Here is a 115343-nt window from a genome sequence, read left to right on the forward strand (position 1 = left end):
ATTAAATCATCCGCTTCAAATCCTTCCTTTTCGATACAAGGTAAATTAAAGGCTTTCGTTGCTTGGCGTATTAAAGAAAATTGAGGAATAAGATCTTCTGGAGGTGTCTCACGATTCGCTTTATATTGTGGATAAATTTGTTTACGAAATGTATCGGATGAATAGTCGAAAATAACAGCAAAATGTGTTGGAACAACACCGGTAGCTGTATTTCGCGCATCACAGAGCAATTTCCACAGCATATTACAAAAACCAGCTACAGCTCCTACAGGAAGTCCATCCTTTTTGCGCTTTAAAGGCGGCAAAGCATAATAAGCACGAAAAATATAGCCCGATCCATCAACCAAAAAAAGATGATCTGTTTCTTTCATGACAGGTTCATTCTCTCCATTTCAATCAAAAAATAATTCATTTTCATATATTTTTTTACTTTAAATTTTAAAATTTATCGAATTGCCTCTAAAAAGCCATTTTTTGTTTTCATAAAGCGTGAAGTCGTTGCACTGTAGTACCTAGAGCTTTTCTTTGCTGTTACAGGATATAATAGCTTTCATTTTGCTCCTCCTATGATAGCTGAGGTACGATGTAATGACAGGGTCGTTGTGGTGTTCCCCTCCCCACAACGACCATATTTTTTTGAACTATTTTTTAGAGATTTTTTTCTTTCTAACTTTTTAAATAATCTTCTTAAGAAAAAGAGGGAAAAATTATTCAGGAATTTTGAAGTCATTCCACAAAGCCTTTTCACCCATTTTACTAATAAAATCAGCATGCATATTTTTTTCTTGCGCACTTAATCTTGAAGGTAAAGTTTGTGGACGAAATTTAACTGTGTTGAGAGCATCTTTGTCATTTTGGGTATTTTCATAAACATCCTCTCTGTTATCAAAACTCAAGACGCCCTGTTTTCCACCAATGAGTTCAATATAAACATCAGCGAGAATCTCTGCATCAAGCAAAGCACCATGAAGAATACGATGGCTATTATCAATTCCAAAACGTTTGCACAAAACATCAAGAGAGTTAGGACCCATAGGAAATTTACGCCGTGCCATAGCCAATGTATCAAGAATATTATCAACACTGATAAGCGGTTTATTTGCTCGTCCTAGCTCTGCATTAAGAAAACCAATATCAAAACTAGCATTATGCGCAATCATCATTGCACCATTGATAAATTCTAAAAATTCATCAGCAATATCACTAAAGCTTTTCTCATTTTTCAAGCGCTCATTGGTTAATCCATGAATTGCTACAACTTCATCAGGAATAATAACGCCTTGTGGGTTCAAATAAACGTGGAATCGGCGTCCTGTGAGATAACGATTAACCATCTCTACACAACCGATTTCAATTATGCGATCTTTCTCTTTATCTAAACCCGTTGTTTCTGTATCAAAAATAATTTCACGCATGATTTCAATTCTTTAGTAAACTCTTTATTACATAAAAAACTTGTTGCCGTGTATTCTCTAAATCTTTTCCTGTATCAATAACAAAATCAGCACGTTCTCGTTTTTTTTCATCAGACATTTGCCTAGCATTTATAAAGGCAAATTTTCTTTCATTCATATTTGAGCGAATCAGAGCACGCTCCTTCTGTATTGATAGTGGTGCAGAAACAACAATCACACTGTCTACACGCTTTTCACTCTTTGTTTCAAAAAGAAGAGGAATATCGAGAACAACTAATTTTTCTCCTTGTTGGCGTGCTGTATCAATAAACTCTTTTTCTTTCCTTTGTACCAAAGGATGAATTATTTTTTCTAATGTTTGTAATTTTTTATTATCGTTGATCACAATCTCCGAAAGCTTGAGGCAATCAATTTTGCCATTTTCAACAACACTAGGAAATATACGTGCTATGAGTGATAAGATTGGCTCACTTTTATAAAGTTGGTGCACTGCATTGTCAGCACTAAAAACAGAAATACCAGCTTGTTTAAAAAAATCAGCAACTGTTGATTTTCCCATAGCGATTGATCCGGTCAACCCTATAATTTTCATCCTATCTCTTCACCCATATCCTTTAAAATTGCTGTTCGTAGTGTCTTTGTTACCTGTGGTCTTATGCCAAACCATCGTTCAAAACCAGGAACAGCTTGATGTAAAAGCATACCAAGTCCATCTACTATCCTTAAACCATGCGCTTTTGCTTGTTGTAAAAAAGGCGTTATCAATGGCGTGTAAACTATATCTGTTACTAACGCTGTTGTTTTTGTTTTCTGAAAATCACAAAAAAAAGAATCACTTTTTTTTTCGTGTGAGTTTGTCATACCCACCGAAGTTGTATTAATAATTAAATCAGCTTTGTGAAGTACTTCATCAACACGATACCAATCATGGACCTCAACAGGTTTTCCAAAATACTCTGCTAAATCATCGGCACGTTGTTTTGTACGATTAAGTAACAAAATACGTTCAAATCCACGTTTTTTTAAAGCATATAGGACAGCTCGAGCAGCACCACCCGCACCAAAAACAAGTGCTGTTTCACCACCCCACTCAGGAACAAAATCATCAAGATTGGCACTAAAGCCATAGGCATCGCTATTTGTTGCACAAAGTTTATCCCCTTCATACCACAGTGTATTAACAGCACCAATTATTGTTGCTACATTATCTTTATAATTTGCTAAGTGAAAAGCTTCTTGTTTATAGGGAAGAGTGACATTTCCCCCGCAAAAACCCCTTCTTTGTATAGATGTGAAAAAATCTTTAAATTTTTCAGGAGCTACTTCCTGTGCTAAATATTCACCTTGCAAATTATATTGTTTAAGCCAAAAATTGTGAATTTTTGGTGATTTTGAATGGTGAATAGGTGTGCCAATAACAAAAGCACGTGGAAAAACTGTTTTTTTATACCCTGTTGTTAACTCAACCATCTATAGCCCCTAAATACCGCAATTTTATTAATAAAGGCAATAAAGGTAAACCAATAATGGTAAAAAAATCTCCATCAATCTTTTCAAAAAGTTGGATTCCTTCCCCTTCAATTTGATATACTCCCACACTGTTAAAAACATCTATTCCTACACGTGCTAAATAACTTTCAATAAACTCTGATGAAAGAAAACGGACTGTCATCTGTGCACTAAAAGCTTCATTCCAAATTTCTTGACCATTTTTAAATAAAGCCACTGCACTATGAAGGAAATGTGTCTTTCCTGATAAATCACATAAACGTTGATGTGCTTCCTTTTTACTTGTAACTTTATGAATAACTTGTCCCTCTAAATCAAGAACTTGATCACAACCAATGACTACAGAATCAGGAAAGCGATCAGAAACATTTTTTGCCTTTGCACTTGCAAGAGAACAACTCAGTTTTTTAGGATCTTGTGTTTCCACTGTTTTTTCTATTTCTCTTTCATTAAAAGAAGCTCCTTCAACGAAAAAGTTTAAACCTGCTTTTTTCAATAATTGTGCACGATAAGAACTAAGAGATGCTAATATTAATCTATCTGCTACCATATTTTTTCATTTTCCTTCACGGAATCGCGACAAAAGCTCAAAGATAGCAGCAGCGGTTTCTTCAATAGAGCGTCTTGTTACATCAAGAATAGGCCAACCGAAGCGTTCGCAAATACGTTTTGCATAGGTTAACTCTTCAGCTATACTGATTTTATTCGTATAGCTTTCAATAGCAGGAGACTCTCCTAAATCTCGATTTTGACGAACATGTGAGATTCTTTCAGCTGAAGCGATTAAACCAATAATCAAAGCATTTTTTGCTTCTAAAATAGCTTCTGGTAAATCAATACCCGGAATAAGAGGAATATTAGCTGTTTTGATTCCACGATTTGCTAAATAGATACTGGTAGGTGTTTTAGAGGTTCTTGAAATCCCTACAAGGATTACATCTGCCCCTGTTAAATCATTGGAAGACTGTCCATCATCATGCTCTATTGTAAAATCTAATGCATCAATACGACGAAAGTAATCTGCATTGAGATCATGCTGTGCACTCACACGTAAATTTGTTGGTATTCCAAGGTAAGACTGAAAAGCATCCAAAACAGGATGTAGTATATCAATACAAGGAACTTCTATTTTTTCACATCTTCTCCTAAGAAGTAGCTTAATTTTTTTATCAATAATTGTATAAAGAACAATACCTGGTTCTTGCTGTATCTCATCAAGAGCTCTCTGCAACTGTGTTTCGTTACGAATCATAGGATAGATGTGCTCTATTGCGTGACTCATCGTGTATTGCGATGCAACCGCTCTTCCAACAGAAATTAATGTTTCCCCCGTTGCATCAGAAAGCATGTGTAAATGAAAGGATTTTTTCTCTCTTGTCACAAAAATTTTAACTCCTTGTTAACAAATGTGTATATATGATCAGCCTCTTTTATAAAACTAAAATTTAGCAAAAAAATTCCATTTTTATGCACAAATTGAACAGCTGTGATAATTGAATTTCCTCTTATGATGAAACAATGGGGATAATGCTTTTAAGATCATGTTATAACTGTTCTTTTTTCTTTTATTTTTGGGGATAAAATTGAGGACAGAGAAAGTATAATTAATAATTCACATTATACACAGACATAAATAATAAGAATCTCCTTTTAGAATCTATATTAATACAAAAAATATAGGAAAAATAAAAAAATAATATGAATTCATCGATAGATATTATATTATCTCTTATAAAAATGTTTTTTATTTAATTATTACTTAAAATTATATAATCAATTTTTTTATAAAATTATTTAATATCATATGATAATAATTCATGTAAATGATGCTTGCAGATTTTAAAAATTGAGTGTAGAATTCTTTTTTCTTATAAGAATATTTCATTCTTTTTATTCTAAGGATAATTCCCCCATCACTTAAAGAGCGTATTTCATGCAAGAAATGAAACTACAAGAACTTAAAAGTAAAAATCCCGTTGAACTTGTTTCTTTTGCTGAAGCATTGGAAGTTGAAAATGCTTCCCTAATGCGAAAACAAGAGTTAATGTTCGCCATTTTAAAAAAACTTGCTTCACAAGACGTAGAAATTATTGGAGAGGGAGTCGTTGAAGTCTTACAAGATGGATTTGGATTTTTGCGATCTGCTGATGCCAATTATCTTCCAGGACCTGATGATATTTACCTTTCTCCTGCACAAATTCAATCTTTTTCTTTAAAAACAGGTGATACAGTTGAAGGTCCTATACGGAGTCCAAAAGAAGGAGAACGCTATTTTGCTCTTCTTAAAATTAATACGATCAATTTTGAAGATCCTGAAAAAATTCGTTATAAAATTCATTTTGATAATCTCACTCCTCTTTATTCAAATGAACGCTTTCAGATGGAAATACAAAATCCTACAGAAAAGGATATGTCATCACGGGTAATTGACTTAATATCTCCATTAGGAAAGGGACAGAGAGGACTCATTGTAGCACCTCCTCGGACAGGAAAAACAGTTTTACTTCAAAATATTGCCCATTCTATCACGACTAATCATCCTGAATGTTATCTTATTGTTCTTTTGATTGATGAACGACCAGAAGAAGTTACTGATATGCAGCGTTCTGTAAAAGGAGAAGTTGTTTCTTCTACTTTCGATGAACCAGCAATACGTCATGTTCAAGTCGCTGAGATGGTCATTGAAAAAGCAAAACGACTTGTTGAATATGGGCGTGATGTTGTTATCCTTCTTGATTCTATTACACGCCTTGGGCGTGCTTATAATACGGTTGTTCCTTCATCAGGGAAAGTTTTGACAGGTGGTGTGGATGCAAATGCTCTACAGCGTCCTAAACGTTTTTTTGGTGCTGCACGTAATATTGAGGAAGGTGGATCTTTAACTATTATTGCAACGGCTTTGATTGATACTGGTAGTCGTATGGATGAGGTTATTTTTGAGGAATTCAAAGGAACAGGTAATTCAGAAATTGTTCTTGATCGTAAAGTTGCTGATAAGCGTATTTTTCCCGCTATGGATATTTTGAAATCTGGAACACGTAAGGAAGAGCTTTTAGTAGCACGGCAAGATTTGCATAAGATTTTTGTACTTCGTCGTATTTTGACACCTATGAATGTCACTGATGCAATTGAATTTCTCATTGATAAATTAAAACAAACGAAAAATAATAGTGAGTTTTTTGATTCAATGAATACATAAAAACATTAAGTTTTTCGCTTAGGATATATCCTGTGGATACAATCTTTGCTGTTTCGAGTGGGTTGTTGCCTTCAGGGGTTGCAGTCATTCGACTTTCTGGTCCTCATGTTGTGAATATTGTTAAGACGCTTTGTGGTTGTCTACCTAAAGCGCGGTTTATGCATTATGGAAATCTTACTGCTTGTGATGGTAGTTTTTTAGATTCTGCTTTGACTGTTTTTTTTCCTGCTCCTCATAGTTTTACAGGAGAAGATTGTGCAGAGTTTCATTTGCATGGAGGAAAAGCAGTTGTTAATCGTTTTCTCGATGAATTATCTACATTTTCTGGATGTCGTCTTGCAGAAGCGGGTGAGTTTTCACGTCGTGCATTTATGGAGGGAAAATTAGATCTTGTTCAAGCAGAAGGTCTTGCTGATTTAATAGAAGCAGAAACGGAAAGTCAGCGACGTTTAGCTGTTATGGGGACAAGTGGGCATTTAACAACGCTTTATCGTGATTGGCGTCATAAAATTATGAAAGCACGTGCTTTTATTGAAGCAGAACTTGATTTTGTTGATGAAGCTGATATCCCAAACGCAATATCTGATAAAGTTTGGAAAAATATGGAAGATCTTTGCGCTTCTCTTCGAGAGCATATTGATGAAGGGGAACGTGCGAGTATTTTACGTGATGGGTTAAAAATTGTTATTGCCGGTTCACCAAATTCTGGAAAATCAAGTATTATGAATCGTTTGGCTGGAAGACCTGTTTCTATTGTGACAGAGGAAGCGGGTACAACCCGCGATGCTTTAGAAATGAGGTTGATTCTTGGTGGTTTACCTATTTTTTTAACGGATACTGCTGGTTTTAGAGAAACAGAAAATAAGATAGAACTGTTGGGAATAGAAGTAGCTAAGCAGCATGTTAGGGATGCTGATTTGGTTGTTTTAGTTTATGATATGGGAAATCCTAAAGAGATTGATTTACCAGAAACATCAGCTGAAATATGGCATGTTGGGAATAAACTTGATCTTTATGAAGAAAATAAAAAACATTATTTTATACAATTTTCTGCTTTAACTGGTTTAAATTTTGATTGTTTTATTAAGGAACTTGAATCCTTTTGTTTACGTCGTGTTTCTGAAATTGGGAATCTTGTTCCAGCACGTAAAAGACAACTTCAGTTATTAAAAGAGGCTGTTAAAGAAATTGAGACTTCTGTGAATTATACTTCTCTTGATTTAAGTTTACGGGCAGAACATCTTCGTCGTGCGAGTGATTTTCTTGGAAAAATTACTGGAGATATAGATGTTGAAGATTTGCTTGATATTATTTTTTCAGAATTTTGTGTTGGTAAATAATGATTCACGTGAAACATTGATTATTTCAATAGACACATTTAAAAGATGATGTATTTTATATCTTGTTTCACGTGAAACTTGAAAAGTGTTATTTATGGAATGAATTCTGATGCAATTCTATGATGTTATTGTTGTTGGAGGTGGTCATGCTGGTTGTGAAGCTGCTTCAGCTTCAGCTCGTGCAGGTGCGCGGACAGCTCTTGTTACACAGAAAATATCGGCATTAGGGACAATGTCGTGTAATCCCGCTATTGGTGGACTTGGAAAAGGGCATCTGGTTCGTGAAATTGATGCTTTGGATGGTCTTATGGGAAAAGCAGCAGATGCTGCTGGAATTCAATTTAGACTTCTTAATCGACGAAAAGGACCAGCAGTAAGAGGACCTCGTACACAAGCTGATAGACAACTCTATAAAAAAGCAATTCAAAATTTTTTACAAGAACAAGATAATCTCATTCTCATTGAAGATGAAGTTGTTGATTTGATTATTAAAGATGGTTGTGCTTCAGGTGTTGTTTTAAAAAATAAAGGAACAATTTTTTCTGGTGCTGTTGTTTTAACAACAGGGACGTTTTTAAATGGTTTTATTCATATTGGTGGTAAAACGTGGACTGCTGGACGGATGGGAGATGAATCGAGTATACATCTCGCTGAACGTTTAAAAAGTTATAAGATAAATCTTGGAAGATTAAAAACAGGAACTCCTGCACGCCTTAGCAAAAAAACAATAGATTGGGATTCTCTTCAAAAACAGCAAGCTGATGAAGATCCCGTTCCCTTTTCTCTTTTAACAGAAAAAATTGAACAACCACAAATTGAATGTGCAATAACACGTACAAACGCCAAAACACATAAAATTATTAGTGAAAATATTCATCGATCTGCTTTATATTCTGGAAATATTGAAGGGTTAGGACCACGTTATTGTCCTTCTGTTGAAGATAAAATTGTTAAATTTGGAGAACGTGATGGACATCAAATTTTTTTAGAACCTGAAGGGTTAGATGATGATACTGTTTATCCAAATGGTCTTTCTACTTCTCTTCCTGAAGATGTACAAATTTCTTTTTTGAAAACTATTGAAGGTTTGCAAAATGTTAAGATCCTTCAACTTGGTTATGCTATTGAATATGATTTTGTTAATCCACAACAATTAACAAAAACATTGGAATTACGCTCCTTACCAGGTTTGTTTTTAGCAGGTCAAATTAATGGTACAACGGGATATGAAGAGGCTGCAGCACAAGGTCTTTTAGCTGGATTGAATGCCGCACGTAAGGTCGGTAAATTAGAGGAAATACTTATAAGCCGGTCTACAGCTTATATTGGTGTTATGATCGATGATTTAGTCTCACGTGGAGTTTGTGAACCCTATCGAATGTTTACATCACGTGCTGAATTTCGTTTGTCTTTACGGTCTGATAATGCTGATGTTCGATTAACACCTTTAGCACAGCAATGGGGTATTGTAAGTAAAGCCCGTTGGGAGTGTTATAAACAAAAACAACAACGTCTTGATCAAGCACGATCAATATGTCAGGAGCTTTTTCTAACCCCCAATCAAGCTTCTGCATATGGGTTGAAAGTCAATCACGATGGCGTTCGACGTTCAGCTTATGATTTTCTTGCTTATCCTAGCATAACTATAGAGCGCCTTTCACAATTTTGGCCGCAACTACAATCACTCGACTCTAAAACTGTTGAATCCTTAGAAATTGAGGCACAATATGCAGTTTATTTAGAAAAACAAGCACAGGATATAGCTTCTCTTCAGCGTGATGAACGTTTAGAAATCCCTTCTTCTCTTGATGTTCAATCAATTTCAGGTCTTTCAAATGAATTGAAGACAAAGATTCAACAAATATCACCACGTTCAATCGCTGATGCTCAAAAAATTGATGGAATGACGCCAGCAGCATTATCCCTTATTATTACATCTATTCAACGTCAACGACGCGAAAAGGCTAAATCAGCTTAATGGATATTTCTATACAGAAAAAATATCAAGAACTCTTAAATATTGTTCCTTCTGTTTCACGTGAAACGATGGAAAATTTAATACAGTTTGAAAATTTAATAACACAATGGAATACACATATTAATTTAGTCTCTCATGCGACAGTACCAGTTTTATGGACACGCCATATCTTGGATTGTGCACAAATTTATCCCTTGCACAGTGATTTATTAAATTGGTGTGATCTTGGATCAGGTGGTGGATTTCCTGCAATCGTTATTGCCATTTTTCTGAAAGAAAAAAAAGAAGGGCATATTGATCTCGTTGAGAGTAATGGGAAAAAAGTAGCTTTTTTGCGAACAGTTATTGCTCAGCTTAATCTTCCAGCAAAAGTTTATCATTGTAGAATTGAAGATGTATACAAAAAAATAGATGCACCAGAGATTATAACAGCACGGGGATTAGCTTCTCTCGATACGCTCCTACAACTTATTTTTCCTCTCTTAACAAAAAAAACAATAGCTCTTTTGCAAAAAGGTCGGGATTACTCTACAGAAATAAAAAATGCCTCTGCCAATTGGCAGTTTGATCTGCTAGAACATAAAAGTAAAATTGATGAAAATTCTGTTATTTTAGAAATTTCTCATGTTCGATCATATAGAGGGTAAAGCAAAATGAGCGAAACACGGATTATCGCTATTGCAAACCAAAAGGGTGGAGTCGGAAAAACAACCACTGCAATTAATCTTGCTACAGCTTTGGCAGCTATTGGTGAAAATGTTCTCATTATGGATATTGATCCACAAGGGAATGCAAGTACAGGATTGGGAATTGATCGTAATAGCCGTCCTTTATCTTCTTATGATGTGTTTATTTCAGGAATTTCAGTCACACAAGCAGCTTTGAAAACAGCCGTCCCAAATCTCCATATTGTACCCTCTACACTTGATCTTTTAGGTGTAGAAATGGAAATTGCTTCCTCTCAAGATCGTATACAACGATTACGTAAAGCTCTTTGTGATGATCCAAAGATGGAAAAAAAATACAGTTATATTTTAATTGATTGTCCGCCGTCTCTTAATCTTCTCACACTTAATGCTATGGGGGCTGCAGATTCGGTTTTAGTCCCTATGCAGTGTGAATTTTTAGCACTTGAAGGATTAAGTCAATTGCTTGAAACAGTAAAACAAGTGCGATCTGTTCTTAATCCTTCTTTAGAAATTCAAGGTATTGTTCTAACAATGTATGATGGACGTAATAATCTTTCTAATCAAGTTGTCGAAGATGTCCGCTCTTTTATGGGAGATAAAGTTTATCGCACTGTCATTCCGCGAAATGTGCGGGTATCAGAAGCACCTTCTTTTGGTAAACCAGTATTGCTTTATGATTTAACATGCGCCGGTAGTCAGGCTTACTTGCGTCTAGCTTCGGAAGTCATTCAACGCGAAAAACAAGCACATGCTGCTGCTTAAAAATATAAAAGATAATTTTTATAAAAAACTCAAAGAGAAAAACTATGAATGATGATCAATCAAAAAAAAGACTGGGTCGTGGATTAGCGGCATTAATTGGGGATATCGGTTTAAACAATGATTTTACACGTTCATCAAATACTGACAAATTTACAGAGTCCTCTACAATATCCCCTGTTTCTGAAAAATTTGTTTCTCTTGAATCCATTTCGTGCAATCCACATAATCCACGACGTCATTTTACCGATTCAGAACTTGATAATTTAGCGCAATCAATTCGCCAGCATGGTGTCGTTCAGCCTGTTATTGTGAGACCTTCCCGTGATAATCCTCACCGATTTGAGTTGATTGCTGGTGAAAGACGGTGGCGTGCTGCACAGCGAGCCAATTTAAGTAAATTACCAGTTATTGTTCGCGATGTAGATGATAAAACGGCTTTAGAATTGGCAATTATTGAAAATGTTCAACGTGCCGACCTTAATCCTATCGAAGAGGCAATGGGGTATGAAATTTTGCTCAATGAGCATGGATATACGCAAGCAGATTTGGCACAAGTTATTGGGAAAAGCCGGAGTCATGTTGCTAATACGCTTCGTTTATTAAAACTTCCACAAAAAGTGCAGCAATTTTTAACGGATGGACAACTTTCAGCTGGTCATGCACGCTGTCTTATTACTGTCGATAATCCACAAGATTTAGCTGAAAAAATTATTCGCGAAGGACTTTCTGTTCGTCAAACGGAAATACTTGCATATGAACAAGCAAATCCTAAAGTCAAAAAAAGAACCGCCGTGGAGAAAGATACAGAAACAAAATCTTTAGAAAAATTACTTGCAGATGTTATTGGAATGAAAGTTATCATTAGGCATGGCAAAAAAGGCGGTGATCTAAAAATACATTATTCTTCATTAGAGCAATTGGATGATATTTGCCGACGTTTACAAGGTTAAATTCATTGTCTAAAAAGAGATAAGCTATTTACAACTTCCTTTTAAAATAACAAGCAATCGATATAAATGTTTTTTACCAAATTCCAAATTGCTTAAAAATATAGGAGTTTTTTCAGGAGAAGAAAAACCTTCTCTTTTAAGCTTTTCAGGGGAAGATTCAAAAGATTCATTTAAAAGTTCTGTTACTATTTCTTGAATTGCCAAATTACCAAGAGCAAAATCTCTTGCTGTGATCTTATTTTTTCTTAAAAGAGCCATTAATTTTGGTTGAGCAGAAATAAGAGCGATAAATCCTTCAAGGCTAGTATTATAGTTCTTATGAGATGTTTTTAGCTCTGGTGGTAAGTTTTTACAATCCTTTTCAATTTGTTCCACTTTTAAAAGGAAATCTTCTGTTAAGGTATAGTTTTCTATAACACGTGGAAAATTAAACGAATTGTTTTTTTCCTTTGCTGTTGTCATTTGAGTGTATAGCACAAAAAGAAAAAGGAAAAACAAAAGGTATATAAACCTAAACATGGCTAGAAATTATCCTTTCTTCTTCGGATTTCAGCAAAGACCTCTTCATCTGTTTGATTTTCCATAGAAAGTTCTTTTCGTAAAGGACTACTATCCCAGCGAAGAAAAGGGTTGGTAGCTTTTTCTTGCCCTAAGGTTACTGGTAAAGTCATAGCGTTTTTTGCGCGTAGTAAGAACACTTCTTCTGTTCTTTGATGAAGTTTTTGATTGTGTGGGTCAATTGTTAATGCAAAAAGAGCATTGGTTTTTGTATATTCATGACCACAATAAAGAAGTGTTTCATCGGGAAGATGACGAAGCTTTTTTAAAGAGTGTAGCATTTGTGAAGGCGTCCCTTCAAAAAGACGTCCACAACCGAGAGAAAAAAGTGTGTCTCCAGCAAAAAGGATTCCCTCTTCAGGGAAATAATAAGATAATGCACCTAAAGTATGACCAGGTGTTGAAAGAGCTAAAAATGGGCGCGTGCCAAAGAAAGAACTTTCGTCCGGTTGAAGTGTTTGGTCAAGATGATTAATCTTTTCTTTTTCTGTTTCTGGTCCAATCACTACAGCTTTATAAATTTGTTTTAATTCTTCCAGTGCTTCTACATGGTCATAATGATGATGCGTTACAAAAATAGTTTGAAGAGTCCAGTTGCGGCGTTTTAGAGCTTTTTGAATCGCATTGCTTTCCGGTGCATCAATTGCTGCTGTGTAGCCACTTCTTTCATCATGAATGAGTACACCAAAATTATCTTCTCGACACATGAACTGTTCAACTAACACGTATTCTCTCCATGAATAGTCTATGGCGATGAAGCTACAAAACAATTTATAGTAATAAAGGTGTTGTTTTCAAGAATTAGATTTGTCCTCTTCTGTAAAAAGACCTGTTGAATGTTTGATTATAAGAGGCATTTGAATGAGCATAAAAAGAACTGTTATAGGCATAACACCAAATACTTTAAAACTGGTCCAAAAGTTATCGCTAAAATTACGCCAAACAATTTCATTGAGAAGAGCAAGAAAAATGAAAAAAAATGCCCAACGATATGTGAGTTTTTTCCACCCTAAATCATCAATTTTTAAAGTAGAATCAAGAGCATAACGCAAAAGTGGTTTTTTAAAAAGCATGCCACCAAAAAGAATAAGAGCAAATAAAATATTAATGATTGTTGGTTTCATTTTGATAAAAGTGTCATTATGAAGCCAAAGCGTTAAAAATCCAAAGACTAGAACAAAGATTCCTGAGATAAGAGGCATTATAGGAATTTTTCGTGTAAGAACCCATGATAGGCTTAGGGCAACTATGATCGCTACCATGAAAATGGCTGTTGCAGGAAAAATAGGTTTACTAAAATTTTTAAAAATTCCAATGTTGTTTATCAACCACTCACCCTTATAATTAGCAAGAAAAAAGGCAACCAATGGTCCCATCTCTAAGAAAAATTTAAGTGTGGGTGAAAGGAGATCTTGTTGATTATTCTTGATATGGTTAGAATCGGGATTATTATGCGAATGTGGCTTAAATGAAGTTTTTTTCATGCGTGTCTTCCTGCAATAGTTTCGGCGAAGTCAGAAGCAGAAAAAGGTTGAAAATCCTCTATATTCTCTCCTATACCGATAAAATAAACGGGTAATTTATATTTTGCTGCAATGGCAACAAGAATTCCTCCTCGTGCAGTGCCATCGAGCTTTGTCATGATGAGACCATTAACGCCAGCAATTTCACGGAAAATATCCACTTGGTTTAGTGCATTTTGCCCAGTGGTTGCATCAAGCGTCTGAAGGATTGTATGGGGTGCTTGGGGAGAATGTTTACCTAGAACACGAATAATTTTTGCCAATTCATCCATCAGTTCAGTTTTATTTTGCAAGCGTCCAGCTGTATCAATAATCAAAACATCACTGTTTGCTTCTTTTGCTTTTTCATAAGCATCATATGCTAGACTAGCAGCATCTGCTCCTAGTTTAGTTGAAATAACAGGAGATCTGGTGCGTTCACCCCAAATGTGTAATTGTTCAATAGCGGCAGCACGGAATGTATCACCAGCAGCCAACATAACTTTTAACCCTCCTGCGGTGAGTTTTGCTGCAAGTTTTCCAATAGTTGTCGTTTTTCCAGTACCATTTACACCAACCAATAAAATAACATGAGGCTTATGATTAAGGTCAAGTTCTAGCGGAACTGCAACAGGTTCCAACACTTTTTTTATTTCGTCAACGACAATAGTATGAATGTCATCTGGAGTTAAATTTTTTCCATAACGATTAGAAGCCAAAATATCAGTGATCCGTGTAGCCGTTTCTATACCAAGATCAGCTTGAATAAGAATATCTTCTAATTCTTGTAATGTATCTTCATCAAGTTTTCCCTTAACAAAAAGGTCACCAATCGATCCACTTAAGCGTTGTGAAGAAAGGGCTAATCCTTTTTTTAGACGCCCAAACCACGCTGTTTTTTTCTCTTCAACAGAAGAAATCGATGAAAACTCGTCAATTTTTTTTTCACTAATTGTATCTGTGACGATTATTTTTCCAGAATATGGCGCAAAAGATGGAGCTTTTTCATCACACTTTTCAGATGTTGTCTTTTGATTTACTCCTTGTACCTCTTCTTTTTCTTTATCGATAGAAGATTGATTGTTATTTATGCTTTTATTTTTGTCGTCACTTTCTTTCGTCGTACCTGCTTCATAAGGGATACGCACTTGTTCATTTTCTTGTTCTTTAGATTTTTTAAAAGAAAATATTTTTTTTATAAAAGATTTTGTCATAAGGGCTTTCCTGCTCAAGCGGCATTCAATTTTGGAAGAACAGCAATCAATTTATCACCATCATGGTCAATGATAAGGGCCTGAACAATTGTTCCAGCTTTTGCACCTTTTATTTGTACAAGGGTATAATCTTCTGTTCGTCCAATTTCATCTTTTTCAACGAGGATTGTTTGTTGACTATTTTGTAAGTGAGAAAGATGTTTTTGATATGCTTCATCACCAGCTTTGCGTAGTCTTTCTGCACGCATTTTTACTATTTTACGGTTAATTTGCGGCATGCGCGCAGCAGGTGTTCCTTCTCTTGGAGAGAAAGGAAAAACATGAAGATGTGTTAAATTACAATCGTTAATCAAAGAGAGACTCTTTTCGAACATCTCTTCTGTTTCAGTTGGAAAACCAGCAATTAAATCAGCACCATAAACCATTGTAGGACGTTTGGCACGCAAATCTTGGCAAAATTGAATTGCATGTTCACGCAAATGCCGCCGTTTCATCCTTTTTAGTATCATATTATCGCCTGCTTGCAAAGATAAATGCAAATGTGGCATTATTCTCTTTTCATAGGCTAAAAGATTGATAAGTTCTTCATCTGCTTCAATAGAATCTATTGATGAAAGGCGTAGTCGAGGCAAGTCAGGAACATGATGCAAAATGGTTGAAGTTAATTTTCCTAGAGTAGCTTTTCCTGGAAGATCATGACCGTAGCTTGTAAGATCTACACCTGTCAGAACAACTTCTTGAATACCATTGTCTGTCAGTTTTTTTATTTGTTCAATAACAGCCCCCATGGGAACTGAACGTGATGGACCGCGTCCATAAGGAATAATGCAAAATGTACAGCGATGATCACATCCATTTTGCACCTGTACAAAAGCACGGGTGCGTTCTTCCATTGCACTTACCATATGGGGGGCAATTTTTTGTACCTCCATGATGTCATTGATACGCAACTTTTCGGAATGGTTGATACCGAAATCAGGAAGTTGACGATAAGAATGAGCATGGAGCTTGTCTTCATTCCCTAAAACAAGATCAACTTCTGTCATTGAGGCAAAATTTTGCCCTTCTGTTTGTGCGGCACATCCTGTCACAATAATGCGGGCATGAGGATTTTCACGTCTTGCTTTACGGATAGCTTGTTTTGCTTGTCGCACGGCTTCGGCAGTGACAGCACAGGTATTAAAGATTATAGCACCGTCTTTGAGTTGACCTAGTCCTGAAGAAGTACTTTCTTTGCGTATGATTTCCGATTCGTAGCTGTTTAGTCGACAACCAAAAGTTACAATTTCTACTGTCATCAAAAGTGATCCTTTTTGTAACTCCCTGTTAAAGGGTTAAAAAAACCACTAAACTCATATTTTACTGGACCGGTCATAATAACGTGATCATCTTCTCGATAAAAAATATTAAGCGTTCCCCCTGGGACATTCACATCGATCTGGCGTTTTGTCAGTCCACGTCGATAAGCCGCTACCGCACCTGCACAAGCTGCACTTCCACATGCTTGCGTTAATCCTGCTCCACGCTCCCATGTGCGTAAATTTAGGCTTTTTTTTGACGAGACAGAAGCAATGGAAATATTGCACCGTTCTGGAAAAAGAGGATCATGCTCAAGTTTTGGTCCATAGATTTCTAATGGAATATTTTGAATATTATTCTCAATAAAAAAAATAGCATGGAGATTACCCATAGATATAAGGCAAGCATCTTTTAAAGGACCAGCAGCAATCTCTACGTGATTGGTATCAAGTATTTCACGTGAAACAGGCATCTCTTTTGCATTGAAAAGAGGCTTTCCCATATCAACAGAAATGAGTTCGTCAGCGTGGCGTTTACCTTCAATCATTCCAGCAGGCGTTTCCAAATGAAAAATTTCACCAAGATTGTTGTCTGTGAGCCATGCAATTACGCAACGAGTACCGTTCCCACAAGCTTTAGCCATTGAACCATCAGCATTCCATATTTCAATACGAAAGTTGGCTTCTTTTTTAGTTGATGAGTGGATCGCCATAATTTGATCAAAACGAGTTTGAGGATTTTCCGATAAAGCAAGGATTGCTTGCTGTGTAAGCGAATGTTCACTTTCACGCATATCAGCAACAATGATTTGATTACCAAGACCGTTCATTTTGCTGAAAGGCGTTTTCATGAAATTTCTCTATTTTTAGTGATGGCCATCATAGATGTATGACTGAAAATCTTATAAATTTCTAGTACTTAATCATGAAACTGGTGGTAAAAAATTATTTATTCTTTAAAATAATCGATTTTCGGCCTATTTTTCTTAATTTGTTAATTTATCTTTGTAAAATGCCCTATAATGATGTTTACCTATTCCTTTGAGTGAACTTATTTAGTTGTGGGAAAGAGTATGGATATGCCATTTTCAAAAATTTCGTTTTTCATTGCAATCTCAATGGTAATGTTCTTAGCGGGATGTTCTACATCGCGATTTGACAGGAATGTTCGTGACAACACAGCAGAAATTTTTTATCCACTTCAAGAAATGCCAACAGAAGTAATGTCTGATCCTGCCTCTTCTTATTCGTTAGAGTCTGAAGCATCAGATGTTTCAATGTATGAAAAAGGCGATTCTCAGAGTGATGGAAGAATGGCTAGTCTTGAGTTGCCAAGTAATGCTGTTGATTTGTTTCCTGCAAGTATTGCTGGAGTGTGGAATCTTTCTGTGGGGGGTAAAGTTTGCCGAATTGCAACGCCACAAACGAAATTTGGCCAAGGGTATCGGGCTGGTCCTTTACACTGTCCAGGAATCATTTCTCAAATAAACTCATGGGCTGTTAAAGGGAAAAGATTATATTTCTATAATAATTCGGGACGCGTTATTGTTTCCCTTTATTCTTCCAATGTTGATCGTTTTGAGGGGTATACACTTGATGATCGTCCAGTTGTTTTAAGCCGTTAGAGTGTTTTTGACCGGTTATGAAAAAGTAAGAAATATGGACACTGGTTTGTGACGAGAACTTGTATTTTTCATTGAAAACAGGTTGAAAAGGTTGTTTGGATGGTTTTAGTGTCAACGCGCTATAAGGAGCTGGTATACAAAGGAGACATCTATTTTGATCCTGCTCAATTGGCTTTAACAGAACATTTTGATCATTTGTTACAAGATGTTATGGATCAAAATGTTTCCCGCCCTTGGCAGTTCTGGAACTTTTTCAAGAGGATTTTTTTTCCCCGTCTTTCAAGGCAAAAAGAGGGTTCCTTTCGAGGGTTATATCTTTATGGCGAAGTAGGACGAGGCAAAACCATGCTTATGGATTTGTTTTTTTCTTGTTTACCGCAAGGGTATAAAAAGCGTGCACATTTTAATGATTTCATGGCTGATGTGCATGAACGCATTAATTTTTACCGTCAAACATCAACGAATGTAAAAACTGGAAAAGATAGTCCTATTTTAGCTGTTGCTGAAGATCTTGCACAAGAAGCGCGCGTGCTTTGTTTTGATGAATTTAGTGTCACAGATATTGCTGATGCTATGGTGCTGGGGCGTCTTGTTTCTGCTTTGTTTGATAAAGGCGTTTTCTTCATTGCGACTTCAAATGTTGCACCCGATAATCTTTATTATAATGGTCTAAACCGAGAGCTTTTTTTACCTTTCATTCAAGTTTTGAAAGCGCATGTTCGCATTGTCAATCTTGATACAAAAACAGATTATCGCCTTGAAAAGTCAAATCTACAGCATGTGTATATAACGCCGTTAGGGGGGGAAGCAAATGAGTGTATGGATCAAGCTTGGGCACTGGTGCTAAAAGGACACAAGGAAATCTCTGATGAACTTGCGATAAAGGGGCGTTTGATTCATATTCCACGCTCTGGCGGGGGATGTGCACGCTTTGATTATCAAGATTTATGTGCAAAACCTTTGGCAGCAGCTGAGTATTTAGCATTGGTTGAGCGTTATCACACGATTTTTGTCGATAATGTGCCTGTAATGGATGATACATGTCGCAATGAAACGAAACGTTTCATTCTACTCATCGATATTCTTTATGAGCGCCACATAAGATTATTTATATCAGCGGCGGATATCCTTGAAAATTTATATAAAGGGCGTGCTCAGACGACGGAAACATTTGAGTTTAAAAGAACACAATCACGTCTTTTTGAAATGCAAAGCCAAGATTATTTGAAACTTTGGGCAGAACGTTTTCTTTGAAGGGGAAAAGCTGAATAGAACTTTACCTTTACGTAAACTGTAAGAATAATAATTCCTTGCACTTAAAAGAACATTGATAATTCTGTTGTATTTTTTTTAAATACACTTTATCGATACTTCATGGTAATTTTCTAATGATTATTTCTATGGAGAATTGTTACTTTTGTAAAAAGAGAAATTTGGTAGGTTTTATATTTTTCTCTTTTTGTTGATATTGTTAAAATATAACTAAGGTCAAAGAAATATTCAGTGTACTGATGCTGATAAACGTGTGCTGAGTTTTTAATGTTAGGAAGAAATAAAATGACCCGAAAAAAAATAGCTCTCATTGGTTCAGGTATGATCGGGGGTACTTTAGCGCATATTATTGGATTTAAAGAGCTTGCCGACGTTGTCCTCTTTGATATTGCGGAGGGTGTTCCACAGGGTAAGGCTCTTGATATTGCTGAATCTTCACCCGTTGATGGTTTTGATATCAGTTTAAAAGGTGCAAATGCTTATGAAGCCATTGAAGGTTCTGACGTTGTTATTGTAACAGCAGGCGTTGCACGAAAACCTGGTATGAGTCGTGATGATCTTTTGGGTATTAATCTAAAAGTGATGGAACAAGTTGGTGAGGGAATTAGAAAATACGCGCCTTCAGCGTTTGTTATTTGTATTACAAACCCCCTTGATGCAATGGTATGGGCGTTGCAGAAATTTTCAGGTCTTCCTACCCATAAAGTGGTTGGTATGGCTGGTGTTCTTGATTCGGCGCGTTTTCGTCATTTCTTGTCTGAAGAATTTAAGGTCTCTGTTAAAGATGTGACTGCATTTGTTTTAGGAGGGCATGGTGATTCGATGGTGCCTCTCGTGCGTTATTCAACAGTTGGTGGTATTTCTTTGCCGGATCTTGTGAAGATGGGGTGGACAACACAGGAAAGAATTGATCAAATTATCCAGCGTACCCGTGATGGTGGTGCAGAAATCGTTAGTTTGCTAAAAACAGGTTCTGCTTTTTACGCACCAGCAGCTTCTGCTGTTTCTATGGCTGAAGCCTATTTAAAGGACACTAAACGTGTTGTTCCTGTTGCAGCCTATCTTTCAGGGGAATATGGGGTTAATGACACCTATGTTGGTGTTCCTGTTGTCCTTGGTGCAGGGGGTGTTGAACGGGTCATCGAGATTGATCTTGATAAAGACGAAAGAGATGCTTTTGAGTATTCAGTAAATGCGGTGCAAAAGCTTTGTGAGGCTTGTATCGCTCTTATGCCTCGTCTCAAATGAATTGAGCAAGGTTTTGTTGGTTAAAACAGAGTATTTTAAATATTAAGGTTTAAGGGTTAGTGAAATAATCCGTAAAAGAAAAGGACAAATGCATGAATATCCATGAATATCAGGCTAAACGTCTGCTTCATGAATATGGAGCACCAATTGCAAATGGTGTTGCTGTTTATTCTGTAGAGCAAGCTGAAAAGTGGGCAAAAAAATTACCAGGGCCACTCTATGTGGTTAAAAGCCAGATACACGCCGGTGGTCGTGGTAAAGGTAAGTTTAAAGAACTCAGTCCTGATGCAAAGGGTGGTGTTCGGCTCGCAAAGTCCGTTGAAGAAGTTGTTGCAAATGTCCAAGAAATGCTTGGTAAAACTTTGGTAACAAAACAAACTGGTCCAGAGGGTAAACAGGTTAATCGCCTTTATATCGAAGATGGCGCCGATATCGAACAGGAGCTTTATCTTTCACTTTTGGTTGATCGTACAGTTGGTCGCGTTTCTTTCGTTGTTTCAACGGAAGGTGGAATGGATATCGAAACAGTTGCTGAAGAAACACCAGAAAAAATATTAACTCTCCCCATTGATGCTATACAGGGTGTTACTTCTGATGATTGTACAAGGCTTTGTGATGCACTGAATTTGCGTGATAGTGCAAGAGAAGATGGGGAAAAGCTTTTTCCAATTCTCTATAAGGTCTTTTGTGAAAAAGATATGAGCCTTCTTGAAATCAATCCGCTTATTGTGATGAAAGATGGTCGTTTGCGCGTTCTTGATGCAAAAGTTTCTTTTGACAATAACTCTTTGTTCCGTCATCCAGACATTTTGGAATTGCGCGATATCTCAGAAGAAGATCCAAAAGAAATTGAAGCCTCAAAGCATGATCTTGCTTATGTTGCTCTTGAGGGCACAATTGGTTGCATGGTCAATGGAGCGGGTCTTGCTATGGCGACAATGGATATCATTAAACTTTATGGAGCTGAACCAGCGAATTTCCTTGATGTTGGTGGTGGGGCTTCAAAAGAAAAGGTAACCGCTGCTTTTAAAATTATCACTGCTGATCCAAATGTTAAGGGCATTTTGGTCAATATTTTTGGTGGTATTATGCGTTGCGATGTTATTGCTGAAGGTGTGGTTGCTGCTGTGAGAGAAGTTGGTTTAAAGGTTCCTTTGGTTGTCCGTCTTGAAGGCACGAATGTTGAGCAGGGTAAGGCGATTATCAGTGACAGTGGTTTGAATGTTATTCCCGCTGATGATTTAGATGATGCTGCTCAAAAAATCGTTGCAGCCGTGAAGGGAGCTTAAACTATGTCAATTCTTGTGAATAAAGATACAAAAGTTCTCGTTCAAGGGCTTACAGGAAAAACAGGAACATTTCATACAGAACAAGCGCTTGCTTATCATGGCACGCAAATGGTTGGTGGTGTTAATCCTAAAAAGGGCGGAGAAACATGGGAAGGTGCAAAAGGTGAGACACTTCCTATTTTTTCCAGTGTTGCTGAAGGAAAAGAGAAAACCGGTGCAGATGCTTCGGTTATTTATGTTCCACCAGCAGGAGCTGCGGCAGCTATTATAGAAGCGATCGATGCTGAGATTCGCTTGATTATCTGTATTACGGAAGGTATTCCTGTTATGGATATGGTTAAAGTCAAAGCTCAATTGGAGAAATCAAAATCACGTCTTATTGGTCCCAATTGTCCTGGTATTCTCACTCCCAATGAATGTAAAATTGGTATTATGCCTGGGTCTATTTTTAGAAAGGGCTCTGTTGGGGTTGTTTCGCGGTCAGGGACTTTGACTTATGAAGCTGTTTTTCAAACGAGTCATGAGGGGCTTGGTCAGACAACAGCTATTGGGATTGGTGGTGATCCTGTTAAGGGCACCGAGTTTATTGATGTCTTGGAAATGTTTTTAGCTGATGAGGAAACTCAGTCTATTGTTATGATTGGTGAAATTGGTGGTTCTGCTGAAGAAGAGGCGGCACAGTTTCTTCAAGATGAAGCGAGAAAAGGTCGTAAAAAACCAGTCGTTGGTTTTATTGCTGGTCGTACAGCCCCTCCAGGACGTACAATGGGGCATGCTGGTGCTGTTATCTCTGGTGGTAAAGGAGGAGCAGAAGATAAAATTGCTGCAATGGAATCCGCTGGGATTCGGGTTTCTCCTTCACCGTCACAGATAGGAAAAACCTTGATGTCGGTTTTAAAGAGATAAAAAACTTCATCTGAATAAAGATAAATTTTATTCAGATGAAATATTGAGTATAAAAAGGCAAAATTTTTTCGAACTTTTTGACCCTCATTTGCTTTATAAGCATTAAAGGTTGAAAGAAACTATAAGGAGACGGAATCGATGTTCCGGAGAGAGATATGGCAAGGCAGGACGAGATAAATAGTCTTTTTGCACAAACGTCATTTCTGTATGGTGGAAATGCGGATTATATAGATCAGCTTTATGCCGAATATGAAAAAGATCCCACCAGTGTAGATTCACAGTGGCGTACTTTTTTTGAAAACCTTCATGATAAAAAAGAAGATGTTCTAAGAAATGCTGAAGGTGCAACATGGCAACGGGATCATTGGCCGTTAAGGGCAAATGGTGAGTTGGTTTCTGCTCTCGATGGAGATTGGTCTGTTCTTGAAAAACATGTTGGTGATAAATTAAAAGAAAAAGCAGCAACAAGTGCTGCGCAAAAAGGAAAAGCCACTAGCGAACAAGATATTATTCGAGCAACGCGTGATTCTGTCCATGCACTTATGATGATTCGTGCTTTTCGTGCCCGTGGGCATCTTCGTGCACAGCTTGATCCCCTTCAATTGGCAGAAAAAATTGAAGACTACAAGGAGCTTTCTCCAGAAGCTTACGGTTTTACTCCTGCTGATTATGAGCGACCCATTTTTATTGATAATGTGTTAGGATTAGAATACGCAACTATTCCGCAAATGCTTGAAATCCTCAATCGTACCTATTGTTCAACGATTGGGGTGGAATATATGCATATTTCTGATCCTGCTCAAAAAGCATGGCTTCAAGAGCGTATTGAAGGACCGGATAAGCGGATTGCTTTCACACAGAAAGGCAAAAAAGCTATTCTTAATAAGCTTATTGAGGCAGAAGGGTTCGAACAGTTTTTAGATACGAAATATAAAGGAACAAAGCGTTTTGGACTTGATGGTGGTGAAGCCTTGATACCTGCTCTTGAGCAGATTATTAAATGCGGGAGCGCTTTAGGTGTGCAGGAAATTATTTTAGGAATGGCACATCGTGGTCGTTTAAATGTTCTTTCACAAGTTCTTGCAAAACCACATCGGGCTATTTTTCATGAATTCAAAGGGGGGTCTTATAAGCCTGATGATGTGGAAGGATCGGGTGATGTCAAATATCACTTAGGGACTTCTGCTGATCTTGAGTTTGATGGTAAGAATGTTCATTTATCGCTTTTGGCTAATCCGTCTCACCTTGAGATCGTTGATCCAGTCGTTATTGGCAAGGCGCGTGCTAAACAAGACCAACTCGTGGGTTCTAAGCATACTGACACACTTCCGTTGAATGAACGGGCAAAAGTCTTGCCGTTGCTTATTCATGGTGATGCTGCTTTTGCAGGGCAAGGCGTTATTCAGGAAACTTTTGGTCTTTCAGGTCTTAAAGGTTACAATGTTGCTGGATCTGTTCATGTCATTATCAATAATCAGATTGGTTTTACAACGGATCCGCGCTTTTCGCGTTCTTCACCTTATCCATCAGATGTGGCGAAAATGATCGATGCGCCAATTTTTCATGTGAATGGTGATGATCCTGAAGCGGTCGTCTTTGTTGCAAAAGTAGCGACAGAGTTTCGTCAAATTTTCCATAAGCCGGTTGTAATTGATCTGTTCTGTTATCGTCGTTATGGGCACAATGAAGGTGATGAACCTTCCTTTACACAGCCGCTCATGTATAAAGCAATTCGTAATCATAAAACAACACTTCAGCTTTATGGTAACCAGTTGGTAACAGAAGGCGTGATTACTGCAGAAGATATTGAGCAGCAAAAGAAGCAATGGCGTGATAAGCTGGAGAATGAATTTGAAGCGAGTGCTTCTTATAAACCTAATAAAGCGGATTGGCTTGATGGAAGCTGGACAGGACTCAAGGCTTCCAATAGTGCTGAGGAGCAGAGTTGTGGAAAAACAGGCGTTGAGATAGAAATTTTAAAGGAAATTGGTCAGAAACTTGTAGAGATTCCAGCAGATTTTCATGTGCATAAAACGATACAGCGTTTTTTAAGTAACCGCGCTAAGATTTTCGAAACTGGTGAAGGTGTTGATTGGGCAACAGCTGAAGCTTTAGCTTTTGGTTCACTTTGCTTAGAAGGAGCGCCGGTGCGTCTTTCCGGTGAAGATGTTGAGCGTGGAACTTTTTCACAACGCCATTCAGTTCTTTATGATCAAGAAAATGAGGCACGTTATATTCCTTTGAATCATTTGAGAAAGGATCAAGCTCTTTATGAAGTTGTCAATTCTATGCTCTCTGAAGAAGCTGTTCTTGGTTTCGAATATGGATATTCTCTTGCTAGACCACGGGGATTGACGCTTTGGGAAGCACAATTTGGTGACTTTTCTAATGGAGCACAAGTCATTTTTGATCAATTCATTTCCTCTGCTGAACGTAAATGGCTTCGTATGTCTGGTCTTGTCTGTTTGTTGCCTCATGGTTTTGAGGGACAAGGACCGGAGCATTCCTCGGCGCGTTTGGAACGTTTTCTTCAGCTTTGTGCTGAAGATAATATGCAAGTTGCTAATTGTACGACCCCTGCGAATTATTTTCATATTTTGCGTCGGCAGATTAAACGCGATTTCCGTAAACCTTTAATTTTAATGACACCAAAATCACTTTTGCGTCATAAGCGAGCTGTTTCTTTTCTCAATGAAATGGGACCAGAAATGGGTTTTCAGCGTTTGTTACTTGATGATGCAGAATGTCTCAAAAATTCTGTTATTAAATTGCAGAAAGATAATAAAATTCGCCGTATTGTTCTTTGTACGGGTAAAGTTTATTACGATCTTTATGAAGAACGTGAAAAAAGAGGCGTTGATGATGTTTATTTGCTCCGCGTTGAACAACTTTATCCTTTTCCTGCAAAGGCTTTGGTCGATGTGTTGTCGCGTTTTTTACAGGCAGAAGTTGTTTGGTGCCAAGAAGAACCAAAGAATATGGGGGCTTGGTCATTTATTGAGCCTTATTTAGAATGGGTTTTGACGCATATTAATGCGCAATATTCACGTGCGCGTTATGCGGGGCGTCCTGCAAGCGCATCACCAGCCTCTGGGTTAATGGTGAAACATCTTGAACAACTGGCTGCGTTTCTTCAAGACGCGTTAGGTTCTTAATTTATGACTACTCTGATGTATGGAAGAATATTATGACTACTGAAATCCGTGTTCCTACTTTAGGCGAATCAGTTACCGAAGCGACAGTTGGCAAATGGTTTAAAAAGCTTGGTGATGCTGTCGCTATGGATGAGCCCTTGGTTGAATTAGAAACCGATAAAGTAACAGTTGAGGTTCCTTCACCTGTTGCAGGAAAATTATCTGAGATCATAGCAAAGGAAGGCGATACGGTTGAAGTGAAAGCGCTTTTGGGAACAGTTGAAGCTGGAGCAGCTGGTGTTTCTAAGGCACAAGCTTCTTCTGAGACATCCGTGTCTACAGCTCCATCTGAATTGAAGCAGCCTTCTTCGAGCGATACAATGCCTCCTGCTCCTTCAGCAGCAAAATTAATGGCTGAAAATAATATTGCAAAAAGTGATGTTTCAGGTTCTGGAAAACGCGGGCAGATTCTTAAAGAAGATGTTCTTAATGTGTTGGTGCAAGGAATAAAGACACCACCACCTGCTGTTCCAGCACCCAGCTCTACTCCTGCCTCTGTATCTAGCTCTTCAGCGGTGCCTGTTCAAGAAATACGTGAAGAACGGGTTCGTATGACGAAATTGCGCCAAACAATTGCGCGCCGTCTTAAAGATGCACAAAACATAGCTGCAATGTTAACCACATTTAATGAGGTTGATATGTCGGCGGTGATGGATTTGCGCAAGCGTTATAAGGATCTTTTTGAAAAGAAACATGGTGTTAAACTTGGTTTTATGGGATTTTTTACCAAGGCTGTTTGTCATGCTTTAAAGGAGCTTCCTGCTGTTAATGCAGAAATTGATGGAACGGATATTATTTATAAAAACTATGTCAATGTCGGAATTGCTGTTGGAACAGATAAAGGACTTGTTGTTCCTGTGGTTCGTGATGCAGATCAGATGTCGTTAGCAGAGATTGAAAAAGAAATTGGTCGTTTGGGACGTCTCGCTCGTGATGGAAAATTAGCGGTTTCTGATATGCAAGGTGGGACTTTTACCATTACCAATGGGGGAGTCTATGGATCATTAATGTCAACACCGATTTTGAATGCTCCACAATCTGGTATTTTAGGAATGCATGCTATTAAAGAACGGGCAATGGCTGTTGAGGGACAAATTGCGATCCGTCCTATGATGTATTTAGCACTTTCTTATGATCATCGTATTGTAGATGGGCAAGAGGCTGTGACTTTCCTTGTGCGTATTAAAGAAAGTTTGGAAGATCCGGAACGCCTTGTTCTTGATTTGTAAAAGTACAATTTTCAGGATGAAAGGAAAAACGGATGTCTTATGATGTGGTTGTAATTGGAGCGGGACCAGGTGGTTATGTTGCAGCAATCAAAGCTGCGCAACTGGGGCTTAAAACAGCAATTATTGAAAAGCGGACGACACTAGGTGGCACTTGCCTTAACGTTGGTTGTATTCCTTCTAAAGCATTGTTACATGCTTCGGAAGTGTTTGCTGAAACACAACATGGCTTTGAAACGCTTGGTATTTCTATTGAAAAATCTAAGCTTAATCTTAATCAAATGATGGCGCATAAAAAGGCTGTTGTTACAGCCAATACCAGCGGCGTCTCTTTTTTGATGAAAAAGAATAAAGTTGACACTTTTTTTGGTACAGCCAAAATTTTAGACGCAGGTCAAGTTGAAGTGGTTGCTAGGGATGGTCGGCAACAAACAATTGCAACAAAAAATATTATTATTGCAACGGGGTCAGAGAGTTCTAGCATTCCGGGTGTGGATGTTAAAATTGATGAACAGGTTATTGTCTCTTCTACAGGAGCCCTTGCCCTTGAAAAAGTACCAGAACGCATGATTGTTGTTGGTGCTGGTGTTATTGGTTCAGAGCTTGGTTCAGTTTGGAGTCGCTTAGGTGCTAAAGTGACTATTATTGAATATCTTAACAAAGTTTTAGGCTCAATGGATGGTGAAGTTTCACGGCAATTTCAGAAAATAATGGAAAAACAGGGGCTGGAATATAAGACTGGCTCTAAAGTGACAGAACTTACGCAATCTGGTTCAATGGCTCAAGTGCGTTTTGAAGCAGTTAAGGGCGGTGCTGCTGAAACTTTGGAGGCTGATGTTGTGCTTATTGCTACTGGACGTTCTCCATATACGGAAGGTCTTGGTTTGGTGGAAGCTGGTATCAAAGTGGATGAACGTGGCTTTATTGATATTGATGCGCATTGGCAGACGAGTATTCCAGGAATTTATGCAATTGGTGACGTTGTTAAAGGTCCGATGCTAGCGCATAAGGCTGAGGAAGAAGGCGTTGCTGTGGCAGAAATTTTGGCAGGTCAAAGGGGACATGTTAATTTTGATGTCATTCCTAGTGTTGTTTACACACAGCCGGAAATTGCTAGTGTGGGAAAGACAGAAGAAGAGCTTAAAGCGGCTGGCATTGATTATAATGTGGGTAAATTTCCTTTTATGGCCAATGGTCGTGCACGTGCGATGCAAAAAAGTGATGGGTTTGTTAAAATTCTTGCCGATAAAAAGACAGATCGGGTTTTAGGTGGACATATTCTTGGATTTGGTGCTGGTGAGATGATTCACGAAATTGCAGTTTTGATGGAATTTGGTGGTTCATCAGAAGATTTGGGGCGTTGTTGCCATGCGCATCCTACCCTATCGGAAGCAGTGCGAGAAGCGGCTTTAGCAACATTTGCTAAACCACTCCATATTTAATATTTAAGTTCTTTTTAGAGAACCATGATCTTTAATAACTTTTTATCGATTTATGCGGTATCTGTTAAAAAAACGCCCCTTTTAAAGGGGCGGTTTTTTTGTCTGTATCGCTGTATGGAGAATAAGTTTAAAACTGCAGTTGTCTCTCTTTTTGTTGTTCTCTTATCCACGTTGAAAGCCCCATATGCTCAAGATATTTGAGGAAAGGACGCGATGGTAATTCCTCTACATTAACCATGGTTTTAACATCCCATTCGCCGGTGGCAATAAGAAGGGATGCAGCTGCTGCTGGTACACCAGCTGTGTAAGAAATGCCTTGTGCACCGGTTTCATTAAAAGCTTGTTTATGATCCGCTACATTATAGATAAAAACTTCTCTTGGTTTACCATCTTTTTCGCCTTTAATGAGGTCTCCAATACACGTTTTTCCTGTGTAATTTGGTGCTAAAGAAGCAGGGTCAGGTAAGACGGCTTTCACAACTTTTAGAGGAACAACTTCTTGTCCTTCTGCCGTTTTAATAGGCTGTTCGGATAACAACCCAAGATTTTTCAAAACAGTAAAAACAGTGATATAATGTTCACTAAATCCCATCCAGAAGCGAACATTTTGAACATCGAAATTTTTGGATAATGAATGAATTTCATCATGTCCTGTCATATAGGCTTTTTGTTTCCCAACAACGGGAAGATCCCATTCATGGCTCACTTCAAACATTTTATTGGAAACCCATTTTTTATTTTGCCAAGACCATACTTGACCTGTAAATTCTCGAAAGTTGATTTCTGGATCAAAATTCGTGGCAAACCAATGCCCATGGTTTCCAGCATTAATATCAATAATGTCAATATCGGTAATTTTATCAAAATAACACTCACGTGCTAATGCTGCATAAGCATTGACAACACCTGGATCAAAACCGGCACCTAAAATAGCCGTTATACCAGCTTTTTCACATTCTTGACGTCGGGGCCATTCATAATTGCTATACCAAGGGGGCGTTTCACAAATTTTCAAAGGATCTTCGTGAATTGCAGTATCGATATAAGCGCATTTTGTTTCTATACAAGCTGAAAGAACAGACATGTTAAGAAAAGCAGATCCAACATTGATGACAATTTCGCATTTTGTTTTTTGGATGAGTTTTACAGTCTCTTCTACATTCATTGCATTGAGCATATGGCTCTTAAGAACACCTTGCTCTTTCATTGTGTTCTTTTCTTTAATGGAAGCAATGATGGCTTCACATTTTTTGAGTGTTCGTGAAGCAATATGAATTTCACCGAGAATATCATTGTTTTGAGCACATTTGTGCGCAACAACCTGTGCAACACCTCCAGCACCAATAATGAGAATATTTTTCTTCATTGTGGGTTTATCTCCTTTTTAATACCGTTCTACACCGTTTTTTATACGGTTATTTTTTATGAAAGACTTTCCTGATAGTCACTGTAGCTAAATTGACGTTGAAGCGTTAGTGTACCATCAAATTCTTTTATAACAATGGCAGGCATTGCAACGCCATTAAACCAATTCTTCTTAACCATTGTATAGCCTGCTGTATCTTGAAAGGATAATCTGTCACCTATTTTAAGGGGTTCAGGGAAACGAAATGTTCCAAAAATATCACCAGCAAGACAAGATTTTCCGCAAACCATAATTTCGTGTGGTCCTTGATTTGGTTCTAACTTAGCATTTTCACGATAAATTAAAAGATCAAGCATGTGCGCTTCAATGGAGCTATCAACGATAGCAAGTTTTTTTTCATTATATAATGTATCAAGAACACTTACTTCTAGAGTGGTGCTTTTGGTTATAGCGGCTTCTCCTGGTTCTAGAAAAATGGTGACACCATAGGTTTTTGAGAAATTTTTTAAGCGTTTTGCAAAAGTTTCTAGAGGATAATTTTCAGCGGTAAAGTGAATTCCACCGCCAAGACTTATCCAATCAACTGCAGCGAAAAGTTCTGAAAACTTTTCTTCCATGTGATTCAGCATTTGATTAAAAAGATTAAAATCAGCATTTTCGCAATTGTTGTGGATCATTAAGCCATTGATGAGAGGGAGAACTTCTTTTATAGCGCTTTTATTCGTTTCTCCTAAGCGACTAAAAGGGCGAGAGGGGTTGGCAAGATCAAAATTGGATGCACTGATTCCTGGATTTAACCTTAGTCCTCGCTGAATCGTTTTTGTTGCATCAGAAAAACGTTGAAGTTGTTGGATAGAATTAAAAATAATTTTGTCTGCGTAACCACATGCTTCATCAATTTCATGATCTGCCCAAGCAACCGAATAGGCATGGGTTTCCTTGCCGAATTTCTCTCTTCCCAAACGCAGCTCATAAAGGGATGATGATGTGGTTCCATCCATGAACTCAGACATTAAATCAAAAACACTCCATGTAGCAAAACATTTCAAAGCAAGGAGAACTTTTGCGCCAGACATTTCGCGTAAGCAAGCAATAGTTTTCATATTTTTTATGAGTTCAGATTTATTTATAAGATAATAGGGAGTTCTTATCATTGTTTATCCATTCTCTTTTGAAGGATCTTATTGCAAAGTTCAACGTTTAATACAAAGAGCAACAGAATGTCTCAAAAAAAAGAACTTGTTTCTTTCTTACATTAAAAAAACTTTCTGTCACTGCATTTTAATTTTGTAATGTTGAGATTTGCGTTATGTATATGAAAAAAAAATTATATTATATTTGGAGTCTTGTATTTATTGGTGTTTTTTTCATTGTGACAACCAATATTGTTAATTTAATGCAAAATAAGAGTAACGTTGAAGCTAAAGCCATTCATCAGGCTTTTGTTCCAGAGAGTGTAGTGCCTTTGACTTTTACAGGGCGTAGAGAACTTAACGGCTTTAAAGGGTATCATAACTATCGACGTGGTTATCGTAAGTATAAAGACAATTGGTGGTATCCTGAAGCAGCTTTTGTTGCGTTATCACATTTAAACACAAAACCTACATTATTAAAAGCTGTATCAGAAGCAAAAAAGTTGCCTCAACAACATATCGAATCTTGTCGTGCACGTTATCGTTCTTATAATAAAGATGATAATAGTTACCAACCTTTTCATGGAGCTCGTAAGCAGTGTCTTTCACGCTTTTTTAAAGGGTAGCAATTGTTAAATGTGAAAAATCTCTCTTGAGCCTTATCATGCTTGTTGTTGCTCTTAAAATAAAAGAGCAAGTTGTATGATATGGAGCTTTTTTTCACGCAACAGTTGTTTTTTGAAAAATTTAAATACCTTTAAGTTTTATTAAAGCTTATTATCATAAGTCTGGGATGAGGGGGGTAACAGTGTAGTTTTTATTTTGTTGACAACAAAATATTAAGAGAAAAATGGAGTCTAAAGAATGACAACATGGGAAGCAATGTTGATATTGCTCGTTTTGCTTCCCTTTTGTGGAAGTGTTGTTATCGGTTTTTTTCGTTCGACAGCAAAAAACAATGAAGCGTGGTTTGCCGGTGTCATTGCACTTTTCAGTCTTCTTTTTACAATAATGCTTTATCCAGCGGTTCGTGGAAATCGCGTGGTGCGTTTAGATATTGCTTGGCTACCAGAATGGGGCGTTAATTTGATCCTCCGTATGGATGGTTTGTCTTGGCTTTTTTGCTTACTCATCACAGGAATTGGACTGCTCGTTGTTGTCTATGCACGTTACTATATGGATTCGGCGGATTCTGTACCGCGGTTTTTTTCTTTTTTTCTTGCCTTTATGGGATCAATGACAGGAATAGTCTTGTCAGGAAATCTCGTTTTTTTAGTTGTTTTTTGGGAACTCACCAGTATTTTTTCTTTTTTGTTGATCGGTTATTGGTACCATAATGCAAGTGCGCGTGAAGGGGCGCGGATGGCTTTAACAATCACAGGTTTTGGTGGTTTTGCTCTTTTTATTGGGATTTTATTGATTGGACACATCGTTGGCAGTTTTGATTTGGATAAGGTATTACAGTCTGGTGATATGATTCGGTCAAATCCTCTCTATAATGCTGTACTTATTTGTATTTTATTGGGGGGATTAACAAAAAGTGCACAATTTCCTTTTCATTTTTGGTTGCCCAATGCAATGGCTGCTCCGACACCCGTATCCTCTTATCTCCATTCAGCAACGATGGTGAAAGCAGGATTGTTTTTGCTTGTTCGTTTATGGCCCGTGCTCTCTGGAACAGAAACTTGGTTTTGGCTGGTTGGCTTTTCAGGTCTCTTGACGCTGTTGCTTGGGGCCTATTTTTCCATGTTTCAGCAAGATTTAAAAGGGCTTCTTGCTTATTCAACCATTAGTCATCTTGGATTGATTACGACCCTTTTAAGCCTTGGTAGCCCACTTTCATGTGTTGCGGCAATTTTTCATATGGCCAATCATGCTACTTTTAAAGCTTCTTTATTTATGGCTGCTGGCATTATTGATCACGAAACGGGAACACGTGATATGCGTAAGCTGACAGGGCTTTATCGTTCGATGCCTATTACAGCAACTCTTGCTTTCGTTGCGAGTGCAGCGATGGCCGGAGTTCCTTTGTTGAATGGCTTTTTATCGAAAGAGATGTTTTTCGCTGAAGCCGTTGAAACGCATATGGAATCATGGCTCGATTGGATTGCACCTTATGTAGCAACGCTGGCAAGCTTGTTTAGTGTGACTTATTCTATACGCTTTATTCATGGTGTCTTTTTAGGACCAAAGCCTATCGATTTACCTAAAACACCCCATGAACCACCGCATTTTATGCGTTTACCAATGGAACTTTTAGTTTTTATTTGTTTAGCCGTTGGTATTTTTCCTAATATAACAATAGGTCCCATTTTGGATAATGCTGTTATGTCTGTTTTAGGACCGATGACAGTTCCTTATAGTTTAGCTGTTTGGCATGGAGTTAATACCCCATTAATGATGAGTTTAGTGGCTTTATTAGGGGGTGGATTGCTCTATGCTGTCGGGCACCGTTATTTTTTATCTTGTGATGATGGGGCTCCTTTCTTTCGTCATTTGAATGGACCGCGTATTTTTGAACGCATTCTCGTGATTATTTCATGGAAATGGGCGCGTTTTGTGGAATCTGTTTTGTCAACACGTCGTTTGCAAATACAATTGCACTGGATTTTTTTGGTGTCTTTTGTCTTTGTTGGTCTTTTACTCTGGTTTGATGGTTTAATCCCAGCGGGTGCGTTGCCGCTTTTTCCGCTTGATATTCCTTTTCTTGCTCTTTGGTTGGTCGGTGGATTGTGTGCGCTTTTGGTTGCTTGGCAAGCAAAGTTTCATCGCCTTGCCTCATTGATGCTTTTGGGGGGAGCCGGCTTGATGACATGTGCAACATTTTTATGGCTTTCTGCTCCCGATTTGGCAATAACACAATTGGTTGTTGAAGTGGTGACAACTGTTCTATTATTGCTTGGTTTGCGCTGGTTGCCTAAGCGTTTGTATAATCCTGCTCCAACTCCTGTTCGTTTTTTTGTGCGTTTGCGTCGTGTTCGTGATTTCTTTATAGCTCTTTTGGGAGGCGCTGGAGTCGCTTGGCTTTCCTTTGCGATGATGACACGTCCTCAAGGGACAACAATTTCCGATTTTTTTCTGAAAAATGCTTATTCTGGTGCTGGTGGTCGTAATGTCGTAAATGTCTTATTGGTTGATTTCCGTAGTTTTGATACCATGGGAGAAATTGTCGTTTTGGGTGTTGTTTCACTCACTGTTTTTGCTCTTTTACGACGGTTTCGTCCTGCTGCTGAAAGTATTGATGCGCCGTTTCAACAACGTATTCAGAAAGCTTTTGATATGGAACAACCTGATAGAAATGTAGGGGATACAGTCGTGAATTATTTAACTGTTCCTGTTGTCATTATGAGTTGGCTCTTTTCGGTTATTATCGCTTTTTCGATTTATTTATTTATGCGGGGGCATGATCTTCCAGGAGGGGGATTTGTCGGTGGTGTGACCTTAGCAATAGGCTTTATTTTGCAATATCTTGCCCGTGATATTCGTTGGGTGGAAACCCGTTTGAGGGTTTTACCTTTGCGGTGGATGGGGTTTGGCTTACTGTTGTCAGCGGCAACGGGAGTAGGGGCTTTGTTCGTTGGCTATCCCTTTTTAACCTCCTTTTTTCAATATAAGTATTTTCCATTGATTGGAAAGATTCCTCTGGCATCTGCTTTTTTGTTTGATTTTGGTGTGTTTTCTCTCGTGCTAGGTGCAACTGTTCTCATTTTAATTGCCCTTGCACACCAGTCAATTCGTAGTTACCGAATCGGTAAAAAACCACTTTTGAAGGAGAAGGAGAATTAATGGAAATTGTTCTTTCTTTGAGCATCGGTATTCTTGTTGGATCAGGTATTTGGCTTATTTTACGTCCACGAACTTTTCAGGTCATTCTTGGTTTGTCTTTGATTTCCTACGGTGTTAATCTTTTTATGTTTTCAGTAAGTAGACCGCGGAGCAATGCTGCTCCTATCGTTGATCCTTCTATGGTGATTAATCCAGAGAATTACGTTGATCCTCTTCCACAAGCTTTGGTTTTGACAGCAATTGTGATTGGTTTTGCAACGACAGCTTTATTTTTGGTTATTCTTCTGGTTTCACGCGGATTAACAGGTTCAGATCACGTTGATGGACGTGAGGTACAGTGATGCACTTTTGCGTACAGCATCTTCTTATTTTGCCTATTCTTTTACCGTTAAGTGTCGGAGCAGTCCTTCTTTTTTATGATGAACGCTATTCAAAATTTAAATCATTCGTAAGTCTTTTTTCTGCGGGATTATTGGTTGTTGTTGCTGTTTTATTGGTTGTGCGTGCTCTCGAAGTTGCGCCGGTTTCAGATGTTTATCGACTAGGCAATTGGCCTTCTCCTTTTGGAATTGTTTTGGTCCTTGATCGTTTAAGCGCTATGATGCTTTTACTTTCCAGTTTGTTAATGACTTGCGCGTTGGTTTTTGCACAGGCTTATTGGTATAAAGCTGGTCCTCATTTTCAGTCGTTCATGCAATTTTTCATGGTTGGAATAAATGGCGCTTTTTTGACAGGTGATTTGTTCAATTTATTTGTATTTTTTGAAGTGATGTTAACAGCTTCTTATGGTCTTGCATTGCATGGTTCTGGTCAATTACGCGTGCGTGCGGGGTTGCATTATGTTGCCGTTAATCTTGTTGCTTCGCTGTTTTTTTTAGTTGGGACGGCACTCATTTATGGAGTCGTTGGTACCCTTAATATGGCCGATTTGGCTGTAAAAATGAAAGATATAGCGTCTAGTGATATTGTTTTATTCGAAATAGGTGCTGCGCTTTTGGGAATCACCTTTTTGCTCAAAGCTGGTATGTGGCCTCTTAATTTTTGGTTGATGCCTACTTACAGTGCCGCAGCAGCGCCTGTTGGGGCTGCTTTTGCGCTTTTGAGTAAGGTGGGTATTTATATTATTTTACGTTTAACATTGCTATGGTTTGGTCCTGAAAGTGGATATTTTAGCAATTTTGGTCATACGATTTTGTTTTATGGTGGACTTGCCACTATGGCTTTCGGTTTTATTGGGACATTGGCTAGCCAAGTTTTGGTGCGTTTAGCAGCTTATAGCGTTCTTGTCTCTTCCGGTACATTATTGACGGCAATTGGGATTGGCAACACAGAATTGATAGCAGGTGTACTCTTTTATATTGTTTCTTCAACGTTAGCTCTTGGTGCTTTTTTTCTTCTCGTAGAGCTTGTTGAACGCTGTCAAGATGTAGCTGCCAATGTTTTGACTGTCACAATGGAAGTGTATGGTGATGATGAAGAGGAGGAGGAAGATGAAATTGGTACTTATTTGCCGGTAACTTTGGCAATTCTTGGGGCTTGTTTTGGTATTTGTGCTGTTTTAATTATTGGCTTGCCACCTTTTTCAGGTTTTGTTGCTAAATTTATGATGTTCACGGCAATATTAAACCACACTAAGGAAGATTTATCTGCTTCTTTACCGGTTTATTATGATTGGATTTTTGTAATTTTTGTTACCCTCTCTGGTTTTGCGGCTCTGATTGCTCTAACACGTGCAGGTATCCGGACTTTTTGGGTTTCTCTTGAAGGAAGGGTTCCGCGTGTACAGGTGATTGAATTTGCACCTATTGCTGTTCTTCTTGCTTTGTGTTTTCTTATAACCATTGTCGCTGGCCCTGTTAGTCATTATATGTCTGAAACAGCTAAAGTTTTATATCATCCTCAAAATTATATTGGCAGCGTTTTAGATGATTTTTCTCTTGAAAAGGCGGAGATGAATCGGTGAATTCTTTTTGTCCTTTCCCTTTTTTCAGTGTAGCAATTGTGTTTATGTGGTTGACCTTAAACGGTTTTAGTTTAGGACAATTGCTTTTAGGGATTATAATTGCTTTGTTTAGTGGTTGGATGATGCGGTTTCTTGAACCCGAAAAGATCACTATTAAGAGTTGGCGTGCAGTTTTTCGTCTGATTTTTCGCGTATTTATTGATTCTATAACTTCAAATATCTCAGTAGCTTGTTTGGTTTTTACAAAAAGGTATCGAAAACAGCAATCTCGTTTTGTTGTGGTGCCTCTTTTGCTTGAGAGTCATACAGCCTTAGCTATTTTAGCATGTATCCTTGCGGTAACGCCAGGTACTGTTTGGATTGCTTATAATAGAAAAAATAGTGAACTTTTGCTCCATGTCTTAAATTTTAAGAATGGATATGATTACCAACAGTTGATCAAACAACGATATGAACAATTGCTTTTGGAGATTTTTTCATGAGTATGGTTATCCTTTATTGGGGAATTTTCCTTTCACAGTTTTTTTTGAGTTTAGCGATGATTCTCGCCTTATTTCGGTTGATTCGTGGCCCTCGGGCGCAAGATCGTATTGTTGGTTTGGATGTTCTTTATATAAATACAATTCTTTTGTTTCTTACATTCGATATCCGTTCAGGAACAACAATTTATTTTGTAGCAGCTCTTATTCTTGGGCTTTTAGGGCCTGTATCGAGTATCGCTTTAGCAAAATTTCTTATGCGTGGGGAGATTATTGAATGAAAGATGATATATCACTTGTGGTTGCTATTACTATTACAGTCTTTTTAATAGTGGGATCTGCTCTTACACTCATTGGAGCGATAGGATTGGTACGTTTTTCCAGTTTTTATGAACGCTTGCATATGCCTTCCTTGAGTACAAGTTGGGGCGCTGGGAGTATTCTCATTTCTTCTTTTCTTTATTCAATATTTGTAGACCATAATTTTGTGTTTCATGAACTCTTGTTGGTGACCTTTTTGTTTGTAACAATACCAGTCGCTTCTATGCTGCTGTCACAAGCAGCGGCTTACAGAAGTCATTCAGAAAACAAATCAGAAAAACCGCTGGCTCTTTTATCTCATCACATGGAAGAAAAAAACTCTACATTAGAAGAAACATCAGAAGAGTGAGAGCCAGCGTATAAGAGCCTTTTTTATTTTGTATCTTGTTCTTCTACACAGAGAAGAGGTTTTTCCTCCTTTGGATCATTAATGAGGTCATAAAATGAGGCTTCGTTTCCTTTTGTCCACCAAATATATTCAGCTCCCACATATTTTGCTCCAGAAGCGGCAATGACATTGGAAGCGATAATACGCTTTCCATTCCATTTGAGATCAACTAATGAAATCTCACCGGCATTATGGTAGGTAGCTTCAACGCGCACTTTTTTTGTTCCCATCTCGCATTGATAGGCAACAGTTTCTGTCGTTGGTTCTGGAGTGTCTGGCACTTCAATGACTAAAGAACCAGCATGGGCAGCGACTGAGCTAAACAGTGATAGATTTAAAATGGCAAAAAAACGTAAATTTAAAAAAGTTTTTTTCATAATGTTTCCTTTGTTGTTTAAAACAATAATGTTGATTCATCTTTACAATGGATGAGTTTTTTTCCTTCTGGATCATGAATAAGATCACGAAGTGTGACTTCGTTATTGTTTTCCCACCAAATATATTGTGCTCCTTCGTATTTCTTCCCTGTATCTGCGATTACATTTGCAGCAATAACGCGATTCCCTTTCCATCTGAAATCAACCAATGAAATATTATTAACATTGAGATAGACAGCTTCAACACGTTCTTTCCTTGTTCCAGTATCACATTGATAGGCAATGGTTTGTGTTTTTGGTGCTGGAGTGTCTGGTACTTCAATGATTAAAGAGCCAGCAAATGCATTCATTGAGCTGAACGATGATAAAATTAAAGCGGCGAAAAATCCTAAAAGTTGTAGAGTTTTTTTCATAATGCTTCCCTGTATTATACGGAACGAAATAATTTGATTGATAGGATGGTGTCTACGGCAGGATTCGAACCTGCGACCCCAGGATTCATACCACTTCGATTTTCACCGCCAGCTTTACAAGGCTGTTTGTGGTCTGGACTGTCTCTTCACCTTGGAGCTTAGGCTCTTTAGGTGCTGCCCGTTCAGTCTCTACACCTTCCTTTTGTTGAAAAAAAGGCTTGGCTCGGGATTGGCATATAGTCTCCTATGAAGCTTTCCCCGAATTTGAGCAGATCCACTTTAAAAATTTCTCTTTAAGGCGCCCAATTTCTTTAGGAATCCTGTGCTCTATCCTCCTGAGCTACGCAGACATCATCATACTTATTTCTTTAATAGAAGTATAAAAACGAATCAATTATATTCAATATGAATTAACGAATTTCTGCTAATTTTTGTTCCAGAAAGGACAAAACTGCTTCCGGAGAGACATTTTTTGCAATAAATGATTGGCCAAGTCCACGTGTTAGAATGAAGGTCAAGTTATTTTGCGAGACTTTTTTATCTTGAGCAAGGAGGGTCATGAGTGTTTTCGCCTCGGGGAGTTCACCTGGAATATCTTTTAATTGTGTCGGTAATCCTATAGCTTTGAGGTGCGTTTCGACACGTTGTGTGAGTGTGGGGTCTATTAAATTCAGTTGAGCAGAAAATTGATGGGCTAGAACGATGCCAATTGCTACAGCTTCACCGTGGATTAAACGGTTTTTGTCATAGGTGGTTGCTGTTTCAAGCATGTGTCCAAATGTATGGCCAAGGTTTAAGAGTGCACGTTCTTCTGTTTCATATTCATCACGGGCTACAATATCAGCTTTAAATTGGCACGAGCGGACAATGGCTTCTGTTCGTATTGGACCGTTAGAAAAGATTTTTTGCCCATTTTTTTCAAGCCACTTAAAAAAATCAGGCTGGTTAATGAGACCATATTTTACCATTTCTGCGTAGCCAGCACGAAATTCGCGCGGTGGAAGTGTATCAAGAAGACAAGTATCAGCAATAACACAGCTTGGTTGATAAAAAGTACCAATAAGATTTTTACCATATTGGCTATTGATACCTGTTTTTCCACCAACGGAAGAGTCAATTTGTGCAAGGAGAGTTGTAGGCATTTGAATGAAATTCATACCACGGCGTATAATGCTTGCGGCAAATCCTGCTAGGTCGCCAATGACGCCTCCACCAAAAGCAAGAACATAGTCACCTCGCTCTAAACGTGCAGAAAGAATTTTATCGATAACAGTTTGTAGAGTTGAAAATGATTTTGATTGTTCTCCTGCTTCTATGATAATTGGGACAGTATGGATTTCGTTCTTTGTTAATTCTGCCTGTAACTTAGCCAAATGGAGAGATGCAACATTTGTATCTGTAACAATGGCTAAACGTATTTCATGAGAACTTTTTGGGTGAAGAGAACGTTTAATGTGTGAAGCAGCTTGTGTAATCAGATCCGGACCAATGATGATATTGTAACAGCGTTTGTCCAGTTTAACAGTGACGGTCTTGGTTTGCATGTTTGTTATCCCCTATCGTTATTTTCTGTATTAAAGTAATGTTCTACAGACCGTATGACATTTTTTGCTACGGTATGGCGGCTTTCTTTATGACTGTTAATTGTTAAGTTTGCTTTTGCATAGATAGGATAACGCTGTTCCATGAGTTTTTGCATGGTTTCTTGAGGATTTGCGGTTTGAAGGAGTGGGCGCGTTGGGCGCTTTGCTACACGTTGCATGAGGATATTGAGATCGACTTTGAGCCAGATAGATATTCCATTTTCATGAATGGCTTTTCGAATATTTTCATTAATGTAGGCACCACCGCCTGTTGCTAAAACAAGGGGACTTTTTTTTATAATGTTTAAAATAACCCGCTGCTCAAGAGCACGAAATTCAGGTTCACCATAAATTTTAAAAAGTTCCGTGATGGTCATTTTTGAAGCTTTTTCAATTTCCTCGTCCGAATCATAAAAGGGTAAATGGAGCATGGTGGCGACACGTTTTCCGATGACTGATTTCCCTGCACCCATTAGACCAATAAAGATAAGCGCGCGGTTATTAAGAGAGGATAAAAGTTGTTTTTTTATCTGTGTCATCGGAATATGTTGAGAACGATTATTTTTCATAACGTATTTCGGTATTTATCTGATTTAAAGTCAATTCCTGTTAATCTTTGTGAGACATAATCAAAGGATGGAGTAGTTTAGGGTAGTTTATTGTTTTATGCCAACATTGACCAGATTTTTAATGATTCTTTTCATTTTATTTGCTGTTTTTCTCGGTATAATGGTGACTCTCGTCGTTTTGGTGGAGCCGGTGACTGTGGATATATCTATCGATGTTCCTTTGGATTCAGCAAACCTTTCTTCGAAAGCGAATCAATGAAAAGTGATATTGTGATAGATCGTTTTCTTGAGATGATGAGTGCTGAGCGAGGCGCTGCTACTCATACGCTTGCTGCTTATCAGCATGATTTGCAGTGGGCACAAGAAACATTGTCTTCACGTTCTGCTTCGCTTTTTTCGGCAAAAAAAGAAGATTTAATTGGTCTTTTGTCTTTTATGCACACTCTTGGTTTTTCAGCGTCTTCACAAGCGCGTCGTTTATCGACTTTACGTCAGTTCTACCAATTTCTTTATGCAGAAGGGTTAAGAGCAGAGGATCCCTCTTATGATATTGATGCCCCTTGTCAAGGGCGCTCTTTGCCAAAAACTATCAGTGAAGGTGCAGTGACAAAATTGCTTGATTTAGCACAATTGGAAGTGGAACAAGCAGATTATGGGTCAAAAGATCATTTTCGTGCCCTGCGCCTTCAGTTGGTCATTGAAATGCTTTATGCGACGGGGCTACGTATTAGTGAGTTGGTAAGTCTTCCGGTGCAGGCTGTTCGAGGGGGGGAACGTAGTATTTTGGTTTATGGTAAGGGCAAAAAAGAGCGAATGGTCCTTTTATCAAAGAAGGCATGCCAAGTTCTTTCGCAATGGTTGGATTTGCGTGATCAGGGAAAGGATGCAGTAAGTCCTTATCTTTTTCCTGCTCATTCAGAGACAGGATATATTGCTCGACAAGTTGTTGCACGGGAGTTGAAAAATCTTGCAAGCAGATCAGGAATAGAAAGTCGTCACTTTTCTCCTCATGTGTTGCGCCATGCTTTTGCAAGCCATCTCTTGCAAAATGGTGCGGATTTGCGTGCTGTTCAGCATTTGTTAGGTCACTCTGATATTTCTACCACTCAAATTTATACACATGTATTGGAAGAAGGTCTTTATCGTTTGGTTAATGAACATCATCCCCTTGCAGATGAGCAGAAGGCTGAGTAAAGAAAAAGGTGATGTTTTTTAAAAATACTTTATAAAACAGTTTATAAGTCTATAAATGACACAAAATAAGTTGAGTACAATGTATAATTATCTTGATTTTGAAAAACCGGTTGCTGATCTTGATGGGAAAATTCTTGAGTTAAAACAAATTTCTCAAGAAGAGGGTAGTCTTGATATGAGTGATGAGATCGCTCGTCTTGAAAAACGTTCTCAAACGGCATTGCGCGATCTCTATAAAAAGTTATCACCATGGCAAAAAACGCAAGTAGCGCGTCATCCTGATCGTCCCCATTTTATGGATTATGCTGCACGTTTGCTTAGTGATGTTACAGCTTTGGCGGGAGACCGCAAATTTGCTGAAGATGAGGCTATTCAAGCTGGATTTGCACGTTTTAAAGGTGAAGCTGTTGCCTATATAGGGCAAGAGAAAGGTCATGATACGCAAACCCGTTTGCGCTATAATTTTGGGTCTGCGCGTCCGGAAGGATATCGCAAAGCCGTACGTATTATGGAAATGGCTGATCGGTTTGGTTTGCCATTACTCACTTTTGTCGATACAGCAGGAGCTTATCCTGGTGTGAGTGCTGAAGAGCGCGGTCAGGCAGAGGCTATTGCTCAATCAACAGCTGCAACTTTGCGCCTAAAAGTGCCCGTTGTTTCGGTGGTTATTGGAGAAGGTGGTTCAGGAGGGGCGATAGCAATTGCAGCAGCCAACAAAGTTTATATGTTGGAACATGCGATTTATTCTGTTATTTCTCCAGAAGGAGCAGCTTCTATTTTATGGCGCGATCCAGCTCGTGCAAAAGATGCGGCGATGAATATGCGTATTACTGCTCAAGATTTATACCGATTAAAGATTATTGATGACATTATCCCCGAGCCTTTAGGAGGTGCACATCGCGGTAAAGAGGCCGTGATTGATGAAACGGGGAATGTAATTTCTTCTGCTTTAGAGTCTATGGCGGGAAAAGCTGGTGAAGTTCTTAAACGAGAGCGTTGGGAAAAATATCTTCAAATTGGCAGGTCTCTAGCATAAATATTTTTGTGAGGGGATAAAGTGGAGTTTTATTCGATGACATTCAACAGATTCCTCACAGTGTGTGTTTTATTTGCAATGGGAATATTGACGGCATGTGGAGGGAGATTGCCGGCATCTATTCGGGCTAAAGTGGAGCAACCACTTCCACAAGAAATCCACAATAGAATGGCTTTATACAATATCGATCCTTATGCACCGATTATGATGCGATTTTTTAAGGAAGAGAATGTTGCTGAAATTTGGAAGCAGTCTCGTTCTGGACCTTTTGTATTAGTGGCTCGCTATGGTATTTGCAAATGGTCGGGGCAGCTTGGACCTAAATATAAAGAAGGCGATCTTCAGACACCGGAAGGTTTTTATACCATTACGGCAAATCAAATGAACCCTTACTCAAAATATTACCTTTCCTTTAATATAGGCTTTCCAAACCTTTATGATCAAGCACATGGTCGTACAGGAAGCTATCTTATGGTTCATGGTTCTTGTTTTTCCGCAGGTTGTTACTCTATGAGTGATAAAAATATGGCGCAAATTTATGCTTTTGCACGGGATGCTTTTAGAGGGGGACAGAGAGAATTTCAGTTGCAAGCTTTGCCTTTTCGCATGACCGAAGCTAATATGGAACGCCATCGCTCTGACCCCCATTATCAATTTTGGGTAATGCTTAAAGAAGGTTATGATTTCTTTGAGGAGAATCGTACTCCCCCGACAGTTGAGGTTTATGAAAAACGTTATGTTTTTAATCGTAACACTGATAAACTTTCCGCTTCTTTAATACTGAGAAAGTAGTCTTAAATAATCGTAGATTTCTTTGCTCGTTTTGGAATGTTTTGTGATTAACGAATGGTGTGTGAGTGCTTGTGATGAGATGTGGTGAAGTGTGTTCAAAAATCCGCTCTTTCTATCCGTTAAAAATTTTCATTTATTGAAGATTAAAGGAAAAATTAAAATTTCATCCCTGGAATGACTAAGGGATTGTCTAGGAGAGCAGTTTTGTCTGCAGTATCTATTGCTGGCTTATTTAGAAAAGCATCGAAGAGTTTTTGTATCGCTTCTTTTTCAATTCCGTCTGCAATGATGACAAAACGGGTTTGTATGATACCTTGTGGCCAAGCTGAAAGTCTTATGGGCGGATGGAAAAATGTTTGTACACCGTGTAACACAAGGGGGCGATGGGGGTTATCACGCAAGGCAATAATTGCTTTGAGACGTAATAATTTGGCACCATAACGTTCTCTTAGGAGATCTAAAAAAATTTCAATAGTTTTGTAATCAATTGGCTCATCGTAGTCTAGTGAAAAAGCATGAATAGTTCTCTGATGCGTATGCTCTTGTGGTGAAAGAGTAAGCCATTGTTTAAGTTCTGAGTTTTCTTGTTTTTCATCCCATAATGTCTTACTCATTAATAGATTTGAACAGCAGTGGTCGGAATGCACATCTATGATTTGCGCTGTAGGATTTATCGTTTTGAGTGTTTCGATGAGCGTATTTGGAAGCGTTTTTTGGTCTATAAGGTCTGTTTTGGTAAGGATAATTTTATCAGCAAGGGCTAATTGTTTTTGTATTTCAGAATAACACTCAAATATGGAAGGCGTGCTTAATGCATCAAATGTTGTAAGAACAGAATCAATTGATAATGTCTGACTTAAGAGTGGTTGGCTTAAAAGAGCTTGTAAAATAGGGGCGGGGTCAGCTAGTCCTGTTGTTTCAATGATGATACGGTTGAGTGGTTTAAGATGCCCTCTATGAATGCGATCAAGCAAATCAATTAATGTATCGATAAGATCACTCCGCAAATTACAACATAAGCAACCATTTGTAAGTTCGATGATTCCTTCGGTCGCTTTTTCAACCAGAAGATGATCAATCCCCACTTCGCCGAATTCATTGATGATAACAGCACATTCAGCTAAAAGAGGATCGCGTAGCATACGATTGAGCAAAGTTGTTTTGCCAGAGCCTAAAAATCCGGTAATGAGAGTGAGAGGAATGCGCGTGGTTTTCATAATCATCGGCTGTGGTTTGCTGTCTTTGTTATAAGGCGGTTTTCTTGATTTTTATACGGGATATGAAATTTTTTAAGTGGTTTTGCTTTGCTGTTAGAGGTCTGTGGTGTACTAATAAGACGTACTGGTAAAGGAAAACTCGAAGAAGGTGAAGGTGTGATAAAAGGCGAAATGAGGATAATATTTCCTTGATCATCATAGGAGTTTGCGTGCATTTTTACGGCTTCAGGTGTGCATGTTTGTTGGCTCATATCACGTGCTTGTGTTCTTTTTGTGCCATAAGGTTTCAGTGTTGCCAATGTTGATTGGAATGATCCCTTGAGTGAAAAACCTGTCTCAAGCAGTTGTGCGGCTTTTTCTTCTCTTTCACTCACGTTATTAGATCCTAAAATAACAGCAACGATTGTGCGTTTATTGCGGGTTGCTGAGGCAACAAGATTGAAACCAGAAGCACAAATAAAGCCTGTTTTCATGCCATCTATTCCATCAAAACGACCGATGAGATTGTTTGAATTTTGTTGAATTTTGCGGTTGTTACCAAAATCAATGGCTGGAATAGAAAAATAATGGGCATATTGAGGAAATTCTCGACGAATCTGAACTGCTAAAAGAGCAATATCACGTGCTGTAGAATAATTGTATAGGTCTGGTAATCCACTTGCATTAGCAAAATGCGTTCCAAACATGCCAAGACGCCGAGCTTCAGCATTCATTTTTTTTACAAAAGCTTCTTGCGAACCAGCAACCGCTTCGCTCATGGCTATAGCCAAGTCATTGGTCGATTTAACCAGAGTAATCGTTAAGGCGGTATCAAGGGTGAGAACGGAACCAGCTTTATAGCCCGAACGGTGAGCGGGAGCTTTTGCTGCATATTCACTAATGGTGATGTGTTTCTTTGGTGAAATTTCCCCTGCTCTCATGGCGTGAAAAATGACATAAGCTGTCATTAATTTTGTTAAAGAGGCAGGATACCAACGCTCAAAAGCTTGATTATGTTGTAAAATTTGTCCAGTTGTCACGTCAACAGAGATAAAAGGTTGAGCGAGAGCAAAGGGACTCATACAACTAAAAATGAAAGCTAAAAGTAAATTATAAAAAAACTGCCGCATTAAATTTAAGTCCAATTTCTACCTATCAGTGATTTAGAACTGTTTTAATGTAGCACACAAAACTTTTGAATCCATAATAGAGGCGATAGATGGTTAATACCCTTTCAATTCTTGAAGTTTTTTTACAGCAGAGGGTGGCATAGGTGGAGGGTTAGAATCTTGTGCTGCTAATAAAAGCAATTCATCGCAAGCTCTTTCTGTTTTTTGAACAAGTTGATCTAGAAAATCACGTTTGCTTAAACCAGCTTCTATGGGAGGAAGAATGCGAACGCGGATTGTTCCAGGATAGCGGCGAAAATTGCCTCGAGGCCAATATAAACCAGCATTGTGTGCAATGGGAACGACTTGAAGTTCCAATTCATTGTAGAGAGCAACAATTCCCGATTTATAATCTGGTTCTTGACCTGGCTGTCGACGTGTCCCTTCTGGAAAAATCAAAATTTGGCGCCCTTGTTTTGCCTTTTCTTTTGCTTTTTGTATAATGGTTTTTAAGGCTTTAATGGGGGTGGTTCGGTTAATGGGGATAATTTGTGTTTTTGCCATATACCAGCCAAAAAATGGAATCCACATCAGTTCACGTTTTAGGATGAGAGTAGGGTCATCAAGAAAGGGTACAAGACCAAAGGTTTCCCATGCGGATTGATGTTTGGGAGCAATGATATAGGGGCCTTTGGGGAGATTTTCTAATCCTTCAATTTCATAGTTGGTGCCGGCAATATATTTTTGTAAAAAAAGTGTAACACGCGCCCATGTTTTAGGAACAATCCATGCTTTTTTGCGTGGCATTAAAAAATAAACAGGAGCATAAAGAATCATTTGTACAAAAGTTGTTGTATAAAAAGCAAATGTGAAAAGAAGAGAACGAAGAATAAGCACTATATTGTCCATTTTATATCTGTAAAGAGACTGTGTATATAACGTACTTTATATGAGAAAACATCTCTCTTTATGTTTTTCAAAACTCTATTTTTTCGATAATCTCTTTTCTGATATTAAAAAATATAAGGAAACGGGCTGATGAAACAGCAGGATAGCCGAAATATTCTTTTTATTCCACGAATTTTATCTATTGCGGGTACTGATCCTTCTGGTGGGGCTGGCATGCAAGCAGATTTAAAGGTGTTTTCAGCGATGAAAACCTATGGCATGAGTGTGGTTACAGCTATTGTGGCACAAAACACGCAAGGTGTACATGCTTTTCAGGCGCTGGACGCTTCTTTTGTTGCTGATCAAATTGATTCTGTTTTTGAGGATATTCATGTTGATGCCGTTAAAATTGGTATGGTGGCAAATGCTCAGATTGCGCAGATTATCGCAGAGCGTTTAGCTTATTACAAACCCGCTTTTATTGTTTTTGATCCTGTTATGGTGGCAAAAAGTGGCGATGTTCTTTTAAAACCTGATACGATTGAAATTATGCGCGATGTTTTGGTGCCAATATCAACTTTGATTACGCCAAATTTGCCTGAAGCAGCTTTGTTGTTGGGAAGTGAAGTGCAATGGTCGTTAAACGCTCTGTATCAATATGGTCCGCAGCTTTTGACATTAGGTTGTCATGCAGTATTATTGAAGGGTGGACATTTGAGCACTCTTGCTAGAAAGAGTACGGAAAATCACGATAATTCCAGCCCAGATCTTTATTGTGATTCCAAAGATCTTTTCATGCTTGATGCTCCTCGTGTTATAACCACTCATGATCACGGTACAGGGTGTACTCTTTCGGCTGCTATTGCCGCTTTATTGCCAACGCAGCCTTTGCTTTGTGCTGTTAAACAAGCGAAAAACTATATAAATGGAGCCTTATCTACTTCAAGCGCTTTGCAAGTAGGAAAAGGGCGAGGGCCACTTCATCATTTTTATGAGTTATGGAAAAATGGATAAAGCCTTTGAGGTGAAAATTTTTTTATTCTATGGCTTGTTGAGGCATTCTGCTTTGTTTTGCAGTTATATAAAACTTGATAACGGGTTGTTGTTTGGCAATTTTATACTTATTAGCAAAAGATGAGATGAGAGAGGATACGTGATACCCTGTTGTTTTTATGCATATTTTTTACTATTAAATGCGTGTTTTGTCAAATAAAATTTTGATACCTGAAATTTGATACCTGAAAATAGAAAAAAGAGAGAAAACCAGAATTCTGCGTTAAAAAAGGGAAAAGATTTTGAAAGGTCTTTAAAAATTTTTAAAAAGTCTGTGAAAGTTCAGCAAACCGCCTTTGAAGACCCTTTAAAAAAATAAATTGAGGCAAAACATTTTAATATCTACAGATAATTTAATATCTACAGATAAAGAGTAAGGAAAAAAGTCATGGGACAAGTCAACTTCGTAGAGTGCAGTGCGCTAGAAAATCAAATGGACAAGTTGCTATTTGTGCATGCAAATTAAAATGCAAACATTGCACTTTGATCTTCTGATGAGAAATTGTGTCAAGTTGTTCCACTTTCTCAAACAATTAATGGTATCTCTTCAGATCACGATGAAATTGTGTGTGAAGGGGATGGAAAATCAAAGGGTCAACTTTCCCCTTTGCTCGATGATGATAGGCATTTGGAGAAATTAGTGCAAGTTGCACCAATTGCGTGAGGATGAGAAAAAGGGTAATGTTTACCCAATTGCTTAAATGCTTTTTCTCTTTTTAGTAATATGCTTGGGATAGGAAAAAACGATTATTCAATTTCCAAAAGAGGCACTAAATGACCTTTTAAAGGTCTTTGAAGACCCTTTGAGAGCCCTTTGAAAAAATGAAAATCCTTTGAAAATGAGGTCATTTTTACAAAATATCATGCAAATGATACAAAATTTACGGGTATTTGCATGCATATTTTAGAGATTTTAGGTGTCAAATAATGGGATTGTTGGAAGAAATGAATCATCTCAAATTGTGATTCTGATCCAAAGAAAATAAGACTCAGGAAAGCGGCTCTAAACACCTCTTAAAGCTTCTCTGAGAACCGCCAAAAAGACCTTTAAAAAAAATGAATTGCTGCAAAACCTAGTGGCAAATTATGCAAAACCTAGTGGCAAGCTACAATCAAAGTATATTGTTTGCAATTTATGGAGCGGGCGATGGGATTCGAACCCACGACCCCAACCTTGGCAAGGTTGTGCTCTACCCCTGAGCTACACCCGCTCACCGATTCGAAACATATTTTGCTTCAGATGCTGCTTGTATGGCGTAGCCTTTTGCGAATTGCAACAAAAAAATAACATTTCAGTTTGATTTATTTTATGAATGTCCCAGAAATAAAAATAAAGATTGATTTTGAAAGAGCTCTTCAATAGGTTATTACCTCTTTAATTGTTGTGAAAAAGGGGCGGAGTAGAATGTCGAAAAAAATAAACCTATTAGGGATTGTGATTACAGCTGTTTTTATCATGAATGGTTTTGCAAAAGCAGGGAATCATATTCAACATGTTAAAGTTGCAATTACACAATTTATGGCGCATCCCGCTGCAGATGCAGTGCGCAAAGGGGTTATAGATGTCCTTGCAGAAAATGGCTATAAGCAAGGTGAAAACTTCGAACTCACTTTTTTATCGGCACAGGGCAATATTTCTACAGCAACCCAAGTTGCACGCAAATTTGTTGGTGATAAACCTGATGTAATTGTCGCTATCAGTACGCCTTCAGCACAAACAGTCCTTGCGGCAACAAGAACAATCCCTGTTGTTTTTGCTGCGATTTCTGACCCTGTCGGGGCAAAAATAGTGTCTTCACTCACTAAACCCGGTGGCAACGTGACGGGAACTTCTGATTATATAAATGTTGCAGAAAGTCTTAAGCTTTTAAAGGAAGTAAAACCAGATTTGAAAAAACTTGGTTTTCTTTATAACGCTTCTGAAGCAAATTCTGTTTCAACACTTAAGATGTTGAAGGATGTAGCAGATAAAGCGGGCGTTGAAGTTATAACTTCATCTGCGTCTAAATCTTCTGATGTTCAGGCAGCAACACGTGCTTTAATTGGTAAGGTGGATATCATTTTTATTCCCGCTGATAATACGGTTCTTTCCGTTTTAGAGGGAGCATCAAAAGTTACACAGGAAACCAATACTCCTTTATTTACTGTCGATGCTAACTCTATTGGGCGCGGTCCTTTTATGACGCAAGGTGTAAATTTCTATAATGTGGGCATGGAAGCTGGGAAAATGGTCGTGCGTATTTTGGAGGGTGAAAAACCGGGCGATATTGATGTTATGCAGGCAGCTAATAATGATATCCGAATTGATATGAAAGCAGCTAAAAAAGCCGGTATTATCATTCCACAGGCAGTTACTGAACGCGCAACAAAGGTTATTCAGTAGCTTTCCATTGACATGATAGTGACACGATAAAAGTCCGTTTAAGTTTTCATGAGGTGGGTTTTTGGATGAGTATATTTGCATTTTCTGGTGCTGTAGAATTAGGTCTTATTTATGCATTCGTTGCACTTGGCGTTTATCTTTCGTTTCGTGTCTTGGATTTTCCTGATTTAACTGTAGATGGTTCATTTCTCCTTGGGTCATGTGTTTGTGGTGTTTTGATTCTTTTAGGTTTCAATGCATGGACGGCTATGGTATGCGCTTTTTTTGCAGGTATGGCAGCCGGTTTATTGACAGCTTTGCTGAACTTGCATTTTGGCATTTTAAATCTTTTGGCTTCCATTTTAACGATGTCGGCGCTTTATACGATTAATCTGCGTATTATGGGGATTTTAGGAGGATCTAGTGTTAATTTAGCGCTTGCTGATACTGCCTTAACACCTTTTTATGATCTATTTGGTTTACCTGCTATTTTTGTGCGACCTCTTTTTGTTGGTTTTGTATTGCTTATTGTGGCGTTTTTGATTTGGCGCTTTTTGGAAAGTGAAATAGGTCTTGCTATGAGAGCAATGGGCTCTAATCCACGGATGGCTACCGCGCAAGGGATTCATAGATCGGCATTAATTTATTTTGGTATGGGCCTTTCAAATGCGTGCGTTGCGCTTGGTGGTTCTCTCTATATTCAAACCGCTATTGCTACCGATATTACCGGTGGAACTGGGACAATTGTCTTTGGTTTAGCCGCGGTCATTATTGGTGAAACTCTTTTTCGTACACGCAATATTTTGTGGATTATTGTCAGCTGTATTGTCGGCTCTGTTCTTTATCGTGTTGCAGTACAATTCGCTTTTGAGGCAAACGGGATTGGTATTGATACGTCAACGGATCTTCAGTTGATCACTGCACTGTTAGTTGCTTCAGCTCTCATTATACCACGCTATTGGGGGAGGCGTAAACATGATTGAGTTTTCTCATGTCGGAGTCACATTTAAACCGCAAACGCCTTTGGAAAAACAAGCATTAATTGATATTAACCTCAAGATTGATCGGGGGAGTTTTGTCACAATTATTGGTTCAAATGGTGCTGGTAAATCAACTCTGCTTAGTGTGTTAGCGGGTGCTATTCTTCCTACAGAAGGAAAAGTGATTATCAATGGGCAAAATGTTTCTAGGCAATCAGTCAGTGAGCGCGCTGGAAGGGTTGCTTGCGTTTTTCAAGATTCGTTGGTGGGAAGTTGCGGTTCTTTAACAATTGAAGAAAATTTGGCTCTTGCAGCTCTCCGTGGTAGTCGTCGTGGTCTGCGTTCAGCTTTAAATCACAAAAAACGACAATTTTTTCGTGATGAAATTGCCCAATTAGGTATAGGTCTTGAGGCGTGTATTCATAATCCTATGGACAGTTTGTCAGGTGGGCAACGGCAGGCCGTTTGTCTTGTGATGGCGACTTTAGCTCATGCCGATGTTTTATTGCTCGATGAACATACTTCAGCATTAGATCCAGGAATGGCTGATTTTGTCATGCGGTTGACCGAAAAAATCGTTGAAGAGAAAAAATTAACCACTATTATGGTGACACATTCTATGCGTCAAGCTCTTGATTATGGAGATCGCACATTGATGTTGCATGGTGGAAAAATAATTTTGGATGTGTGTCAAGAAGAACGTAATGGTTTGAATGTAAATGATTTAATAGGCATGTTTCAGAAAGTTCGTGGGGAAGCTCTTGATGATGATGAACTTTTAATGGATTAATATTTTGGCTCAGAAAAAAGCGCATGAAGTTGATCATTTTCTAACGCGTTTTTCACGTTCTTTTCCTATTGTTCTCATTTACGGGCCGGATCGTGGTCTTGTTTGTGAACGTGCGCAACGTTTTGCTAAGCTTACAAAGGTGGCTGTAGAAGATCCATTTTCAACGATTCGTTTGGATGCAGCTGAAATTGATAAAGATCCTCCTCGCTTGGAAAATGAAGCACGAACTTTATCTCTTTTTGGGGGAGATCGTTTGATATGGATCTCTAATGGTGCTAACCAAAAAGGTTTTCTTACAGCTTTAAAGTTTTTAATTGACGAACCACCAGAGAAAAGTTTTATTCTCATTGAAGCAGGGGATTTGAAAAAAGGAACAGGATTGCGCAATGTCGTTGAAACGGCAACAAAAGCAATGGCTTTGCCCTGTTTTGCAGATGATGCTCGGTCTCTTGATGGACTAATTGATGAGGTTTTGAGTCATTTTAAGAAGACTCTTTCTTTGGATGCACGTAAGTGGTTGCATGAAAGTTTGGGAGGGGATCGTCTTGTATCACGAAGTGAATTAGAGAAGCTTTGTCTTTACGTTTCGGATACTCATATTACTCTTGAAGATGTGAAAGCTGTTGTAAGCAATGTGAGCGCTCTCTCTATCGATGAAGTGATTGATGCTCTTTTATTGGGCGATATAACAAATTTTGAGGCTCATTTTAGTCGACATGCAACACTACAGGGTACAGTGTTTTCTATTTTGAGTACGGCACAAAGACATTTTCAACAATTGCAACTGTTACGTTATCAAGTTGAGGTTGAAGGGAAATCTCCTTCTGTAGTAACTTCACAAGCACGACCACCAATTTTTTTTCAACGAAAAAAAACAGTTGAGCAAGCTTTAAGATATTGGAAGTTAGAACATATTTCTTATGCAATGGAAAGAATTCAAAGTGCTGTTTTAGAGAGTCGTAAAAATCCGCTTTTGAGCGAAGCGATCGTTCGTCAAGTTTTGCTAGGACTTACAATTACTGCGCGGCGTCAAATGGTTGCTTAAGATAAGCAGTTCGTCTTTATGGTAGTTTATTTGAAAACTTTTGAAGTTTTATAAAATAATTGTTCTCTTATAAAATTTATTTATTTTTTTAATAAAATGGCGCTCTTTGAAAAGTAAAATGAAAAGGAGTTTGCTATTCATCATTCTTGTTTGTAAGCGATAAATTGACAAGTTTTAGGGCTTAATGTTACGTGCTCTGTCTCTCTTTTTTGCACATTTTCTAAGGGAAAAATGATCTGTTGGTCGTTTGCGCAAGGGATTATTGAAGGATGCATGACTTTATTATTTGTTTTCTTGTCGTTTGTGGTTTTTTAAATGTTTGATACATAAATCTTGAATAAACAGTAGAGATAAACTTTGGTTTTATTGCTGTTTTCAAAGAGTTCTTAAAGGTGGAAAATGCTCCAAATTCAATTTGAAAAAATAGCACTCATTGGGATTGGCCTTATTGGCTCTTCTTTAGCAAGAGTGATTAAAAAGAAAAATCTTGCTGCTCATATTTCTATTGCAACACGTCGTCAAGAAACATTGAAAAGAGCGCGTGAATTGGAACTTGGAGATTTTTATACAACGGATAATGCAAAAGCTGTTGAAGGAGCAGATCTCGTGATTGTTTCTGTTCCTGTTGGAGCAAGTGCCGAGGTAGCAAAAAATATTCATGATCATTTAAAGCCTGGAGCAATTGTGAGTGATGTTGGGTCTACGAAAGCGTTGGTCATTGCAGAAATGGCACCTTTATTACCAAAATCAGTGCATTTTATTCCTGGTCATCCGATTGCGGGAACAGAGTATTCAGGACCAGATGCTGGTTTTGCTGATTTGTTTATGAATCGCTGGTGTATTTTAACACCTTTTGCTGAAAGTGATGTTGTGGCTGTAGCGCAATTGACAGCGTTTTGGGAAGCTTGTGGCGCACGGGTTGAAAAAATGGATGCTAAACATCATGATCTTGTTTTGGCCATTGTTTCACATTTGCCGCATTTGATTGCATATAATACTGTTGGAACAGCGAGTGATTTAGAAAAAGTGACGAATTCTGAAGTAATTGCTTATTCTGCTTCAGGTTTTCGTGATTTTACCCGTTTGGCTTCTTCTGATCCTGTTATGTGGCGCGATATTTGTTTGCATAATAAAGATGCTATTTTAGAAATGTTAAGCCGTTTTAGTGAAGGACTTGCTTCTTTGGAACGGGCAATTCAGTTGGGAGATGGTGAGACGTTGTTTAATTTTTTTACACGTACCCGTGCTGTGCGCCGTAGTATTATTGAAGCTGGGCAAGAAATTGATGCTCCTGATTTTGGACGTCAGAATGTTTCTAAAAAGGGTAAGTAAAAAAGTTTTTGTTGAATTCCGTTGGTTGCTTCTGGAAATTTCTGTTCCTTTAAGTTGTGAATTGTCATAAGGAAGAGAGGGGACTTTGGGATACAGATGATCAATGTTCAAAAAGTTTTACGGAAGCAAGATTATCATTTGGGGCATCTATAGAATGTAAAAAGGGATTACGGAACTCAAGAAGAGTTCTTCATATTGTGTGATTGGTACATTTTTTAGAAGACAATGCTTTTTTATGCGCGTTTAAAGGTTATTTTTCGATAACTTCGTGTGTGCACTGGAGCTTTCCAGCTGTAATTGGTCTGTTTCGAAATAAAAAGATTATTTGGTCTACCCTTAAATTTTCATCATAGATTCGTTTGGGTAGGGTTTTGAGACGTATCACTTTTTTATCGATAATCGCGATGGTTATAATGTATTACTCTTTAATGCTTCATGCGTAAAATTTGTTCATTAGTGTTTTTCGGTTTTGCTACAGAGTGAGGCTTGACGGTATTGATTATTGTCTTTTATAGTAAAGAAGGTTTTTTATTGCGATGATTTTTGTGAAATTTTGAGTGGTTAAGAAGACAGTATTACCAGAAAGTATTGTGGTTTGTTAAAAAATATCTTTTGGTATAGCTATCGTGTTCTTGTTGATGCAATAAGTCATTATTGGCGTGATAATGGCAGTGTTTTTGCTAGTCATATCGCGCTGTCAGGGCTTTTAGCGTTTTTTCCTTTTTTCATTTTTGGGACATCTCTTGCTAGTTTTATCGGTGCTTTTACATATACACCGCAAAAAATCAAAGCTTTGGTGCAGTTGTTACCAGATGTTATTGCAGAGCCTTTATTGAAAGAAATTATCAATGTTTTAACTATTCAGCGGGGAGGAGTGTTGACGGTTTCTGTCATTGGGGCGGCTTATTTTGCTTCTAATGGGATAGAAGCATTACGGTCTGCTTTGAATAAAGCTTATCGTGTTGTTGATCGGCGTAGTTTGTTATTTTGCCGTTTTCAAAGTTTGTTTTTTGTGATTCTTGGAGCTTTTGGCCTTGTTGTTATAAGCTTTTTATTGATTTTAGCACCTCTCTTAATCAAGATTATGCAAAATCATTCTTTTTTCATGACTGAATATATTGGGGTTATTCGTTTATGGCGTTACATAATCGCAGCAGTTGTTTTATTTGTAAGTCTTTTGATTGTTCATAAATGGCTCCCAGCGGAGCGGCGGAAATTTATAGATATTTTTCCAGGAATTATGGTGACAATGGCAGTATGGTTTGTAGCTTCCATTGCTTTTGCGCAGTATTTGGCAATGTTTGATTATATTTCTACCTATGCGGGGTTAGCATCTATTATGGTGGCTATTATTTTTCTTTATATATTAAGCGCAATTTTTATTTTTGGCGCTGAAATAAACGCTGCGATGATGTTTTACCGCAAGCGTTTACAAAATTCAGAGGGGTGAAAGAACTTATTATTGCGTGAAAATCAAAATATCAATATCCCGATAAAACCTGCTATCACTTTGTTTATTGATGCGGATGCTTGTCCTGTAAAAGACGAAGTTTATCGTGTGATGAATCGTTATCAGCTTAAAACATTTGTTGTGGCAAATCGTTTCTTGTCCCTTCCAGATGAAGCACTCATTGAAAGAGTGGTTGTTGCTGGTGAACTCGATTGTGCCGATGATTGGATTGTGGACCATGTGCATGAGGCAAGTATTGTTGTTACCAGTGATATCCCTTTAGCAGCACGGGTTGTGCAGGCTGGTGGTGCGTGTCTTTCGCCAACGGGGCGTATTTTTGATGTAAGCTCTATCGGTCAAGCTTTAGCAATGCGCAATTTGATGGAAGATTTGCGAGGACAGGGCAACATGACAGGTGGGCCCCGTCCTTTTTGTCGTAAAGATCGTTCTGCTTTTTTATCAGCATTGGATCTCATGATACAACGTTTAAAAAGACGTGGTTATTAGGTTACAATGCTTCTTTTATGACGGCTTTTATAAGTGCTTTGGCATCGTTATTAGCCCATGGAGCTGCACCATTGAAGGAAGCAATGAGATGACCATTTTTATCAATGAGAAATGTAATGGGTAATCCTAAAGCGAGCCCTTGTTTTCTAACATTGTTGAAAATATCCATTGTTTCATCACGATAGTAGAGCAAATTATCAGCATGAACATCTTGTAAAAATTGCTGAATTTTTTCAGGAGAACCAGTTTTATCGATATTAATGGCTATCACATCAAAATTTTCTCCAGCCAGTTCACGTTTTAATTGCGCCAAGTCTGGCATTTCTGTGCGGCAGGGTGCACACCAAATAGCCCATAGATTAACTAAGAGTGGTTTTCCGGTAAATTCGCTGAGTTTACGGTTTTTTCCTTGAATATCTTTAAAAGAGAGCTGATTCATATCGGAGGGTGTATCAGCAAATCGTATGTGGGTGAAAAATCCTTTTGCGGCTTTTCGGATTGCTCTCATTTTTTCTTCTTGTTCTTTTACGGTCTTTTCTCCTGAAATAAAGTCTGTAAAAGAGGACTCTCTCTTGTTATAGGAGTTTTTTATTGCGTATAAACTTATGGCAGCTAAGATGACGACAATAAAAAAGGATGCGATGAAAATCCTCTTTTTGTTCTTTTTTTTTCGGTTGGTAAAAGTTTGAGGAATCATGATTTTTGTCCTTTGTATGGGTGTTTTTAGAGTATGACAGATAAAAAGTTAAAGAACCAGATGTGGGGTGGACGGTTTATAGCAGGGACTGCTGCAATTATGGAAGAAATTAACGCCTCAATTGATTTTGATCAAAAGCTTTATCGGCAAGATATTGAAGGTTCTCTCGCTCATGTGGCAATGTTAGCGCACACTAAGATTATTTCACAATCGGATTATGAAAAAATTGTTGATGGTTTAAAGCTTATTCATCAAGAAATTGAGGAGGGGAAATTTGTTTTTTCACGGAAACTTGAAGATATTCATATGAATATTGAAGCGCGATTGAACGAATTGATTGGTCCTGTAGCAGGACGCTTGCATACGGCGCGTTCTCGCAATGATCAAGTGGCTGTTGACTTTCGTTTGTGGGTGCGTGAAGCCTCACAGAGAATTATGCAAATTTTAAAAAGATTGATAGAGCAATTGCTTGTTCGAGCAGAACAACATGTTGAGACCTTTATGCCAGGTTTTACACATTTACAATCGGCACAGCCTGTAACATTTGGTCATTATATGATGGCTTATGTTGAAATGTTTGGGCGAGATTTGTCGCGGATGCGAGATGCCGTTGAGCGAATGAATGAATCACCTTTAGGAGCTGCTGCTTTGGCAGGAACAAGCTTTCCAATTGATCGTTTTATGACAGCAGAAACATTGGGTTTTCGAGAACCAACACGCAATTCGATTGATAGTGTTTCCGATCGTGATTTTGCACTGGAATTTTTAAGCGCTGGTGCTCTTTGTGCTATGCATCTTTCCCGCTTAGCGGAGGAAATTGTCCTGTGGTCAAGTGCACAATTTCAGTTTATTCGTTTATCGGATGCTTTTTCCACTGGTTCCTCTATTATGCCACAAAAGAGAAATCCCGATGCTGCGGAACTTGTGCGTGCTAAAAGTGGTCGACTAAATGGTGCATTGATGGGGCTTTTAACTGTGATGAAGGGATTACCTCTTGCCTATTCAAAAGATATGCAAGAAGACAAGCAGTATGTGTTTGATGGAGCTTTGAGCCTAGAATTATCGCTAGCAGCAATGATAGGGATTATTGGTGATTTGCAAGTCAATAAAGAAACTCTCAAACAAGCCGCTGATTCTGGTTATGCTACCGCAACTGATTTTGCCGATTGGCTTGTGCGTGAATTAGGGTTTCCTTTTCGTGAAGCACACCATATTACTGGGTGTGCTGTGGCATTGGCAGAAAAAAAACACTGTGGTTTAAATGATTTATCCTTGAGTGAACTACAAACGATCTGTCCACAAATTAATGCAACGCTTTTTGAGGTTTTAACGGTTGAAAAATCAGTTAAAAGCCGCAAAAGTTTTGGTGGCACTGCACCTTCAGAAGTGCTTAATCAAATTGCTTATTGGAAAAAACGCCTTGTAACTGCTTGAATGGTTGATTTGTAAATCCGAAAAAATAACAAGAGGAGAGAAAAGGGCGTATGAAAATTATTTTAAAAAATTTAACAATTGTTCTTTTGGGGAGTGTTATTCTCGTTGGATGTGGGCGTAAAGGGGCATTAGAATTGCCGCCTTCAGCAGTGAAGAATTCTTCGCAAGAAGCATCCGATCTTCAAAACAAAGCAGATGCCCCTTTTGTTCTTGATCCATTGATACAATAGGGGATTTTATGCATTTTTTTTCTTATCAGCAAGATGTTTTGCATGTTGAAGGTCTTTCGCTTTTGCAACTTGCGCGCGATGTTGGGACACCTTTTTATTGCTATTCAGCAAGTGCTCTCATTAAAAATTTTAAAGATTATCAGAATGCATTTCGGGATATGCCGAGTTTGATTGCTTATGCGGTTAAAGCAAATTCTAATCAAGCGGTTTTACAGCTTTTAGCGAATAATGGAGCGGGAGCTGATGTCGTCTCAGAAGGAGAATTACGGCGTGTCCTTGCTGTTGGTATTCCTGCTCATCGCATTGTTTATTCTGGTGTTGGTAAAAAGATTGAAGAGATAGATTTTGCTCTTGCACAGGATATTTGCTGTTTTAACGTTGAATCAGAACCAGAGCTTGAACAATTATCGGCACGTGCTGTTGCTCTTTCAAAAAAAGCACGTATTTCTTTGCGTATTAATCCAGATGTGGATGCTAAAACGCATAAGAAAATTACAACAGGGAGATCCGAGAATAAATTTGGTATTCCGCTGTCATTGGCAAGGGATGCCTATAAAAAAGCAGCTCAATTACCTGGTGTGGATGTTTGTGGTGTTGATCTCCATATTGGTAGCCAAATTTGTGACTTAAAGCCCTTTGAAGATGCGTTTATGATTGTCGCAGATTTTGTGCGTCAGTTATGGAATGATGGTTATGCAATAACCCATATCGATATTGGCGGGGGGCTTGGTATTTCTTATGGGGGTGAGCAGCAACCAGTCCCAACTCCTTTTGATTATGCACAACTGGTAAAAAAATATATTGCTCCTCTAGGAATCAATATTATCCTAGAACCTGGGCGCAGTATTGTTGGTGAAGCCGGTCTATTGGTGACATCTGTTGTATATTTAAAAAAGGGAGAAGGGCGGAATTTTGTTATTGTTGATGCGGCGATGAATGATTTCATGCGTCCGACACTGTATGATGCGTGGCAAAATGTTATACCAGTGAAGAAAACACCGATCGATGCTCCGCTGATCAGAGCAGATATTGTGGGTCCTGTTTGTGAAACTGGGGATTATTTAGCATTAAAGCGTTGCGTACCGATTTTAGCGGCAGGTGATTTCCTAGCAATTACTGGAGCGGGTGCTTATGGCGCCGTGATGGCAAGTACCTATAATAGTCGACTTTTGGTGCCGGAAGTTCTCGTTCAGGATAGGCGTTATGCAATTGTTCGTCCGCGTCTTGATTATGCCCAATTGATAGGGTGTGATCATATTCCAGATTGGATTAAACAGTGCTAAGGATTATTGGTCTTATTTTTACTAAACTTTAAGGGAACAATTTATTTTAACGTCTGGAAATTGTGTCGTATAGAATTTTTCTGGAGTGTTGTTTCTCTCTGATTTCAGTTTTCTTTTGCATCAGCTAAGTGTAAAAGTGTAAAGTTGAACGGGTTTTTCTGGGTAAAATTTACCTAGTTATCTTGGAAAATGGGTTGCGTAAGTGATCAGAGGGTTAAGCCTTCTTGAAAAAATAATCTGGTTGCAAATGAGTGGGGGGGTAAGAATCTTGGTTTTTTTAGGGCGAAGAAGAGATTAGGGTTTCGATTCACCACTGTAAAAGGGGACAAATGCTTGTCTATGAGAAATGAAAACGTCAAAAGTTTTGCGAGAAGAAAGCTTTTGTATGTGCGCATTTTTATGTGGTTTATCCTCTTATTGGAGCGAATATGGATACGGTTGTTGCCGCTTTTTCTCGTTCTCAGTCTCTTTTGTTCGCTTAGTTGGTTGGGTATTTTTGGAATTTTAGATTATTGGCCACATGTGCTCTTGCTTGGGCTTATGTTTTTTTTGGCTGTGGGGAGTTTATTTTTTCTTATTCATTTTCGCTTTCCCATAATGAGGGAAGTTGATCAGCGTCTTGAACGCGTAAATAACCTTGAAAATCAACCTTTAAGCACTCAAACAGATCGTTTGTTTTCTGAGAATGATGAAGATTTGAGTGCACTTATTTGGCGTGAACATCAACGCCGCATGGCAGAACAATTATATCCTTTAAAAACCGGATTTATCGATCCTAAAAGTGCGGCTTTTGATCCTCTAGCTTTGAGGACTTTATGTATTCTCCTTTGTGTGTGCGCTTTTAGTTTTTCTTTTGGCTCATTAGGAGGTCGTTTGGCAGATGCGTTCGATTTACGTCCTGTAATCGATGAGACATCAATGCGGATTGATGCTTGGGTAACACCTCCTGCTTATACGAGTGTTCCACCCCTTTATTTAACAAAAGATAACAAAACACAGCTTACCGTTCCTGAAGGGAGTGATTTAGTTGTCCGTGTTGTTAACGGTGCTGGTATTACAGTAAAAGCAAATACTAAAGAAGATGCGCGGGAAATTTCGTTTTCCAAAAAAAATGAAAAGGAAGCTTTGAATGATCCAATTGTTCATTTTGAAACACGGTTAGAACGTTCAATAGATTTAGTCGTGTCATCACGGCATAAGAGACAGCAATGGGATTTGCAAGTGATTAAAGATCAGCACCCAACAGTTCGTTGGTTAGAAAAACCAGGACGGATTTTAACCGGTTCTTTGGAGCTTCAATATGAGCTCGATGATGATTATGGGGTGACAAAGGCTTTTGTTGAAATAGAACCTTTTTTTAATGTACATAAAAATGCTTCTTCTCTTTATAAGGCACCTGAAATAAAACTTCTTCTACCCCGTGGTGGAAAGGGTAAAATGCGCACGGTACAAGATGTATCAGCACATCCTTGGGCTGGTTTAGAAGTCAAAATTACTTTGGTGGCAGAAGATGGTGCAGGGCAGAAAGGGCGGAGTAAAACTTTTGTTATGACGCTTCCACAACGTGTTTTTTCCAATCCTGTTGCGCGTGCAGTGGCTGAATTGCGTCGTATGTTAGTTCTCAATGCTTCTGCAAAAGAGCGAGTCCTTGATATGCTTTCTGCTTTGCTTGTGCGGCCAAAAGAGGGGCTGCAAAATCTCACACATTTTCTTGTCTTACAGAGTGCATGGACAAGGCTTTCTATGGCAGAAACAGAAGATGATTTGCGTGGTGTTGTCGATTATTTATGGCAGATTGCTTCAGGCATTGAAGGCAATCAGCTCGAATCTGTTCAAAAAACTCTAAAACAAGCGCAAGCTGCTTTGCGTGACGCACTTCGTTATGGTGCTCCAGCGGCGGAAATTGAAAGGCTTATGGCAGATTTACGCCAAGCTATGGATAATTATATTCATTCTTTGGCTGAAAGTGCACAGGATAAGAGTAATCCTCACAATAATAATCTTAGTTCTCCTAATCTTTCGGAGGATTCATTAGAAAAAAAGCTAAATTTAATTGAGGAAATGGCCAAGATGGGCTCTTCTTTAGCAGCTGAACAGTTGTTGGCAGAAGTTGAACAAACTCTTGATCATTTGCAAGTTCGAAAAGGCAATAAAAATGGAAAGCAGGATCAGAGCCAATCTGCAAGGATGAAAGAAAAAATGGATAAGTTGGGAGATTTAATGCGTCGTCAGCAAGAAATTCTCAATGAAACACACCAATTAGAAAAGCAAAAACAACGTGGAGAAACGCTTTCCGAACAACAAAGAAAATCTTTAAAAAAACGACAGGCTGAATTGCAGTCTGAATTATCAATGTTAGAAAAAGAATTATCAGCGCAAGGATTTGCGTCGAATGATGCATTCAAGAAAGCAGAAGAAAAAATGAACTCTGCAGAAGATGCTCTTGATCATGGAAACAATCAAGTGTCTATGCAGAATCAGTCGGATGCTTTAGAATCTTTGCGGCAAGGTGCGCAAAGTGTTTTGGAAAAAATGCGTGAAATGCTTAAAGAAACCAGCGGTAGTCAAGATGCTGTTCGTAGTCCTGTCGATCCCTTAGGGCGTTCACTTTCTTCAAAAACAGATCAAGAAGGTGCAGTATTACCACAAGAAAATGATCAAATGCGTGCACGGCAGATTTTAGAAGAAATTCGCAAACGCCTTGGTAAGGAGCATCTTCTTGAAGCAGAAAAAAACTATCTTGAAAAGCTCCTTCATTTTAATTAATCGCTTCCTCTTTTAACTGAGGTCAAAAAGAGCGCATTAGAAGCAGTATGAAGCTCAAAGATAAAGAGCATGATTAAAGCGCTTTTGCATGAAGTGGTTATGAAAAATATTCTATGCGATTTTTTATTATTTGGGTTTACAATATGAAATATTAAAATTTTTGCCATTGCGGAAAAAAGGCAAAAGTCCATATAAGTGAGGTATGTGAAAGCACCTGTTAGGTTTGAAGTTTTTTCTATATGGTATGTTGAGTTGGATATAGTCACACTGAGAGATTTTTACGATTCTGCCCTTGGATTGCGTGTACAAAGGACGTTGTGTGAGCAATTAAATTTATGGTGGCCCGATCTTACTGATAAACGCGTTATGGGTTTAGGGTACGCTCTTCCTTATCTTTCTGCGTTGTGTACACGCGCTCAACAATGTTTCGCTTTTATGCCAGCTGCTCAGGGAGCTTCGCCTTGGCCTTGTGCTGATAAGGTCGCTACAGCACTTGTTTTCGAAGAGGACTTACCGCTTCCTGATGCTTCGGTAGATTGTATTTTATTGGTCCATGCATTGGAATATACAGAAAATTCATTTGAAACACTCAATGAAATATGGCGCGTTTTAGCGCCTAATGGTAGTTTGATCGTTGTTGTTCCTCATCGTCCTGGTTTTTGGGCGCGCAATGCTTGTACACCTTTTGGTTATGGTGAACCCTATAGTCGACAGCAAATCGCTCGTTTGTTTGAAAAAACAAATTTTATTTCTGGACCAGTACAAGAAATTGTTCATTATATGCCTTCTTCAGGACGTGTTTCACGGTTGTTCTCATTTTTTTATGAACCATTTGGGCGTTATCTTTTGCCTTATTTTGGTGGACTCTTAATGTGTCAGGCGCAGAAACGTGTTTATCAAGGCTTACTCGTACAGCGTCGTCAATCGCGGCGTGTTTTTATTCCAGCATTATCGCCACAAGCCTATGAGAATTCTTCTCAGCTTGGTACCAATTTCACCTCACGATCGCATCTGAAGAGTCACAAAATCGATTGAGTATACAACCTTTCTTTCTGTGAAGTTCGAGTCAGAACTCTCATTCTCTTTGCCAGCTTAATTTCGCTATTGTTCCGACATTGAGAGAGTTTTGAAGAGTATATGTTAAGTCTTTTCTAAGGAATTACCCATCGTTAATCTTCTTTGTGATGTGCAAGAAAACAGGTTTATTGATCTCTTATAAGACAAATTTGTAATGAGAGAATTTATTTATTTAGGGATCTTATTTAAGCTGTAAAATTATAATTATTAATCAATATATTAAATATATTCATCTTATTGTATTTTTATATTCGAAAAATTAAGAATCCTAAAATCGCTTTTGAAGCAGTTACTGTTAAAGACGTGTTAAAGATTTAAACGATAGCCATTTTGATGGGTCACAAGAATTTGTGCGTTGGAAGGGTCTTTTTCGATTTTTTGTCGCAAACGATAAATATGGGTTTCTAAGGTATGGGTGACAATATTTGTATTGTAACCCCAAATTTGTTCTAAGAGTGTTTCACGGCTTACAACTTTGTCAGTGGTATAATAGAGATATTTAAGAATTGCTGCTTCTTTTTCTGTAAGGCGCGTTTTGTTGTTGGATTGATCAATGAGAAGTTTTTGTCCAGGTTTAAAAGTATAGGGACCAATATAAAAGATTGCCTCATCATTTTGCTCATATTGGCGCAATTGGGCACGAATTCGTGCCAATAATACTGCAAAACGGAAGGGTTTTTTTACATAATCATTCGCACCTTCTTCAAGATCTAAAAGGGTCTCGGAGTCTGTATCGTGATTCGTAATCATGATGATGGGAGCACGAAATCCTTGTGCACGTAATTTTTGAACGGCCTTTCCGCCATCAAAATCAGACAGTTCAAGACCAAAAATAGCCAGATCAACATTTTTCTCTTGCGTTATTGTCATTCCTGCTGCAGCCGTTTTTGCTTGCAATACTTTAAACTCTTTATACATTTGCAATTGTTCTACCAAAATAGCGCGCAGATCATCATCTTCTTCAACGATTAAAAGGGTATAGCAGTTCATTTTTGTTCCTTATAAAATAAGATAGAGTGACGCACCGATTGGTGAGGAGTAGTTTCATGAAAAATAAGTTTTCATGCAAGGAAAATTAAAAAGTAAGCCTCTAGAAAACGAAATTTTGTTGCTTTTATGATTATTTGCCAAAAAATGAAGAATTGCACGCATGACATTGCATGCATTGTTTTGGAGGATTTCGCAGAAATTCCTCTTGTTCTTTTTTACTTTTTTCTGCATTCGTACTAGGATCGGTGCTGTGAGGCGAGTGGTGATATCAATTGTAATTGTTTTGTAGATTTGTAGCTGGTCGGCACCATCATTACATTTGACAGCTTCTAATATTGCGACAGCCCTTGCATTAAGACAATTCATTAAAGGCATTTTTACTCCTTTCTAAATGTTTTTTATCCACACGCCATCTCCGCTTGTAATGTACAGGTATGAGATTTACTTGATTCAAAATGAGATGATTTAGACTGAGAGAATTTTACAATACTCGGAGTTATGATATAAGCTAAAAAACTATGATTTATTTTATAAATCAATGCGTTGTTCTCTAACAACAGTGTTGAAAAAATGTATCGTGAAGATAGATTTTATTCAATAGTTTGGGTTTTGAAATAAAATATTATAGAACGAAAAAGTGCAAGAGAGAGCTATTTTTGTTTATTGAGCATAAAATTATACGCACACACCAGGGTATATTATGCTTGCCTGCCGTGATACATGGAATATCTTTTTTCGCATGTTCTTCGATGGATGGAAATTATAATTTTAAGATGAAAGCATTTCTTTCTTAAGATTACCCATCAAACAAACTTCTTTCCATTCATCTTCTGTCACGGGTTGTACAGATAAGCGAGAGGCGTTGACGAGCACCATATTTTTCAGCTTTGAATTTGCTTTAATCTGTTTTAATGAAACAGGCGTTGGCATATCGCAGAGGGCACGAATATCTACACATTCCCAGCGTGGATCAGAGGTGGTGGAATCAGGATGTGCTTCAGCGCAGATTTCTACAATACCCACAATTTCTAGCCCTTTATTGGAATGATAAAAAAAGCCTTTATCACCTAATTTCATAGCGCGCATATTGTTGCGGGCTTGATAATTGCGCACGCCATCCCATTGTTCACCGGCAGTACCTTTTTGCTTTTGCATCTCCCATGACCATTTATGGGGTTCAGATTTAAAAAGCCAATAAGCCATCAGATCTCCTTTTTACAGATTATTGATATTGTACAAGATAGACATTTTTTCCATGCATTTATAGAATACTCTTAAGTATGATTTTTAAAATACAGTAAAAAATGCACAATATCGATTTTTTGCTTCTTTTTTAGAAAGGACCCAATTGTGGTAACATAACATGTTACGCATCCTTCTTGTTTTCATGGATTATATGATGTTATCTGGTCTTCGCTTTACTATCAGAAGAGAAAAAATGTGTGCGTGGATCAAAGAATAAATTAAATATAAAATATAATAGATTTTGTTATTTTTTGACTTCTATCTAGAAGGATTAAGTCTAGATTATATTGTCTCTAAAAAATGGTGTAAGAAAACTGCTTCTAGGAAGATCAAATTCTGAAAGGATAATAACATGCTAGATGGCAATGGATTATAGGAGATTTTTTAGAGAGCATAAGCACTCATCTGGTTTGTTATGCTTTTGTTCCACGGCGTCCCATCCCTATGAGGGGCTTAGATTTTTCATCTAATGGCCAACGTGAACGAGGGGCAATATCAAGGGGGCTTGTTTCTCCGCGTGCGAGTTTCTGTGCACCAACAAAAGCAATCATTGCAGCGTTATCGGTACATAAGGAAAGAGGCGGGGCTATAAATTCAAAACCATGTTGATGAGCGAGTTCTTTTAATGTCAATCGAATAGCTTGGTTAGCAGCAACTCCGCCTGCGACAACTAAAGCAGGAGGATGCCCCCCTTTATCATGAGAGGGGGGATATTGGTGGGTGAAATATTGCAAAGCTAAATGAACGCGATCATGGACTGTGTCGGTAACTGCTGCTTGAAAGCTTGCTGCAATGTCACAAACATCGCTTTCTGTGAGAGGAGCCATGGCTGTTGCGGCTTGGCGCACAGCGGTTTTAAGACCTGAAAAGGAAAAATCTAACCGTTTTTCACCTTTTAAAGGGCGTGGAAGGGGGATACGATTTTTATCACCCAATAAAGCCGTTTTTTCAAGTGCTGGACCACCAGGGTAAGGAAGGCCTAAGAGTTTTGCTGTTTTATCAAAAGCTTCCCCTAAGGCATCGTCAATTGTGGTTCCTAAACGTTGGTAATTGCCTACTTCGTGGACAAGAATTGTTTGTGTATGACCACCGGAAACCAACAGCAATAAATAGGGAAAAGAAACCTTATGGGTGAGCACGGCTGTTAAGGCATGGCCTTCTAGGTGATTGACAGCAATAAAAGGTTTTCCTGTGGCAAGAGAAAGTGCTTTTGCCGTCATAACACCTACTAAAAGTCCCCCTATCAAACCTGGTCCACTTGTAGCTGCAATAGCATCGATATCCCTTAATGTTATGTTCGCTTCTGTTAGCGCTTTTAGAATTAAACTGTCGAGAATTTCCACGTGGGCACGGGCGGCAATTTCAGGAACAACACCTCCGTAAGGGGCATGATGATCAATCTGGCTCCAAACAATATTAGAAAGAATTTTGCTGTTTCCTTCATTGTCCTGTTCAACAACAGCAGCAGCAGTTTCATCACAACTTGTTTCTATTCCTAACAGACGCATTTTAGACAAAACCTTGTGTTGAAGATTCTTTGATTGTGTGCGTACCACAGATAGGCAAAGATGCAAAGAATTTCTCTTGGGGTTAATAGCTCTCATGAAAAATGCGCTGTAATATTTTCTTTAAATATAACAGTTATGTTAAATAAAAAATTAAGCTGTTTTGTTTAGTATAAAATGATGATTTTTTTAAAAACACTTTTTATTAAAGTATATAACTATAGATTTTTCTGATAAAGATGCGGTATTGAAAATTTCTGTAAAGTTATATTCGTTGTAAAAAAATTGAAAAACAAGCTATGATATTTGAAAAAGCTTAATTTTTAAAACTTTTTTCATTTTATTCTTTTATAATTATCAGCAGAATGTACACAAAGAATGACTAAGATGGTAGATTCTTCAAAACCAAAAGCGAAAACACACTACATTACTACGCGCCGTAAAAAGCCGGTAATTGAACATGAAACTGTAAGCCATGATGCAGAGAAAGTAACACAAAATTCAACAGAATTTGATGTACGAGAGAAACAAAACAAGAAAAACATGCAACATCAATCCATATCTCATCTCTCTTGGCTGTCTTTGTTTCTTTCAGGAATTTTAGGTGGTCTGATTGCTTTAGGTCTTTTTATAGGGCTTCAATGGACACGTGTGCTGCCTTTTACTTTTGTAGAAAATGATGATGAAGGCAAAAAAGCTGTGCAAATTGCTGAAATCGCAAAAAGTCAAAGTGAAGAAGCAAGAGAACAATTAGGGCGTGTCCTCCAAGAAATTGATGCTTTGAAAACAGAGTTTTCTTCTTTTTCATCACAACAGGTTGAAACTGTTCAAAGTGATGAAGTGTCACAAAAAGAAAGAAGAAAAGTTTTTACTGTTTTAGAGGAAAAGGTAAGAGGTCTTGAAGAGTCTGTACAGACTTTAAGTGATAGATCAAAAGAGATGGAAATGGCTTTGTCGGTTGAACAAAGCAATGCAAACGCTCTTGCTCTCTTAAAGCAACAGTTAGAGACTGTGCAGGGGGAAATTGCTTCTAAAGGGAGTGAGAAACAAGAAAGAAGCACTGCATTGTTTATTGCGATCAGTTCGCTAAAAAATGCTATAGAACGCGGAGGGTCCTATAGTAATGAATTGAAAACATTACAGCAATTAATGCCTTCAATTGATGGATTTGATTTGTTGCAAAAAACAGCTGCTATAGGACTTCCAAGTTCAGCGCAACTCTCAAGTGATTTTGCTAAAGTTGCGGATGCAATCGTTAGTCTGAAAAATAGTGTTGCCTCAGATGCTGCTTTTTCTGAACGGGTTTGGTCATGGATAAAAGGTTTGGTTGTTTCACGGCCAACTGGGAATATCGAAGGTATGACACTCGAGGCGATTGCGGCACGAATGGAAGTTGCTATTCAAGTGGGTGATTATGAAAAAGCTCTGAGTGAATGGCAAGCATTGCCTCAAAATGCGAAAGATGTTTCGGTGGATTTTGTTCATAAACTTGAAAGACATATTGCTATTCATCAACTTCTTCAGAAGTTGCTATTCTCTGCACAGCAGGGACCTTTTAAGGCTTTGAAGAGGTAAATAGGCTCAAGATGATACGTGTTTTTATTTACAGTTTTGCTGTCTGTATGATCGGCCTAGCTTTTGGGTGGGTTGCTAATTACAACAGTATTTTAGTTATAACATTTTTGCACTTTCGGTTTTCTGTTTCACTCTTAACAGTTTTATGCGCACTCGTTTTATTTCTCGGAATTTTAGTGCTTTTATGGTGGTTGCTCTCTACCCTTTTTTCTGTACCTCGTGCTCTCTCTCGTTATTTTTACCAACGTCATAAAAAGCGCGGTTATCAAGCTCTTTCACAGGGAATTCTTGCCGTTTTTGCCGGCGATGGTGTTTTGGCACAACAAATGGAGGCGCGGGTTGTTAAATATCTCGCAGATAAGCAGGAACCGTTGGTAAAACTCTTACAAGCTCAAACTCTCTCTTTGCAAAATAATTCTGCTTCTGCCATCAGTCTTTATGAGGAGATGAGAAAAGAAGCACCAACAAAATTGGCGGGGCTTTACGGCTTGTTTCGTGAAGCTATAAAAAGCAAAGCCTATGAAGCGGCGCAACAATATGCAGAAGAAGCCTTGGCTTTATCGCCAGCACTTTTATGGGCGCATCAAACTGTGCTTGAGCGGTTGAGTGTTGAGGGGCAATGGGATAAGGCACTCGCTGTTTTTGAACGTGCGCAAAAAGCTTTACCGCGTGCGATCCGTTCAGCAGCAGAACGGCAACAGATACAAGCTTTGTTGTTATGTGGGAAGGCTCTTCAACTGTTTGAAACGCATCCTGCACAAGCGCGTGCCGCCATTTTGAAAGCACATAAATTGGTACCTGATTTTGTGCCTATAACGGTTGCTGCTGCTGATATTCTTTATAAACTCCATGAAACACGTAAAGCTGATAAAATGGTTATTACTGCTTGGCAGAAAGAGCCTCATCCTGATTTGGGGGCGCTTTATCTTGAAAGAGAAGAAGGCGCTGTTGGGCGGTTGAAAAAAGCTAAAACACTTGCTTCTTATAATAAAGAGACATTTGAAGCGACTTTCCTTATTGCCAAAGCTGCTTTGGATGCTGGTGAGACAGTTCTAGCAAGGAAACAGGCTGAAAAAGCTCTGAAGTATCATCGGCGCGAAAGTGTTTATTTATTGTTGGCAGATATTGAAGAGGCACAAGGAAATAATCAGGGATCCGTACGTCAATGGCTTTCCTTAGCACTTCGGGCTGAACGTGATCCGGTGTGGATGTGTGAGGGGACCATTTTCCCTGCTTGGTTGCCTGTTTCTCCAATGAGCGGACGTCTTGGCTGCTTTGAATGGAAAGCGCCTCCTCGTATGGTTCCTTTTACATTGGAGGCCACCAATAGTGAGTCGGAAAAGCAGGATAAAGATAAAAAAAATATTGTGGGGAAAAGTGGTGCTGTCGAAAATAAGATGCTTGAAGAGTCACCTCCTATAGAAAATTCTCTTTTGTATAATGCACAGGGACAGAAGCATGAGACAAAAAATCAAGATATTACAGCATTCCGTCAAACTCACTTAAATGTTGATGATCCAGGTGTTAAAGTGGAAGAAGAGGCTGTATTTTTGTCAAGAAAGAAATTTCGTTTATTTTAAAGAAAGAAAATTATAGTGCGTATTGTTCGCAAAATTATTTTCTTGCGTTGAAAAAATAAAACGCGACTTGGTTGCAAAAATTATTGGTTAAAGAATGTTTTTACGTCAAAGATGTGTTAGTGAAAAGCAAAAAAAGTGCAAACCAAGAATTGCGGTGGTTATCCATCGTCAATCTACATATACTGGCCGTTTGGGAAAATTTTTGCAACAAAATGGTTTTGTTCTTGATGTTTACCGCCCTATTTTAGGACAAAAACTCCCCGATACATTGGATCATTATGCTGGTGTTGTTATTTTGGGGGGGCCAATGAGTGTAAATGACAGGGAAGTCTATATTGGTAAGGAGATTGATTGGATTTCCTTATCGCTGAAAGAAAATAAGCCTTTTTTAGGGATTTGTCTTGGAGCACAAATGTTAGCGCGAAATCTAGGGGGACGTGTTAGCACAAGAAGTGATGGAACTGTTGAAGTTGGTTGGTATCCTCTGGAAGCAACCTCACAAGGCAAGGCTTTGATGAATTGGCCAGAAATGGTTTATCATTTTCATGATGAGGGTATTTATGATTTACCTAAAGAGGCCGAGCTTTTGGCAACAGGTCATACATATCCTACACAAGCTTTTCGTTATGGAGATAATGCGTGGGGTTTGCAATTTCATGCCGAATTTACACGTGCTATGATGCGGCGTTTAGTGGTTCGTTCGGCGCACAAATTGACTGAAAAAGGGGCTCAACCTGCTTCTGAACATTTGAAAGGTCGTTTAATTTATGATCAGGTTTTGAGCCAATGGTTTGAAAATGCATTACAACAGATTTTTTGTATGCCTGTTGCCCATGTGTGAGAGTTAAGAATTTTTTTCATCTACGTTAAAGAAAGTTTTCATTTTGTCTATGTCCTCTCAATTGACATTGCTACGGAAAAGCCCTCCGCTAAGCTATTTGCTTTGTGGATTATTTTGTCTTGTTCTGATCTTGATTTATAGTTCATTCTGGTTTTTTTTTCACGTAAAATAGAAGATCGTATTTCTGATCTCTTCGCAGCAGCATCCGCTCGTGATATGAGAGTTGTATGCGAAAACTTTAGCAGGAGTGGTTATCCGTTACGGATTGGTGTTGCTTGTGATCAATTTCACTTTGCTTGGCCTTTGCATAAAATTTCCTTATCAACTGCGCGTTTAACGGTTGGGGCACCAGTTTATGCCCCTCATTTTGTAGAGTTTAATGCTCATTCTCCTGCATCAATTGTTTTTTCTGGAAAAACACCTATCGTGTTGCAATGGCGCAATTTTGCGATTGAAACAGAACCTTATTGGAGAACGGTGAAGACATTTAAACTGATGGCTGAAGGGCTTGAAATTTCCACCTTTGCTTCTTCTCTTGAAGACCAAAAACCTCAAGGAAAATTTGAATCACAAACGGAAAACAAAAAGGCAAGACAAGAAAATGTTGAGGATAAAGCATCTTTCAGAGATACTGCGAATGTCATTGAACCTTCTTTAGATCAAGAGGATCTACCTCAAAAAATAACGGCAGAATTTTTGCGACTTGATCTTAAACACGAGAAGAATCATTTATTTGGGCATCTTACTTTCGATGATGTTGACTCTTCCATGTTTTTTGCACCTTACTTTATTGATATTCCAAAAATTGATGGTAACTTAAAATGGGTTTTCAATGATGTGTCTCATTTTTTTGACAATAGAGGAGGCCGTTGGAGACAGCGTTTTTATGGGGAAAGTGGTGTTTTAAAGCATGGTGAATTAATTTTTCATACAGGAGGCACCTTGCGTGTCAGTGGACCCTTTTCCTTTGATGATGAAGGATATTTGACCGCAAAATTTGAGCTTGTCTTTGTGAAGCATATGGAGCTACTTACCACTATGCAACGCTTGTTTCCTGAGCAAGCCAATAATTTGCAAGCTTTATTTTTTGTTTTGGGTGTGATGCCTAAAAGTCCAGATGGTTACCCCATTTTGTCATTGCAGATTACCCATGGATGGGCAAAATTAGGTTTTTTAAAACTTGGCCGTCTCGCACCGCTTTAAGTTTAAGATGTCCTTTTCGACGTTGCACAATCAACCCTACCCATGGGGATAAAGTATTTAAGTGCTTTGTTTAAAAGTGCAGACGGCAGGCTTTTTTTCCTCTTATTAATTCCCTACAGCAAGACAAAATGAAATTTTGTAAAACTTTGATGCTTTGCAATGCTTTAAATCTGAAAAGACTGTTTTAAAGTTGTGCAATCATACCTGCTGCGAAGGTAAAGCGAGAAATATTGAGATCATTTTCAATGAGGGCACCAATGCGATTTGTTACATTATGAATTTGATCTTCTTTTATTTTACTCCAAGCCGCAAAGGGATCCTCTTTTGTTCCATAATTTTTCAGGATTTTCAGAACAATTTTGCGTAAACTTTCAGCAATATTTTCTTTAGCTTGGCTTAAGGCCATACTATCATAATAATCAAGGACAGGAATTGTTCGACTTGCTTCATTAATGCGGTTTATACGGATGATTTGTGCAAGTGAGAAATAGATCTCTGCGGTTTTAATAAGATCTCTTTTGCTTTGTTTTGCAATCAAAGAAATGTCACAAATTATTGGAGCAGCTTCTAAGAGAGCCAATTGTTTTGCTAAAGTTTTTGGTGCCCCTTCTTCACTATAATGGTTTGTTTTTTCTTTAATTTTTTGATTGATATCTTTATCATTGGGATATGTCAGCAATTCTTCAAGAACAGTACGAGCTTGCTTTATTGTTTTCACAAGTTCTTCTAATGGAAGCGAGAGATCCATATTGCGCAAGCCCCAATTGGTTGTTTCAAAAAGCATTGATGTAATGGCTGCGTAAAATTTGTTTTGGATAAGACCTGGTATTTTATTGTCGAGTTTATCAATTTGATCAGACAATTGGGGTATCTCAAAGCCATCACACAATGCGATGAAAACACGAATGATATTTTCAACCTTTTGTTCAGTGGAATCTTGTAGCCGACTAACAAATGTTGGTCCTCCACGATTCACAATATCGTTGGCAATGAGGGTCGCAATAATATTACGACGCAATTGATGGTTAATGATTTCTTTCTTAAAGCTTGTCTGAATTTGCGTTGGAAAATAGCGCAATAAGATTTCATCAAAATAACGCTCATCAACAATAGCGCTATGGGCAATTTCTTCTTTTAGGGTTAATTTAGCATATGCCAAAATGACCGCGAGTTCTGGACGTATTAATCCTTGACCTTGTGTTATTCTTTGCCGCAAAGTTTGTTCATCAGGAAGAATTTCAACCCTGCGGTCTAGAAGTTTCTTCTGTTCCAAATCATGCATAAAGCGTATTTGATAAGGCAAATCCGTAATGCTTTGGCTTTCAGCGAGAGAAAGAGCAAGGGGTTGTAGATAATTGTTGCGCAGGACTAATTGTTCAACTTGGGGAGTCATTTGTTTCAAGAGTTCATTGCGTGCTTCGCGGGTAAGCGTTTTTGCCCGAAGGGCTGATGCGAGAACAATTTTGATATTAACCTCAACATCTGAACAATTAACACCTGCGGAGTTATCAATGGCGTCTGTGTTGCATCGCCCACCATTTAAGACATATTCAATACGACCGCGTTGGGTAACACCAAGATTAGCACCCTCACCAATAACTTTTGCACGAACTTGTTCACCCGTAATGCGGAGTGCATCATTTGCACGATCTCCTACTTGTGCATCGGCTTCTGTTGTTGCACGAATGTAAGTCCCAATGCCTCCAAACCATAAAAGATCAACAGGCGCTTTGAGAAGTGCAGAGATAATTTCAAACGGGGTTCCGGTTTGTTTTTCAAAACCAATAGCTTGTGCTGCTTCGGGTGAGAGAGTAATGGTTTTCATTGTCCGTGAAAAAATACCACCACCCTTGGATAATTTTGTTTGGTCGTAATCTTGCCAACTTGAACGCGGAAGTTGAAAGAGGCGCATTCGTTCCGCATAGCTTTCAGCTATATTAGGATTTGGATCTATAAAGATATCACGATGGTCAAAGGCGGCAATGAGTTTTGTTTGTTCGGAAAGAAGCATTCCATTGCCAAAAACATCACCTGACATATCACCAACCCCGATACAGGTGAAAGGGGTTGTTTGAATATCGTGATTAAAGGATTCGCGAAAATGTCTTTTAACGGCTTCCCACGCCCCTTTCGCTGTAATCCCAATCTCTTTGTGGTCATAACCTGCTGAACCTCCAGAGGCAAAAGCATCATCGAGCCAAAAGTGATTCGCTTGGCTGAGAGCGTTGGCAGTGTCAGAAAATGTTGCTGTTCCTTTATCGGCTGCAACAACAAAATAGGGGTCATGATCATCATGGCAAATGATATTGTGAGGAGCATTTATTTGGCCGTTAACCAGATTGTCGGTAATGGAAAGCAAAGCTGTGATGAAATCAATGTAAGCTTGTCGTGCGGCTTCAATGATGACAGCACGATCATTCGTTTGGGGAAGGCGATGAGGATAAAATCCCCCTTTTGCTCCAACAGGAACAATAACAGCGTTTTTAACCTGCTGTGCTTTGACTAAGCTTAGAACTTCAGTGCGGTAATCGAGGGCACGATCAGACCAACGGATTCCGCCGCGGGCAATAGGACCAAAGCGCAGATGAACCCCTTCAACTTCTGGTCCATAAACGAAAATCTCTCTATAGGGACGTGGTTCAGGTAAGCCTTCAATTTGGCGGGGGTCTAATTTTGTTGCTAAAATACGTCGCGAATTGCCATTTGCTAGAGGAGTAAAGGCGTTGCTTCGTAAACTTGCATCGATAAGATTACGATAACGGCGTAAGATTAGATCATCATCTAAACCAGAGACTTTTTGTAATTTTTCTTCAATGCGTTGTTGAATGATCTGTTGGTTCTTTTCTCGCTCTTTTTCTGTATGACTTTGATGGAATTTTAAATGAAATAAAGCATAAAGATCTTTCGTAATGTTGGGGTAAGCATTTAAAGTTTGGGCAACACGATCTTGTGAATAGGGAATTCCAGCTTGTTGGAGATAGCGTCCATAATGGCGTAGAATGACAATTTCACGCCAATTAAGCTCTGCTGTTTGCGTTAAAGCATTAAAGGCATCATTATCAGCATTCTGCGACCAAATTGCTTCGAATGTTTCAGCGTGTTTCTGTCCATTTTTATCAAAATCAAGAGAGAGTTGGAAAGCACTTTCCAGTTGCATATCATGAAGATATACAGAGTCTCCGTTGCCATCTGGTAATTCAAGGGTTTGTTCAGCAATAACCCGAAATCCCATGTTTTCAAGAAGGGGTACGCGTTTAGAAAGAGCAAGTGCTTGATGGCGATGAAAAAGCCGGAGAGAAATGGTTTGTTTTTCTTTATTTTGTGCCTGATAAAAAGTAACAAAAAGCGGCTTTTTATCATTAAGGCTTAGAATATGACCGGCATCTTCAATTGCATCTTCAGCTGAGAATAAATCACGATAGCTATTGGGAAATTGACTAGCTAAACGGGTTTGTTGGTCTGTTGCTTTGCGGGTAAGAGCTATGGTTTGGACGCTGTCTTCCCAACCCCGTGCGATAGAACGAACCTTTTGTTCAAGTGTCATACGCTCGATAATAGGGGCGCTGTCGCTTCCTTTACGATGGATGATATAATGGACGCGAATGAGGGTACTTTCTAAAAAGAGCGGATAGGATTCAAAGAAATCACCCTGGTAGAGTTCGACAAAATATTCGCCAATTTTCTCACGAATGTTACTGCTATATTGATCACGGGGGACATAAACAAGGATCGAAACAAAGCGTCCAAAAGGATCAATATGTGCAAGCACTCGTAAACGTGGACGTTCATCTAATTGCAGAATAAGCTTGGCATTTTCTGTTAATGTATCAACATCGGAACGAAACATTTCATCTCTTGGATAGGTTTCCAAAACACTGATGAGGGCTTTCCCAGAATAGTCAGTTAGATTGTAGCCAAGGCGCTGAATGATGGTTTTAGCTTTTTCTTTTAAGAAAGGGATTTGTAAAATAGAGCGCGTATAAGCTGAGGAGGTGAACAATCCTACAATGCGCAATTCTCCACATAGCTTGTCTTCTTTATCAAAGATTTTAAGACCAATATAATCGAGCCAGACAGGACGGTGGATTTTTGAACGACTGTTTGCTTTTGTGACAATAAGCAAGTTATCACTTTCCATAAAGGATAAGATTTCTTGTGGAGGTTCTTCCACACGCGCATCACCAATAATGCGGATAGAGGCATCGGTGAGAATACCAAGCTCAATATCGCTGGCTATGAAAGCTTTTGTAGGTTCTTGGTTTTTTATGAAATGATAAGTACGCATACCAAGGAAGATGAAATTATGGTCCATCAACCAGTTAAGAAACTCAATGGTTTTTTCACCTTCTTGTTTGTAGTTTTGTGGCAGGTTTGTTTGATAGGCATGGATATGCTTTTCGACTTCTTCAAGCATCGGTTTCCAGTCTTGTACAGCTGCATTAACCTGTTCAAGAACGAGGGCGAGTTCCTCTTTGAGTTTTTGTTTTTGCTGTTCGTTTAAGGGTTCAATGTGAATTTGCATCAAGCTGATGCGTTGCCCAGAGGCACAATCAAGCACCGGATGGGCAATCAAATAAATATGATGTTTATCCTGGTTGAAGACATTGAGAATAGAATCGAGCAGGAATGGTTTGTTATCGTTTACGAGCGTTATAACGGTTATAGGTTTGTTTTTGCGGGTTAAATTTTGTTCAAAGCAGATGATTGTTTTTCCTGTTTGGTGGAGCTTAAAAGCTTCAACAGCGGTTGTTGCGGCTTTTTGGAGTTCTTTGTCTTCATAACAGGCGATATCTTCTTTATCGGTATGAGCAAAAAGGATTTGTTCTATTTTATCTTGATTGTTTTTTGTTTCTGATGTTTTTTGTTGTAACACAATAATCTTCCCTTTTTTGCTCTTAGGGGTCTTTTCTTCATTGGAGCAGACCATTATATCATTCCCCGCAGTGTAACACCTTCTTCTCAAAGAGAATAGTTATTATTTTGAGAATGGATACACTTGTTTCTTCCATTTTAAAGTAATAATTTGCGCTTTTGGGAAGATATCTTGTGTCGATAACAAGAATATTTTTAGTATTTTTATGTTAATATTCTGTTCTTAAAATATAGCAATGGAAAGTAAGAAGAGAATGACGCGTTTACCACAAAGACTTTTAAGCGGTTACCAGTCTTTTATAAAACATCACTTTTCATATGAAACAGCACATTATCAACAACTGGCCCTTGAAGGGCAGAAGCCTGAAGTTTTGGTTATTGCTTGTTGTGATTCGCGGGCAGTACCAGAAACGATTTTTGATGCTAAGCCTGGTGAAATTTTTACGTTACGGAATGTGGCAAATTTAGTTCCTCCCTTTTCTCCTGATAATCAATATCATGCAACATCAGCTGCTCTTGAATATGCCGTACAATTGCTTGAAGTTAAGCATATTGTTGTTTTCGGCCATGCTCACTGTGGAGGGGTGAGTACTGCTCTTAAAGGGACGTATAAGTCTTTATCGTCAAAAGATTTTATTGGTCAATGGATTGATCTTTTGGCACCAGCCGCGCAAGATGTTGTTCGGGATAAATCACTGACTAGGCAAGAGCAGCAAATCGCATTAGAGCAGATTTCTATTCGTCATTCGTTGAAAAATTTAGAGACATTCCCATGGATAAAGGCACGTAAAGAGCAGGACGTTTTGACCTTACATGGGGTGTGGTTTGATATCTCAAGCGGTGAATTGTGGAGTATAGAACAAGAAACAGGAGATTTTGTGCGTGTTAAGATTGAAGAACTTTGAAGTGTAATGTTTGCTATCTTTTAAAATAACTTTTAAAATAAAAGCTATTACATGATAAATCTTGACAAAGTTGGGGTTTTATTGTTTGAAAGAGCGAGCTTTCAGTGACAAAATTAACTTGGAGCCACCGACTGAGACCCCATTTTTAAGGGTATAAAGAGATCTCAGAGGTCAACATCCGACGGCGCGATGCGTTCTCGGATGTCATTTTGGTTTGTTTGTTGTGTAGCAATGAGGTAGATGATGTTTGAATCCTTACAAGAGCGGCTTGGTTCCATACTGTCCCATTTGACAGGGCGTGGTGCTTTGTCGGATCAGGATGTAACAGCGGCACTGCGCGAAATTCGTCGCGCTTTGTTAGAAGCCGATGTTGCACTTGATGTCGCACGTTCTTTTACTGATAGGGTTCGTGAAAAAGCTGTTGGGTCTGCAATTGTTAAATCAATTAAACCTGGACAGATGGTTGTTAAAATTGTTCATGATGAATTGGTTCGTGTCCTTGGAAATGAAGGCGTTGTGAGCGATTTAAATGCTCCGGCACCGGTTGTGATCATGATGATTGGTTTGCAAGGTTCTGGAAAAACAACAACAACAGCAAAGCTTGCAAAACGTTTTACGGACAAAAATAATAAAAAAGTTCTCATGGCGTCATTAGATACACGCCGTCCTGCGGCACAGGAGCAACTGCGCCAATTGGGAGAACAAGCAAAACTTGCAAGTCTACCTATTATTGCTGGGCAGTCTCCCGTCGATATCGCATCACGTGCGGTACAGGCCGCAAAATTGGGTGGGTATGATGTGCTGATTCTTGATACAGCAGGACGGAACCATATTGATGAAGCTTTGATGCTTGAATTGGCTGAAATTAAAGCATGTTCTTTGCCCCATGAAATTATGCTGGTGGCTGATAGTCTTACGGGTCAAGATGCTGTGCATTTGGCACGCTCTTTTGATGAGCGGGTGGGAATTACAGGAATTATCTTAACGCGGATGGATAGTGATGGTCGCGGTGGTGCTGCTCTTTCAATGCGTGCCGTGACTGGAAAGCCGATTAAAGCGATTGGAATTGGTGAAAAAATAGAGGCTTTGGAAGAGTTCCATCCCAGTCGTATTGCTGATCGTATCCTCGGAATGGGCGATATTGTTTCTTTGGTGGAAAAAGCTGCTGAAACAATGGATCATGAGAAAGCAGCTGCTTTGGCAAAAAAAATGCAAGCTGGAAAATTTGATCTCAATGACCTTGCAGAGCAATTGCAGAAAATGAAAAAACTTGGCGGAATGGGTGGCATTATGGGAATGTTACCGGGTATGGGTAAAGTAAAAGATCAGATTGCGGCTGCTGGACTTGATGACCGTTTGTTTAATCGTCAATTGGCTATTATTTCGTCAATGACACCCTTAGAGAGAGCCAATCCTGAGATTTTGAAACATAGCCGTAAACAACGCATTGCTAAGGGATCTGGTACAAGTGCTGCTGATATTAATAAGCTTTTGAAAATGCATCGCCAAATGACTGATATGGTCAAAGCTGTAGGTGGTAAAGGTAAAAGCGGACTGATGGGGAAAATGTTAGGAGGGCTTGGTGCTAAGATGGGGTTTGGTAGTATGGGAGCTGTTGGTGGAGATTCTGGAGCGCTTCCCGATTTATCAGGATTTGATCCAAAACAGCTCTCGACACTTCAAAAGCAGATTGAGAGTGGGAATGGAGGGAAGGGCCTGCCTGGTCTTCCAAGGCGTGGATTTACATTTCCTGGACTTTCCAATGGACCTGTAGAGAGGGGAAAATTTCCTCTGCATCCCAAGAAAAAATAAGATGCAAAGAGGGAAGGAAATATGATGCAGGAAAAAATGTTGGATGAATTGGCTCATTTGCGAGCGTCCATTGATAATTTTGATGCGGCCTTGATTCATATTTTGGCAGAGCGTTTTCGTTGTACAAAGGCTGTGGGGCATCTAAAAGCCCATTATAATTTGCCTATAGTCGATCCTGTGCGCGAGGAAAGCCAAGTTGCGCGATTGCGACAATTGGCTGTAGAGAGTCATCTCGATAACGATTTTGCTGAGAGATTTTTGAAGTTTGTCATTGAAGAGGTTGTGCGTCAGCATGAAATCATTGCTGAAGAGCGAAAACAAAGTCAATCAATTTAAACGAAAGCCAAGACTGATATAGGAGATAAAATATGGCATTAAAAATTCGTTTGTCCCGTGGAGGTTCAAAAAAACGTCCTTACTATCATATTGTTGTGGCGGATGTTCGTAGTCCGCGCGATGGGCGGTTTCTTGAACGTGTTGGTGCATGGGACCCAATGTTGCCTAAAGATGGACCGCGTGTAAAACTGAATGAAGAGCGTATCCAGTATTGGCTTGGTCAAGGGGCGCAGCCAACAGATCGCGTTTTACGGTTTTTGGATGCTGCTGGCTTGAAAAAGCGTCCAACCCGCAATAATCCACAAAAAGGTGAGCCTGGTAAAAAAGCACAAGAACGCATAGCCGCTGCAAAGCAAGCCGCTGAAGAAGCTGCTGCAGCCACAGAAGAAGCGTGATTATTCTGAAAACAGAATTAACTTTACTTTTAAACGTTTTTTGAAGAAAAATGATGATTATCCGTTTTTGTTTATCAAAAACGGGTCTTCTTTAAAAGGATGTTTGATTTTTTCAATCAACATTGGTTTTTTTAGAGGTCAAAGATTTTTTTAAAAATCAATGGCGCGACCTTTGATTTCCCAATCTCCATAGCGTGAGGGATCTTTGCCGCCGCGTCCGCCATTTTCTAAGGGCTTTTCTTCATCTGTTTCATATTTGCGCCTTTCTTCAGCTTCATGGAGAGCGCGTTGTGCCGCGGGAGAAAGGGGTTGCTGTTTATCAACTGGTGCTTTTTGTTCGCTTATTTTTTGGTCTTTTTTATCCATTTTACACCTATTCCATTGAAGAAGCAGAAAGAAAACCCCATCATATAATATTAATTGTATTTTATCATGGAGTTTTTTGAGTAATGAACATAATGCGTACGGCCATGCTTTTGGCTTTTATGACGGCTCTGTTTATGGGAGTTGGTTATCTTGTTGGAGGGGGCGGGGGGATGATCATTGCGCTTGTGATGGCAAGTGGTTTAAATTTTTTTTCTTATTGGAATTCGGATAAAATTGTTTTACGCATGTATAATGCACGGGAAGTTGATCAGAATTCATCACCGATTTATTATAAAATTGTCAGTGATTTAGCGAGGAATGCTTCTCTTCCTCAACCAAAAATTTACGTTATTGAGAGTGTTCAGCCAAATGCTTTTGCTACTGGGCGCAATCCGCAAAATGCGGCCGTTGCGGCAAGCACTGGACTATTGAAGATGTTAAGTGCAGAGGAAATTGCCGGCGTTATGGCGCACGAACTAGCGCATATTGAGCATCGTGATACGTTAACAATGACGTTGACTGCAACGATTGCCGGAGCAATTTCTATGCTTGGGAATTTTGCTTTTTTTATGGGGGGAACGCGTCATTCTTCAGAACATTCTCATGGTGGAGGGCTTGGGAGTCTTATAGCTCTTCTTGTGGCGCCTTTTGCCGCGATGTTGGTACAAATGGCCATTAGCCGTACGCGTGAATATGCTGCTGATCGTCGTGGAGCTGAAATCTGTGGTAATCCGTTATGGTTGGCTTCTGCGTTGCGTAAAATTGCCGATGGTGGACGTGGGGTCTATAATGAAGAGGCAGAGCATAATCCAGCAACAGCGCATCTGTTTATTATTAATCCCTTGAGTGGTGAAGGAGCTGATAGCCTTTTTTCTACCCATCCAGCGACGGCAAATCGTATTGCTGCTCTTTATCGGCAGGCGGAAGAAATGAAGGGAAAAATGGTCAAAAATACAGGATGGGATGAAGAAGGTGGTTTGCAGGAAAAGAATTCTCTTCAACGCGTTACAAAGCGTCCCTCTTGGCTTCGTTATGAAGATACAAAGAAATCTTGATCATAAAGTTTTTGAGGGAATAAAGACGTAAGGGTATTGATTTGAAACACAAGAAAGCGGGGCATGTGTCCGAAAAAAATGTTCCTGGTTTAGCTGTTCGGCAGGTGTGTGTTCGTCTTTTGGGGGCGGTGCTTGATAGGCATGCCTCTTTTTCTGGTTTAACAGATAATGAACATGGGCATCCACAATATTTAGGGTTTTCACAACGAGATCGTTCGTTGTGTCGTGCTATTTTGGCAGCAGCTTTGCGTCATCGGGGGCAGATTACAGCTGCTTTATCACGCTTTTTGATGCGCCCTTTGCCTTCGCAAGCCTTTTCACTTCAGCATCTTTTGCATGTCAGTGTGGCACAAATTCTTTACCTAGATATTCCTGATCATGCTGCACTTGATTTAGCCGTGCGTGTGGCTAAACTTGATCCACGTATGCGCCGTTTTTCGGGGGTAGTCAATGCTCTTTTACGCAATGTTGCTCGTGAGGCGGTGTTTTTACGCCAACAAGTGTCTACTATTGAAGAGGTTCCAGCGTGGTTTGGGCAGCTTTTGGTTTCAACTTATGGCAAAGAAAAAGCTGATCAAATTTTGGCCATTCAAAAACTTGAGCCTCCTCTCGATTTGACTGTTAAATCCGATAGTGTTGGGTGGGCTAAACGGCTTGAAGGTGTTGTTTTGCCTAATGGTTCTATTCGGTTGAGTCGTTTGAATTGTTCTGTTACTGATTTACCAGGTTATACAGAGGGGGCTTGGTGGGTTCAGGATTTTGCTGCGGCGTTGCCTGCTTCTTTACTTGGGAATATTAAGGGTAAAAATGTTGCTGATCTTTGTGCAAGCCCTGGCGGAAAAACAGCACAATTGGCTTTGCAAGGAGCTAAGGTGACAGCAGTCGATCTGTCTGCTAATCGGTTAAGGCGTTTAAAGGCGAATATGGAAAGGCTTCATTTTTCCGTTTGCACTTGGCTAGGGGATGTGAGAGATTTTCAACCTCAACAGCTTTTTGATGCTGTTCTTCTTGATGCTCCTTGCTCTTCTACAGGAACAATCCGTCGTCATCCAGATATTTTATGGACAAAATCGGGCGAAGATATCGCCAAATTAGCGGCGTTGCAATATGACTTGCTTGTCGCAGCAATTGCTTTGGTGAAAAAGGGGGGGTGTCTTGTTTTTTCCAATTGTTCCTTAGCAAGAGAAGAAGGTGAAGATCTTATTGAGAAAATTTTATCGGAACGTAATGACATTGTTTTAGAACCTATTGGTAGGGAGGAAATGGGCGCAATGGCGCATTTGCTCTCAGTTAAGGGGACTTTACGAACAACTCCTGCGGATTTTTGTCAGCAAAATGTTAACGTTGAGAAAAACCTGTTTTTAGGAATGGATGGTTTTTTTGCGGCACGCTTGCGGAAAGTGGCTTAATTAACGGTTCATTTACTAAAATGGCTGAAATTGTACATGATTCAGTACGGATGGAGTTGAAATTGTGGCGATTGCAGTAAAAGGTTCTCAGATAAAGGCATCGGACTTTGGGTATAGGATACACCAGTTTATACGGCGTTTATCGGTTGGTCCTCTGTTTCGTTGGCGGTTTTCGGGATTTCGTCCCCATAAAATTTTAGCGCATCCCATTGATTTGCATTTCGCTGATCCGATGATGGCGCACGAATTTTATCACGGTCGTTTTGCTTTTGCTGGCCATATTGTTCATGCTGGTGCTGTTTCGCCTTTTGCGTTGGTTCCACCCGCACCGGAATGGGAAGCGGCTTTGCATGATTTTCATTGGTTGCGCCATATGGCAGCAGCAGAGAGTGATTTGGCTGTAGCACATGCGCGTTCTCTCTTAGAGGATTGGCTTGATCATGGTGGTAAAAAAGTAAAGGGGCTTGCTTGGAGCGGGCCGGTTGTGGCACGACGTTTGATTTCGTGGATTTGCCATTCGAAAATGTTGTTGCAAGGGGCAAGTGAGCGGTTTGAAAAACGCTTTTTACGTGCGCTTGGTTTTCAATTTCGTTATTTGCGCACAACGATTTGGAGTATGGAAAACAATGAACAACGTTTACAAGCTGCTGCTGCTTTGACATTTGCCTCTCTTGCTTTGCCTATTTCTGCGGCAATCAAAAAAAAGGTACATACCTTCCTGAGAGAGGAGCTTTCACGCCAAATCTTGGTTGATGGTGGTCATATTTCACGTAGTCCTGCCATCTTGCTCAATTTGTTATCGGATTTGTTGTCTTTACGTCATCTTTTTATGAAAAGTAATGAAACAGCGCCGCGTATCCTCATTGATTCTGTTGAACGGATGTTGCCAGCTTTACGGTTTTTTATCCACGAAGATCAGACATTGGCGCATTTTAATGGGGTTGGACCACTTGTCTGTGAACGTTTATCAACCGTTTTAAAGCTTGATGAAACAGCTGGACACCCTTTTAGTTATGCACGTTATTCAGGGTTTCAACGTTTACAAGCCAATCAAACGACAGTGCTTGCAGATACAGGAAAATTTCCACCACGCTTTGTTGCACAACATGCTGGATCTGGATGTTTGTCCTTTGAAATGTCTTCACGAGGGAGCCGCTTTATTATCAATACCGGTGTTAACCCTTATGGACGCGAGGAATATCGGCATTTAGGACGTTTTACGGCTGCGCATTCAACAGCAACGGTTAATGATTGTTCAGTGGGCATTTTTCATAAAAAAAAGAGGAAAGGCGCTTCACTTTTGCTTGAGGGACCAACGGATGTTAAGGTGCGCCGTATAGAGGATTCAGAAAAAACTGGTTTTATTGCTAGTCATGATGGCTATGTGCGTCCTTTTAATCTTGTCCATGAGCGTGGTCTTATTTTAGCAACAAATGGGACAATGATCGAAGGTTTTGATCGCTTTTTCACGCCACCTAAGGGCCTTTCTAAAAGATATAAGGCAGATCAAAATGAACAGCATAATGTTGCTGTTCGGTTCCACCTTCATCCACACGTAGAAGTTAATTTTGATGGCAATGGTGTACGGTTAGTCGCTAAAGGGGGACAAGAGTGGTATTTTATATCACCTGATGCTGATATTTTTCTTGAAGATTCGATTGATTTTGCCGAACGCATAGGTCCGCAACGCACACAACAGATCGTGTTGTATTTCCGTCCTGCATTTCAAGAAAAAGTTCGTTGGCGCTTTACGTGCCATCCATAAACAATGATCAGATTCTTTATACGGATAAAGAGGAAACTATTCTTTGTGCGTTAAAAAAGATATTGTCTCCTTTCAGTGTATTTTGATAACGGCATATGCTATAAATGTGAGCGTATCTTTCTCGAATTGTCATTGTTTTTATTTTTAGGATTCTTCTTATGGGCGTTGTTGCAAAAAGTTTCCTCATACCTGATCTCCATCGGGTTCGTCGTGCTCTTCTTTCCGTGTCGAATAAAACCGATTTGGTTCCATTTGCGCAAGCGCTCCATACTTATGGTGTTGAATTGATTTCAACAGGAGGGACAGCTAAAGCTTTGATGGCTGCTGGTTTACCTGTTAAAGATGTTGCTGAAATTACAGGATTTCCAGAAATAATGGATGGGCGTGTTAAAACACTTCATCCTTTGATTCATGGTGCTCTCTTAGGTGTAAAACAGGATCCTAGCCATAGGGAAGCTATGGAAAAGCATGGTATCCATGGAATTGATCTTCTGGTGGTCAATCTTTATCCTTTTGAAGAGACTTCTCAATCCGGTGCTGATGAACAAACAATCATTGAAAATATTGATATTGGTGGACCGGCAATGATTCGCGCGGCGGCAAAGAATCATGCTTACACTGGTGTTCTTACAGCCGTGAGTGATTATGATGCAGTTCTTGCGGAATTAAAGAAGCATGATGGGTGCTTAAGTTTATCTATGCGACGTCAGTTGGCACTGCGTGCTTATGCACACACCGCTGCTTATGATGCCGCAATAGCGGCATGGTTTGCACAGAATTTAAAAGTTGAAACGCCATCGTGGCAGAGTTTTTCTGGTCGTCTTGAAAATGTTATGCGCTATGGAGAAAATCCACATCAAAAAGCGGCATTTTACCGTAATAGTGAGAAACGTTTTGGTGTTGCAACAGCTAAACTTTTGCAAGGGAAAGCACTCTCTTATAACAATATGAATGATACAGATGCGGCATTTGAACTTGTAGCAGAATTTGATTCTCAAAAGACTGCGGCTGTTGCGCTTATTAAGCATGCTAATCCTTGTGGTGTTGCAGAAGGGCGAAGTTTAAAAGAGGCTTATTTGAAAGCTCTGATGTGTGATAATGTTTCAGCGTTTGGTGGAATTGTTGCGTTAAATCAAACTCTTGATGAAGAATGTGCAGAAGAGATTGTCAAAATTTTTACAGAAGTGATTATTGCTCCTGATGCGACGGTGGCCGCACGTGAAATTATTGCTAGGAAAAAAAATCTTCGTTTATTGATAACAGGTGGTGTTCCTGATCCACGGAGTGAGGGGCTGCTTGTTAAAACACTTGCTGGCGGACTGTTGGTACAGTCGCGTGATAATAGGGTGGTTGATAATCTCAAACTGCAAGTGGTGACAAAGCGGGCACCAAGCCAAGATGAAATGCGTGATCTTCAATTTGCTTTTCGGGTAGTGAAGCATGTTAAATCAAATGCTATCGTTTATGCAAAAAAGTGCGCAACTGTTGGAATTGGTGCCGGTCAAATGAGCCGTATTGATTCAGCAAAAATTGCTGCGCGTAAAGCTGAAGAAAGCGCGCAAAGAGCGGGCTTAACAGAGTCTCCTGCTAAAGGGTCGGTGGTTGCATCGGATGCATTTTTCCCTTTTGCAGATGGTCTATTGGCAGCTGTGGAAGCTGGTGCAACAGCGGTTATTCAGCCGGGAGGGTCAATGCGCGATGAAGAAATTATTGCAGCAGCTGATGCCCATGATTTAGCTATGGTCTTTACAGGTGTTCGGCATTTTCGCCATTGATGCTTAGGGTAATTGCTCTCTACCCATGGGATCAGTTTCTCATGTTATAAGTGCATATCTGTTATGAAGTTATAGCACAACTCTTTTTTGTAATTTGCTCTATCTTACACTCAATGATGAGTTAAATGAGGTTTGGGGGTGAAGATATGAATATTCTACGTTCTTATAGTAATTGGCGTCGTTATCGACGCACAGTTAATGCATTAAGCCATCTTTCAGCACATGAATTGAATGATCTTGGCATTTATCGTGGTAATATTCATTCAATTGCACGCTATTATTCGCATAAATCTTTCTAGAATTTGTTCATGATAGCATTTAAGAGAGCATGTGTTGGAGTGGCATTTGTGTGCTTGCTGGTTGATATCACGTGCTGTTTTTTGGAAAAGCAATAAAGTGGTGTGTAAAATTTCAATACAACAGAACAGGGTATGCTCTGTTGTAGAACTTCTGTTTCTCAAAGAAAGAGCGTTTTATAGCCATATTTCAGCGGGGAGGTCTTTTTTCTCTTTTTTAGCGTTTTTGTCGCAAGAGGAAAAGAGAACCACCTAGAACACCAGCAGCTAAAATAAACCACGTGATGGCATAGACAAGATGATTATTTCGAAAATGCACAACCGTTAAGCCAGCAATGGGCAAGCTTTTTTGCGGGGCTGTTTTTTTTCCAGCATCAATAAAATAAGGAGCAACGCTGGATAAACCAAGTTTTTGAGCCATAGCAGGAAGATCACGGGTATACCATAAATTACTATCAGGATTATTTTTGCGTGGGAAAAATCCATTTTTTTCACTCATACGTAATAAACCTATGATCGTTATTTGCTCTGTATTTTGATTAGAATATTGATGGGTTGATCTTTCGTTATGTGTTTGCTCGGCTTTTTGAAAGTCATGACGTGCATCCATGGGAATAAAACCACGATTCACAAAGGTTAGGGTGTTTTCAGCTGTTTGTAAGGGGGTTAAAACCCAGTAGCCCGTGGTATTTTGCGCAACAGCAGTGACAAAAATATTTTTATCTGTCAAAAATTTCCCTGTAATGATGACAGGGCGATACTCATCTTTTTCAAAAGTAACATGTTTCCATTGATTTGGTGGTGGTGCTTTGATGGGAGGCAAATGGATACGTTGATTGGCACTGGTGATAAGATTCGTTTTCCAGTCTAATCGTTGTATTTGCCAGACACCTAGTGCGCTAAAGAGAAGAAAAAAACACGTCAATAAAATGCCAAAGAGAAGTGAAGAAAAACGGCTCTGTTTTTGTTGAGGCTCTGTCATAGTAGGAACTGTTGTGCTCATGATTAATGCTTCCCCTTGTAGAATGACACGTATTCTTTTAGCACTATTGGGTGTTAAAAAAAACATTTTGTACGTCTTTTATGGGAAATCATGCAAAAATTAGCTTACAAGAGATGCAAAAGATTCTACAAAAGACTTGACCTTTTGCTATCGACACCCTATTAGAAACAAAACTTCTCAATAATACCGTCCAAGGGGTTGTTGTGCGCTTTTTGCGTTGATTCTGTTTTTCGGGTATTGAGATTTAAGAGTTTCTTAGAGTTTAAAGGTGAAGTTTATGTCTCGTGCCTGCGAATTGACAGGGAAAACAGTTCTTTATGGTAATAATGTTAGCCATGCGAATAATAAAACGCGTCGTCGTTTTTTACCAAATCTTTGTAATGTGACGTTGATTTCAGAGGTGTTACAGCAGAGTTATCGCTTGCGTGTTTCGGCAAGTGCTTTGCGTTCTGTTGAGCACCGCGGTGGGCTTGATAGCTTTTTGGTTAAAGCTGATGATAAAGAATTGTCACAACGTGCCCGTTTGTTAAAACGCCAAATTATTAAGAAAAAAGCTGAAGAGAAGGCTGAAAAAGCAGCGTAGTTGCTTTTCGTTTCTAAGCTGTCGTTTGGCTTTTTATGCTTTGATTACTGTATTTTATTGGTTCCATACCCCAAGTTAAAAAAATGTCTTCAATACAGAGTCTTTTATTTGCACAGCGGGAGAGAAAGTATGTTGTTTTCTCTATCTTTGCGATGTGTTTTGCTGTAACCGCTTCTAATATTTTGGTGCAGTATCCTGTCTATTGGTTCGGTTTAAATGAAATCCTAACCTATGGTGCTTTTACCTATCCAATTGCTTTTCTGATCAATGATTTGACCAATCGTTTTTATGGTCCAGCCGCGGCACGGCGCGTGGTTTATGCTGGTTTTGTTTCTGGTGTTTTTGTTTCTTGGATCTTAGCTACACCGCGACTTGCAATCGCTTCTAGTTTAGCATTCTTATTGGGACAACTGCTTGATATTATTGTTTTTACTCCTTTGCGGCGTAAAACATGGTGGAAAGCACCTTTAGCAGCAGCGTTGGTTGGTTCAGCTTTGGATACGGTTTTATTTTTTTCCCTTGCTTTTGCTAGCTTTTTTTCCTTTATCGATCAGATGACAGGTTATCCCAATAGTTCGCTTTTGGGGACTACTCTTTTGGGAAAGGTTGAGATTCCAATTTGGCTCTCACTTGCTTTTGGTGATTTTTTAGTAAAAATTATTATGAGTCTGGTTATGTTGATTCCTTATGGAACAATCCTTAGAGCTGTAAAAGCTCCTCTTGGTAAAAATCATTCAAAAGATAAATCATCCTTTGTTGGGAACGAATAAGATTGATTTATCCCCTTCTGATTCTTGGAGGAAGAAGGGGATCGTTTTGTCTTTATAGAGGAATAATTTATAACGATCATTTATTCTTGCACATTTTGAACGAGAGTCTCGGATGTAATAGGTTTTTCCAATTTCAAATGCTCTCATCATCCATCAATAAAGATTGTTTCCTTTTATGTCATAAGGAGGCGGGGAGTGGTCAAAATCGTTTAAGAAAAAACGAACGATGTTTCTCGTGAAGCGTTTAAATATGAAAGTCTTTAACAGTATTGAGAGCTGAAAAATATACAAATGTAATATAATGGTGCTAGTTTGGATAGATGCCTCTTCCAAGGTCATAACGTGCTATCGTGCGGCTGATTTAAAAAGTTCTTTTTAATCTTTTATGGCGATGAGATTTTTTATTGCTAAAGAGCCCTTCTAATTGCTTTGTTATAGCACTGGCGAGCTCTTCAGCATTCATAATTGTAACAGCATGTTGATAGTAGCGCGTGACATCATGCCCAATACCAATGGCAATGAGTTCTATAGGAGAATGGGTTTGGATTTCTTGAATCACTGCGCGTAAATGTTTTTCCAGATAATTGCTGGAATTAACCGATAGAGTTGAATCATCAACAGGAGCTCCATCAGAAATGACCATGAGAATGCGGCGTTGTTCTCGTCGTGATAAAAGGCGTTGATGAGCCCAAATCAAGGCTTCACCATCGATGTTTTCTTTTAGCAATCCCTCCTGCATCATTAAACCTAAATTACGCCGTGCTCGACGCCATGAGGTATCGGCACTTTTATAGATGATATGACACAAATCGTTGAGGCGTCCTGGATTATGGGGTTTATTTTGGCTAAGCCACTGTTCGCGCGATTTTCCGCCTTTCCAAGTTTTTGTGGTAAAGCCTAAAATTTCAACTTTGACACCGCAACGTTCAAGTGTTTGTGCTAAAATATCTGCACAACTTGCCGCAACAGTAATTGGTCGTCCGCGCATTGATCCTGAATTATCAATGAGAAGAGAAACAACGGTATCACGAAAATGAGTGTTGCTTTCCATTTTGAAAGAAAGTGGTTGCATTGGGTCAATGATAAGACGGGAAAGCTTTGCTGTATCAAGATATCCTTCCTCAAGATCAAAATTCCAATTACGATTTTGTTGTGCCATAAGACGGCGCTGTAGGCGATTGGCTAAACGCCCGACAATGTTTTGCAGATGATTGATTTGCTTATCAAGATAATGACGCAACTGATCCAATTCGTTTTCAGAACAAAAATCCGTCGCTTCTAGCACTTCATCAAACTGTCGGGTGAAAATTTTATAATTACCAAGTCTCTCCATTTGTTCTGAAACAGTGAAAAGGCGTTTGGATTGGCTCGATTTTTTTTGCCAAGGCCTTTTGTCTTGTTCTTCCTCGGCTTTATCGCTGTCATTTGATTGTGTTGCTGGCGTTTTCCCGTTGTTTTTTGCATCACTTTCTTGTTCTGTTGTTGCTTGTTCCTCACTTTGTGTCTTTTTCTCTCTGTTGCTTTCTTCTCCTGCTTGATGTTCAGGTTCACACTGGTTTTTTAATTTTTTATTGTTTTCACTGTCAGAAATTTCTTCTAGTTGGATCGCCATTTTTAAGGCAACAAGCATTTGACGAACAATTCGTGCAAAAGCAGGTTGGTTGTAAATATGGTGTGTTAGTTCGTTCAATTCTTTCGCAGCTTTTTGTTCAATTTCTTGACGCCATAATTCTAAGACAGGTCCAGATTCTTTTGGGGGAGGGCGTTTCGTTATTTTTTCACGTAATAAAAGCGCAATGGCTTCTTGGATGGGGGCTTCACTTTGAGTGTTAATCTTTTGATAATGGGCCCTTTGATATTTATCGGCAAGCATACTGTCGAGATTTTGGGCAATTCCCTCCATGGTTAAAGTGCCGATTGCTTCAACACGTGTTTGCTCGAGAGCTTCAAAGACGGCACGTGCTTCTGATTCTTGTGGAATAAATTGTGCGTGAATGCGACTATCATGCCATGCCGTGCGTAGAGCCATGGAATCGCCTAATCCGCGTGTAATCGTTATGTCTTTCTTTGTTACATGGTGTGGCAATTCTGGTAAACGCGCATAATGTTCACTCAAAGATGGTCTGTTATGGCTAAAGGAAACTTCAAGCTTGTGCGTACCAGCAATGGCACGGATACAGGTGGAAAGTGCTTCTTTAAAAGCTATAGCATTAAGAGTAGAGGCGGGAGAATCATTGGTTAAATTTTTGCTGTTATCGCCAGTATCGGTAGTCATCATTGACAGATTCCTTAAGGCGAAACACCATGAATGAGTGATTCGGGAAGTTCTTCTCCAAAGGCACGTTGATAAAATTCGGCGACAGTGGCGCGTTCAAGTTCATCACATTTATTGAGAAAAGTCAGTCGAAAGGCAAAGCCAACATTTTGAAAAATGTCCGTATTTTCTGCCCAAGTGATGACTGTGCGTGGGCTCATGACTGTTGAAAGATCTCCATTCATAAAAGATTGGCGTACCATCTCAGCAACATGGACCATTTGTGAGATTGTCTTTTTTCCTTCTGTTGTTTGGAAAGATTTGACCTTTGAACAAACAATGTTAACCTCTTTATCATGAGGTAAATAATTGAGTATTGTCACAAGAGACCAGCGGTCCATTTGGGCTTGATTGATTTGTTGTGTGCCATGATAAAGTCCTGTTGTATCACCAAGACCAATGGTATTTGCAGTTGCAAAAAGGCGAAAGGCTGAATGCGGCGTGATGACACGGCTTTGGTCAAGCAAGCTTAGTCGTCCTGAAGCTTCGAGAACGCGTTGAATGACAAACATAACATCGGGACGACCTGCATCATATTCATCGAAAACAAGAGCAATGTTGTTTTGATAAGCCCAAGGCAAAATGCCCTCTTTAAATTCAGTGATTTGGAGTCCATCTTTTAAAACAATGGCATCTTTTCCTACAAGATCAATACGGCTGACATGGCTGTCGAGATTAATTCGTATACAAGGCCAATTAAGACGTGCCGCAACTTGTTCAATATGTGTCGATTTCCCAGTGCCATGATAACCGGAAATCATGACACGACGGTTAAATGCAAAACCCGCTAAAATCGCTAAAGTTGTTGGCTGATCAAAAATATAATCAGGATCTATATCGGGGACGTGGGCGCTTTTCGTGCTAAAAGCAGGGACTTTCATATCCGTATCAACATTAAACAGATCACGAGCACAAAGGGTGAGATCGGGCACATTTTCAACTGTTAGCTTTGTTTTTGTCATTGTTTTTCCGGAAGGGAAAGGGTGCTCTTTGTTCATTCGTTAAAAAACGATACAAGAGTTAGAACACTTATGCAATGCCCTATAATGAGACTTTTGGATATCAGAGAAGCCTTTTATCAGATGTTCTCTCATATGTTGCAACAAGTTGGCACCATTACACTCTTTTTTAGCGCAAAATGTTGCAACAATTCCTGCTATTTAGACGTTTCATTAAAGGCATTTTTACTCCTTTTTTTTCGTTGTGTATTCGCACGAGAGGCTTACTTGTGATGTGCAAAGGGATGGTTTTGATTGATATTCAACATGAGCAGGATTGAAATGAGAAAATCTGAGGATATTTGTGCCCCTCATTCAAGAGGCAAAACGACAAATTATAGGCATGTAAAATATTACGAAAACGTTCTTCTGAAGAACGGTTGCCGCCATTGGAATCGGGTTATCTTTATAAATCAAGACCTTGCTAAAAGTATGCTTCGTATAAGAATAGGTTTATATGGGGATGCGTTCCTCTAGCACAAACCAGATTTTTTGAGCAAATTATAGGCATGCAAAACATCGCGAAAACGTTCTTCTGAAGAACGGTTGCCGCCATTGGAATCGGGATGGTGTTTCTTTACAAGCTCTTTATATTTTGTTTTGATATCTTCAGATGAAGCGTTTGCTGGTAATCCCAATGTTTCAAAAGCTTTCGCTTCTAAGGGCTTTAATTTTCGTGATAAATTATTGGTTGAATGACGTTTGGTAAAGAGCGTGAAGGGATCACGCATACGGTTTTGGTAAGCAGCTGTTCCAGAGCGAATTTGTGCGTAATGTGCAGCTGTTTTTTTTGATGTGCCATTACTAAAATCGGTAGGCCATGTTGGACGATGTCCTGTAAGGGCATCCTTTTGGAACTTTGCAATATCTTTATCACTAAGGCCAGAGAAATAATTGAAATTTTTATTATAAGCACGCACGTGATCAATACAAAAAAACAGATATTGACCTTCGTGATTTCGACCTGCTGGCGCTTTATGGGCGCCTGCTTTCTCACAGCCTTCCCATTGACATTGCTGTACTTGTGATTCAGCCTGATCTTTTTTATTGGAGCTGATTCGAATTGAGTCGAATAATTTAGATGTTGTTACCATGTCTTTAGGTTTATGCAAAATTGATCGGTTTGACAAGAATTGACTTTTGAAAAATTTGTTCCCACACTCTTTGTTGACTAAAAAAGCCCATTCCAGAATTCATTTTTTTAAGGAACAAAAATGTCTACTCCAATTCAAACAATAATCACGATGAAACTCCAAGATGCTTTTCATCCACAAAAACTTGAAGTCATTAACGAGAGTCACCTTCATGAAGGGCATCCCCATGAAGAGCATGCTTTTGATGGGAAAGGGGAAACGCACTTTCGGGTGAAAATTCTCTCTTCTTCTTTTGCAAGCATGACGCGTGTGGAGATCCATCGAGCAATTTATCAAGTCTTGCAAAAAGAACTTGCTACTTCTGTTCATGCTTTGGCACTTGAAGTTGGATCCGTTTAATTTCTCTTTTTGTTTAAATTTTTCAAGAACGGGGATGCGCTTTTTGATAAATTTCTAATAAGCGGTCTGTATCAATATGGGTATAGACTTGCGTGGTGGAAAGGCTGCTATGGCCAAGAAGTTCTTGAATGGTTCGCAAATCTCCCCCCCGTGATAAAAGATGGGTGGCAAAAGAATGACGCAATGTATGGGGGGTGGCGGTTTCTGGTAAACCAAGACTTGCACGTAAGTTGCGAACAGCACGTTGAATTATGGCTGGCTGTAAAGGACCACCACGAGCACCACGAAACATTGGTTGGTTATTTGCCAAAGGATACGGGCAGCATTTGAGGTAATTGTGGACCGTTTCGTAGACAATTTTTATGAGCGGAACGAGGCGCGTTTTTTGACCCTTTCCAGTGACAAACAAACTCGTTTTTTCAGGATCAGAAAATTGTTCCGGTGTAAGTGCTAGAGCTTCTGATATCCGCATGCCACAGCCATAAAGAAGCATCAAAACAGCAGCATTGCGGGCAGTAATCCATGCCTCATTCTCCTGTTGATTTTCTTGTTTAACGATATGAAGGGCTGATTTTATAGCCAAAGGTTTTGGAAGCGATTTTGGTTGTTTTGGGGTTCTAACAAGCTTAGCAGCAGGGACATTGACGATGCCTTCTCGAGATAAATATCTAAAAAAAGAACGCAAACCCGCTATCCCACGGCTTAAAGAGCGAGCGCTGACCTTCTGTGTCCGACGATAAGCCAAATAAGCGCGCAAATCAATAACGCGCAAATTGGCTAGATCATCAAAAGTTGGCTCACATCCTAAATGTTGACAGAGAAAAAACAAAAATTGCCGCGTATCGCGTTCATAAGCTTGTGCTGTTTTTGTTGCCATACGTCGTGTTTGCACAAGATTATCTAACCAGTTTTTCCTTGCCGTTAAAAGGGCATGGTTGGCTGGAATCAGCAAGACATCTTTGCTTTTTCTATTGTCTTTTTTTGTGGGCATTTCTTAATTGAGGGTTTCTTTCTTTTTCAGTGTTTCCTTTTCAGAGTTATCGCTGTCTTTTTGTAGGGACTCTTCGTGATTCATAAGGCGCTTTTCACCTTTTAGAGAGAGTATTTTTAAAAGATTGTGCGTTGACATCAGATGCGCAAAAATTAACCCTAAAAAGCCGTTTTTATGGAGTTTGGCAAGTTGATTTGCCGAGAGTTTATTGAGTTTTTCTTCATCAACAACCCAAAAATGTTCCAATTGCGCTGAAAGGCCTTTGTCATTTTTTACATTGATGGATTTTTGACTAAGAAGGTCCATCTCCACAAGAGCATCAATAAATTCAGTGGTTTTTTCCATAGCAATTTTAAAGCTTTCAAGAAAATGAATACGCTCTTCCATAAAAGGAGAAATAGATCCATCTGAATTAAAGAGCTCTGTTCCTGCAACTTCATTGAACATGCCTGATTGCTGATCAAAACAAACGGAAAGTTCTTTTTCATTTTGCAGTTGTGCAAGAACAAAAGGATAACGACGGACAAAGGCCGGAACATAAGTATTTCGTTCCCAATTTTTATCAGAGGTGATGTAATCATTTTCGTCGTTAGAAAGACCGACAAGAGCAGCTGATGTGTAGTGTTTTTTCTTATTCTCGTCCTCTGCACACATAAACAAGATAGGGTAATCTAGGGCAGCTTGAAAATACTCACTACTTGCTAAAGGAACCCAATGTGTATCTTTGGCGAAGGACATATCGCTTGGAGGAGAAAATTTAAGGTTTTTATGGGTAACTTTATTAATTGGGGTAATATCTTTGTACAACAGCATAATATTTGCCATAAGGCTTCTCCTTATTATTCATTTGTTTTTGTTACCAAGAAAGGTCTTTTTGGAAGATTTTGATATGGCAACAAGATTTAATAGCAAAGTTATAAGACTTAGGGAATCATTTTGAAGAGATGATATTTTTATATGGAATATAATGGAAAAAAGCTTAAAAATAAAGTCCACCTTGCCATTATTGGTGTCCCTCATGGTATAAAAGGGGATGTTTTGATCAAAGTTTTAAGTGCTGAACCCCAGCGCTTAAAAGCTTATGGTACTCTTTATGATGATGGAGGGCGCTCTTATGAAATTGTAACGCTTCGCATGCAAAAAAAGAATGCGATTGTGCATTTTAAAGGGATTGAAGATCGCAATGCTGCTGAGAATTTAAAAGGGATTCACCTTTATGTTTCTCGTGATCAATTGCTTGATGATTTGGATGAGGATGAATTTTATCAAGTTGATTTAATTGGGCTTCGTGTTCAAGATTGTGTTGATCAAATTTTAGGAGAGGTGAGTGGTTTTTTTAATTTTGGAGCTGGTGATTTGCTTGAAATACGCTTGAATACAGGAAAAACTGTACTTATTCCGTTTAGCAAGGCAGCAGTGCTAGAAATTTGCATTGCTTATGGTTTTCTTGTTGTTGATCCAGTGGCCGCTGGTTTGAGCGATGATAAAAAGATTGAGGGTTTGAAGCAAAAATAAAAAATTAAAAGTGACGGCAACAAAATGAAAAGTGAAAAAACACAAGAATTAAGTTTTTGAACAGATGTGTTGGCGTTTTATCCTGAAATGTTTTGGGATTTTTAGAGCTTCTTAGCAGGGTAAGCACTCAAAAGAGCCGATAGGGTGATTGGAGACAGTGCAAGTGAGCGATTTTGCTTTGGATAAAGATTATAGCGTTGATGATACACTGGTTGATACTGATTGTAGTATGACTTGGGCGAAAGGTGAAATGAAAGAATAAAATGAAGTTTCAAGCACGCATTTTAACACTTTATCCTGAAATGTTTCCTGGATTTTTAGGGTATTCCTTAGCAGGGCAGGCTTTAAAGCAGGGAATATGGTCATTGGAGACAGTGCAAATTAGAGATTTTGCTTTAGATAAACACCATAGCGTTGATGATACACCAGCTGGTGGTGGCGCTGGTATGGTGATGCGGGCGGATGTGTTAGCGGCCGCACTCGATAGTTGTCCACATGATTCGCCAAGATTGTTGATGAGTCCACGTGGGCGACCTTTTAACCAAACTTATGCGCGCTCTTTGGCATGTGAATCGGGAGTAACCTTGGTTTGTGGGCGTTTTGAAGGCGTCGATGAGCGGGTCATAGAAGCGCGGAAATTGGAGGAAGTCTCCATCGGTGATTATATTCTTTCAGGGGGAGAAACGGCGGCATTGGTTGTTTTGGATGCACTTATCCGTCTTCTTCCTGGCGTTATGGGGAATGCACTTTCTGGAGAGTGTGAAAGTTTCGAGAATGGTTTGTTGGAACATCCTCACTATACGCGTCCTGCTGTTTTCGAAGGACGAACTATTCCACCAGTGTTAACATCAGGCCATCACAAAGCTATCGCGGATTGGCGCCAACAACAAGCTGAACTGATAACACGTCAACGTCGTCCTGATCTTTATGCACGTTATCATAAAAATCGTCAGAAAACTTGATTCATCTTGTAAGGTAGTGTATTGCATAGCTCTCTCTTGAGAGCGTTTTTCTGTGAAGAATGTTCTGTCGTTCCAAGATAATGAAGAAATGGTGTATTCGCTCCTGCATAAAGCATAGCCTAAAGAACTTCTTTTCTTTGTATGAAAAGGCTTTTTCGGTAAAAGTTGAGCGCTCTGACTGTTCGATAAAGAATATGAAGGATGAAAGAAATGAATATTATCGCACAGCTTGAAGCTGAACAATGTGCAAAAATTGAAGCAAAGCGCCAATTACCTGCTTTCCAACCAGGCGATACAGTTCGTGTCATGGTGCGCGTGACTGAAGGCACACGGACTCGTGTTCAGGCATATGAAGGAGTTTGTATTGCACGTTCAGGCGGTGGGTTGAATGAAACTTTTACAGTGCGTAAGATTTCTTATGGCGAAGGTGTTGAGCGCGTTTTTCCAATTTATTCTCCCTTGATTGAAGCTGTTGAACTTGTGCGTCGCGGTAAAGTGCGTCGTGCAAAACTTTATTATCTTCGTGGCTTGAGAGGTAAAGCTGCGCGTATCGCGGAAAAAAGAGATTACCGGAAAAAAGCTGAAAAAAATGCTGGACCTACAGAAGGAACAGCCGTTGATTTAGATGCCGCAACACAAGTTTCCGAGTAAGGCTTGTCTCTGCTGGAATTTATGTCAAAGTATCTTTATGCTGCTTCCTAGAAGCTCAAGAAGTAGTTTTGCGTCAGTCTGTAATGTCAAACTTCTCAAAATTTCTGTTCCTTATAATGATGGCTAAAATCTGAAAGTGAAGTTTTCAGAAGAAGAATTGTTGATGTTCAAAAAAAGAATTAAGTATACTTGAAAAAATGTATGTTTCTCTTTGAGAAAAGATGTTAGACCTTTGACGTAAAGATAAAATTGTATTAAATTAAGGCGGGTTTTACAGCTTGTGGCTGTGGAGCAATCGGTTTTTTTATGCGTGACCTTTAATCCGTTATTTGAGATAACCGACCTGTAAGATTGGTATCTTTAAGATGCCAAATTAAGTGGAAATGATAATGCATTTGGCCGTTTTGTGCGAATTTTATCGCTCATAATGCGGTTGTAATAAAGCCAGGTCAGGATGTTTTATGACAGAGACAATTAGGATGAAAGAGCGCCCTCGTTCTCCCCATGTGAGTATTTATCGTTGGACCATCACCATGGCGATGTCCATCGCACATCGTATTACCGGTATGGCTCTTTATTTCGGAATAGTCTTTCTTGCCCTTTGGTTGGTTGCAGTCAGCTGTGGGGCGGAGGCATTTAGAATGGTCAATGAGATTTATAGTTCTTGGCTTGGCCTTTGTGTCTTGTTTCTTTATACTTTAGCTGGGGTTCATCATATGGTTGGTGGTATTCGTCACATTGTTTGGGACCTGAAACCTTGCCTTTTGGCTAAAAAAAAGGCTACGGTGACTGCTTGGGCAACAGTGTTTATTTCTCTTATTGTTACCCTTGTCATTTGGGCTATTGGCTATAGCAATATTTAGCTGGGGGGTGGAGAGGCTATGAAAAAAGATTTTCGAACAGAACTTGCAAAAGTACGCGGGCGTGGAAGTGCTCATGAAGGAACAGAGCATTTTTGGTTGCAGCGTTTGACAGGTTTTATCAATCTACCGCTTTTGATCTTTTTTATCGTTGTTATTCTTTCCCTCGTTGGAAAGGACTATAGCATTGTCCGTGCACGGCTGGCGCACCCTGTTGTTGCTGTTTTAATGGGATTGATGACTCTTTCGGTCCTTTATCATATGAAACTTGGAATGCAGGTGGTTATTGAGGATTATATTCCTCGCGAGGGTTTCCGGTTATTGTTCTTGGTCTTAAATATTTTGTTTTGTTTTGTTTTGGGAGGTGTCATCATTTTTGCTCTTTTGAAAATTGCGTTGGGGGGCTAAAAATATGGTAAGCACAGGATCTCCTCTGAGTGCTAGAGCAGGGAATGCTCCTTATAGCACTGTAGATCATAAATTTGATGTTGTTGTTGTTGGTGCAGGGGGAGCTGGTTTGCGCGCTACGCTTGGTATGGCAGAGCAAGGATTAAAAACAGCTTGTATCACAAAGGTTTTCCCAACGAGGTCACATACGGTTGCAGCACAGGGGGGCATTGCTGCTTCACTTTCTAATATGGGACCTGATAATTGGCAATGGCATTTGTATGATACGGTAAAAGGGTCTGATTGGTTGGGTGATACTGATGCAATGGAGTATTTGGTGCGTAATGCACCTGCTGCTGTGTACGAATTAGAACATTATGGAGTGCCTTTTTCACGAACGCAAGAAGGTAAAATTTATCAACGTCCTTTTGGGGGGCATACAACACAGTTTGGTGAAGGTCCACCTGTGCAACGCACTTGTGCAGCAGCCGATCGCACGGGACATGCCATCTTGCATACCCTTTATGGACAAAGCTTAAAACATAATGCGCAGTTTTTTATTGAATATTTCGCTCTTGATTTGATCATGACTGATGGTGTGTGTACCGGTGTTGTGGCGTGGAATCTTGATGATGGTACAATCCACCGTTTTTCGGCAAAGATGGTGGTTTTGGCAACTGGTGGTTATGGACGAGCTTATTTTTCAGCAACATCAGCACACACCTGTACTGGTGATGGTGGTGGAATGATTGCACGTGCGGGATTGCCCCTTCAGGATATGGAGTTTGTGCAATTTCATCCTACAGGGATTTATGGTTCCGGCTGTCTCATTACTGAAGGAGCGCGTGGTGAAGGGGGCTATTTGGTTAATTCTGAAGGTGAACGCTTTATGGAGCGGTATGCACCTTCCTTTAAGGATTTGGCTTCACGTGATCTCGTTTCACGCTGTATTACACTTGAAATTCGTGAAGGGCGTGGTGTCGGTCCAAGAAAGGATCATATCCATTTGGTCCTCAACCATATTGATCCCGCTATCTTGCATGAGCGTTTACCAGGAATTTCTGAATCCGCGCGGATTTTTGCAGGGGTTGATGTAACAAAAGAACCTATCCCTATCCTTCCTACGGTTCATTATAATATGGGCGGTATTCCTACCAATTATTATGGGGAAGTTCTCAATCCAACAGCTGATTCGCCTGATCGTGTTCAACCAGGTTTGATGGCTGTAGGAGAGGCTGGATGTGCTTCTGTCCATGGTGCTAATCGTTTGGGGTCAAATTCATTGATTGATCTGGTCGTCTTTGGGCGTGCCGCTGCAATTCGTGCCGGTGAGGTCATTGATCGGGATGCGGAAATTCCACCCCTTAATGAGGATGCTGTTGACCAAATTATGGCGCGTTTTGATCGTTTGCGTTTTGCTCAAGGTGGAACACCAACTGCTGTGTTGCGCGAAAAAATGCAACGGACTATGCAAGAAGATGCTGCCGTGTTTCGTACAGAAGAGTCTTTGCAACAAGGATGTCGGCGGATAAGCCAAATTTGGGATGAATTGTCTGATCTCAAAGTAACAGATCGCTCATTGATATGGAATTCTGATTTGGTCGAAACATTAGAGCTTGAGAATCTGATGGCCAATGCAATTACAACTGTTTATTCTGCAGAAGCGCGTTTAGAAAGTCGGGGTGCGCATGCGCGTGAAGATTATCCAGAGCGTGACGACAAAAATTGGCGTAAACATACCCTCTCGCATTTGTCAAAAGAAGGTAAGGTAACTTTGTCCTATCGACCTGTCCATGTCGATCCGTTAACATCTGAAGCAGATGGGGGAATCGACTTAAAACGCATTGCACCTAAAAAACGTGTTTACTAAGGGGAGAATAAACTATGGTACAGATTAAGCTTCCCAAAAATTCTCAAGTAAAACCGGGAAAGGTTTGGCCTAAACCTGAAGGTGCTACCCAACTGACAGAATTTCATGTTTATCGTTGGTCACCAGATGATGACAAAAATCCTCATCTTGATACCTATTATGTAGATCGTTCCGCTTGCGGTCCAATGATTCTCGATGGACTTTTATTTATCAAGAATCATATTGATCCAACTTTGACACTTCGTCGCTCATGCCGTGAAGGAATTTGTGGTTCATGTGCCATGAATATTGATGGGACGAATACATTGGCTTGTACCAAAGGGATGGATGATGTGAAGCATCCCATTAAGGTATATCCTTTGCCTTCCATGCCTGTTGTTAAAGATTTGGTGCCTGATTTAAAGCGCTTCTATGCCCAACATCGTGTGATTGAGCCTTGGTTGCAAACCGTTTCTCCTGAACCTGCGAAAGAGTGGTTACAAAGCCATTCCGATCGTCAAAAAATTGATGGGCTTTATGAGTGTATTTTGTGTGCTTGTTGTCAAACATCATGTCCAAGTTATTGGTGGAACGGTGATCGTTATTTAGGACCAGCTATTTTGCTTCAAGCTTATCGCTGGATTGCTGATTCACGTGATGAGATGTGTGGTGAGCGCCTTGATAATTTAGAAGATCCTTTCCGACTTTATCGCTGTCATACGATTATGAATTGTACGCAAACTTGTCCAAAAGGGCTAAATCCAGCTAAGGCAATTGCTGAGATTAAAAAACTCATGGTTGAACGCCGTCTTTAAAAAACTTATCAGTTCATCAGAATCATATGAGAAATGAGAAGATCGGTAAGGTTTTTGCATTTTTTCAAAGGTATACACGGAATTTAATTTACAAAAGCTTATTGGCTTTATAGGCAAATTAAAAAATAATACTTCTTACCCTTAAAAAGGGAGCGTCTTTTCTTTTGAGCAAAAAAGATGATTCATTGTAAAACTCTATCTTGAATGTCAAATACATAAAGAAAGGGATTTACGCTGTCTAGAGAGTTATGGTTCCCCCATAAGGCGCGCTTAATCCTCATAAATCTTTAGAGGCAACCAATTTTGTCTTCTTTTATAGTATGAAAACAGAAATCTTCACTGTCGTTTAAGTTTTTATTTTCTCATAATTTTTGAACAGTAAAGTATAGGCGGTGTATATTTTTTAAGCAGAAGATTATAAGCACAATTGTGCCGATCATTGGGAAGTAATCTGCAATACTGTAAAATTACGTAGAAGAATAATCCATACAATAAGGCAAATTAGCATCAAAGAAAGAGTGGAAATTGGTTTCAAGATATTTGGGGACGCAATTTTGGTTTGTTTGCAAAAAAGAGTATGGCACAAAAAAGCATTCAATGGCAATTGATCGTAATGGCACTTTAATGAGCTGCAATAGATTATTACTCTATTAGCGAATTGGAATGTAATTTTTTTCAAGTTGAACTTATAATGCATGAAGCTTTATTCGTATCGATAGATTGTATAAAAAATATTTGATTAAAAAACATCTGTGTTGATGGCAAGCAGATGAAGCATAGAGTTTTTGAATGGTAAGTCGCTGTCTTTAAGATGGCAATAATTTGTGCTTTTCGAAGGTGCGTCTTTCATAGAATTCTTCATTAAGATGTGAATTGTTAAGATATCTATTTTTATAACGATTTAAAAAAATATCGTGCTTGATTTCGTTTTTCTGAAGGCTTTTTACCGTCAATTTCTTCTTTGTTATAAAAGCGTGAGAGTTATCAAAGATAACAAGGAGAAGAAAAATTTGTTTCAAAGGGTTGTAAAAAAAGACGCAACAACTTGTTGCGTCTTTAGTTGTTTGCGAGATCTTCATTAGAAAAGATTCCTATTTAGACTATCTTGGATTTAGAAAAAATTGGATCATAAAAGACCTCAGAGAGCCTTCTATCCTTGAAAAACAACACAACATCCACTGTCGTGTAAAGCACTATCTTTATCATTTCTAAATCGAGTTGACGACCAATCTCAGACCTTTTGATCAATGTGGCACATCGTTCGAATGTTTGCAAAGCATTGTTGGCGTGTGTTGTTGTAATTGACCCAGGATGCCCAGTATTCAAAGAGTTGAGATATTCCCATGCCTCGTTGCCACGAAGTTCTGCAAGGAAAATACGGTCAGGTGATTGACGCATACAGGCATCTAGGCACTCATCAGCTGAAACACGGCCTGCACCATTACCATAAAGCATATGGACATGGTTAGGGTGATTGGGAAGAAAAAGCTCATGAACATCCTCAATGGTGATAATACGCTCTTCTATAGGCACTTTTTCAATTAAGGAACGAGCAAATGTTGTTTTTCCCGATCCTGTTTTACCTGCAATGATGATGTTGCGTTTATGCAGTACGCATTTTTCTAAAAACTCAAGAATCTTTCTCTCACGTTTAAGATGCAAGAGTTGTACTTCAAACGGCTCTAACCGAGTAAAATCTTGCTTTGATAATAAATCATTTGCTGCTTTCTCTGAAGGTTTGTTGAAACTCACATCGGAAAAATCATTCAGTGCGCCTTCACTGTTGAGTTCCTCTAACGTTTTAACCGTGAGAGAATGTTTGCGAATCATAAAAGAGAGTGTCCCATCTATGACTGCGGGGCTTTGTACAATCGTACCACGCTGTCCTCCAGGTAACCGCACATAATTAATGCTTTTGGGAGCCATACCATTATAAACAATAATCGCTGTGATAAGCGTCTGCAAAAAAGCGACTGTTAATTCTGGTACGCTATGAACCTGCCAACCTGTAAAACTTTTTGTCCACACTTCACAAGGACGGCAGATCGATAATTCAGTAACTTTTGGATCTTCTAAGAAATGATCAAGTGGTTGTAAAAGTTGTGCAACTGCTTGATCTTTCTGTATTGGGTTAGCGTGTAACGAGGCTGTAGACATCACTGAAATCCAGATCACGAGCAACAAAAATATTCACTCTCTCACCTTGGTTTTTATAAAGTGTGGGGACAATGTTGATTGAATTTTGAAGGACATCAGTCACGACCGATTGAGCATTCTGCACACTTTGGACCCCACCTTGAGATTGTGTTTTTTCCTTTTCTTTATTTCCTTGAGTAATTTTTCCTTTTACCCATTCTCCTAAATCACCAATTATACTCACCATGATTGCACCACCGAACCGTTCCCAAAAATGTCTATCGACCCAACCACCGATACCAGCTTCACCAAGAGGGCCCGTGCCTGGTGAGTCGAGATTTACGATAACACCAGAGGGCGTTTCAATACGTGACCATTGTACGAAAACACGCGTTTGTCCCTGTTGTATACCGCTTTGGTAAAAACCAACAACTTTAGATCCGCGATCTAGTAAAACAACACGACCGCTCGTAGAATAAACATCACGCGTTAAATGACAAGTCGTCATTCCTGGTTGTGATGTGATGATTTTTGTTTCTAATGTACAGTCTATCTGAGTCCCCTGCGTAATCAAGAGATCACGGTTATGAAGTTGAACTGCATAGGATTGACCTAATCGTACAGGTTGTAGCTGATCGAATAATACACCACTATTTCCATCGTTTACAGATGCATTATTTTTTGAATTTTTTACAGAGCTTTCGCTACCGCCACCGTTATTAAGACCTGAACTGAACATACGTTTGCGTGCTAACTCTTCAGTGTCTTTGAGTAACTGTGGCGGGAGCGTTGTTTGAAGAAGTTTCGCCCAAGCAGGTGGAATTTCTTGTGTTGAATCCTCAGTTTCTGTTGGTTTTTCTACCTCTTCGACAATCTTGGGTTCTTCTATGACACGAGGAGTATAGCTAGGGATAATTTGTTGCACCGTTTGTTGTGGTTTTTCTTCCTCAACTTCGACTGCATTGCGCATTTTTAAAGCTTTCCAAGTCAAAGCAAGTGGCACTGCTACTACAGCAATGAGCCCTACCATTAACAATGCGCGCGCACCAGGAACTGTAGGACGGCGTTCTTTACCTAGTTCAGAGCTGCCATACGCGCCTTCAATGTATTTTTGTTGGGTGTCGTCCAGTTCTGTAGTCTTGTTGTTCTCATCCCCTTTCTTATTATCGAACATCATTTGTCTCCTTTATTGATGCGATGAACTGCTGAAGATACTGTTCCAGTTGTGTTTGGTATACCATTGGGATCATAGGCTTCATTAAAAACAGCTAAAGCACGTTTGCCAAGTCGTATGAGCCATTTAGGATTGACCTTGTGAACAGCGATAATATCATTGGAACTGCCTATAACTGTCCGTGGTATTAAACTTTCGTTGCCTTCGGCATCCACTACGTAAATTGATGGCATGTCCATATTGGCGGGAAATTTGAAATAGGTAATGCGTCCATTGTCCCAAGCGTTTATCGGAGCAATATCTTGATTGCCACTCATGGTGTAGCTCAGATTATAACCTGCCGCACCTTGATGAAAAGCACGTTCAATGGCAAGTCGTTGTTTGTGTTCCTCTAACCTTTGGGAACCTTCTCTAGGATAATGAAAAGCTAACTCATAAGTAGCTCCAGCACGGTCATTGCGGAATTGTAGTCGAAATTTGTAACTACGTTTATCGGTCACAACGATAAGATTTGTATTGGCAAGTTCCGCTTTAGGTTTAATAAAAATATGTCGCCCTTTATGTGCAAAGGCATAAGCCTCTGAATCACCAAAGGCGTGAGTAATATACTGCTCTCCTTCTTCAAGGATAATATGTGTCGCTACGCCGAGAACCGTTTCAATTTGAATCACATCAGCGGCATTATACATAACATAACGAATGCGATGATCATATTGTGAATTAGATGGAGTTTTGAGTGCCTGCACAGGTGCCGTATAAAAAGCGACAAGTGAGGATAGTAAGGTTATTAACACAATTTTTTTCATAATAATCAATTCCTTAATTATTCAACAATATTTCCGGATCAGCACGGTAACTTGTCACTTGGAAACCAAGTGGATTAAGCAATCGATCAGATGATTTCATTGGTGTACCAACATAGGTGTAACCAATTGTTGCAATTTGATGTTGTTTTGGTCCAACGGTACCAGTAGTGTCATGTTGTTGCGTTGTAAAACGCACTGTTGCTTGGCCACGTCCATTTGGCTGGATTGATCGTACTTTAACTGTAATGCGCCCTTTATTGGAAAGGACTTTGTCACGCCCATTTTCACCTTCGTAGATCTTATAAAATTCCTGTTGAACAGTTGCTGCGCTTAAAAGTGCTGTCGTGCTATAGTTTAGCTGAATGGTATCGTAGTCGTAAGTTTCACGGTTAAGCACATATTGATTAAGCCAATATCTGTCCACAACCTCACCATAACTCGTTTCATGTTCGCGCATCACAGAGATCACATCGACTGCACCAGTTGCGTTATCAACGCGTAACACTAAAGGTGTTGGAGCTGGTTGGGAAAAACCAACAACGCCACACATCATGCCAAACAATCCAAAAATACCAACGACACTGGCTACACGCCATGCTGTTCTGCGTGACCTTAAGAATTCGCTAATGAGTTCACGTTCCAAACCTCGGCTTTCTTCGTAATAACTGTTGAGCTGTTCTGCTTTTACTGGTTTAGCTTGTTTTTTTCTCATATTGCTCCTCGCTGAATTTCATCAGGGACTGTTTTGTTAATAGGTACGCGGTTCCATTGACTTGGTTGCTTTGGCTTAGGAGCCAATCCGCAAGCGGATAAAAGGCTTGCAATCAAAACTGTAAAAATGATTTGTTTCATTTGAACAATCCTCTTTTTTGACTGTAATATATAACTCTAACACTTTTTTATCATTATTTCAATTTTGATTATAAAATAAAGAGTCTATAGTTTTAGATAGTTTTTCTTTTGTTAATTTTGTTTTTCTTATAAAAATATTTTTCTGTGGAACAGATATTTTCTCTTTTGTGGCTGCTATGGGATTATTGTTTTCTGCTTGATGTATTTAATTTCCATAGATGTCCAAATGTAATACCTTTTGCCAAAGCATTAGCAATGCTTGATATTTTGAGTAACAGCACAATGGAGATAATGGACAAGATGAGTGCTCCACCAAGAGCATAACTCACATTCTGATTGCCATCAAATTTTAGCTCTTTCATGTAATTTACAAAGATACTCATCATTAGATTGGATATGGTAGTTAGGAATAGCAGGAGAATTGCATAGCTTAAGATTTGGGTTATCCATTGTTCAAAAAAGCGATAGGTTGGTTGCCAGAGCAAAGCAATGATAAAGATTGGTCCAAGTCCTAAAAGAAGGACAAGTGCGATTTGAGTCAGCAGAATGAATGTGCCGCTAATTGCCGTTAGAGAACTTGTTGCAACTAAGATGAGGATACCAAAGAGACCGTACAGTAGTCCACCAGCATCCAAGAAAGCAGCTTCTTCAAAAGCTTCACTTGCACGGTTAAAACCTTCGGTAGCTGCCATATCAAGTGCGGCGGTCATTTGGGGTATGGTTGATTGAGTTGTTGTTAGTGCAGATAATAAGCTATTAAATGTGTTCATTATCAAATCTGCAATTTCTGACTGATAAAGTCCCGAAGTTAATGCCATTGAAGTAATAATGCTTATCCGTAGGCAACGGTTTACGAAACCAGAGAGAGGCATATCGACTGCACCGCGAATAATAAGCCATCCATATACAATGAAAGCGATACTGAGACCGATTGAGACAACAGGCGTAATTGTAACGATCGCTTTTGATGAAATGTCTGTGATGTATGTATTTGTTATTGTATTAATTTGATTGTAAAGAGGTGTGAATATTCTAAAGTGCATGGTGTTTTTCTTTCATGAATTTTCACTTTTCCATTGTTTTGGAATATTAGTGTATGGTGTCGTTTTTCGCATTTACGTTATTCACAAAAAATATTTTTGAGACTTAAGGAGATTAATTTTTCTATATGTTCTTTAGTCGGTTGGGATTGCACTAAGCATTACACACTAACTTTTTATGATTAGAGAAAGTTTATGGTATGAGCTTGTTATAAAGAGCTTATTGTATTCCTGCAGCTTGTATATATCGTACTTTTATAGTTGGCATTTGTTTGTTGTTATGGCTTAAAATTTTTACATTGCGTTTATATTTTTGCTGGTCGATCAATTTTTGTTCTGCGTCACGTAAATGTGCAACCATTTGCAACTTTGTAGTCTCATTTTGGATCATGGCGAATATACTCTTGATGTGCAGTTGTAATTCAGCAATACTTTTTAGATCTTCTGTATCCCTGACTTTCATTAAATATTGTGCAATGTGCATAAAACGGTTTTCTACTTCATCAAAAACTTGCAAGCTCACGATTTTATCCAAAACAGCTGCATATTGACTGCGGTTTTCGATAAATTTACGTATTTCATAGACTGTATTTTGAAAACTCTCCTCTTCTTGTGTTTGAATGTCTTTAATCAATTTAGGAAATTGTTCTGAAATCTCTGATTGTTTATCTGTAACATAGATGTATTTTGGCTGTGTAAGTAGAAGATCATTGTCATCTTGTAAGTTGCTACTTTGTATTCGAATACCTGTTATAGAATTATGTATTTTTTTTATTTCTTGGTGTTGGGTCTCTGTTTCAATAATCTGTTTTTTCATAACATCGAGCAACTGATCTTCGAATGTTTTTTCACTCTCTTGTGCTCTTAATGTTGAGTTTAATATTCCAAAGAACACACTTATTGCTGTTACAATAATCAGTTTTCTCATGTTACTCTCCTTTAATTCCATATATTACAGGAATGCTAAAAGTTGTTTCGTCATTTTACATGACCTTAAGAATTCGCTAATGAGTTCACGTTCCAAACCTCGGCTTTCTTCGTAATAACTGTTGAGCTGTTCTGCTTTTACTGGTTTAGCTTGTTTTTTTCTCATATTGCTCCTCGCTGAATTTCATCAGGGACTGTTTTGTTAATAGGTACGCGGTTCCATTGACTTGGTTGCTTTGGCTTAGGAGCCAATCCGCAAGCGGATAAAAGGCTTGCAATCAAAACTGTAAAAATGATTTGTTTCATTTGAACAATCCTCTTTTTTGACTGTAATATATAACTCTAACACTTTTTTATCATTATTTCAATTTTGATTATAAAATAAAGAGTCTATAGTTTTAGATAGTTTTTCTTTTGTTAATTTTGTTTTTCTTATAAAAATATTTTTCTGTGGAACAGATATTTTCTCTTTTGTGGCTGCTATGGGATTATTGTTTTCTGCTTGATGTATTTAATTTCCATAGATGTCCAAATGTAATACCTTTTGCCAAAGCATTAGCAATGCTTGATATTTTGAGTAACAGCACAATGGAGATAATGGACAAGATGAGTGCTCCACCAAGAGCATAACTCACATTCTGATTGCCATCAAATTTTAGCTCTTTCATGTAATTTACAAAGATACTCATCATTAGATTGGATATGGTAGTTAGGAATAGCAGGAGAATTGCATAGCTTAAGATTTGGGTTATCCATTGTTCAAAAAAGCGATAGGTTGGTTGCCAGAGCAAAGCAATGATAAAGATTGGTCCAAGTCCTAAAAGAAGGACAAGTGCGATTTGAGTCAGCAGAATGAATGTGCCGCTAATTGCCGTTAGAGAACTTGTTGCAACTAAGATGAGGATACCAAAGAGACCGTACAGTAGTCCACCAGCATCCAAGAAAGCAGCTTCTTCAAAAGCTTCACTTGCACGGTTAAAACCTTCGGTAGCTGCCATATCAAGTGCGGCGGTCATTTGGGGTATGGTTGATTGAGTTGTTGTTAGTGCAGATAATAAGCTATTAAATGTGTTCATTATCAAATCTGCAATTTCTGACTGATAAAGTCCCGAAGTTAATGCCATTGAAGTAATAATGCTTATCCGTAGGCAACGGTTTACGAAACCAGAGAGAGGCATATCGACTGCACCGCGAATAATAAGCCATCCATATACAATGAAAGCGATACTGAGACCGATTGAGACAACAGGCGTAATTGTAACGATCGCTTTTGATGAAATGTCTGTGATGTATGTATTTGTTATTGTATTAATTTGATTGTAAAGAGGTGTGAATATTCTAAAGTGCATGGTGTTTTTCTTTCATGAATTTTCACTTTTCCATTGTTTTGGAATATTAGTGTATGGTGTCGTTTTTCGCATTTACGTTATTCACAAAAAATATTTTTGAGACTTAAGGAGATTAATTTTTCTATATGTTCTTTAGTCGGTTGGGATTGCACTAAGCATTACACACTAACTTTTTATGATTAGAGAAAGTTTATGGTATGAGCTTGTTATAAAGAGCTTATTGTATTCCTGCAGCTTGTATATATCGTACTTTTATAGTTGGCATTTGTTTGTTGTTATGGCTTAAAATTTTTACATTGCGTTTATATTTTTGCTGGTCGATCAATTTTTGTTCTGCGTCACGTAAATGTGCAACCATTTGCAACTTTGTAGTCTCATTTTGGATTACGGCGGCTGTACCTTCAACATATGTATTTAATTCGCTCATACCTTTTATATCATTCATCTGTTCCGCTGTAATTAAAGCTTTTTTAATGTACTTAAAACGGCTTTCTACTTCATCAAAAACTTGCAAGCTTACAGCTTTATCTACAATTGCTGCATATTGACTGCGGTTTTCGATAAGTGCACGTATTTCAGGAACTGAAAAAAAATCAAGATTTTGCTCTAATATTTGGTTCATTACACTTTCTTCCATTTTAGAAATATTTGGATTTATTGAAGAGTTTTTCTTATCAAACCTGCTTTTATTGTAGATGGAGTGTGGGTTGTAAAAATAAATAGTCTCCACATTTTTTGCTTGCGGAATATCAAATTTACGAGAACCTATTATAGACTGGTGTATTTGTTTATAGCCTTCAAGTTGTTCTTTCGTTATTTTAAGCTGTTCTTTTACTAGAGAAACAAGAGCTTGTTTTCGCTCTTGTTTTTTTCGTTCTTCGTATTCTTTCTCCAGTTGCCGATTCTCTTCTGCTTCTCGCATATCTTTTATAGAAATAGGGGGAACATTTTCCTCTCCAAAAGAATTTTCATCAGCCATCAAATGCGCGCTCTGCATTCCAAAAATTGTTGCTATTGCCACTAAAAGAATAGTTTTTTTCATATTATTTTCTCTTTTAATTATTTTATATATCCTAACAGATTCTTATTATAATTCTAATTTTGATTATAAATTTTATAATTTTTAATCGTTTGTATTTTTTATTTTGTTCATTGGAATATTTATTTGCAATGTCGATAATATCTTTAAGCCGTTGGGTTCTGATTATCTGACTGTTATTGAGAGAGTCGTTCCTACTCTATGTAATTTATTAAGTGTGCAAATGTAACATCTTTTGCCAATCAACATATTTACAGTATAGCTATTAACAATAGCACGATGAAAGCGTTGGAAATGGTAAAATCCGTTTTCTAAGCGTATAATTCGCGTTTTGCACATGTAGTTCATATTTTCCATTGACTATGTAGAGTGCGTGGCTCGCTAAAACGTTTAATTATAAGACTAAGTGTAATTACTAAAAGAAGTACAGTTAAATATGAAAAGAGAAAGCTGATAATATAAGCGAGTCATTATGAAGTTTTTATCGTATAAAATGTATGGTAGGCATTTTTTTATTTTTACTATTCAACATCCTCATGTTGCGTTTATATTTTTGATGTTCGATAAATTCCCGTTCAGTTTCACGTAAATGCGCGACCATCTGTAATTTTGCATTTTCATTTTGGATTATAGCGAGCATGCCTTTTATGTGTGCTTGCAATTCAGCAATGTCTTTCAGATCTTTTGTTTCATCAATTTTCTCTAATAATACTAAGATATGCTTTAAACGGGCATCTGTATTTTGAAAGGCTTTTAGACTTATATTTTTGTCTATAGCTGTTGCATATTGTCTACGTTCTTCTATAGATTTGCGTGCTTCATGGATGGAATCAGGAATTTTTTCCTCTTTTAGGATATCATTGAATGACTCGGATTTAGATGCGGAGATATTAGAATTTTTATCATATATTAATTGGGGATCTTTGAGAAAAAAACTGGTTTGATCTGTTTGTATGTTTTCCAGTTGTTTAGGGTTTATTCCTCGATTCCCTGTTATAGACTTATAGATATCCTCTGACTGTTTGAGTTCTTTTGTGTTTATTTTAATCAGTTCTTTTATTAGTTCAAGGAGTTCAATATAATGCTGTGGTGGAGAAGCCTTTGGTGGAGAAGGCTTTCTTGAAGGAAGTGCATCTTTTTTAGGAGACCATCCCCAATTAAAATCCCAACTAAAAGCTGGGGTTGAGCTTGGTATTTCAAAAATTGCAATAATTACTGCTATAATAAATAACTTTCTCATATTTTATCCTTTTATTTTTTTCATATTTAGGAAGTTCGGAAAGTACATTAGAATTTTATAAATTCGCTAATGAGTTCACGTTCCAAACCTCGGCTTTCTTCGTAATAACTGTTGAGCTGTTCTGTTTTTATTGGTTTCGCTTTTTGTCTCACATTGCTCCTCGTTGAATTTCATCAGGAACTATCTTGTTGATAGGTACGTGGTTTCATTGACTTGGTTGCTTTAGCTTTGGAACCAATCCGCAAGCGGATAAAAGGCTTACAATCAAAACTGTAAAAATAATTTGTTTCATTTGAACAATCCTTTTTTTAACTGTAATATATAATTTAACACTTTTTTATCATTATTTCAATTTTGATTATAAATGTATGCGATTGCTTTTTTGAAAAATTTTGTGAGCGCATTGGAGAGGATGGTATCCCTCTGTAACAAGTCTTTACTTTTTGTTATACGCGTAAAAGATACTTAATATAAAAAATGCTGTTATAAAGACTTATCGTATAAAATGTATGGTAGGCATTTTTTTATTTTTACTATTCAACATCTTCATGTTGCGTTTATGCTTTTGATGTTCGATAAATTCCCGTTCAGTTTCACGTAAATGCGCGACCATCTGTAATTTTGCATTTTCATTTTGGATTATAGCGAGCATGCCTTTTATGTGCGCTTGCAATTCAGCAATGTCTTTCAGATCTTTTGTTTCATCAATTTTCTCTAATAATACTGAGATATGCTTTAAACGGGCATCTGTATTTTGAAAGGCTTTTAGACTTATATTTTTGTCTATAGCTGTTGCATATTGTCTACGTCCTTCGATAGATTTGCGTGCTTCATGGATGGAATCAGGAATTTTTTCCTCTTTTAGGATATCATTGAATGACTCGGATTTAGATGCGGAGATATTAGAATTTTTATCATATATTAATTGGGGATCTTTGAGAAAAAAACTGGTTTGATCTGTTTGTATGTTTTCCAGTTGTTTAGGGTTTATTCCTCGATTCCCTGTTATAGACTTATAGATATCCTCTGACTGTTTGAGTTCTTTTGTGTTTATTTTAATCAGTTCTTTTATTAGTTCAAGGAGTTCAATATAATGCTGTGGTGGAGAAGGCTTTGGTGGAGATTTCTTTTGGGAAGATGATCCCCAAAATTTGGGCAATGATGTTGGAACTGATGCACCTAAATCTGCCGCTCCCGCCCCGAATCCCCAAAAAGCCATTGCTGAATTATTGCTGGACACAACTACTGCTGTCGCTATAGTTACTAAAATAATAGTTTTTTTCATGTTTCCCTCCTATCATTTTTTACATGTTGTAAAAAAATTGGTAACCATACTGCCGGATCATCGCCTACTTCAGCGATAATGCTTTCGGCTAACTCTGCGTTGTCAGGGGTACCTGATAACACCAAGAGTTCGTTACTAAAGTCACGCTCAATGGTTTTTCCATC

Annotated in this window: 106 protein-coding genes, 1 tRNA gene and 3 pseudogenes (2 of these 110 only partly in view); 61 read left to right on the forward strand and 49 right to left on the reverse strand. The window is 38.8% G+C overall.

Going from position 1 to position 115343, the window contains the following annotated elements:
• The 6 genes from polA to AC0QT1_RS00675 all read right to left on the reverse strand — a co-directional run.
• Positions 1–371, reverse strand: partial view of a DNA polymerase I gene (polA, locus tag AC0QT1_RS00650; RefSeq protein WP_473201425.1) — the 5' portion only. It extends 2536 nt beyond the left edge of the window; only the first 371 of its 2907 coding nucleotides appear in the window; it begins with the start codon at positions 369–371; its stop codon lies beyond the left edge, outside the window.
• Positions 372–707: 336 nt separating this feature from the next.
• A complete protein-coding gene (gene dnaQ, locus AC0QT1_RS00655) occupies positions 708–1415 on the reverse strand; it encodes a DNA polymerase III subunit epsilon (RefSeq protein ID WP_473201426.1) in 708 nt (235 codons plus the stop codon).
• A 4-nt stretch (positions 1416–1419) separates the two neighbouring features.
• Positions 1420–2007, reverse strand: coding sequence for a dephospho-CoA kinase (gene coaE, locus AC0QT1_RS00660; protein ID WP_473201427.1), 588 nt, complete (start codon positions 2005–2007; stop codon positions 1420–1422).
• Positions 2004–2885 (reverse strand): shikimate dehydrogenase, encoded by an 882-nt coding sequence (locus tag AC0QT1_RS00665; RefSeq protein WP_473201428.1) that lies wholly within the window; start codon positions 2883–2885, stop codon positions 2004–2006. Before AC0QT1_RS00665 ends, coaE begins: the two co-directional genes overlap by 4 nt.
• Positions 2878–3474 carry a Maf family nucleotide pyrophosphatase gene (locus AC0QT1_RS00670; protein WP_473201429.1) on the reverse strand — a complete coding sequence of 199 codons (597 nt, stop codon included), beginning with the start codon at positions 3472–3474 and terminating at the stop codon, positions 2878–2880. The genes AC0QT1_RS00665 and AC0QT1_RS00670 overlap by 8 nt, the downstream gene beginning before the upstream one ends.
• A gap of 6 nt (positions 3475–3480) precedes the next feature.
• Positions 3481–4305 (reverse strand): pyruvate, water dikinase regulatory protein, encoded by an 825-nt coding sequence (locus tag AC0QT1_RS00675; RefSeq protein WP_473201430.1) that lies wholly within the window; start codon positions 4303–4305, stop codon positions 3481–3483.
• Between the two features lie 552 nt (positions 4306–4857).
• Here AC0QT1_RS00675 and rho point away from each other — a divergent pair.
• The 6 genes from rho (at position 4858) to AC0QT1_RS00705 (ending at position 11842) form a co-directional block, all read left to right on the forward strand.
• Positions 4858–6123, forward strand: a complete 1266-nt coding sequence (gene rho / locus AC0QT1_RS00680; protein ID WP_473201431.1) for a transcription termination factor Rho — start codon at positions 4858–4860, stop codon at positions 6121–6123.
• Positions 6124–6155: 32 nt separating this feature from the next.
• Positions 6156–7463 carry a tRNA uridine-5-carboxymethylaminomethyl(34) synthesis GTPase MnmE gene (gene mnmE / locus AC0QT1_RS00685; protein ID WP_473201432.1) on the forward strand — a complete coding sequence of 436 codons (1308 nt, stop codon included), beginning with the start codon at positions 6156–6158 and terminating at the stop codon, positions 7461–7463.
• 109 nt (positions 7464–7572) lie between these two features.
• Complete coding sequence (mnmG, locus tag AC0QT1_RS00690; protein WP_473199878.1) at positions 7573–9441, forward strand: tRNA uridine-5-carboxymethylaminomethyl(34) synthesis enzyme MnmG; 1869 nt, start codon at positions 7573–7575, stop codon at positions 9439–9441.
• Positions 9441–10088 carry a 16S rRNA (guanine(527)-N(7))-methyltransferase RsmG gene (gene rsmG, locus AC0QT1_RS00695; RefSeq protein ID WP_473199877.1) on the forward strand — a complete coding sequence of 216 codons (648 nt, stop codon included), beginning with the start codon at positions 9441–9443 and terminating at the stop codon, positions 10086–10088. The genes mnmG and rsmG overlap by 1 nt, the downstream gene beginning before the upstream one ends.
• A 6-nt stretch (positions 10089–10094) precedes the next feature.
• Positions 10095–10892 (forward strand): ParA family protein, encoded by a 798-nt coding sequence (locus tag AC0QT1_RS00700; RefSeq protein WP_473201433.1) that lies wholly within the window; start codon positions 10095–10097, stop codon positions 10890–10892.
• Between the two features lie 44 nt (positions 10893–10936).
• Positions 10937–11842, forward strand: a complete 906-nt coding sequence (locus AC0QT1_RS00705) for a ParB/RepB/Spo0J family partition protein (protein WP_473201434.1) — start codon at positions 10937–10939, stop codon at positions 11840–11842.
• 24 nt (positions 11843–11866) lie between these two features.
• Here the strand turns inward: AC0QT1_RS00705 and AC0QT1_RS00710 are convergent, their stop codons facing one another.
• From AC0QT1_RS00710 to dapF, 6 genes are all read right to left on the reverse strand, one after another.
• Entirely contained in the window at positions 11867–12304 is a 438-nt protein-coding gene (locus tag AC0QT1_RS00710) for a hypothetical protein (protein WP_473201435.1), read from the reverse strand.
• Positions 12305–12363: 59 nt separating this feature from the next.
• The gene (gene gloB, locus AC0QT1_RS00715) at positions 12364–13125 is read right to left on the reverse strand and encodes a hydroxyacylglutathione hydrolase (protein ID WP_473201436.1); all 762 of its coding nucleotides are present in this window, start codon (positions 13123–13125) and stop codon (positions 12364–12366) included.
• Between the two features lie 69 nt (positions 13126–13194).
• On the reverse strand, positions 13195–13884 hold the full coding sequence (locus AC0QT1_RS00720; protein WP_473199872.1) for a septation protein A: 690 nt from the start codon (positions 13882–13884) through the stop codon (positions 13195–13197).
• Positions 13881–15116 (reverse strand): signal recognition particle-docking protein FtsY, encoded by a 1236-nt coding sequence (gene ftsY, locus AC0QT1_RS00725; RefSeq protein WP_473201437.1) that lies wholly within the window; start codon positions 15114–15116, stop codon positions 13881–13883. Before ftsY ends, AC0QT1_RS00720 begins: the two co-directional genes overlap by 4 nt.
• Positions 15117–15130: 14 nt before the next feature.
• The gene (gene mtaB / locus AC0QT1_RS00730; RefSeq protein WP_473199870.1) at positions 15131–16414 is read right to left on the reverse strand and encodes a tRNA (N(6)-L-threonylcarbamoyladenosine(37)-C(2))-methylthiotransferase MtaB; all 1284 of its coding nucleotides are present in this window, start codon (positions 16412–16414) and stop codon (positions 15131–15133) included.
• Entirely contained in the window at positions 16414–17265 is an 852-nt protein-coding gene (gene dapF / locus AC0QT1_RS00735; protein ID WP_473201438.1) for a diaminopimelate epimerase, read from the reverse strand. Before dapF ends, mtaB begins: the two co-directional genes overlap by 1 nt.
• A 228-nt stretch (positions 17266–17493) precedes the next feature.
• Between dapF and AC0QT1_RS00740 the strand changes: the two genes are divergently transcribed.
• The 8 genes from AC0QT1_RS00740 to lpdA all read left to right on the forward strand — a co-directional run bounded on the left by AC0QT1_RS00740 (position 17494) and on the right by lpdA (position 28616).
• Positions 17494–18039 carry an AprI/Inh family metalloprotease inhibitor gene (locus AC0QT1_RS00740; protein ID WP_473199868.1) on the forward strand — a complete coding sequence of 182 codons (546 nt, stop codon included), beginning with the start codon at positions 17494–17496 and terminating at the stop codon, positions 18037–18039.
• A 99-nt stretch (positions 18040–18138) separates the two neighbouring features.
• Positions 18139–19293 carry a cell division protein ZapE gene (gene zapE, locus AC0QT1_RS00745; RefSeq protein ID WP_473199867.1) on the forward strand — a complete coding sequence of 385 codons (1155 nt, stop codon included), beginning with the start codon at positions 18139–18141 and terminating at the stop codon, positions 19291–19293.
• 303 nt (positions 19294–19596) lie between these two features.
• A complete protein-coding gene (gene mdh / locus AC0QT1_RS00750; protein WP_473201439.1) occupies positions 19597–20559 on the forward strand; it encodes a malate dehydrogenase in 963 nt (320 codons plus the stop codon).
• Between the two features lie 92 nt (positions 20560–20651).
• Entirely contained in the window at positions 20652–21848 is a 1197-nt protein-coding gene (gene sucC, locus AC0QT1_RS00755) for an ADP-forming succinate--CoA ligase subunit beta (RefSeq protein WP_473201440.1), read from the forward strand.
• 3 nt (positions 21849–21851) lie between these two features.
• A complete protein-coding gene (gene sucD, locus AC0QT1_RS00760; RefSeq protein ID WP_473201441.1) occupies positions 21852–22754 on the forward strand; it encodes a succinate--CoA ligase subunit alpha in 903 nt (300 codons plus the stop codon).
• 155 nt (positions 22755–22909) lie between these two features.
• The gene (locus AC0QT1_RS00765) at positions 22910–25909 is read left to right on the forward strand and encodes a 2-oxoglutarate dehydrogenase E1 component (protein ID WP_473199863.1); all 3000 of its coding nucleotides are present in this window, start codon (positions 22910–22912) and stop codon (positions 25907–25909) included.
• A 32-nt stretch (positions 25910–25941) separates the two neighbouring features.
• Positions 25942–27177: a 2-oxoglutarate dehydrogenase complex dihydrolipoyllysine-residue succinyltransferase gene (odhB, locus tag AC0QT1_RS00770; RefSeq protein WP_473199862.1), complete on the forward strand. Its 1236-nt coding sequence runs from the start codon at positions 25942–25944 to the stop codon at positions 27175–27177.
• Positions 27178–27209: 32 nt separating this feature from the next.
• Entirely contained in the window at positions 27210–28616 is a 1407-nt protein-coding gene (gene lpdA / locus AC0QT1_RS00775) for a dihydrolipoyl dehydrogenase (RefSeq protein WP_473201442.1), read from the forward strand.
• A 127-nt stretch (positions 28617–28743) separates the two neighbouring features.
• On the opposite strand, the gene AC0QT1_RS00780 is transcribed toward lpdA, so the two are convergent.
• Together AC0QT1_RS00780 and AC0QT1_RS00785 are read right to left on the reverse strand one after the other, a co-directional pair.
• On the reverse strand, positions 28744–29982 hold the full coding sequence (locus AC0QT1_RS00780) for a saccharopine dehydrogenase family protein (RefSeq protein WP_473201443.1): 1239 nt from the start codon (positions 29980–29982) through the stop codon (positions 28744–28746).
• Between the two features lie 56 nt (positions 29983–30038).
• On the reverse strand, positions 30039–31136 hold the full coding sequence (locus AC0QT1_RS00785) for a carboxynorspermidine decarboxylase (RefSeq protein ID WP_473199859.1): 1098 nt from the start codon (positions 31134–31136) through the stop codon (positions 30039–30041).
• 155 nt (positions 31137–31291) lie between these two features.
• On the opposite strand from AC0QT1_RS00785, the gene AC0QT1_RS00790 reads away from it, so the two are divergent.
• The 7 genes from AC0QT1_RS00790 to mnhG all read left to right on the forward strand — a co-directional run bounded on the left by AC0QT1_RS00790 (position 31292) and on the right by mnhG (position 38013).
• On the forward strand, positions 31292–31741 hold the full coding sequence (locus AC0QT1_RS00790; protein ID WP_473199858.1) for a BA14K family protein: 450 nt from the start codon (positions 31292–31294) through the stop codon (positions 31739–31741).
• Between the two features lie 238 nt (positions 31742–31979).
• On the forward strand, positions 31980–34901 hold the full coding sequence (locus AC0QT1_RS00795) for a monovalent cation/H+ antiporter subunit A (RefSeq protein ID WP_473201444.1): 2922 nt from the start codon (positions 31980–31982) through the stop codon (positions 34899–34901).
• The gene (locus AC0QT1_RS00800) at positions 34901–35242 is read left to right on the forward strand and encodes a Na+/H+ antiporter subunit C (protein ID WP_473199856.1); all 342 of its coding nucleotides are present in this window, start codon (positions 34901–34903) and stop codon (positions 35240–35242) included. The genes AC0QT1_RS00795 and AC0QT1_RS00800 overlap by 1 nt, the downstream gene beginning before the upstream one ends.
• Positions 35242–36864 carry a monovalent cation/H+ antiporter subunit D gene (locus AC0QT1_RS00805; RefSeq protein WP_473201445.1) on the forward strand — a complete coding sequence of 541 codons (1623 nt, stop codon included), beginning with the start codon at positions 35242–35244 and terminating at the stop codon, positions 36862–36864. The genes AC0QT1_RS00800 and AC0QT1_RS00805 overlap by 1 nt, the downstream gene beginning before the upstream one ends.
• On the forward strand, positions 36861–37346 hold the full coding sequence (locus tag AC0QT1_RS00810) for a Na+/H+ antiporter subunit E (protein WP_473199854.1): 486 nt from the start codon (positions 36861–36863) through the stop codon (positions 37344–37346). The genes AC0QT1_RS00805 and AC0QT1_RS00810 overlap by 4 nt, the downstream gene beginning before the upstream one ends.
• Positions 37343–37624: a K+/H+ antiporter subunit F gene (locus AC0QT1_RS00815; protein WP_473199853.1), complete on the forward strand. Its 282-nt coding sequence runs from the start codon at positions 37343–37345 to the stop codon at positions 37622–37624. Before AC0QT1_RS00810 ends, AC0QT1_RS00815 begins: the two co-directional genes overlap by 4 nt.
• On the forward strand, positions 37621–38013 hold the full coding sequence (gene mnhG / locus AC0QT1_RS00820; protein ID WP_473199852.1) for a monovalent cation/H(+) antiporter subunit G: 393 nt from the start codon (positions 37621–37623) through the stop codon (positions 38011–38013). The genes AC0QT1_RS00815 and mnhG overlap by 4 nt, the downstream gene beginning before the upstream one ends.
• Positions 38014–38036: 23 nt before the next feature.
• Here the strand turns inward: mnhG and AC0QT1_RS00825 are convergent, their stop codons facing one another.
• The 4 genes and pseudogenes from AC0QT1_RS00825 to AC0QT1_RS00840 all read right to left on the reverse strand — a co-directional run bounded on the left by AC0QT1_RS00825 (position 38037) and on the right by AC0QT1_RS00840 (position 40994).
• Positions 38037–38429 (reverse strand): MliC family protein, encoded by a 393-nt coding sequence (locus tag AC0QT1_RS00825; RefSeq protein WP_473199851.1) that lies wholly within the window; start codon positions 38427–38429, stop codon positions 38037–38039.
• A gap of 17 nt (positions 38430–38446) precedes the next feature.
• Positions 38447–38842 carry an MliC family protein gene (locus AC0QT1_RS00830; protein ID WP_473199850.1) on the reverse strand — a complete coding sequence of 132 codons (396 nt, stop codon included), beginning with the start codon at positions 38840–38842 and terminating at the stop codon, positions 38447–38449.
• 410 nt (positions 38843–39252) lie between these two features.
• On the reverse strand, positions 39253–40386 hold the full coding sequence (gene aroB / locus AC0QT1_RS00835) for a 3-dehydroquinate synthase (RefSeq protein ID WP_473201446.1): 1134 nt from the start codon (positions 40384–40386) through the stop codon (positions 39253–39255).
• A pseudogene (locus AC0QT1_RS00840) lies at positions 40361–40994 on the reverse strand (shikimate kinase). Before AC0QT1_RS00840 ends, aroB begins: the two are co-directional and overlap by 26 nt.
• 255 nt (positions 40995–41249) lie before the next feature.
• On the opposite strand from AC0QT1_RS00840, the gene AC0QT1_RS00845 reads away from it, so the two are divergent.
• The 3 genes from AC0QT1_RS00845 (at position 41250) to AC0QT1_RS00855 (ending at position 44016) form a co-directional block, all read left to right on the forward strand.
• On the forward strand, positions 41250–42188 hold the full coding sequence (locus AC0QT1_RS00845; RefSeq protein ID WP_473201447.1) for a site-specific tyrosine recombinase XerD: 939 nt from the start codon (positions 41250–41252) through the stop codon (positions 42186–42188).
• A 79-nt stretch (positions 42189–42267) separates the two neighbouring features.
• On the forward strand, positions 42268–43224 hold the full coding sequence (locus AC0QT1_RS00850; protein ID WP_473201506.1) for an acetyl-CoA carboxylase carboxyltransferase subunit alpha: 957 nt from the start codon (positions 42268–42270) through the stop codon (positions 43222–43224).
• A 36-nt stretch (positions 43225–43260) separates the two neighbouring features.
• Entirely contained in the window at positions 43261–44016 is a 756-nt protein-coding gene (locus AC0QT1_RS00855; protein ID WP_473199847.1) for a L,D-transpeptidase family protein, read from the forward strand.
• Between the two features lie 155 nt (positions 44017–44171).
• On the opposite strand, the gene AC0QT1_RS00860 is transcribed toward AC0QT1_RS00855, so the two are convergent.
• The 3 genes from AC0QT1_RS00860 to AC0QT1_RS00870 form a co-directional block, all read right to left on the reverse strand.
• The gene (locus AC0QT1_RS00860; RefSeq protein WP_473201448.1) at positions 44172–45233 is read right to left on the reverse strand and encodes a CobW family GTP-binding protein; all 1062 of its coding nucleotides are present in this window, start codon (positions 45231–45233) and stop codon (positions 44172–44174) included.
• Between the two features lie 2 nt (positions 45234–45235).
• Entirely contained in the window at positions 45236–46342 is a 1107-nt protein-coding gene (locus AC0QT1_RS00865) for a D-alanyl-D-alanine carboxypeptidase family protein (RefSeq protein WP_473199845.1), read from the reverse strand.
• A gap of 93 nt (positions 46343–46435) precedes the next feature.
• On the reverse strand, positions 46436–47230 hold the full coding sequence (locus AC0QT1_RS00870) for a lysophospholipid acyltransferase family protein (protein WP_473199844.1): 795 nt from the start codon (positions 47228–47230) through the stop codon (positions 46436–46438).
• Positions 47231–47359: 129 nt separating this feature from the next.
• Between AC0QT1_RS00870 and thiD the strand changes: the two genes are divergently transcribed.
• Together thiD and AC0QT1_RS00880 are read left to right on the forward strand one after the other, a co-directional pair.
• Positions 47360–48223 (forward strand): bifunctional hydroxymethylpyrimidine kinase/phosphomethylpyrimidine kinase, encoded by an 864-nt coding sequence (thiD, locus tag AC0QT1_RS00875; RefSeq protein ID WP_473201449.1) that lies wholly within the window; start codon positions 47360–47362, stop codon positions 48221–48223.
• Positions 48224–48764: 541 nt separating this feature from the next.
• Positions 48765–48926, forward strand: a complete 162-nt coding sequence (locus tag AC0QT1_RS00880) for a hypothetical protein (RefSeq protein ID WP_473199842.1) — start codon at positions 48765–48767, stop codon at positions 48924–48926.
• 472 nt (positions 48927–49398) lie between these two features.
• Here AC0QT1_RS00880 and AC0QT1_RS00885 read toward each other — a convergent pair.
• Positions 49399–49473, reverse strand: a tRNA-Gly gene (locus AC0QT1_RS00885).
• Positions 49474–49667: 194 nt separating this feature from the next.
• Here AC0QT1_RS00885 and AC0QT1_RS00890 point away from each other — a divergent pair.
• From AC0QT1_RS00890 to AC0QT1_RS00920, 7 genes are all read left to right on the forward strand, one after another.
• Positions 49668–50645 (forward strand): ABC transporter substrate-binding protein, encoded by a 978-nt coding sequence (locus tag AC0QT1_RS00890; RefSeq protein ID WP_473201450.1) that lies wholly within the window; start codon positions 49668–49670, stop codon positions 50643–50645.
• A gap of 65 nt (positions 50646–50710) precedes the next feature.
• Positions 50711–51607 carry an ABC transporter permease gene (locus tag AC0QT1_RS00895; protein WP_473199840.1) on the forward strand — a complete coding sequence of 299 codons (897 nt, stop codon included), beginning with the start codon at positions 50711–50713 and terminating at the stop codon, positions 51605–51607.
• Entirely contained in the window at positions 51600–52394 is a 795-nt protein-coding gene (locus AC0QT1_RS00900; RefSeq protein ID WP_473199839.1) for an ABC transporter ATP-binding protein, read from the forward strand. The genes AC0QT1_RS00895 and AC0QT1_RS00900 overlap by 8 nt, the downstream gene beginning before the upstream one ends.
• Positions 52395–52398: 4 nt before the next feature.
• The gene (gene holA / locus AC0QT1_RS00905; protein WP_473199838.1) at positions 52399–53439 is read left to right on the forward strand and encodes a DNA polymerase III subunit delta; all 1041 of its coding nucleotides are present in this window, start codon (positions 52399–52401) and stop codon (positions 53437–53439) included.
• 399 nt (positions 53440–53838) lie between these two features.
• Positions 53839–54771, forward strand: coding sequence for a prephenate/arogenate dehydrogenase family protein (locus tag AC0QT1_RS00910; RefSeq protein ID WP_473199837.1), 933 nt, complete (start codon positions 53839–53841; stop codon positions 54769–54771).
• Positions 54772–55366: 595 nt separating this feature from the next.
• Positions 55367–56221 carry a YihY/virulence factor BrkB family protein gene (locus AC0QT1_RS00915; protein ID WP_473201451.1) on the forward strand — a complete coding sequence of 285 codons (855 nt, stop codon included), beginning with the start codon at positions 55367–55369 and terminating at the stop codon, positions 56219–56221.
• 12 nt (positions 56222–56233) lie between these two features.
• Entirely contained in the window at positions 56234–56728 is a 495-nt protein-coding gene (locus tag AC0QT1_RS00920; RefSeq protein ID WP_473199835.1) for a YaiI/YqxD family protein, read from the forward strand.
• Between the two features lies 1 nt (position 56729).
• Here the strand turns inward: AC0QT1_RS00920 and AC0QT1_RS00925 are convergent, their stop codons facing one another.
• Positions 56730–57425, reverse strand: a complete 696-nt coding sequence (locus AC0QT1_RS00925) for a TlpA disulfide reductase family protein (RefSeq protein ID WP_473199834.1) — start codon at positions 57423–57425, stop codon at positions 56730–56732.
• A gap of 33 nt (positions 57426–57458) precedes the next feature.
• On the opposite strand from AC0QT1_RS00925, the gene argH reads away from it, so the two are divergent.
• The 5 genes from argH (at position 57459) to AC0QT1_RS00950 (ending at position 64173) form a co-directional block, all read left to right on the forward strand.
• Entirely contained in the window at positions 57459–58859 is a 1401-nt protein-coding gene (argH, locus tag AC0QT1_RS00930) for an argininosuccinate lyase (RefSeq protein ID WP_473201452.1), read from the forward strand.
• A 50-nt stretch (positions 58860–58909) separates the two neighbouring features.
• Positions 58910–59089, forward strand: a complete 180-nt coding sequence (lptM, locus tag AC0QT1_RS00935; protein WP_473201453.1) for an LPS translocon maturation chaperone LptM — start codon at positions 58910–58912, stop codon at positions 59087–59089.
• A gap of 8 nt (positions 59090–59097) precedes the next feature.
• On the forward strand, positions 59098–60372 hold the full coding sequence (gene lysA / locus AC0QT1_RS00940; protein ID WP_473201454.1) for a diaminopimelate decarboxylase: 1275 nt from the start codon (positions 59098–59100) through the stop codon (positions 60370–60372).
• Between the two features lie 339 nt (positions 60373–60711).
• Entirely contained in the window at positions 60712–63138 is a 2427-nt protein-coding gene (locus AC0QT1_RS00945) for a TIGR02302 family protein (protein ID WP_473201455.1), read from the forward strand.
• A 252-nt stretch (positions 63139–63390) separates the two neighbouring features.
• Positions 63391–64173, forward strand: coding sequence for a class I SAM-dependent methyltransferase (locus tag AC0QT1_RS00950; RefSeq protein WP_473201507.1), 783 nt, complete (start codon positions 63391–63393; stop codon positions 64171–64173).
• A 348-nt stretch (positions 64174–64521) separates the two neighbouring features.
• Here the strand turns inward: AC0QT1_RS00950 and AC0QT1_RS00955 are convergent, their stop codons facing one another.
• From AC0QT1_RS00955 to tsaD, 3 genes are all read right to left on the reverse strand, one after another.
• A complete protein-coding gene (locus AC0QT1_RS00955; RefSeq protein ID WP_473199829.1) occupies positions 64522–65205 on the reverse strand; it encodes a response regulator transcription factor in 684 nt (227 codons plus the stop codon).
• 768 nt (positions 65206–65973) lie between these two features.
• Positions 65974–66408 (reverse strand): EVE domain-containing protein, encoded by a 435-nt coding sequence (locus AC0QT1_RS00960; protein WP_473199827.1) that lies wholly within the window; start codon positions 66406–66408, stop codon positions 65974–65976.
• A 455-nt stretch (positions 66409–66863) separates the two neighbouring features.
• Positions 66864–67958 (reverse strand): tRNA (adenosine(37)-N6)-threonylcarbamoyltransferase complex transferase subunit TsaD, encoded by a 1095-nt coding sequence (tsaD, locus tag AC0QT1_RS00965; protein WP_473201456.1) that lies wholly within the window; start codon positions 67956–67958, stop codon positions 66864–66866.
• Positions 67959–68342: 384 nt separating this feature from the next.
• Between tsaD and AC0QT1_RS00970 the strand changes: the two genes are divergently transcribed.
• From AC0QT1_RS00970 to AC0QT1_RS00985, 4 genes are all read left to right on the forward strand, one after another.
• Entirely contained in the window at positions 68343–69530 is a 1188-nt protein-coding gene (locus AC0QT1_RS00970; protein ID WP_473199825.1) for a COG4223 family protein, read from the forward strand.
• Between the two features lie 11 nt (positions 69531–69541).
• On the forward strand, positions 69542–71110 hold the full coding sequence (locus AC0QT1_RS00975; RefSeq protein ID WP_473199824.1) for a heme biosynthesis HemY N-terminal domain-containing protein: 1569 nt from the start codon (positions 69542–69544) through the stop codon (positions 71108–71110).
• Positions 71111–71204: 94 nt separating this feature from the next.
• Positions 71205–71951, forward strand: coding sequence for a glutamine amidotransferase (locus AC0QT1_RS00980; protein ID WP_473199823.1), 747 nt, complete (start codon positions 71205–71207; stop codon positions 71949–71951).
• Positions 71952–72098: 147 nt separating this feature from the next.
• The gene (locus AC0QT1_RS00985; protein WP_473201508.1) at positions 72099–73154 is read left to right on the forward strand and encodes a DUF2125 domain-containing protein; all 1056 of its coding nucleotides are present in this window, start codon (positions 72099–72101) and stop codon (positions 73152–73154) included.
• Between the two features lie 184 nt (positions 73155–73338).
• On the opposite strand, the gene AC0QT1_RS00990 is transcribed toward AC0QT1_RS00985, so the two are convergent.
• The gene (locus tag AC0QT1_RS00990; protein WP_473201509.1) at positions 73339–78027 is read right to left on the reverse strand and encodes an NAD-glutamate dehydrogenase; all 4689 of its coding nucleotides are present in this window, start codon (positions 78025–78027) and stop codon (positions 73339–73341) included.
• 253 nt (positions 78028–78280) lie between these two features.
• Here AC0QT1_RS00990 and AC0QT1_RS00995 point away from each other — a divergent pair, with 253 nt between their 5' ends.
• The 4 genes from AC0QT1_RS00995 (at position 78281) to rpsP (ending at position 81474) form a co-directional block, all read left to right on the forward strand.
• Positions 78281–78931 (forward strand): carbonic anhydrase, encoded by a 651-nt coding sequence (locus tag AC0QT1_RS00995; protein ID WP_473199822.1) that lies wholly within the window; start codon positions 78281–78283, stop codon positions 78929–78931.
• Positions 78932–79174: 243 nt separating this feature from the next.
• Complete coding sequence (gene ffh / locus AC0QT1_RS01000) at positions 79175–80743, forward strand: signal recognition particle protein (protein WP_473200017.1); 1569 nt, start codon at positions 79175–79177, stop codon at positions 80741–80743.
• Between the two features lie 24 nt (positions 80744–80767).
• Positions 80768–81079, forward strand: coding sequence for a chorismate mutase (locus AC0QT1_RS01005; RefSeq protein ID WP_473201510.1), 312 nt, complete (start codon positions 80768–80770; stop codon positions 81077–81079).
• A 32-nt stretch (positions 81080–81111) separates the two neighbouring features.
• Positions 81112–81474 (forward strand): 30S ribosomal protein S16, encoded by a 363-nt coding sequence (gene rpsP, locus AC0QT1_RS01010; RefSeq protein WP_473199821.1) that lies wholly within the window; start codon positions 81112–81114, stop codon positions 81472–81474.
• A 150-nt stretch (positions 81475–81624) separates the two neighbouring features.
• Here rpsP and AC0QT1_RS01015 read toward each other — a convergent pair whose 3' ends face one another.
• Complete coding sequence (locus AC0QT1_RS01015; protein WP_473199820.1) at positions 81625–81840, reverse strand: DUF1674 domain-containing protein; 216 nt, start codon at positions 81838–81840, stop codon at positions 81625–81627.
• An 83-nt stretch (positions 81841–81923) separates the two neighbouring features.
• Between AC0QT1_RS01015 and htpX the strand changes: the two genes are divergently transcribed.
• The 5 genes from htpX to AC0QT1_RS01040 all read left to right on the forward strand — a co-directional run bounded on the left by htpX (position 81924) and on the right by AC0QT1_RS01040 (position 88143).
• On the forward strand, positions 81924–82895 hold the full coding sequence (gene htpX, locus AC0QT1_RS01020; RefSeq protein WP_473199819.1) for a zinc metalloprotease HtpX: 972 nt from the start codon (positions 81924–81926) through the stop codon (positions 82893–82895).
• Positions 82896–82936: 41 nt separating this feature from the next.
• On the forward strand, positions 82937–84304 hold the full coding sequence (locus AC0QT1_RS01025) for an RsmB/NOP family class I SAM-dependent RNA methyltransferase (protein WP_473199818.1): 1368 nt from the start codon (positions 82937–82939) through the stop codon (positions 84302–84304).
• A gap of 64 nt (positions 84305–84368) precedes the next feature.
• Positions 84369–86069, forward strand: a complete 1701-nt coding sequence (locus AC0QT1_RS01030; protein WP_473201457.1) for a heparinase II/III family protein — start codon at positions 84369–84371, stop codon at positions 86067–86069.
• A gap of 158 nt (positions 86070–86227) precedes the next feature.
• Positions 86228–87844, forward strand: coding sequence for a bifunctional phosphoribosylaminoimidazolecarboxamide formyltransferase/IMP cyclohydrolase (purH, locus tag AC0QT1_RS01035; RefSeq protein WP_473201458.1), 1617 nt, complete (start codon positions 86228–86230; stop codon positions 87842–87844).
• A 146-nt stretch (positions 87845–87990) separates the two neighbouring features.
• Positions 87991–88143: a DUF1127 domain-containing protein gene (locus tag AC0QT1_RS01040; protein WP_473199815.1), complete on the forward strand. Its 153-nt coding sequence runs from the start codon at positions 87991–87993 to the stop codon at positions 88141–88143.
• 214 nt (positions 88144–88357) lie between these two features.
• On the opposite strand, the gene AC0QT1_RS01045 is transcribed toward AC0QT1_RS01040, so the two are convergent.
• Positions 88358–89143 carry an SURF1 family protein gene (locus AC0QT1_RS01045; RefSeq protein WP_473200015.1) on the reverse strand — a complete coding sequence of 262 codons (786 nt, stop codon included), beginning with the start codon at positions 89141–89143 and terminating at the stop codon, positions 88358–88360.
• A 277-nt stretch (positions 89144–89420) separates the two neighbouring features.
• On the opposite strand from AC0QT1_RS01045, the gene rpmB reads away from it, so the two are divergent.
• On the forward strand, positions 89421–89726 hold the full coding sequence (rpmB, locus tag AC0QT1_RS01050; RefSeq protein ID WP_473199814.1) for a 50S ribosomal protein L28: 306 nt from the start codon (positions 89421–89423) through the stop codon (positions 89724–89726).
• A gap of 83 nt (positions 89727–89809) precedes the next feature.
• Entirely contained in the window at positions 89810–90496 is a 687-nt protein-coding gene (locus AC0QT1_RS01055; protein ID WP_473201459.1) for a VUT family protein, read from the forward strand.
• Positions 90497–90857: 361 nt separating this feature from the next.
• Here AC0QT1_RS01055 and cobT read toward each other — a convergent pair whose 3' ends face one another.
• From cobT to AC0QT1_RS01070, 3 genes are all read right to left on the reverse strand, one after another.
• A complete protein-coding gene (gene cobT, locus AC0QT1_RS01060; protein ID WP_473201511.1) occupies positions 90858–92771 on the reverse strand; it encodes a cobaltochelatase subunit CobT in 1914 nt (637 codons plus the stop codon).
• 14 nt (positions 92772–92785) lie between these two features.
• Positions 92786–93772: a cobaltochelatase subunit CobS gene (gene cobS / locus AC0QT1_RS01065; protein WP_473201460.1), complete on the reverse strand. Its 987-nt coding sequence runs from the start codon at positions 93770–93772 to the stop codon at positions 92786–92788.
• 509 nt (positions 93773–94281) lie between these two features.
• Positions 94282–94902 carry a J domain-containing protein gene (locus AC0QT1_RS01070; RefSeq protein ID WP_473199811.1) on the reverse strand — a complete coding sequence of 207 codons (621 nt, stop codon included), beginning with the start codon at positions 94900–94902 and terminating at the stop codon, positions 94282–94284.
• Positions 94903–95022: 120 nt separating this feature from the next.
• On the opposite strand from AC0QT1_RS01070, the gene AC0QT1_RS01075 reads away from it, so the two are divergent.
• Positions 95023–95301 carry a BolA family protein gene (locus tag AC0QT1_RS01075; RefSeq protein ID WP_473199810.1) on the forward strand — a complete coding sequence of 93 codons (279 nt, stop codon included), beginning with the start codon at positions 95023–95025 and terminating at the stop codon, positions 95299–95301.
• 22 nt (positions 95302–95323) lie between these two features.
• On the opposite strand, the gene AC0QT1_RS01080 is transcribed toward AC0QT1_RS01075, so the two are convergent.
• Both AC0QT1_RS01080 and AC0QT1_RS01085 read right to left on the reverse strand, forming a co-directional pair.
• Positions 95324–96292, reverse strand: coding sequence for a tyrosine recombinase XerC (locus tag AC0QT1_RS01080; RefSeq protein WP_473199809.1), 969 nt, complete (start codon positions 96290–96292; stop codon positions 95324–95326).
• A gap of 3 nt (positions 96293–96295) precedes the next feature.
• Positions 96296–97117: a SapC family protein gene (locus AC0QT1_RS01085; RefSeq protein WP_473199808.1), complete on the reverse strand. Its 822-nt coding sequence runs from the start codon at positions 97115–97117 to the stop codon at positions 96296–96298.
• A 132-nt stretch (positions 97118–97249) separates the two neighbouring features.
• Here AC0QT1_RS01085 and rimM point away from each other — a divergent pair, with 132 nt between their 5' ends.
• From rimM to AC0QT1_RS01120, 7 genes are all read left to right on the forward strand, one after another.
• Positions 97250–97807 (forward strand): ribosome maturation factor RimM, encoded by a 558-nt coding sequence (gene rimM, locus AC0QT1_RS01090; RefSeq protein WP_473199807.1) that lies wholly within the window; start codon positions 97250–97252, stop codon positions 97805–97807.
• Between the two features lie 263 nt (positions 97808–98070).
• Complete coding sequence (gene trmD / locus AC0QT1_RS01095) at positions 98071–98769, forward strand: tRNA (guanosine(37)-N1)-methyltransferase TrmD (protein WP_473201461.1); 699 nt, start codon at positions 98071–98073, stop codon at positions 98767–98769.
• A gap of 210 nt (positions 98770–98979) precedes the next feature.
• Positions 98980–99420: a 50S ribosomal protein L19 gene (gene rplS / locus AC0QT1_RS01100; protein WP_473199805.1), complete on the forward strand. Its 441-nt coding sequence runs from the start codon at positions 98980–98982 to the stop codon at positions 99418–99420.
• Between the two features lie 461 nt (positions 99421–99881).
• Complete coding sequence (gene sdhC, locus AC0QT1_RS01105) at positions 99882–100283, forward strand: succinate dehydrogenase, cytochrome b556 subunit (protein WP_473199804.1); 402 nt, start codon at positions 99882–99884, stop codon at positions 100281–100283.
• 18 nt (positions 100284–100301) lie between these two features.
• Positions 100302–100688, forward strand: a complete 387-nt coding sequence (gene sdhD / locus AC0QT1_RS01110; RefSeq protein ID WP_473199803.1) for a succinate dehydrogenase, hydrophobic membrane anchor protein — start codon at positions 100302–100304, stop codon at positions 100686–100688.
• A 4-nt stretch (positions 100689–100692) separates the two neighbouring features.
• The gene (gene sdhA / locus AC0QT1_RS01115; RefSeq protein ID WP_473201462.1) at positions 100693–102537 is read left to right on the forward strand and encodes a succinate dehydrogenase flavoprotein subunit; all 1845 of its coding nucleotides are present in this window, start codon (positions 100693–100695) and stop codon (positions 102535–102537) included.
• Between the two features lie 14 nt (positions 102538–102551).
• Positions 102552–103331, forward strand: a complete 780-nt coding sequence (locus AC0QT1_RS01120; RefSeq protein WP_473199801.1) for a succinate dehydrogenase iron-sulfur subunit — start codon at positions 102552–102554, stop codon at positions 103329–103331.
• A gap of 1095 nt (positions 103332–104426) precedes the next feature.
• Here the strand turns inward: AC0QT1_RS01120 and virB11 are convergent.
• From virB11 to AC0QT1_RS01195, 15 genes and pseudogenes are all read right to left on the reverse strand, one after another.
• Positions 104427–105491, reverse strand: coding sequence for a P-type DNA transfer ATPase VirB11 (gene virB11 / locus AC0QT1_RS01125; protein WP_473201512.1), 1065 nt, complete (start codon positions 105489–105491; stop codon positions 104427–104429).
• A complete protein-coding gene (gene virB10 / locus AC0QT1_RS01130) occupies positions 105463–106641 on the reverse strand; it encodes a type IV secretion system protein VirB10 (protein WP_473200012.1) in 1179 nt (392 codons plus the stop codon). The genes virB11 and virB10 overlap by 29 nt, the downstream gene beginning before the upstream one ends.
• On the reverse strand, positions 106641–107447 hold the full coding sequence (gene virB9, locus AC0QT1_RS01135) for a P-type conjugative transfer protein VirB9 (RefSeq protein ID WP_473199800.1): 807 nt from the start codon (positions 107445–107447) through the stop codon (positions 106641–106643). Before virB9 ends, virB10 begins: the two co-directional genes overlap by 1 nt.
• Positions 107448–107460: 13 nt before the next feature.
• On the reverse strand, positions 107461–108159 hold the full coding sequence (locus AC0QT1_RS01140; RefSeq protein ID WP_473199799.1) for a VirB8 family type IV secretion system protein: 699 nt from the start codon (positions 108157–108159) through the stop codon (positions 107461–107463).
• Entirely contained in the window at positions 108156–108299 is a 144-nt protein-coding gene (locus AC0QT1_RS01145; RefSeq protein ID WP_241437739.1) for a TrwH protein, read from the reverse strand. Before AC0QT1_RS01145 ends, AC0QT1_RS01140 begins: the two co-directional genes overlap by 4 nt.
• Positions 108300–108481: 182 nt before the next feature.
• Entirely contained in the window at positions 108482–109342 is an 861-nt protein-coding gene (locus AC0QT1_RS01150; protein ID WP_473199797.1) for a TrbL/VirB6 family protein, read from the reverse strand.
• Between the two features lie 217 nt (positions 109343–109559).
• Complete coding sequence (locus tag AC0QT1_RS01155; protein ID WP_473199798.1) at positions 109560–110267, reverse strand: TrbJ/VirB5 family protein; 708 nt, start codon at positions 110265–110267, stop codon at positions 109560–109562.
• A gap of 60 nt (positions 110268–110327) precedes the next feature.
• Positions 110328–110432, reverse strand: a pseudogene (locus AC0QT1_RS01160) (TrwG protein); the annotation flags it as partial.
• Complete coding sequence (locus AC0QT1_RS01165) at positions 110429–110572, reverse strand: TrwH protein (RefSeq protein ID WP_241437739.1); 144 nt, start codon at positions 110570–110572, stop codon at positions 110429–110431. The pseudogene AC0QT1_RS01160 and the gene AC0QT1_RS01165, both read right to left, overlap by 4 nt.
• A 182-nt stretch (positions 110573–110754) precedes the next feature.
• Entirely contained in the window at positions 110755–111615 is an 861-nt protein-coding gene (locus AC0QT1_RS01170; RefSeq protein ID WP_473199797.1) for a TrbL/VirB6 family protein, read from the reverse strand.
• A gap of 217 nt (positions 111616–111832) precedes the next feature.
• The gene (locus AC0QT1_RS01175) at positions 111833–112657 is read right to left on the reverse strand and encodes a TrbJ/VirB5 family protein (RefSeq protein ID WP_473199796.1); all 825 of its coding nucleotides are present in this window, start codon (positions 112655–112657) and stop codon (positions 111833–111835) included.
• A gap of 478 nt (positions 112658–113135) precedes the next feature.
• Entirely contained in the window at positions 113136–113894 is a 759-nt protein-coding gene (locus tag AC0QT1_RS01180) for a TrbJ/VirB5 family protein (protein WP_473201463.1), read from the reverse strand.
• 53 nt (positions 113895–113947) lie between these two features.
• Positions 113948–114046, reverse strand: a pseudogene (locus tag AC0QT1_RS01185) (TrwG protein); the annotation flags it as partial.
• Between the two features lie 341 nt (positions 114047–114387).
• Complete coding sequence (locus tag AC0QT1_RS01190; protein ID WP_473201464.1) at positions 114388–115179, reverse strand: TrbJ/VirB5 family protein; 792 nt, start codon at positions 115177–115179, stop codon at positions 114388–114390.
• Positions 115176–115343, reverse strand: partial view of a VirB4 family type IV secretion/conjugal transfer ATPase gene (locus tag AC0QT1_RS01195; protein WP_473199793.1) — the 3' end only. 2304 nt of this gene lie beyond the right edge of the window; the window shows 168 of its 2472 coding nt (coding positions 2305–2472); its start codon lies off the right edge, out of view; it ends in the stop codon at positions 115176–115178. Before AC0QT1_RS01195 ends, AC0QT1_RS01190 begins: the two co-directional genes overlap by 4 nt.

The sequence above is a fragment of the Bartonella sp. P12B genome (assembly GCF_055796185.1).

Bases quoted from the DNA above. Each gene is read 5' to 3' on its own strand.
- dnaQ (WP_473201426.1), bottom strand. From the start codon at position 1,415: ATGCGTGAAATTATTTTTGATACAGAAACAACGGGTTTAGATAAAGAG.
- coaE (WP_473201427.1), bottom strand. From the start codon at position 2,007: ATGAAAATTATAGGGTTGACCGGATCAATCGCTATGGGAAAATCAACA.
- AC0QT1_RS00665 (WP_473201428.1), bottom strand. From the start codon at position 2,885: ATGGTTGAGTTAACAACAGGGTATAAAAAAACAGTTTTTCCACGTGCT.
- AC0QT1_RS00670 (WP_473201429.1), bottom strand. From the start codon at position 3,474: ATGGTAGCAGATAGATTAATATTAGCATCTCTTAGTTCTTATCGTGCA.
- rho (WP_473201431.1), top strand. From the start codon at position 4,858: ATGCAAGAAATGAAACTACAAGAACTTAAAAGTAAAAATCCCGTTGAA.
- mnmG (WP_473199878.1), top strand. From the start codon at position 7,573: ATGCAATTCTATGATGTTATTGTTGTTGGAGGTGGTCATGCTGGTTGT.
- rsmG (WP_473199877.1), top strand. From the start codon at position 9,441: ATGGATATTTCTATACAGAAAAAATATCAAGAACTCTTAAATATTGTT.
- AC0QT1_RS00700 (WP_473201433.1), top strand. From the start codon at position 10,095: ATGAGCGAAACACGGATTATCGCTATTGCAAACCAAAAGGGTGGAGTC.
- AC0QT1_RS00705 (WP_473201434.1), top strand. From the start codon at position 10,937: ATGAATGATGATCAATCAAAAAAAAGACTGGGTCGTGGATTAGCGGCA.
- AC0QT1_RS00710 (WP_473201435.1), bottom strand. From the start codon at position 12,304: ATGACAACAGCAAAGGAAAAAAACAATTCGTTTAATTTTCCACGTGTT.
- AC0QT1_RS00720 (WP_473199872.1), bottom strand. From the start codon at position 13,884: ATGAAAAAAACTTCATTTAAGCCACATTCGCATAATAATCCCGATTCT.
- ftsY (WP_473201437.1), bottom strand. From the start codon at position 15,116: ATGACAAAATCTTTTATAAAAAAAATATTTTCTTTTAAAAAATCTAAA.
- mtaB (WP_473199870.1), bottom strand. From the start codon at position 16,414: ATGACAGTAGAAATTGTAACTTTTGGTTGTCGACTAAACAGCTACGAA.
- dapF (WP_473201438.1), bottom strand. From the start codon at position 17,265: ATGAAAACGCCTTTCAGCAAAATGAACGGTCTTGGTAATCAAATCATT.
- AC0QT1_RS00740 (WP_473199868.1), top strand. From the start codon at position 17,494: ATGCCATTTTCAAAAATTTCGTTTTTCATTGCAATCTCAATGGTAATG.
- zapE (WP_473199867.1), top strand. From the start codon at position 18,139: ATGGTTTTAGTGTCAACGCGCTATAAGGAGCTGGTATACAAAGGAGAC.
- mdh (WP_473201439.1), top strand. From the start codon at position 19,597: ATGACCCGAAAAAAAATAGCTCTCATTGGTTCAGGTATGATCGGGGGT.
- sucC (WP_473201440.1), top strand. From the start codon at position 20,652: ATGAATATCCATGAATATCAGGCTAAACGTCTGCTTCATGAATATGGA.
- sucD (WP_473201441.1), top strand. From the start codon at position 21,852: ATGTCAATTCTTGTGAATAAAGATACAAAAGTTCTCGTTCAAGGGCTT.
- AC0QT1_RS00765 (WP_473199863.1), top strand. From the start codon at position 22,910: ATGGCAAGGCAGGACGAGATAAATAGTCTTTTTGCACAAACGTCATTT.
- odhB (WP_473199862.1), top strand. From the start codon at position 25,942: ATGACTACTGAAATCCGTGTTCCTACTTTAGGCGAATCAGTTACCGAA.
- lpdA (WP_473201442.1), top strand. From the start codon at position 27,210: ATGTCTTATGATGTGGTTGTAATTGGAGCGGGACCAGGTGGTTATGTT.
- AC0QT1_RS00780 (WP_473201443.1), bottom strand. From the start codon at position 29,982: ATGAAGAAAAATATTCTCATTATTGGTGCTGGAGGTGTTGCACAGGTT.
- AC0QT1_RS00785 (WP_473199859.1), bottom strand. From the start codon at position 31,136: ATGATAAGAACTCCCTATTATCTTATAAATAAATCTGAACTCATAAAA.
- AC0QT1_RS00790 (WP_473199858.1), top strand. From the start codon at position 31,292: ATGTATATGAAAAAAAAATTATATTATATTTGGAGTCTTGTATTTATT.
- AC0QT1_RS00795 (WP_473201444.1), top strand. From the start codon at position 31,980: ATGACAACATGGGAAGCAATGTTGATATTGCTCGTTTTGCTTCCCTTT.
- AC0QT1_RS00800 (WP_473199856.1), top strand. From the start codon at position 34,901: ATGGAAATTGTTCTTTCTTTGAGCATCGGTATTCTTGTTGGATCAGGT.
- AC0QT1_RS00805 (WP_473201445.1), top strand. From the start codon at position 35,242: ATGCACTTTTGCGTACAGCATCTTCTTATTTTGCCTATTCTTTTACCG.
- AC0QT1_RS00815 (WP_473199853.1), top strand. From the start codon at position 37,343: ATGAGTATGGTTATCCTTTATTGGGGAATTTTCCTTTCACAGTTTTTT.
- mnhG (WP_473199852.1), top strand. From the start codon at position 37,621: ATGAAAGATGATATATCACTTGTGGTTGCTATTACTATTACAGTCTTT.
- AC0QT1_RS00825 (WP_473199851.1), bottom strand. From the start codon at position 38,429: ATGAAAAAAACTTTTTTAAATTTACGTTTTTTTGCCATTTTAAATCTA.
- AC0QT1_RS00830 (WP_473199850.1), bottom strand. From the start codon at position 38,842: ATGAAAAAAACTCTACAACTTTTAGGATTTTTCGCCGCTTTAATTTTA.
- aroB (WP_473201446.1), bottom strand. From the start codon at position 40,386: ATGCAAACCAAGACCGTCACTGTTAAACTGGACAAACGCTGTTACAAT.
- AC0QT1_RS00845 (WP_473201447.1), top strand. From the start codon at position 41,250: ATGAAAAGTGATATTGTGATAGATCGTTTTCTTGAGATGATGAGTGCT.
- AC0QT1_RS00850 (WP_473201506.1), top strand. From the start codon at position 42,268: ATGTATAATTATCTTGATTTTGAAAAACCGGTTGCTGATCTTGATGGG.
- AC0QT1_RS00855 (WP_473199847.1), top strand. From the start codon at position 43,261: ATGACATTCAACAGATTCCTCACAGTGTGTGTTTTATTTGCAATGGGA.
- AC0QT1_RS00860 (WP_473201448.1), bottom strand. From the start codon at position 45,233: ATGAAAACCACGCGCATTCCTCTCACTCTCATTACCGGATTTTTAGGC.
- AC0QT1_RS00865 (WP_473199845.1), bottom strand. From the start codon at position 46,342: ATGCGGCAGTTTTTTTATAATTTACTTTTAGCTTTCATTTTTAGTTGT.
- AC0QT1_RS00870 (WP_473199844.1), bottom strand. From the start codon at position 47,230: ATGGACAATATAGTGCTTATTCTTCGTTCTCTTCTTTTCACATTTGCT.
- thiD (WP_473201449.1), top strand. From the start codon at position 47,360: ATGAAACAGCAGGATAGCCGAAATATTCTTTTTATTCCACGAATTTTA.
- AC0QT1_RS00890 (WP_473201450.1), top strand. From the start codon at position 49,668: ATGTCGAAAAAAATAAACCTATTAGGGATTGTGATTACAGCTGTTTTT.
- AC0QT1_RS00895 (WP_473199840.1), top strand. From the start codon at position 50,711: ATGAGTATATTTGCATTTTCTGGTGCTGTAGAATTAGGTCTTATTTAT.
- AC0QT1_RS00900 (WP_473199839.1), top strand. From the start codon at position 51,600: ATGATTGAGTTTTCTCATGTCGGAGTCACATTTAAACCGCAAACGCCT.
- AC0QT1_RS00910 (WP_473199837.1), top strand. From the start codon at position 53,839: ATGCTCCAAATTCAATTTGAAAAAATAGCACTCATTGGGATTGGCCTT.
- AC0QT1_RS00925 (WP_473199834.1), bottom strand. From the start codon at position 57,425: ATGATTCCTCAAACTTTTACCAACCGAAAAAAAAAGAACAAAAAGAGG.
- argH (WP_473201452.1), top strand. From the start codon at position 57,459: ATGACAGATAAAAAGTTAAAGAACCAGATGTGGGGTGGACGGTTTATA.
- lptM (WP_473201453.1), top strand. From the start codon at position 58,910: ATGAAAATTATTTTAAAAAATTTAACAATTGTTCTTTTGGGGAGTGTT.
- lysA (WP_473201454.1), top strand. From the start codon at position 59,098: ATGCATTTTTTTTCTTATCAGCAAGATGTTTTGCATGTTGAAGGTCTT.
- AC0QT1_RS00945 (WP_473201455.1), top strand. From the start codon at position 60,712: ATGAGAAATGAAAACGTCAAAAGTTTTGCGAGAAGAAAGCTTTTGTAT.
- AC0QT1_RS00955 (WP_473199829.1), bottom strand. From the start codon at position 65,205: ATGAACTGCTATACCCTTTTAATCGTTGAAGAAGATGATGATCTGCGC.
- AC0QT1_RS00960 (WP_473199827.1), bottom strand. From the start codon at position 66,408: ATGGCTTATTGGCTTTTTAAATCTGAACCCCATAAATGGTCATGGGAG.
- tsaD (WP_473201456.1), bottom strand. From the start codon at position 67,958: ATGCGTCTGTTAGGAATAGAAACAAGTTGTGATGAAACTGCTGCTGCT.
- AC0QT1_RS00970 (WP_473199825.1), top strand. From the start codon at position 68,343: ATGGTAGATTCTTCAAAACCAAAAGCGAAAACACACTACATTACTACG.
- AC0QT1_RS00975 (WP_473199824.1), top strand. From the start codon at position 69,542: ATGATACGTGTTTTTATTTACAGTTTTGCTGTCTGTATGATCGGCCTA.
- AC0QT1_RS00980 (WP_473199823.1), top strand. From the start codon at position 71,205: ATGTTTTTACGTCAAAGATGTGTTAGTGAAAAGCAAAAAAAGTGCAAA.
- AC0QT1_RS00995 (WP_473199822.1), top strand. From the start codon at position 78,281: ATGACGCGTTTACCACAAAGACTTTTAAGCGGTTACCAGTCTTTTATA.
- ffh (WP_473200017.1), top strand. From the start codon at position 79,175: ATGTTTGAATCCTTACAAGAGCGGCTTGGTTCCATACTGTCCCATTTG.
- AC0QT1_RS01005 (WP_473201510.1), top strand. From the start codon at position 80,768: ATGCAGGAAAAAATGTTGGATGAATTGGCTCATTTGCGAGCGTCCATT.
- rpsP (WP_473199821.1), top strand. From the start codon at position 81,112: ATGGCATTAAAAATTCGTTTGTCCCGTGGAGGTTCAAAAAAACGTCCT.
- AC0QT1_RS01015 (WP_473199820.1), bottom strand. From the start codon at position 81,840: ATGGATAAAAAAGACCAAAAAATAAGCGAACAAAAAGCACCAGTTGAT.
- htpX (WP_473199819.1), top strand. From the start codon at position 81,924: ATGAACATAATGCGTACGGCCATGCTTTTGGCTTTTATGACGGCTCTG.
- purH (WP_473201458.1), top strand. From the start codon at position 86,228: ATGGGCGTTGTTGCAAAAAGTTTCCTCATACCTGATCTCCATCGGGTT.
- AC0QT1_RS01040 (WP_473199815.1), top strand. From the start codon at position 87,991: ATGAATATTCTACGTTCTTATAGTAATTGGCGTCGTTATCGACGCACA.
- AC0QT1_RS01045 (WP_473200015.1), bottom strand. From the start codon at position 89,143: ATGAGCACAACAGTTCCTACTATGACAGAGCCTCAACAAAAACAGAGC.
- rpmB (WP_473199814.1), top strand. From the start codon at position 89,421: ATGTCTCGTGCCTGCGAATTGACAGGGAAAACAGTTCTTTATGGTAAT.
- AC0QT1_RS01055 (WP_473201459.1), top strand. From the start codon at position 89,810: ATGTCTTCAATACAGAGTCTTTTATTTGCACAGCGGGAGAGAAAGTAT.
- cobT (WP_473201511.1), bottom strand. From the start codon at position 92,771: ATGACTACCGATACTGGCGATAACAGCAAAAATTTAACCAATGATTCT.
- cobS (WP_473201460.1), bottom strand. From the start codon at position 93,772: ATGACAAAAACAAAGCTAACAGTTGAAAATGTGCCCGATCTCACCCTT.
- AC0QT1_RS01070 (WP_473199811.1), bottom strand. From the start codon at position 94,902: ATGGTAACAACATCTAAATTATTCGACTCAATTCGAATCAGCTCCAAT.
- AC0QT1_RS01075 (WP_473199810.1), top strand. From the start codon at position 95,023: ATGTCTACTCCAATTCAAACAATAATCACGATGAAACTCCAAGATGCT.
- AC0QT1_RS01080 (WP_473199809.1), bottom strand. From the start codon at position 96,292: ATGCCCACAAAAAAAGACAATAGAAAAAGCAAAGATGTCTTGCTGATT.
- AC0QT1_RS01085 (WP_473199808.1), bottom strand. From the start codon at position 97,117: ATGGCAAATATTATGCTGTTGTACAAAGATATTACCCCAATTAATAAA.
- rimM (WP_473199807.1), top strand. From the start codon at position 97,250: ATGGAATATAATGGAAAAAAGCTTAAAAATAAAGTCCACCTTGCCATT.
- trmD (WP_473201461.1), top strand. From the start codon at position 98,071: ATGAAGTTTCAAGCACGCATTTTAACACTTTATCCTGAAATGTTTCCT.
- rplS (WP_473199805.1), top strand. From the start codon at position 98,980: ATGAATATTATCGCACAGCTTGAAGCTGAACAATGTGCAAAAATTGAA.
- sdhC (WP_473199804.1), top strand. From the start codon at position 99,882: ATGACAGAGACAATTAGGATGAAAGAGCGCCCTCGTTCTCCCCATGTG.
- sdhD (WP_473199803.1), top strand. From the start codon at position 100,302: ATGAAAAAAGATTTTCGAACAGAACTTGCAAAAGTACGCGGGCGTGGA.
- sdhA (WP_473201462.1), top strand. From the start codon at position 100,693: ATGGTAAGCACAGGATCTCCTCTGAGTGCTAGAGCAGGGAATGCTCCT.
- AC0QT1_RS01120 (WP_473199801.1), top strand. From the start codon at position 102,552: ATGGTACAGATTAAGCTTCCCAAAAATTCTCAAGTAAAACCGGGAAAG.
- virB10 (WP_473200012.1), bottom strand. From the start codon at position 106,641: ATGTTCGATAATAAGAAAGGGGATGAGAACAACAAGACTACAGAACTG.
- virB9 (WP_473199800.1), bottom strand. From the start codon at position 107,447: ATGAAAAAAATTGTGTTAATAACCTTACTATCCTCACTTGTCGCTTTT.
- AC0QT1_RS01140 (WP_473199799.1), bottom strand. From the start codon at position 108,159: ATGAGAAAAAAACAAGCTAAACCAGTAAAAGCAGAACAGCTCAACAGT.
- AC0QT1_RS01145 (WP_241437739.1), bottom strand. From the start codon at position 108,299: ATGAAACAAATCATTTTTACAGTTTTGATTGCAAGCCTTTTATCCGCT.
- AC0QT1_RS01150 (WP_473199797.1), bottom strand. From the start codon at position 109,342: ATGCACTTTAGAATATTCACACCTCTTTACAATCAAATTAATACAATA.
- AC0QT1_RS01155 (WP_473199798.1), bottom strand. From the start codon at position 110,267: ATGAGAAAACTGATTATTGTAACAGCAATAAGTGTGTTCTTTGGAATA.
- AC0QT1_RS01165 (WP_241437739.1), bottom strand. From the start codon at position 110,572: ATGAAACAAATCATTTTTACAGTTTTGATTGCAAGCCTTTTATCCGCT.
- AC0QT1_RS01170 (WP_473199797.1), bottom strand. From the start codon at position 111,615: ATGCACTTTAGAATATTCACACCTCTTTACAATCAAATTAATACAATA.
- AC0QT1_RS01175 (WP_473199796.1), bottom strand. From the start codon at position 112,657: ATGAAAAAAACTATTCTTTTAGTGGCAATAGCAACAATTTTTGGAATG.
- AC0QT1_RS01180 (WP_473201463.1), bottom strand. From the start codon at position 113,894: ATGAGAAAGTTATTTATTATAGCAGTAATTATTGCAATTTTTGAAATA.
- AC0QT1_RS01190 (WP_473201464.1), bottom strand. From the start codon at position 115,179: ATGAAAAAAACTATTATTTTAGTAACTATAGCGACAGCAGTAGTTGTG.